This window comes from Pseudomonas syringae group sp. J248-6, assembly GCF_032586995.1.
GTDB lineage: Bacteria > Pseudomonadota > Gammaproteobacteria > Pseudomonadales > Pseudomonadaceae > Aquipseudomonas > Aquipseudomonas amygdali.
This window is the reverse complement of record NZ_JAWHOP010000007.1, coordinates 148,475-231,608: the sequence shown is the minus strand read 5'-3', so window position 1 is coordinate 231,608 and position 83,134 is coordinate 148,475. Positions and strand designations below refer to the sequence as shown.

General features: G+C 58.1%; 77 protein-coding genes and 2 pseudogenes. 35 read left to right on the top strand and 44 right to left on the bottom strand.

The window, feature by feature from the left end:
• Positions 1-255: 255 nt before the first annotated feature.
• From RYC17_RS12445 to hmpA, 3 genes are all read right to left on the bottom strand, one after another.
• Positions 256-882, bottom strand: coding sequence for a glutathione S-transferase (locus tag RYC17_RS12445; protein WP_316887656.1), 627 nt, complete (start codon positions 880-882; stop codon positions 256-258).
• Positions 883-1,009: 127 nt separating this feature from the next.
• Positions 1,010-1,426, bottom strand: coding sequence for an ester cyclase (locus RYC17_RS12440; RefSeq protein ID WP_316887657.1), 417 nt, complete (start codon positions 1,424-1,426; stop codon positions 1,010-1,012).
• A gap of 88 nt (positions 1,427-1,514) precedes the next feature.
• On the bottom strand, positions 1,515-2,702 hold the full coding sequence (gene hmpA, locus RYC17_RS12435) for an NO-inducible flavohemoprotein (protein ID WP_316903238.1): 1,188 nt from the start codon (positions 2,700-2,702) through the stop codon (positions 1,515-1,517).
• Positions 2,703-3,011: 309 nt separating this feature from the next.
• On the opposite strand from hmpA, the gene RYC17_RS12430 reads away from it, so the two are divergent.
• A complete protein-coding gene (locus RYC17_RS12430) occupies positions 3,012-4,433 on the top strand; it encodes a sugar porter family MFS transporter (RefSeq protein ID WP_002552378.1) in 1,422 nt (473 codons plus the stop codon).
• Positions 4,434-4,482: 49 nt separating this feature from the next.
• Here RYC17_RS12430 and RYC17_RS12425 read toward each other — a convergent pair.
• Positions 4,483-4,896, bottom strand: a pseudogene (locus RYC17_RS12425) (LysE family translocator); the annotation flags it as partial.
• Between the two features lie 5 nt (positions 4,897-4,901).
• Between RYC17_RS12425 and RYC17_RS12420 the strand changes: the two are divergent.
• From RYC17_RS12420 to RYC17_RS12365, 12 genes are all read left to right on the top strand, one after another.
• A complete protein-coding gene (locus RYC17_RS12420; RefSeq protein WP_058401729.1) occupies positions 4,902-5,306 on the top strand; it encodes an Lrp/AsnC family transcriptional regulator in 405 nt (134 codons plus the stop codon).
• Between the two features lie 98 nt (positions 5,307-5,404).
• Positions 5,405-5,785: a glyoxalase superfamily protein gene (locus RYC17_RS12415; RefSeq protein ID WP_058401728.1), complete on the top strand. Its 381-nt coding sequence runs from the start codon at positions 5,405-5,407 to the stop codon at positions 5,783-5,785.
• Positions 5,786-6,033: 248 nt separating this feature from the next.
• Positions 6,034-7,839: an allophanate hydrolase gene (atzF, locus tag RYC17_RS12410; RefSeq protein ID WP_316903236.1), complete on the top strand. Its 1,806-nt coding sequence runs from the start codon at positions 6,034-6,036 to the stop codon at positions 7,837-7,839.
• A 15-nt stretch (positions 7,840-7,854) separates the two neighbouring features.
• Positions 7,855-8,964: a BMP family ABC transporter substrate-binding protein gene (locus tag RYC17_RS12405; RefSeq protein ID WP_054071374.1), complete on the top strand. Its 1,110-nt coding sequence runs from the start codon at positions 7,855-7,857 to the stop codon at positions 8,962-8,964.
• A gap of 9 nt (positions 8,965-8,973) precedes the next feature.
• Positions 8,974-10,083, top strand: coding sequence for an ABC transporter permease (locus RYC17_RS12400; protein ID WP_122280487.1), 1,110 nt, complete (start codon positions 8,974-8,976; stop codon positions 10,081-10,083).
• The gene (locus RYC17_RS12395; RefSeq protein ID WP_058408961.1) at positions 10,076-10,996 is read left to right on the top strand and encodes an ABC transporter permease; all 921 of its coding nucleotides are present in this window, start codon (positions 10,076-10,078) and stop codon (positions 10,994-10,996) included. The genes RYC17_RS12400 and RYC17_RS12395 overlap by 8 nt, the downstream gene beginning before the upstream one ends.
• Before the next feature lie 25 nt (positions 10,997-11,021).
• Positions 11,022-12,038 (top strand): formamidase, encoded by a 1,017-nt coding sequence (locus RYC17_RS12390; protein WP_316903233.1) that lies wholly within the window; start codon positions 11,022-11,024, stop codon positions 12,036-12,038.
• Between the two features lie 4 nt (positions 12,039-12,042).
• Positions 12,043-12,729 carry an isochorismatase family cysteine hydrolase gene (locus RYC17_RS12385; RefSeq protein ID WP_316903231.1) on the top strand — a complete coding sequence of 229 codons (687 nt, stop codon included), beginning with the start codon at positions 12,043-12,045 and terminating at the stop codon, positions 12,727-12,729.
• 2 nt (positions 12,730-12,731) lie between these two features.
• On the top strand, positions 12,732-14,267 hold the full coding sequence (locus tag RYC17_RS12380; protein WP_316903230.1) for an ABC transporter ATP-binding protein: 1,536 nt from the start codon (positions 12,732-12,734) through the stop codon (positions 14,265-14,267).
• The gene (locus RYC17_RS12375; RefSeq protein WP_058401721.1) at positions 14,264-14,941 is read left to right on the top strand and encodes a cysteine hydrolase family protein; all 678 of its coding nucleotides are present in this window, start codon (positions 14,264-14,266) and stop codon (positions 14,939-14,941) included. Before RYC17_RS12380 ends, RYC17_RS12375 begins: the two co-directional genes overlap by 4 nt.
• The gene (gene hpxZ / locus RYC17_RS12370; RefSeq protein WP_058401720.1) at positions 14,941-15,336 is read left to right on the top strand and encodes an oxalurate catabolism protein HpxZ; all 396 of its coding nucleotides are present in this window, start codon (positions 14,941-14,943) and stop codon (positions 15,334-15,336) included. The genes RYC17_RS12375 and hpxZ overlap by 1 nt, the downstream gene beginning before the upstream one ends.
• Positions 15,333-16,019: a GntR family transcriptional regulator gene (locus tag RYC17_RS12365; protein WP_058401719.1), complete on the top strand. Its 687-nt coding sequence runs from the start codon at positions 15,333-15,335 to the stop codon at positions 16,017-16,019. The genes hpxZ and RYC17_RS12365 overlap by 4 nt, the downstream gene beginning before the upstream one ends.
• Positions 16,020-16,040: 21 nt before the next feature.
• Here the strand turns inward: RYC17_RS12365 and RYC17_RS12360 are convergent, their stop codons facing one another.
• Complete coding sequence (locus tag RYC17_RS12360; protein ID WP_316903250.1) at positions 16,041-17,159, bottom strand: HWE histidine kinase domain-containing protein; 1,119 nt, start codon at positions 17,157-17,159, stop codon at positions 16,041-16,043.
• Between the two features lie 161 nt (positions 17,160-17,320).
• On the opposite strand from RYC17_RS12360, the gene RYC17_RS12355 reads away from it, so the two are divergent.
• Positions 17,321-17,617, top strand: coding sequence for a hypothetical protein (locus RYC17_RS12355; protein ID WP_005745865.1), 297 nt, complete (start codon positions 17,321-17,323; stop codon positions 17,615-17,617).
• Between the two features lie 194 nt (positions 17,618-17,811).
• Here RYC17_RS12355 and RYC17_RS12350 read toward each other — a convergent pair.
• The 3 genes and pseudogenes from RYC17_RS12350 to RYC17_RS12340 all read right to left on the bottom strand — a co-directional run bounded on the left by RYC17_RS12350 (position 17,812) and on the right by RYC17_RS12340 (position 19,190).
• Positions 17,812-18,555: pseudogene (locus RYC17_RS12350) on the bottom strand (hypothetical protein).
• A complete protein-coding gene (locus RYC17_RS12345; RefSeq protein ID WP_058401716.1) occupies positions 18,542-18,814 on the bottom strand; it encodes a hypothetical protein in 273 nt (90 codons plus the stop codon). Before RYC17_RS12345 ends, RYC17_RS12350 begins: the two are co-directional and overlap by 14 nt.
• 139 nt (positions 18,815-18,953) lie before the next feature.
• A complete protein-coding gene (locus tag RYC17_RS12340; protein ID WP_316903252.1) occupies positions 18,954-19,190 on the bottom strand; it encodes a hypothetical protein in 237 nt (78 codons plus the stop codon).
• A 288-nt stretch (positions 19,191-19,478) separates the two neighbouring features.
• On the opposite strand from RYC17_RS12340, the gene RYC17_RS12335 reads away from it, so the two are divergent.
• On the top strand, positions 19,479-20,756 hold the full coding sequence (locus RYC17_RS12335; RefSeq protein ID WP_316903227.1) for a diguanylate cyclase: 1,278 nt from the start codon (positions 19,479-19,481) through the stop codon (positions 20,754-20,756).
• A gap of 68 nt (positions 20,757-20,824) precedes the next feature.
• On the opposite strand, the gene RYC17_RS12330 is transcribed toward RYC17_RS12335, so the two are convergent.
• The 3 genes from RYC17_RS12330 to RYC17_RS12320 all read right to left on the bottom strand — a co-directional run bounded on the left by RYC17_RS12330 (position 20,825) and on the right by RYC17_RS12320 (position 24,313).
• Positions 20,825-21,838 (bottom strand): SMP-30/gluconolactonase/LRE family protein, encoded by a 1,014-nt coding sequence (locus tag RYC17_RS12330; protein WP_316903225.1) that lies wholly within the window; start codon positions 21,836-21,838, stop codon positions 20,825-20,827.
• A gap of 18 nt (positions 21,839-21,856) precedes the next feature.
• Positions 21,857-22,429, bottom strand: coding sequence for a hypothetical protein (locus RYC17_RS12325; RefSeq protein WP_058408970.1), 573 nt, complete (start codon positions 22,427-22,429; stop codon positions 21,857-21,859).
• 144 nt (positions 22,430-22,573) lie between these two features.
• On the bottom strand, positions 22,574-24,313 hold the full coding sequence (locus tag RYC17_RS12320; RefSeq protein WP_316903223.1) for a dipeptidase: 1,740 nt from the start codon (positions 24,311-24,313) through the stop codon (positions 22,574-22,576).
• A gap of 332 nt (positions 24,314-24,645) precedes the next feature.
• Between RYC17_RS12320 and RYC17_RS12315 the strand changes: the two genes are divergently transcribed.
• A complete protein-coding gene (locus RYC17_RS12315; protein ID WP_316903221.1) occupies positions 24,646-25,881 on the top strand; it encodes a DUF1835 domain-containing protein in 1,236 nt (411 codons plus the stop codon).
• Between the two features lie 104 nt (positions 25,882-25,985).
• Here the strand turns inward: RYC17_RS12315 and sodC are convergent, their stop codons facing one another.
• The 3 genes from sodC to RYC17_RS12300 all read right to left on the bottom strand — a co-directional run bounded on the left by sodC (position 25,986) and on the right by RYC17_RS12300 (position 28,121).
• Positions 25,986-26,504 (bottom strand): superoxide dismutase family protein, encoded by a 519-nt coding sequence (gene sodC / locus RYC17_RS12310; RefSeq protein WP_004656095.1) that lies wholly within the window; start codon positions 26,502-26,504, stop codon positions 25,986-25,988.
• 234 nt (positions 26,505-26,738) lie between these two features.
• Complete coding sequence (locus RYC17_RS12305) at positions 26,739-27,749, bottom strand: zinc-dependent alcohol dehydrogenase family protein (RefSeq protein ID WP_058401709.1); 1,011 nt, start codon at positions 27,747-27,749, stop codon at positions 26,739-26,741.
• A gap of 63 nt (positions 27,750-27,812) precedes the next feature.
• A complete protein-coding gene (locus RYC17_RS12300) occupies positions 27,813-28,121 on the bottom strand; it encodes an ArsR/SmtB family transcription factor (RefSeq protein WP_080394945.1) in 309 nt (102 codons plus the stop codon).
• A 146-nt stretch (positions 28,122-28,267) separates the two neighbouring features.
• Here RYC17_RS12300 and RYC17_RS12295 point away from each other — a divergent pair, with 146 nt between their 5' ends.
• Positions 28,268-29,056 (top strand): transporter substrate-binding domain-containing protein, encoded by a 789-nt coding sequence (locus RYC17_RS12295; RefSeq protein ID WP_058408974.1) that lies wholly within the window; start codon positions 28,268-28,270, stop codon positions 29,054-29,056.
• A 117-nt stretch (positions 29,057-29,173) separates the two neighbouring features.
• Entirely contained in the window at positions 29,174-30,166 is a 993-nt protein-coding gene (locus tag RYC17_RS12290) for an ATPase (RefSeq protein ID WP_122280476.1), read from the top strand.
• Between the two features lie 56 nt (positions 30,167-30,222).
• On the opposite strand, the gene RYC17_RS12285 is transcribed toward RYC17_RS12290, so the two are convergent.
• The 9 genes from RYC17_RS12285 to RYC17_RS12245 all read right to left on the bottom strand — a co-directional run bounded on the left by RYC17_RS12285 (position 30,223) and on the right by RYC17_RS12245 (position 38,351).
• Positions 30,223-31,242, bottom strand: a complete 1,020-nt coding sequence (locus tag RYC17_RS12285) for a branched-chain amino acid aminotransferase (RefSeq protein WP_058408976.1) — start codon at positions 31,240-31,242, stop codon at positions 30,223-30,225.
• A gap of 172 nt (positions 31,243-31,414) precedes the next feature.
• The gene (locus RYC17_RS12280) at positions 31,415-32,299 is read right to left on the bottom strand and encodes a glycosyltransferase family 2 protein (protein WP_122259265.1); all 885 of its coding nucleotides are present in this window, start codon (positions 32,297-32,299) and stop codon (positions 31,415-31,417) included.
• A 255-nt stretch (positions 32,300-32,554) separates the two neighbouring features.
• Positions 32,555-33,442, bottom strand: a complete 888-nt coding sequence (gene cyoE, locus RYC17_RS12275) for a heme o synthase (protein WP_002552346.1) — start codon at positions 33,440-33,442, stop codon at positions 32,555-32,557.
• 10 nt (positions 33,443-33,452) lie between these two features.
• Entirely contained in the window at positions 33,453-33,785 is a 333-nt protein-coding gene (gene cyoD / locus RYC17_RS12270; RefSeq protein WP_024643949.1) for a cytochrome o ubiquinol oxidase subunit IV, read from the bottom strand.
• On the bottom strand, positions 33,785-34,417 hold the full coding sequence (locus RYC17_RS12265) for a cytochrome o ubiquinol oxidase subunit III (RefSeq protein ID WP_002552344.1): 633 nt from the start codon (positions 34,415-34,417) through the stop codon (positions 33,785-33,787). Before RYC17_RS12265 ends, cyoD begins: the two co-directional genes overlap by 1 nt.
• A gap of 3 nt (positions 34,418-34,420) precedes the next feature.
• Complete coding sequence (cyoB, locus tag RYC17_RS12260) at positions 34,421-36,433, bottom strand: cytochrome o ubiquinol oxidase subunit I (RefSeq protein ID WP_058401704.1); 2,013 nt, start codon at positions 36,431-36,433, stop codon at positions 34,421-34,423.
• A 3-nt stretch (positions 36,434-36,436) separates the two neighbouring features.
• Positions 36,437-37,378, bottom strand: a complete 942-nt coding sequence (gene cyoA / locus RYC17_RS12255) for a ubiquinol oxidase subunit II (protein ID WP_003433560.1) — start codon at positions 37,376-37,378, stop codon at positions 36,437-36,439.
• Positions 37,379-37,388: 10 nt separating this feature from the next.
• Positions 37,389-37,589: a hypothetical protein gene (locus RYC17_RS12250; RefSeq protein ID WP_003314077.1), complete on the bottom strand. Its 201-nt coding sequence runs from the start codon at positions 37,587-37,589 to the stop codon at positions 37,389-37,391.
• Positions 37,590-37,841: 252 nt separating this feature from the next.
• Positions 37,842-38,351, bottom strand: coding sequence for a disulfide bond formation protein B (locus RYC17_RS12245; RefSeq protein WP_058401703.1), 510 nt, complete (start codon positions 38,349-38,351; stop codon positions 37,842-37,844).
• A gap of 613 nt (positions 38,352-38,964) precedes the next feature.
• On the opposite strand from RYC17_RS12245, the gene RYC17_RS12240 reads away from it, so the two are divergent.
• The 3 genes from RYC17_RS12240 to RYC17_RS12230 all read left to right on the top strand — a co-directional run bounded on the left by RYC17_RS12240 (position 38,965) and on the right by RYC17_RS12230 (position 41,260).
• Positions 38,965-39,861, top strand: coding sequence for a chemotaxis protein (locus RYC17_RS12240; protein ID WP_316903216.1), 897 nt, complete (start codon positions 38,965-38,967; stop codon positions 39,859-39,861).
• Positions 39,862-39,926: 65 nt separating this feature from the next.
• On the top strand, positions 39,927-40,388 hold the full coding sequence (locus tag RYC17_RS12235; protein ID WP_122280473.1) for a GNAT family N-acetyltransferase: 462 nt from the start codon (positions 39,927-39,929) through the stop codon (positions 40,386-40,388).
• 116 nt (positions 40,389-40,504) lie between these two features.
• Positions 40,505-41,260 carry a YkgJ family cysteine cluster protein gene (locus tag RYC17_RS12230; protein ID WP_122280472.1) on the top strand — a complete coding sequence of 252 codons (756 nt, stop codon included), beginning with the start codon at positions 40,505-40,507 and terminating at the stop codon, positions 41,258-41,260.
• Between the two features lie 18 nt (positions 41,261-41,278).
• Here the strand turns inward: RYC17_RS12230 and RYC17_RS12225 are convergent, their stop codons facing one another.
• The 7 genes from RYC17_RS12225 to RYC17_RS12195 all read right to left on the bottom strand — a co-directional run bounded on the left by RYC17_RS12225 (position 41,279) and on the right by RYC17_RS12195 (position 48,146).
• Positions 41,279-41,503, bottom strand: a complete 225-nt coding sequence (locus tag RYC17_RS12225) for a hypothetical protein (RefSeq protein ID WP_316903213.1) — start codon at positions 41,501-41,503, stop codon at positions 41,279-41,281.
• A gap of 93 nt (positions 41,504-41,596) precedes the next feature.
• Positions 41,597-42,595: a fimbrial protein gene (locus tag RYC17_RS12220; protein WP_316903211.1), complete on the bottom strand. Its 999-nt coding sequence runs from the start codon at positions 42,593-42,595 to the stop codon at positions 41,597-41,599.
• Position 42,596: 1 nt separating this feature from the next.
• Positions 42,597-43,382, bottom strand: a complete 786-nt coding sequence (locus RYC17_RS12215; protein ID WP_316903209.1) for a molecular chaperone — start codon at positions 43,380-43,382, stop codon at positions 42,597-42,599.
• A complete protein-coding gene (locus tag RYC17_RS12210) occupies positions 43,379-45,850 on the bottom strand; it encodes a fimbria/pilus outer membrane usher protein (protein ID WP_316903248.1) in 2,472 nt (823 codons plus the stop codon). The genes RYC17_RS12215 and RYC17_RS12210 overlap by 4 nt, the downstream gene beginning before the upstream one ends.
• 202 nt (positions 45,851-46,052) lie before the next feature.
• The gene (locus RYC17_RS12205) at positions 46,053-46,814 is read right to left on the bottom strand and encodes a molecular chaperone (RefSeq protein ID WP_316903207.1); all 762 of its coding nucleotides are present in this window, start codon (positions 46,812-46,814) and stop codon (positions 46,053-46,055) included.
• 62 nt (positions 46,815-46,876) lie between these two features.
• The gene (locus RYC17_RS12200; RefSeq protein ID WP_058401696.1) at positions 46,877-47,461 is read right to left on the bottom strand and encodes a fimbrial protein; all 585 of its coding nucleotides are present in this window, start codon (positions 47,459-47,461) and stop codon (positions 46,877-46,879) included.
• 307 nt (positions 47,462-47,768) lie between these two features.
• On the bottom strand, positions 47,769-48,146 hold the full coding sequence (locus tag RYC17_RS12195; RefSeq protein WP_058401695.1) for a hypothetical protein: 378 nt from the start codon (positions 48,144-48,146) through the stop codon (positions 47,769-47,771).
• 293 nt (positions 48,147-48,439) lie between these two features.
• On the opposite strand from RYC17_RS12195, the gene RYC17_RS12190 reads away from it, so the two are divergent.
• The 5 genes from RYC17_RS12190 to RYC17_RS12170 all read left to right on the top strand — a co-directional run bounded on the left by RYC17_RS12190 (position 48,440) and on the right by RYC17_RS12170 (position 56,488).
• Positions 48,440-49,606, top strand: a complete 1,167-nt coding sequence (locus RYC17_RS12190) for an efflux RND transporter periplasmic adaptor subunit (RefSeq protein WP_230017685.1) — start codon at positions 48,440-48,442, stop codon at positions 49,604-49,606.
• The gene (locus RYC17_RS12185; protein ID WP_219171045.1) at positions 49,603-52,707 is read left to right on the top strand and encodes a multidrug efflux RND transporter permease subunit; all 3,105 of its coding nucleotides are present in this window, start codon (positions 49,603-49,605) and stop codon (positions 52,705-52,707) included. The genes RYC17_RS12190 and RYC17_RS12185 overlap by 4 nt, the downstream gene beginning before the upstream one ends.
• Before the next feature lie 10 nt (positions 52,708-52,717).
• Positions 52,718-53,395, top strand: coding sequence for a heavy metal response regulator transcription factor (locus tag RYC17_RS12180; protein ID WP_002552331.1), 678 nt, complete (start codon positions 52,718-52,720; stop codon positions 53,393-53,395).
• Complete coding sequence (locus RYC17_RS12175) at positions 53,385-54,749, top strand: heavy metal sensor histidine kinase (protein ID WP_080396324.1); 1,365 nt, start codon at positions 53,385-53,387, stop codon at positions 54,747-54,749. Before RYC17_RS12180 ends, RYC17_RS12175 begins: the two co-directional genes overlap by 11 nt.
• 209 nt (positions 54,750-54,958) lie before the next feature.
• A complete protein-coding gene (locus tag RYC17_RS12170) occupies positions 54,959-56,488 on the top strand; it encodes a sensor domain-containing diguanylate cyclase (protein WP_316903203.1) in 1,530 nt (509 codons plus the stop codon).
• Between the two features lie 68 nt (positions 56,489-56,556).
• Here the strand turns inward: RYC17_RS12170 and RYC17_RS12165 are convergent, their stop codons facing one another.
• The gene (locus tag RYC17_RS12165; RefSeq protein ID WP_058401690.1) at positions 56,557-57,036 is read right to left on the bottom strand and encodes a PA2169 family four-helix-bundle protein; all 480 of its coding nucleotides are present in this window, start codon (positions 57,034-57,036) and stop codon (positions 56,557-56,559) included.
• Between the two features lie 218 nt (positions 57,037-57,254).
• Between RYC17_RS12165 and RYC17_RS12160 the strand changes: the two genes are divergently transcribed.
• Positions 57,255-57,494: a DUF3820 family protein gene (locus RYC17_RS12160; protein ID WP_003341842.1), complete on the top strand. Its 240-nt coding sequence runs from the start codon at positions 57,255-57,257 to the stop codon at positions 57,492-57,494.
• A gap of 127 nt (positions 57,495-57,621) precedes the next feature.
• Here RYC17_RS12160 and RYC17_RS12155 read toward each other — a convergent pair whose 3' ends face one another.
• From RYC17_RS12155 to zwf, 3 genes are read right to left on the bottom strand one after another with little or no spacing between them, the layout of a single operon-like run.
• Positions 57,622-58,296, bottom strand: a complete 675-nt coding sequence (locus RYC17_RS12155) for a bifunctional 4-hydroxy-2-oxoglutarate aldolase/2-dehydro-3-deoxy-phosphogluconate aldolase (protein WP_002552327.1) — start codon at positions 58,294-58,296, stop codon at positions 57,622-57,624.
• Between the two features lie 17 nt (positions 58,297-58,313).
• Positions 58,314-59,027: a 6-phosphogluconolactonase gene (gene pgl / locus RYC17_RS12150; RefSeq protein ID WP_316903200.1), complete on the bottom strand. Its 714-nt coding sequence runs from the start codon at positions 59,025-59,027 to the stop codon at positions 58,314-58,316.
• Positions 59,014-60,483 carry a glucose-6-phosphate dehydrogenase gene (gene zwf, locus RYC17_RS12145; RefSeq protein ID WP_004656035.1) on the bottom strand — a complete coding sequence of 490 codons (1,470 nt, stop codon included), beginning with the start codon at positions 60,481-60,483 and terminating at the stop codon, positions 59,014-59,016. The genes pgl and zwf overlap by 14 nt, the downstream gene beginning before the upstream one ends.
• A gap of 219 nt (positions 60,484-60,702) precedes the next feature.
• On the opposite strand from zwf, the gene RYC17_RS12140 reads away from it, so the two are divergent.
• Entirely contained in the window at positions 60,703-61,569 is an 867-nt protein-coding gene (locus RYC17_RS12140; protein ID WP_002552324.1) for a MurR/RpiR family transcriptional regulator, read from the top strand.
• Positions 61,570-63,204: 1,635 nt separating this feature from the next.
• Here the strand turns inward: RYC17_RS12140 and RYC17_RS12135 are convergent.
• The 10 genes from RYC17_RS12135 to edd form a co-directional block, all read right to left on the bottom strand.
• Entirely contained in the window at positions 63,205-64,080 is an 876-nt protein-coding gene (locus tag RYC17_RS12135) for a D-hexose-6-phosphate mutarotase (RefSeq protein ID WP_058409446.1), read from the bottom strand.
• Positions 64,081-64,188: 108 nt separating this feature from the next.
• A complete protein-coding gene (locus RYC17_RS12130; protein ID WP_058402193.1) occupies positions 64,189-65,550 on the bottom strand; it encodes a carbohydrate porin in 1,362 nt (453 codons plus the stop codon).
• Positions 65,551-65,676: 126 nt separating this feature from the next.
• Positions 65,677-66,843: an ABC transporter ATP-binding protein gene (locus tag RYC17_RS12125; RefSeq protein ID WP_058409447.1), complete on the bottom strand. Its 1,167-nt coding sequence runs from the start codon at positions 66,841-66,843 to the stop codon at positions 65,677-65,679.
• Positions 66,844-66,845: 2 nt separating this feature from the next.
• Positions 66,846-67,691: a carbohydrate ABC transporter permease gene (locus tag RYC17_RS12120; protein ID WP_058402191.1), complete on the bottom strand. Its 846-nt coding sequence runs from the start codon at positions 67,689-67,691 to the stop codon at positions 66,846-66,848.
• Positions 67,684-68,592, bottom strand: coding sequence for a carbohydrate ABC transporter permease (locus RYC17_RS12115; protein WP_004666129.1), 909 nt, complete (start codon positions 68,590-68,592; stop codon positions 67,684-67,686). The genes RYC17_RS12120 and RYC17_RS12115 overlap by 8 nt, the downstream gene beginning before the upstream one ends.
• A gap of 104 nt (positions 68,593-68,696) precedes the next feature.
• Complete coding sequence (locus RYC17_RS12110) at positions 68,697-69,983, bottom strand: ABC transporter substrate-binding protein (RefSeq protein ID WP_005745826.1); 1,287 nt, start codon at positions 69,981-69,983, stop codon at positions 68,697-68,699.
• 169 nt (positions 69,984-70,152) lie between these two features.
• Positions 70,153-71,559, bottom strand: a complete 1,407-nt coding sequence (locus RYC17_RS12105) for an ATP-binding protein (protein WP_004666131.1) — start codon at positions 71,557-71,559, stop codon at positions 70,153-70,155.
• A 61-nt stretch (positions 71,560-71,620) separates the two neighbouring features.
• Entirely contained in the window at positions 71,621-72,358 is a 738-nt protein-coding gene (locus RYC17_RS12100; protein WP_004656016.1) for a response regulator, read from the bottom strand.
• Positions 72,359-72,408: 50 nt separating this feature from the next.
• The gene (locus tag RYC17_RS12095; RefSeq protein ID WP_004656014.1) at positions 72,409-73,374 is read right to left on the bottom strand and encodes a glucokinase; all 966 of its coding nucleotides are present in this window, start codon (positions 73,372-73,374) and stop codon (positions 72,409-72,411) included.
• On the bottom strand, positions 73,371-75,197 hold the full coding sequence (gene edd / locus RYC17_RS12090) for a phosphogluconate dehydratase (RefSeq protein WP_004656012.1): 1,827 nt from the start codon (positions 75,195-75,197) through the stop codon (positions 73,371-73,373). Before edd ends, RYC17_RS12095 begins: the two co-directional genes overlap by 4 nt.
• A gap of 219 nt (positions 75,198-75,416) precedes the next feature.
• On the opposite strand from edd, the gene gap reads away from it, so the two are divergent.
• The 7 genes from gap (at position 75,417) to RYC17_RS12055 (ending at position 82,418) form a co-directional block, all read left to right on the top strand.
• Positions 75,417-76,418, top strand: coding sequence for a type I glyceraldehyde-3-phosphate dehydrogenase (gene gap / locus RYC17_RS12085; protein ID WP_044321796.1), 1,002 nt, complete (start codon positions 75,417-75,419; stop codon positions 76,416-76,418).
• Between the two features lie 113 nt (positions 76,419-76,531).
• Positions 76,532-77,050: an RNA polymerase sigma factor gene (locus RYC17_RS12080; RefSeq protein WP_057402358.1), complete on the top strand. Its 519-nt coding sequence runs from the start codon at positions 76,532-76,534 to the stop codon at positions 77,048-77,050.
• A gap of 59 nt (positions 77,051-77,109) precedes the next feature.
• Positions 77,110-78,075, top strand: a complete 966-nt coding sequence (locus RYC17_RS12075; RefSeq protein ID WP_316903196.1) for a FecR family protein — start codon at positions 77,110-77,112, stop codon at positions 78,073-78,075.
• A gap of 121 nt (positions 78,076-78,196) precedes the next feature.
• Positions 78,197-80,776 (top strand): TonB-dependent receptor, encoded by a 2,580-nt coding sequence (locus RYC17_RS12070; RefSeq protein ID WP_316903194.1) that lies wholly within the window; start codon positions 78,197-78,199, stop codon positions 80,774-80,776.
• 117 nt (positions 80,777-80,893) lie between these two features.
• Positions 80,894-81,508 (top strand): biliverdin-producing heme oxygenase, encoded by a 615-nt coding sequence (locus RYC17_RS12065; RefSeq protein ID WP_316903192.1) that lies wholly within the window; start codon positions 80,894-80,896, stop codon positions 81,506-81,508.
• Positions 81,505-81,963 (top strand): YbaN family protein, encoded by a 459-nt coding sequence (locus RYC17_RS12060; protein ID WP_054077878.1) that lies wholly within the window; start codon positions 81,505-81,507, stop codon positions 81,961-81,963. Before RYC17_RS12065 ends, RYC17_RS12060 begins: the two co-directional genes overlap by 4 nt.
• 98 nt (positions 81,964-82,061) lie before the next feature.
• The gene (locus RYC17_RS12055; protein WP_002552307.1) at positions 82,062-82,418 is read left to right on the top strand and encodes a DUF5064 family protein; all 357 of its coding nucleotides are present in this window, start codon (positions 82,062-82,064) and stop codon (positions 82,416-82,418) included.
• Positions 82,419-83,134 lie beyond the last annotated feature (716 nt).

Here is an 83,134-nt window from a genome sequence, read left to right as displayed (position 1 = left end):
TTTCCGGACGCTCTGCGTCCTCTTGGCGACGCAGAGCGTCGAGAACTGCATTCCCACGCTGGAGCGTGCGGAACGATAATCTCAACTATCGTGCGACACTCCGAGTCGTAAAGCCCAATGCTGGAGCAATCATCGCAACTATCGTGCGGCGCTCCGCGTCGCATGCCTTTCTGGACGCTCTGCGTCCTCTTGGCGACGCAGAGCGTCCCAGGCGGAGCGTGCGGAACCGCGGCGCAAGCGCCTCAGGCATGGCGGTTACTTGGCGAAAGAATATTCCCCGCCCTGCTCCAAAGCCTTGCGGTACGCAGGCCTGCTCTGCAGTCTTTCAACCCACGCCGTCACGTTCGGGTACGGCTGCAGCATTCCCTGAGCCTTGGCGAGTTCGCCAATGAAGCTCATCTGAATATCCGCGCCACTCAGTTCTTCTCCCAATAGATAAGGCGTCAACCCCAGAGAGTCGTTCAGATAACCCAGATAATTGGCAAGCTCCGACTGGATACGCGGATGCAGCGGCGCACCCGCATCCCCCAGACGTCCGACATACAGGTTGAGCATCAGCGGGAGAATGGCCGAGCCTTCCGCGAAGTGCAGCCATTGCACGTACTCATCGTAGGTAGCGCTGGCAGGGTCCGGTTGCAGTCGGCCATCGCCATGACGGCGAATCAGGTAGTCGACAATGGCACCGGACTCGATGACGACATGCGGGCCGTCTTGAATAACCGGTGATTTGCCCAGCGGGTGCACAGCCTTGAGTTCAGGCGGTGCAAGGTTGCTTTTCGGGTCGCGCTGATAACTCTTGATCTCGTAGGGCAGGTCGAGCTCTTCAAGCAGCCACAGAATACGCTGCGAGCGTGAGTTGTTCAGGTGGTGGACAGTGATCATGTCGGGCTCCGCCGGGTGATAGTGTCTAGAAAAGACTGCGCTGCCACCGGGGAGTGCCCTGAAATGCTGTTACTTCGACGAGCGTGCCGGAAAAGCTGCGTTGATGAGCTGCACACCGATGAAAATCTCAGGCGTTTCTGTCACTGGAGGCGGCCGCTGGCTCACCACGAAGTTCTCGCTCCACTGCGGCTTTATCAATGACCGACCAGACGCTGACAATTTTGCCGGCGCTGAATGTGTAAAACACGTTTTCAGAAAAGGTAATGCGCTGGCCATGCGCGTCCAGCCCCAGAAATCGACCCTGCGGCGAGCAGTTGAATATCAGGCGGGCAGCCACCTGTGACGCCTCAACCACCAGCAGGTCGATGTTGAAACGCAGGTCAGGAATAATGCTGACGTCGTTTTCCAGCATCGTCCGGTAGCCGGCCACGCTGATCCGCTCGCCGTTGTATTGCACGTCGTCGTCGACGAAATCGCCCAGATCCTGCCAGCGGCGTTCGTTGAGACAGGCAATATAAGCTCGATATCGCTCGGTCAGATTCATGGCGTGCCCTCCTGTTCAAAAATATTCGAAGCAGCCTTTTTAAGGGCATGCGTCAAAATACATGCAGTTCTGCGCATCTGAAATGCGCTCAGACCAACGCCTCAGCCGGGCCAAAAAACTCATAATGGCTTTGCCCGTCCGGAATACCCAGCTCGTGCAGCGCGCGCTTCATGAACGCCATGAACGGCTTCGGACCAAGAAAATAGGCCTCGACGTCCCTGTTCGCCGGCAGCCATTGCTGCAGATGCTCAACCGAAGCAAGCCCAGTCACAGTATTTGCCGGTGCGTCACCGGCCGTAACCTCGCTGTAGACCACGTGCGCCGCAAACTGCGCATATCGCTCGCGCCAGTCATCAATGACCGCCTGGAACGCTTGCACGCTGGTATTACGAGCGTAGTGGATAAACACGACGTGTCGGTGACCTGCCTGCAACGCAGCTTCCGCCATGGCCAGCGTCGGGGTGATGCCGACACCGCCGCTGATCAGTACCAGCGGTTTGCTGCCTTCGACAAGCACGAACTCGCCAGAGGGCGGGAACAATTCTACGGTGTCGTCCACTGCGACCTGATCGTGCAGGTAACAGGACGCAACGCCGCCCTGCTCTCGCTTGACGCTGATGCGATAGCTCACACCGTTGGCAGGCGCAGAGAGCGAGTAATTTCTACGAATTTCTCCGCCTTCGCTGTTCAACCGGATACCGATGTACTGACCGGGCTTGTGCGCGATGACCGGTTTACCATCAACAGGCTGCAGGTAGAACGACATGATCTCGCTGCTTTCCGGCACCTTGCGAACAACCTTGAACAGCCGTCCGCCACGCCAGCCACCTGGTGCTGCGGCGATGCTTTCATATACATCGCGCTCGGCATTGATCAGCATGTCAGCCAGTTGCTGATACGCCGCAGCCCAGGCATCGATCACTGCGTCCGTTGCGACCTCAGCGCCCAGCACCTCGCGAATGGCGCGCAGCAGGCAGGCACCAACAATCGGATAATGCTCTGGCAGTATCTGCAGCGCGACATGTTTGTTGACGATCTGCGCCGCCAACGGCCCGAGGTTTTCGAGGCGATCAATATTGCGCGCGTACATCAACACCGCATTGGCCAGCGCCCGTGGCTGTGCGCCATTTGCCTGGTTGGCCTGATTGAACAGCGGACGAACCTGAGGATATTCATCGAGCATGATGCGATAGAAATGAGTGGTCAGTGCCTCGCCGCCTGTTTCAAGGATCGGTACGGTGGCTTTGATGATGTCGCGATGGGCAGTGCTGAGCATGATCCACTCCAGAGTGTACAGTTTCGTTGGTGGAACCAGAGCAACGCACGTGCCAGATAAAAACCCATTTAAAATCAATGAATAGCAAATTTAAAAGTCAAAAAGACTGAGTCTTATTGACTAATATCCGGAAAATTTTGGTCATTATGACCAGATCCAGTTAATCGTTTCAGCCATCCTCGCACGCAGAGCATCTTCAAGAATTCAATCCCGACCGGGTTTGTAGGGAACTAGCGCGCAACACATCGCCCTAAGCCTGACATCTACGTACTGGCGCGACGCTGGTTTCAAGCGAAGGACTTCAGATTCATGTCTTCAAGTAGCACCTCAGCAGCGGCCGATCCGCAAGGTCGGCAAAGCGCTTCACCGAATCGACTCATCTTTATCTCCGTACTCGTGGCCACCATGGGTGCGCTGGCGTTCGGCTATGACACCGGCATCATCGCCGGTGCATTGCCTTTCATGACGCTCCCCACCGATCAGGGCGGGCTGGGCCTGGATGCCTACAGCGAAGGGATGATCACCGCCTCACTGATCGTCGGCGCTGCGTTTGGCTCGCTTGCCAGCGGCTACATCTCCGACCGTTTCGGACGCCGTCTGACCTTGCGTCTGCTGTCGGTGCTGTTCATTGCTGGCGCACTGGGCACGGCCATCGCGCCTTCCATTCCGTTCATGGTCGCCGCGCGCTTCCTGCTGGGTATCGCAGTGGGTGGCGGCTCGGCTACGGTGCCGGTGTTCATTGCCGAAATCGCCGGACCGTCGCGTCGTGCGCGACTGGTCAGCCGTAACGAACTGATGATCGTCAGCGGCCAGTTGCTCGCCTACGTTCTGAGCGCGGTCATGGCCGCTCTGCTGCACACACCTGGCATCTGGCGTTACATGCTGGCCATCGCCATGGTGCCGGGCGTGTTGCTGCTGGTCGGTACGTTCTTCGTACCGCCGTCGCCGCGCTGGCTGGCGTCCAAAGGCCGCTTCGATGAAGCGCAGGATGTACTGGAGCAACTGCGCACCAACAAGCAGGATGCGCAGCGCGAAGTGGACGAGATGAAAGCGCAGGACGAGGAGGCTCGTCACCGCCCGAAAGCCAGGGAGTTACTGCGTCAGGGCTGGGTGATCAAGTTGTTGCTGATCGGCATTGGTCTGGGCTTTACCGCACAGCTCACAGGCGTTAACGCCTTTATGTATTACACGCCGATCATTCTCAAGAATACCGGCATGGGCACCAACGCTGCGCTGACCGCCACCATCGGCAACGGCGTGGTATCGGTTATCGCGACCCTGCTCGGCATTTGGGCGATTGGCCGTTACGGCCGTCGGCACTTGTTGATGACCGGGCTGGTGATGGTCATCCTGATGCAGGCAGCGCTGGGTTGCGTGTTGCAATTCATGCCGCAGAACCTGACCCAGAGCTACACCGCCCTCGCCTGCATTCTGGTATTCCTGCTGTTCATGCAGATGTGCATCTCGCCGGTCTACTGGCTGCTGATGTCGGAATTGTTTCCAATGCAGGTGAGAGGATTGCTGACCGGCACAGCGGTATCGATGCAATGGCTGTTCAACGCATCGGTGGCATTCACCTTCCCGATTGCAGTCGATACCATCGGCAACCCGACGTTCTTCATCTTTGCGGCCATCAACGTCGGCTCGTTGATATTTGTCTTCCTGTGCCTTCCGGAAACCAAAGGCAAATCGCTTGAGCAGATTGAAAAGCATTTGAAGAAAGAGCTGTAACGGCCGACCGGATGAGGCCATCAACGGCCTCATCTACCCTCCAGGCAGATCAGCGCACCAGCATCGAAGCTGCCGCCGCTACCATGATTGCCGCCGCACCGCGAAACAGTTTCCTTTGCGCACGCTCGCTCGACAGTAAATGTCGAATGCGCAATGCAGCAAATATGAACACTGCCCCTACCCCCAGCAGCACAAATACAGTCAACGGCACCAGAACCAGCCCCCAGGTCTGCAACGAGACCGTTTCCAGCTTGATGACCAACGGTAAAAGCGCCAGATAAAAAGCAATGGTCTTGGGATTGCCCAACGTGATGGTCAATCCGGATGCAGCCGCAGATAGCAGCTCTTTTTTCTTCGTCGGTCTACCCACCTCTATGGCCTGATGGTCGGCGAACCAGAATTGCCAGGCCAGGTAGCACAGATAAATCGCCGCTCCCCAACGCACGACCTGAAACAGCGCATTGATGGATCACCAATCAGACCCTGGCCGATCAGATCGGCATGTCTGCCTCGCCCTTCTGGCGACGGGTCAAACAACTTGAAGAGCATCGCTATGTGCTGGGTTACAGAGCGGTACTGGACCGTCGCAAGATCGGGCTGGGTGTCATGGTGTTCATTCGAGTCAGCATCGATTCTCACAGTGAAGCCGAGGCAAGAAAATTCGAGCAGGAAGTCATGCAACTGGATAATGTCGTGGCGTGCTACAGCATCGGCGGAGATGCCGACTTTCTGCTTCAGGTGGTGGCCCGCGACCTGGATTCGTTTGCCGACTTCGCCATCAGAAGGCTGCCCGGGATTAAAGAGATGCAGAGCATGTTCGTCTTGAAGGAGATAAAGCCCTTCGTCTCATTCACGGTCAAACCTGCGGCCTGACCGCATCAGGCTGAGGCTCTGGATGGCAAGTCCGGGTCAGCAAACATGTATCGCCTGCAAACATCACACAATCGATCGTTTTCAATAAAGGAATAGCCATGTCCACGACCGAGCAAGCCACTGTTATGTTCGACAGTGCCATCCCGATCCTGCGGATGTTCGACGAACGCAAAGCGCGTGAGTTCTACCTCGACTTTCTCGGTTTCAGCGTCGAATTCGAGCATCGTTTCGAGGCCGATCTACCTTTGTATCTGGGGATCAGCCGCAATGGCCTGCATTTGCACCTGTCTGAACATCACGGCGACGCCTGTCCGGGGGCTGCGGTGTTTATTCCCACTCAGAACATCGAACAATTGCGCGATGAGCTGATTGGCAAACAGTACGGTTATGCACGACCAGGCATTGTTCAGCAGGGCTGGGGCCAGGTACTTGAAGTCTGCGATCCGTTCGGCAACCGCATCAGGTTCTGCCAGAGTTGAGGCAAACGCATAACGTCAGCGGATACCGATAAACCGGTTATCCGGCTGACGTGACTACTGCCTGCACAATGAATATGCCGTGATCCATCGTTGTGCACATTGCCGCGTCCAAGCGCAAAGATGACGCATGACGGCGTCGAAAAACCTCGCTAATAGCCCCCAACCCCCTTTCAATCCGCCTTCGTTCAACCTTGGCCCATAACGTGCAAACGTGCCAGTTCATCTTGTATACATGAATGAACACCACTATGACCGCACTCGACATTTCCCAACTTCAGTCGGCGTTACGTTCAGGTCAAACAACCCTGACGGCACTTGTGCAAACCCTGACAGCGCACATTGATGCGGATGACCGGGCGGAAGTCTGGATTCATCGCGTGCCCGTGACGCAGCTTCTTGAAAGGGCGAAGACGCTGGAAAGTATTGCCGCAGAAGCGGGCGATTCGGTGTATGAGCAACTGCCGCTGTTCGGCGTGCCATTTGCGGTCAAGGACAATTTTGACGTGGCCGGAATGCCGACCACGGCTGCGTGCCCGGCTTTCGCCTACACGCCCGAGAAAAATGCTCACGTCGTACAGTTACTGCTCGACAGTGGTGCGATCCTGATGGGCAAGACCAATCTCGATCAGTTCGCCACCGGTCTGGTGGGTGTCCGCTCGCCCTACGGGGCCGTGCGCAATGCCCACGATCCGGCCTACGTCAGCGGCGGTTCAAGCTCCGGCTCGGCGGTGGCCGTCGCGCGTGGCTACGTGAGTTTTGCACTGGGCACGGACACGGCAGGGTCAGGCAGAGTGCCTGCCGGGTTCAACGGTATCGTCGGGCTCAAGCCCAGCCTTGGCCTGTTCAGCAGCCGAGGCGTGGTGCCCGCCTGCCGAACGCTGGACTGCCCGTCGATATTTGCCGGGGATGTGCTGCAAGCCTGGCAAGTGGCGCAGGTCATCGCAGCTTACGACCCGCTCGACCCGGCCAGTGTGGCCGTTCAGGCATTGGCGGTGCAACGCAGGGCTCGGCGTGTCGCGGTGCCACGGCACTGCGAGTTCTTCGGTGATGCTCAGGCGCAAACGGCTTACCTGAAAACCCTGGAAGCCCTGCAAAGCGACCCGCTGGTGACTGTCGAACCCATCGACTTCGATGTCTTCGCCGAGGCCGCGGCCCTGCTGTACCAAGGCCCATGGGTGGCCGAGCGGCGGGCAGCGGTAGGCAGATTCTTCACCACCCATGCTGACGATATTCATCAAGTGGTGCGCGGCATCCTGCAAAGCGCCGCTTCGTTTGATGCCGTGGACACGTTCAATGCCCGCTATCGGCTGGCAGAACTGACGCGAACAGCCCAGCAATTGCTGGCCGGGGTCGATGTGCTGGTGGTCCCGACGGCGCCCTGCATGCCGACCATTGATGCAGTGCTTGCTAACCCGGTCGAGCTCAATTCACAGCTCGGCTATTACACCAACTTCGTCAACCTGATGAACATGTGCGCCCTCGCCGTCCCGGCAGAGCGCCGTGCCGACGGTTTGCCTGCGGGCATCACGCTGATCGGCCCCGCCGGTGCCGACCAACGCCTGGCAGAAATAGCCGCAGCCTGGCAGCCGCTCTTCGGTCAGACAGACCAGAGCGAAGCCGTTGCGATGGCACCCTTGCCCCGCAACAGCCCTGTCGTGCAGGTCGCGGTTGTCGGCGCGCACCTCGTCGGCCAGCCACTCAACTGGCAATTGCTCGAAGGCAGCGCCCGTCTGCTGCGTACCACAACCACCAGCGCAGATTACCGGTTGTATGCACTGGCCGGGACTTCGCCACCGAAGCCGGGCCTGGTGCGTGTGCCTGAACAGGGCGAGCGCATCGAAGTCGAGGTCTGGGAAATGCCGCTGAGCCTGTTCGGGGCGTTTGTCGCCGCGATTCCCGCGCCATTGGGCATCGGTTCTCTGCAATTGGCCGACGGCCAGTGGGTCAAGGGTTTCATCTGTGAGCCAGCAGGCCTTGAGGGCGCGCTGGACATCACCGATTTCAAAGGCTGGCGCGCCTACCGCGCCGCACATACATCTTCCATCGCTCATTGATCAGGGGTAGCACGCATGTCGAACGTTGATCGTCGCAGTTTCATCAAGTTGGCGGGCATTATCGGCCTGAGCGCAGCACTGCCGTTTGGTCGTGCCTACTCAGCCGACGCGCCGCTGGTGGTGGGTTTCATCTACGTCGGCGCTCGCGACGACTTTGGCTACAACCAGGCCCACGCCCAGGCGGCAGCCATCATCAAGACGCTGCCCAACGTCAAAGTGATCGAAGAGGAAAACGTTCCGGAAACCGTGGCCGTGCAGAAGACCATGGAAGCCATGATCCGTCAGGACGGTGCAACACTGATTTTTCCGACCTCATTCGGCTACTTTGAGCCGCATGTGGTCAAGGTCGCGAAAAAGTACCCAGACGTGCGTTTCGCGCATTGCGGCGGCCTCTGGCAGAAAGGTAAGGACCCGATCAACGCGGGCAGCTTTTTCGGTTACATCGACGAAGCGCAATACCTGAACGGCGTGATAGCCGGGCACATGAGCAAGAGCAAAAAACTCGGTTTCGTGGCCGCCAAGCCTGTGCCTCAGGTACTGCGCAACCTGAATGCCTTTGCCATGGGCGCACGCTCGGTAGACCCGAGCATCGTGACCACGGTGATCTTTACCGGTGACTGGTCGTTGCCGGTCAAGGAAGCAGAAGCCGCCAATGGCCTGATCGACCAGGGCTGTGACGTACTTACCTGTCATGTCGACGGCCCCAAGGTGATCGTCGAGACGGCTGAAAAGCGCGGTGTCATGACCTGTGGCTACCACGCCAGCCAGGCCGCGCTGGCACCCAAAGGTTACCTGACCGGTGCCGAATGGAATTGGGAAACGCCTTATCGCGCCCATGTAGCGGCAGCCCAGAGCGGCGCGCCGATGATCAACTTCCTGCGCGGCGGGCTCAAGGAAGGCTTCGTCAAGACTTCCGCCTATGGACCATCGGTGACTGCCGACGCCAAACAGCAAGCGGATGCCATCAAGGCGCAAATGATGGCCGGGCAGTTCGTGATCTTCAAAGGCCCGCTCAAGGACAACAAAGGCGCGGTGGTTATTGCCGATGGTGTTTCACAAGGCCAGACCGACATCGCCCTGGAGAGCATGAATTACCTGGTCGAAGGTGTACTTGGCCAGCTCTGAGGAATGTTCATGAGCCTATCCATTAGTCTGCGCCGCCTGGCCAGCGCGCTGCTGCCGGGGCTGCCTACGGTGTTGGCGGTGTTTTCCTCGTGCGTGCTGTTCGGGCTGTTTCTGGCGGTTCAGGGCAAGCCTGCCTGGCAAGCCCTGCAACTGGTCGGTGAAGGCGCGTTCGGCTCGTGGTTCGCTTTGGAAAACACCCTGCAACGCGCTGCGCCTCTTATGCTGACCGCATTGTGCGTCGCCCTGCCCGCTCGGGCCGGGCTGATCATTATCGGCGGCGAGGGCGCGCTGGTACTGGGCGGTCTGGCAGCGGCAGTGACACCCTTGTGGCTCGGCAATTTGTCAGCCGGGGTGATGCTCGTCTGCATGGCCCTGGCGGCGATGAGCGTGGGCGCGTTGTGGATCGGTTTGAGTGGCTGGATGCGCCAGCGTCGCGGAGTCAACGAAACGATCAGCAGCCTGCTGCTTTCCTACATCGCTCTGGCACTGTTCCGGCAGTTGGTAGAAGGGCCGTTACGCGATCCGGCAAGCCTGAACAAGCCTTCGACGCTGCCGCTGGACGATGCCTATATGATCGGCACCATCAGTGACGGTTTCGAAGTGCATTGGGGTCTGGTGGCGGGCGTGGTCGCCTGTCTGCTGGCCTATGTACTGGTGCGCCACAGCATCAAGGGTTTTGCCCTCGCCGTGGTCGGCGGCAACGTACGCACGGCGTTGATGATCGGCTTGCCGGTGGACCGTTTGATCCTGCTCAGTTGCCTGCTGGGCGGCGCGGCAGCGGGTCTGGCCGGAATGTTCGAAGTCACTGCTGTGCAAGGCAGCGCCAACGCCGCACTGATTGCCGGCTACGGCACCAGCGGCATTCTGGTCGCCTTCGCCGCACGCCATCATCCACTGGCCATTATCGTTTGCGCCATTTTGCTGGGTGGACTGGAAGCAAGTGGTGGGCTGCTGCAACGACGGCTTGGCCTGCCAGACGCCACCACGCTGATTCTTGAAGGGCTGCTATTCACCAATCTGCTGCTCTGGGAAGCCCTGGGTGGGCGTATCGCCGCCTGGAAGATCAGGCTGACGGCGTCGCCTGCGTCGGTCGACAAGGGAGCACTGCAACATGGCTGATATCGACCTGAGCACCTTTCTGCTGGCATTGCTGGCTGGCGCGATCCGCGTCGGTACGCCTTTTCTGTTCGTCAGCCTGGGCGAATGCCTGACCGAGAAAAGCGGCCGGATCAACCTGGGGCTGGAAGGCATCCTGGTTGCCGGCGCGATGTCCGGATACGCCGTGGCGTGCCTGAGCGGCTCGGCATGGCTGGGCGTTGGCGCTGCCGCCGGGGTTGGCATTCTGTTGGGCCTGCTGCACGGCCTGGCCTGCTCGTTACCTCGGGTCAACGATATCGCGTTCGGCATCGCGCTGATTCTGCTCGGCACCGGGCTGGCGTTTTTTCTTGGCAAAGCGTTTATCCAGCCGCAAGCCCCCATGCTGCCGTCACTGGCACTGGGTGCCTGGAGCGACGAAGAACGCGTGCGTTCGGCGCTGAATATCAACGTGCTGTTCTTCGTCGGTGCAGCACTGGCGTTCGTACTGCACTGGGGGCTGCGCACCACACGCTGGGGGCTGATGCTGCGTCTGGTCGGCGACCACGCTGAAACCGCTCAGGCGCTGGGCTATCGCCCGCTCAAGGTGCGCATTCTGGCGACAGCGGTCGGCGGCGGATTGGCCGGAATCGGCGGCGCTTACCTGTCGCTTTACTACCCCGGCAGCTGGAATGAAGGGCTGTCCAGCGGGCAAGGATTGATGGCCGTCGCGCTGGTGATATTTGCCCGTTGGCGCCCGTTGGCGTGCCTGTGGGCGTCGTTGCTGTTCGGCGCTGCCGGTGCCATCGGCCCGGCCCTGCAAGCGGTCGGTATCAGCACCGGCTACTACCTGTTTGCCGCAGCACCTTATGCGCTGACGCTGGTGGTGATGTACGCCACCTGCCGCCGTGGTCGCACTCTGAATGGCGCGCCGGGCGAACTCAGCCTGACGCGATGAACTGATCTTTTCGAGGAGACATTGCATGGCCAGTGGTCTTGGTGGTTTGAACAAGTCGCCCAAGGGCGTGGTGATCGGCCTGGCGCAACTGGCGTTGCCTGATCCGCATACCCGCGAGGCGTTGTGGGCACAAACGCAGAAAGTGGTCAGCATGGTGGCCAAGGCGCGACGCAGCAATCCGGGCATGGACCTGATCGTGTTTCCCGAGTACTCCTTGCATGGCCTGTCGATGAGCACCGCGCCAGAGATCATGTGCAGCCTCGACGGGCCGGAAGTAATGGCGTTGCGCGAGGCGTGCAAGACGCACCGGATATGGGGCTGCTTCTCGATCATGGAAGCCAACCCGCACGGCAACCCGTTCAACAGCGGCCTGATCGTTGATGACCTCGGCGAGATTCGCCTGTATTACCGCAAGCTCCATCCGTGGGTGCCAGTCGAGCCCTGGGAGCCTGGCGATCTGGGTATTCCGGTCTGCGACGGGCCGCGTGGCAGCAAGCTGGCGCTGATCATCTGCCATGACGGCATGTTCCCGGAAATGGCCCGCGAGTGCGCCTACAAGGGTGCCGACATCATGCTGCGCACCGCGGGTTATACCGCACCGATCCGTCACTCGTGGAAGATCACCAACCAGAGCAACGCTTTCACTAACCTGATGCAAACCGCGAGCGTCTGCATGTGTGGCTCCGACGGCACGTTCGACTCCATGGGCGAGGCCATGTTCGTCGACTTCGACGGCACGATCATGGCTGAAGGCGGTGGTCGGGCCGACGAAATCGTCTGCTGCGAACTGCGCCCGGACCTGGTCCGCGAGGCCCGTGTGCACTGGGCCGTGGAGAACAACATCTATCAATTCGGCCATCGCGGTTACGTGGCGGTCAAGGGTGGCGCGCGCGACTGTCCTTACACCTACATGCATGATCTGACCGCAGGCCAATACCGTCTGCCCTGGGAAGACGATGTCGTGCATACCGACGGTAGCGCCTGCGGCTTTACTGCGCCTGAGCGCGAATTCAAACCCACCCCCAGCAGCTGGAAGGATTAACGCCATGAGTGAACGTCATATTGCATCGGCGCCCTACCCTTGGCCTTGGAACGGGCAATTGCATGCGCACAACACAGCACTGATCGTGATCGACATGCAGACCGACTTCTGTGGCGTCGGCGGCTACGTGGACAGCATGGGTTACGACCTGTCGCTGACCCGTGCGCCCATCGAGCCGATCAAGGCACTGCTGGCGATGATGCGCCCGCTGGGCTTCACCATCATCCATACCCGCGAAGGCCATCGCCCGGACCTTAGCGACTTGCCTGCCAACAAACGCTGGCGCTCGCAACGCATCGGCGCCGGGATCGGTGACCCTGGCCCGTGCGGCAAGATTCTGGTGCGTGGCGAACCGGGCTGGGAAATCATCGACGAACTGGCACCATTGCCTGGCGAAATCATTATCGACAAACCCGGCAAAGGCTCCTTCTGCGCCACCGATCTGGAACTGATCCTGCGCACACGCGGCATCGACAACCTGATCCTGACCGGCATCACCACCGATGTCTGCGTGCACACCACTATGCGCGAAGCCAATGACCGCGGCTTCGAGTGCGTGCTGCTGGAAGACTGCTGCGGCGCGACCGATCCCGGCAACCATGCGGCGGCCCTGAGCATGGTCAAAATGCAGGGTGGTGTGTTCGGCGCAGTGGGACATTCCTCAATGTTTCGCGACCTGTTTGGAGCATAAACATGCACGCCCCAAGCCTTGAGACGATTGGTGCCAGCAAGCATTTCGGTACGTTTCGCGCACTGGACGAGGTGTCGTTCAAGGTCCGCGCCGGCACTGTCCACGCCCTGCTCGGCGAGAACGGGGCCGGCAAAAGCACGCTGGTCAAAGGCATCATCGGCTACAGCCCGCTGCAATCGGGCAGTATTCTGGTCAACAACCGCGAGCACGCGATCAGCTCCCCGCGTGATTCTCATCAGTTGCATATCGGTATGGTGTATCAGCACTTCACCGTCGCGCCGGGCCTGAGCGTGGCTGAAAACCTGGTGCTGTCACGCGGTGATCTGCCGTGGCGTATCAACTGGGCCAGCGAGTACGAGCGCCTGGAAGCGTTCATGGCAAAGATGCCTTTTCGTCTGGATATCCATCGTCCGGTCAGCAGTCTGGCCGCAGGTGAAAAACAGAAACTGGAAATCCTCAAGCAGCTGTATCTGCAACGTCGGCTGATCATTCTCGATGAACCGACCTCGGTACTCACGCCGCAAGAGGCCGATGAAGTGCTGGGGCTGATGCAGTCGATGGCGCATCGCGGTGAACTCACCGTGCTGATGATCACCCACAAGTTTCGCGAAGTCAGCACCTATGCCGATGACGTCACCGTGCTGCGCAAGGGCCGCTGGGTAGGCACAGCGACAGTGGCCGAAACAACCACGCAGCAGATGGCTGCCTGGATGATGGGCGAAGCGCAAGTGCGTAGCGTGAGCAACGATCGGCCGGTCATGGCAACCCGTACGCCCCAGTTGCAGGTAGAAGGGCTGGATGTACCCGGTGACAAAGGCACGCTGGCGGTGAAAAACCTTTCTCTGGCAGTGCAGCCGGGAGAGATCGTCGGGGTTGCGGGCATTTCCGGTAACGGCCAGCGCGAACTCACCGAAGCTCTGCTCGGCCAGCGACCCTTCAGTGCCGGACAGATATCGGTCGATGGCCAGCCTTACCATGCGCAGCGTGAACAGATGCAGCGTCTGCGCGTGTTCAGCCTGCCCGAAGAGCCCTTGCGCAACGCCTGTATCGGCAGCTTCAGCGTGGCCGACAATCTGGCCCTGCGCAACTTCGACCAGCCGCCGCTGTGCCGTCAGGGCTGGCGTCTTGATCGTCGTGCAATAGGCGCACAGGCGCGCACATTGATCGAACAGTTCAAGGTCTCGCCCAACGACCCGAACCGTCCCATCGGCACCTTGTCGGGAGGCAATGTGCAGCGCGCCGTACTGGCGCGAGAACTGACCCATGACGTCGCGGTGCTGATCGTCGCCAATCCGGTATTCGGCCTGGACTTCGCCAGTGTCGCGCTTATCCACCAGCGCCTGATCGACGCGCGCAACAGCGGCACAGCAGTCCTGCTGCTCAGTGAAGATCTCGACGAACTGCTGAGCCTGGCAGACCGCATCGTGGTCATTCATGACGGCGAACTGGTTTTTGAAACCAGCGCAGCCGCCGCTGATCGAACCGAGCTGGGTCGACACATGGCCGGTGCCGAGCAGCTTGCCGGAGAACCGGCATGATCAGCGTCAATGCGCGTCCGGACTGCTTCACGTTCGACCCCTCCTGTGCCGCTGTGGTGATCATCGACATGCAGCGCGACTTCCTCGAACCCGGCGGCTTTGGTGCCGCGCTGGGCAACGATGTCGCACCGTTGCAGGCCATCGTGCCATCGGTGCAACAACTGCTGGCGCTGGCCCGTGATCAGGGCATAGTGGTCATACACACTCGTGAATCGCACAGCGCGGACCTTGCCGACTGCCCGCCCGCCAAGCTGGCCCAAGGTTCACCGGGCCTGCGTATCGGCGACCTCGGCCCGATGGGCCGCATCCTGATTCGCGGCGAACCCGGCAATCAGATTATCGACAGCCTGACGCCGCTCGCCTGCGAGTGGGTCATCGACAAACCGGGCAAGGGCATGTTCTTCGCCACCGACCTGCATCAGCGGCTGACCGACGCCGGGATCACTCATTTGATCTTCGCAGGCGTTACCACCGAAGTCTGCGTGCAGACCAGCATGCGCGAAGCCAGTGATCGGGGTTATCGCTGCCTGCTGATCGAAGATGCGACCGAAAGCTATTTCCCGGCCTTCAAACAGGCCACTCTGGACATGATCACCGCACAAAACGCGATTGTCGGGCGTGCAGCGTCACTGGCCGATCTGCAACACGCCCTGCAAACAAGGAGTACATCCTGATGGACATCAACCTTGCGCACATCGTCGCCGAAGTGACCAGCGCGTTCACTGATTACGAGCGCGCCCTGCTGGCCAACGAGCTGACCACACTGGATGGGTATTTCTGGAATTCCGAACAGACCGTCCGCTATGGCGTCGCGGAAAACCTGCACGGTGCCGACGCCATCGCGCGCTATCGACGCCACTGTCAGCCAGTCGGGCCCGGTCGAAAGTTATTACGCACCGTGGTGAGCACCTTCGGTGAAGACTTCGCCACCGTCAGCACCGAGTTTCACGATGGCGTTACTGAGCGTCTGGGACGGCAGATGCAAACCTGGGCACGCCTGGACGGCGGCTGGAAAGTCGTTGCGGCACATGTCAGCATTGACCTGAGCAGCCTGGAGCCACGCCCTTGAATTCCCCCAACACCACCAACGCGCTGGCAGAAGACGTCTATCGTCGGCTCAAGCAGGAGATCTTCGACTTCTATCTGCTGCCCTACGACCGCTTCACCGAAACGCAACTGGCAGACCGTTATCAGGTGTCACGCACGCCGGTGCGTGACGCGTTGTACCGGCTGCAGCGCGAGGGTTATCTGGACGTCGAGTTTCGACGGGGCTGGTCAGTCAAGCCGCTGGATTTCGACCAGATCGACCAGCTGTACGATCTGCGCATCGTGCTTGAATGTGCTGCGGTCGAGCGTATCTGTGCATCCCACGACGTGCATCCGGAACTCAATGTGCTGCGTCAGCACTGGCTGATTGATCGCAGCCACTGGCAGATCGACATGCAGGTCGTCGCAGACCTCGACGAACAGTTTCACACCCAACTGGTGGCCGCCTCGGGCAATCTGGAAATGGCCCGTGTTCATCAGGAAGTGACCGAGCGCATTCGCATCGTGCGCAGACTGGACTTCTTCAAAAGCGCCCGCATCGAACATACCTACCTGGAGCACGCCGCGATCCTCAATGCATTGCAGGCACGCAAACGGGACGAAGCGCTGTTGTTACTGCGCTCTCATGTGGAAATCAGCAAACTCGAAGTGCGCAAACTGACGATATCGATGCTCAGTGATGCGCGACGGCGGCATGAGGCATGAGGCATGAAGCGTTGACGGTTATCAGCTGCTTCTGCCGAGTTTGCCGGTGAACGGTGCGGATATCTCGCACCTCAGCCCGACCGGTTCGTAGAAGAACGTTGCCGAACCATCAAAAGCATTACCCAGGCTGCCCTTGATCATCGCCGTGCCATAACCCTTGCGGCTCGGCTGATCGACTTGCGGGCCGCCGCTCTCCGCCCAGACCAGCCTGAAAACAGGCTCGAGATCATCACTGCCCTGCGCAACAATCCCCCACTGCACATTCAGTTCTCCCGCTTCCCGAGACAGCGAGCCGTACTTGGTGGCGTTGGTACACAGCTCATGTATCACCAGTGCCAGCGCCGATGCGGCCTCCTGGGTCAGCAAAACATCAGGGCCGGAAAAACTGATAGCACAGTCTTTTTGATAAGGCGCGAGCATTTCCTGCAGTAAGGCAGCCATTTCGATTTCGCACGTGCTCAGTGCCAGCGAGTGCGCGCGATGCATCATTACCAGCCGCTCGCTAAACACCGCCCGAAACTGCCTTACGTCGGGGTATCGTTTCAAGGTCAGATTGGCAACACCGCCAATCGTCAGAAACAGATTTCGAATACGGTGCTCAAGCTCGCCCAGAATAAGCGCGTTGGATTCCTGCGACCTGCTATACGCACAGATACGCGCGCATAACGATGATGCCAATTGCAGAAACTCGCGCTGTTCAACAGTCAGCGACATGCCCGACGGGTGGATGATTGCAATACTTCCCTGGGCGTTGTTATCAGCGCTCAGTGCCGGAATCGAAATCATCGCGTGCAGATCATGTCGGGAGAAGAGCGCTTTCCACTCTTGCGAAAAGCGCGGGTCGTTTGCCACGTCCGGAACGTCGATGGTTTTCCCGGTCAATATGCCTAGTCCACATGAGCCGCGCTTGCCGGTGATGATGTTACCCACCAGAGCTTGAGAAAAATCGGACGGCAGGTTCGGGAAAATAGACTGACGAAATGTTCTGCCGGCCTTATCCAGCACATTGATGCCGACGACGGCACCCGGCAATCTGATTTGCAGCGCAATGGCAAAATCTTCAAGAAGCGGTTGGGCGGGCAAAGCGGATGACATGACGTCCAGTGCGCGATTACGAAAAACCTCTAGAAACTCACGCATGGCAGCCGCATCCTCAGGTGCGAAAAAGTCAGACATGGTACACCGGTGGCAGGCTTGCGATACGTGAGTTGGACAAAACGCCTTTTAGAGGAAAACAGCGTGCTCGTCGTTGTTCAGCTATTAAAGCTATCCTCAGCACTTTCCGGAAATGGAAGCCCACAATGACACGAGCCGTACTGTTGGTGCTGTTGATCCTCTCGGTTGCATGGCTGGCGCAAAGTGGTGATGGCGACGAAATGCACTGCCCTGACAAAGATGCGAATTTTTTTGCTGAATCCATCAACGCGTATTTTGACAAACATCCACCAAAAGCCGGTAAAGCCGTGACCATTCCTGACGGCGCCCGTTACGACAATCGTACCCACTGGTGGATAGTTCCGGTCGACGTCGGCCAGGAAAGATTACAGGCGCTGTTGAGTTGCGACGGCCATCTAGAACTGTCCGGGCGTAAAACATGAACAACATTGCGCTGGATATCACCTGCCTGACGCCACTGCCTAACCATCGACAGGTCGTTAATTATCTGAAAACCAGCGAACCTGCAGTGCGTAGCCGGGCCTGGTCGCTCGGTGTCAGGCAGGAATGTGCCGAGGACGTGAATGTCGGAAGCTCTGGAGGAGGCCATGAGGTCTGTTGCGGTCTGCAGTGTCTGTCAGCTATGAGTGACAAGCCGGTCAAGTGCATCAATTGCCGAGCTGCACCATTCGGTCACATCATCGAATTTGTACTCCACTGCCAAGGCGTCGGTGATTTCAACTTCAAGTTCTGCCTCCGCCCCGGAGTTGTCAAACAAGTACGCTCGACTTGACGCTTGAATGGCCTCAGGAAGCAGTGCCAGGCACCTATGATAACGAGCACGTATCGTGTCTGGCTTAACGTCGTGCCCTCCTTCGCCAACACGAATGGCAACCCGGTTGATATTGATTTCCGGGGCCTCGGTTGAAACGAAATACAAGTATGTGCGGTATCCCAACGACCTGGCTTTCTTGATGAAATCAAACTTGGAGCGGTCTGACATAACCGTTTCAAAAGTGAAGCTGGCGGCTTGTTCAAGCAATTGATGCCGGATGAAATCAGCGACGACCGATGAGTGGTACGAATTTATCTGGATCGAGTCGATCATCAGGGATTGACCGACAACAGTGAAATGCTCAGCCTAAGCCCCCAGCTGTTCTCTGACGATCAACGGATGAGAAGTAAAAAAGTCTTGAAACGCTTGCTGATCGAGGCTCACGGAGAAAGGCGAGAGGTCTATGAAACCGTTCTCTCCCGCCTCACGTTCCAGGTCGTCAGCATTAACGTATATATAGATTAAATCAGGATCAAGAAGACGCTTAATGGTGCTTTTGCCAGAGCCGTTTGGCCCTGCAAATACACGGAGTCTAGGAACCGGCACTGGCGGACGCCCCAGAGCCGATTTTGAAGCAAACTCCAGCCTTCACGCTGCGACGGGGTTTGGAAGCACAAACAATTTGCTCGGTACCGTCTGCTCGTTCGGCAACGATAAATCCGCCCTTGGAAAGCACAACGGTACGACCAGCTGCCTTGGCTTTTTCATAAGCCATCCGTGTCGCAAGAGAAGCCTGAGCCGGGATCTGAGCTTCAAGCTCTTGAGTGGCCTCTTCAGACAATGCTTTGTTGACGGCTTTAGGCATGAATCCTCCTGGTCCTTGTGCTTAGGTGAGCGTGAACGACTTCATAGTAGCCCGAAAAAATGCTTTTCGACACGAGACAGATCACACCTTGTTTACCAGATGTGGCGCAAACGAGAGACCTGTCTGCGCCAATCCCGTTTCACACCAGCCAATGCCACAACAACAGCGTACCTATCAGCCCCACTACCGAAACAATCGTCTGCAACACCGCCCCTAACCAAAGGGTTTGCTTGAGTTGCAGGCCGAAGTATTCGCGGACCATCAGAATCACCGACAGAAGAATGATCAGCAAGGAAGTCCCGAACCCGGGCTGGCGACGGGTATCAGGCTTGGCACTGAACAACTCGCCCAACTCGGCGGGTTCTTCAATGTGCATACGCCTGGACAGTATTTGCCAACCCGGTCAGAAATTCGGGTAAAGAACTAAATGTCCTGAATCCTCGCAGCACCCGCGGCAGCGTCAGCCGCAGACGCCCCGCAGCGCAACGGATATGGTCGTTACGCGCGTAATGCACCCTTTGAATCATGTGGGTATAGTGCCTGTGCAACAAGTGCCCGGTGCCTGGGGTCCAACACACTGCATTCAGTACCCGTCCGGCATTGCGTCACCCATTATCTGATCAGAGCCGCGATCAATTTAACGGATCACTCGACAGGACATCAGATGACCTCATCCAGCCAGCGCCTGGCCTTGCTTGAAGCAGTTGTCGAGCAGTCATTCAATGCCGTTTTGATCACCGATGCCAATCTGACCAATGGCGGCCCGTTCATTGTGTATGTCAATCCGGCATTCTGCGCGATGACCGGCTACGCAGCAGAGGCATTGATAGGCCGTTCGCCAAGGATCCTGCAAGGACCCGACACCGATCGTCAGGTGATCGAGCGTATGCGCCAGTGCCTGAGCGAGAGCCTCTTTTTCGAAGGGTCGACAGTCAATTACCGCGCGGACGGAAGCCCCTATGTCGTCGAGTGGAAAATCTCCCCGGTGCGCGACGAAGCGGGTGCGGTTTGCAACTTTGTATCGGTGCAGCAAAACATCAGCCCGCGCATTCGGGCGGAGCGCGAACAGCATTTGCTGGCTCAGGCGCTGAACGCCGCGCTTGATCCGATCATGATTACCGATTGCAACGCCACTATCGTTTTTGCCAATGAGGCTTTTCAGAACATCACCGGTTACAGCGCGCCGGAAATCATCGGCGAAAACCCGCGAGTGCTCAGCTCTGGTAAACATGATGAGATGTTTTATGCGCAATTCAATGAGGCGCTGGCCAGTGGTACGCCCTTTCGTACGACCTTCATCAACAAGCGCAAGGATGGCTCTCTGTTCTATGCAGAACACAGCATTTCCCCGCTGTGTAACCTGGAGGGAACCATCACGCATTACGTCAGCATCAGCCAGGATGTAACCACGCGGCTGGGCCGTGAACAAAAGTTGTTGGAGATTGCTCACAGCGACCCGCTGACCGGGCTGAATAACCGAAGGGCGGCGGAACACACCCTTGAGCGGCTTATCGATACCGCGCGGATATCGGGCAGGCCATTCAGCCTTATCATTGGCGACATCGATCACTTCAAATCAATCAATGACCGATACGGCCACCCCGCTGGCGACAGGGTATTGACCAGCGTTGCCGTCATCCTCAAACAGCGGATCCGCCTGCAGGATGTCGCGGCCCGATGGGGAGGAGAAGAGTTTCTGATACTGGTGCCCGATAGCTCATTGAATCATGCCGCGGAGTTGGCCGACCGCATTCGAAAGGGCGTTGAGAGTCTGTTGATACCGGATACAGGCTCAGTGACTATTTCTCTGGGGGTTGCGCAACTCAGCCCCGGAGAAACAGCAGCAAGCCTGATCCAGCGCGCAGACAAAGCGCTCTATCAAGCCAAGCGCCTGGGCCGCAACCGCGTCGACATCGCACAGGCAGACGACGCGATTTATTGAGGTTGTCTGCGAGCGGAATCGTCAGGAATAGCGCACGGCGCTATCGGTATTTCATGGTGACGGACGCTTTACGGACGACTGCCGCCAACAAGAGCGGGTATTCTCAGCACCTTGTTGGCCGCGGTGATGTAAACCCAGTGCTGTGACCCGGTAGAACAGAATGCAAGATTGCCGGTGTCTTTCGCCGTGACCTTTATTTTCCCCAGCAACTCGCCGCTGGCAGAGAACACCTGAATGCCCTCTTTGCTGCTGCTCCAGACGTTGCCCTGCGCGTCGACCTTGAGTCCGTCAGGGATGCCGGGGGCAATCTCGGCAAACACCTTACCGTTACTCAGCGCACCGTCGCGCACCTGATACACCCGGATGCTGTGTGCCAGTTTCGGATTCTTGAAATCATGCGCCAGTTGCGAGTCGGCGACATACAGCAAGCGTTGATCGGGTGAAAACGCCAGACCGTTCGGCGAATGAAGTCCCGGGGTATTCAACCTCACCAGTTGGTTTTGTTCCGGATCGTAGCGGTATACATACTCGCCGCCCTGCTCCGGTTTGCCGCCATAACTTTCAGCCTTGTTCAACACGCCGAAGGTTGGATCACTGAACCAGATACCGCCACGCTTATCGACCACGACATCATTCGGGCTGTTCAAACGCTTGCCTTCGTACCTGTCGACCACTGTGCGCCATTGACCATCCGCTTCCTGTCGCACTATTGCGCGTTCGCCATGGGATGCGGCGATGACTCGGCCTTCGGCATCCAGAGCATGCCCGTTCTGATAATGGGCAGGGTCCAGCCGTACAGTCACGCCGTCATGCTCTTTCCAGCTCATGACCTTGTTCGCCTTCACATCACTCCAGATCAACTGACCGTCTGGCAAACACAAAGGACCTTCCGCCCACTGCGCATCGGCGGTAAGCACTTGTGCCTGCGCGTCGGGCTGGATGAGTGCAGCAAACCGGGGATTACTGGCAACCACCGTGACGGGCGAAGCGTCTGAAGCCATCACTGCGCCTGCAGCGAGAAGCGCGCCCGCCAACACGAGCGAAGTGGTTTTCTTGCCTGGATGACGGAAGACTCGATTCATGCATTTCGCCCCAATTGATCAGTAGGCACACCGGCCGGAAGAACGTTTGGCAGCAGCATCCGGTTTGAGTTTCACGATGAGCTGAACGTTGGGCTGATCACCCACGGTACGAGTCAGATGCCCGACCCTGTTGTCGCCAGGCCTTGCTTTGGAGCTGCTGTCGGCATTGAACTGCATTTCCCCGGGGCCCTGAACCAATACCGTGCCATCAGTGGTTTCCACCGACCACTGACCCTGTAGGGTGATCACCCACTGAGGGCCCGGCGCATGGTGCCAACTGCCGACGTAACCCGGCGGCAGTACCGCGTAGGCAATACTTTCTACTTCGTCGGGCGAAACTCCGATCCACTGAGGCTCGGCGGGTGGCGCGTAACTTTTGAATTCCAGCCCCTCGATACGACAATGATCGACATGGGTGGCCCCTGCCTCGTCGGCCCAGACAGTGGCGTACTTGACGGGGGGCTGAAGCTTGCCGTTGCTGGTGGTGCTTTGTTGAGAGTTTGCGGGTACAGACAGTACCGCCGCATTGACGCTAGTGCTTGCCGCACAAACGGCAGCAAAGGTCAGTGCAAATGCGAAGAGCGTTTTCATGGGTAAATCCTTGTTCGCGAGAACACTGGGTGGAAAGACAACGTCGCTGTGCCACTACCAATCAAGAGGCCAGTCGCATGATAACGCGCGATCAAACAGTCACTCATCGAAACCGGACCTGCCCTGGCAGGCCCGGAAGTTACATCAGAGTTTCGGTAACTGACCGATGCGCGCCATCATTTCGGTAACGATCTGCAGGTCCAGCAAAAACTGTCCGGTCGTCTTGAACTCGTTGTCCGTGTGGCCGGTATATTTGACTTCGGGCCTCGCCAGACCGAACTGCACGCCATTGGGCAGTTCATGTACCGACGTCGCGCCAGCCGAGGTGCCGAACGCATGTTCCATACCGAGATTTTCGCTGGCAACCGCAAGCAGCGCTCTGACCCATTCGCCCTCTGGATTGCGGTACATCGGCTTGGCAATGGAATAGTCGAATGCAGGCTTGATGCCGGTTTTCACGCTCCACGCTGCAAGTTTTTCGGAGATTTCGGATTTAAGCTCTTCCGTAGACCTGCCCTTGGGCACGCGCAAGTTGACCGCAAGTTTGAACGCTGTTTCATCCATCGCGACATAGGTAAGAGAAGCGGTCAGCGGCCCCATGAACTCGTCGGAGAAACCAACGCCCAACTTGTTCCCCAGATAATCAAGGCCCCAGTTGTCGGCTGCATAGCGAGCGGCATCAGTAATCTGGTTATGTTTGAGCGCGACCCTGCCTTGAAGGCTGTTGATGAAGTCAAGCATCCTCGCAACCGGGTTGACTCCAGACTGAGGCGCCGATGAGTGAGCGGAAACCCCCGTCACTGTCAGCTTGACGTCATTGCCGTCGGCCCTGGCATCGACCGCGAAATTGCCGCCATTGTTTTTCACGTAATCCGCACCGGCCTGTTGCAGGCTGGCAGCCAGTTGCGCAGGTTTGTCGGTTAACAGCGTAGCGACCGATTTCGATGGAATCTGATTGGTGGCCGCACCTCCGGTCATCGACACGATTTCAGCACCTTCGCCGTCGGCGTTGCGTCGGGCAAAACTGGCCATGACCGTCCCATAACCTTTTTCCGCGATGACAACCGGGTAGCTGCCATCCAGCGCCAGGTTGTAACCAGGCGTGGGGTTGCGTTCAAAATAGTAGGGGATGGCGTCACCCGTGGTTTCTTCAGTTGTATCGATCAGCAACTTGAAGTTTCTGGCCAGCGGCAGCTTTTCTTCCTTGATGACTTTCATGGCATAGAGCGCCACGACGATGCCATTCTTATCGTCTTCGGTGCCACGCCCATAAAGGCGATCACCAATCAATGTAACCTTGAACGGATCGAGCCGCGTGCCGTCCGGCAACACCCAGTTTTCCGGCGTGACCGGTACAACATCGGCATGGACGTGAATGCCCACGACTTCATCGCCCGCCCCGTCGAGCGAAACTTCATAAACGCGGTTATCGACGTTGCGAAATTTCAGATCGAAGCGTTCGGCAAGGCCTTTGATCGCGTTGGCGATCTTGATGAACTCCGGGTTTTCATGCTGGGCAACGCCGTCGACACGGGCGGTTGGAATGGCGACCAGTTCACGCAATGTGTCGGTTGCCGCATTGCCATACTTCAACCGGGTATACAGACCGAGCAGGCGATTAATGTCGTTCTGTTGCGCGTCGGAAAGTGTTTTGTTGTCGAGAAAGGCGTTGATGGCCGGGCCAAAATCAGCAGCTTTGACAACATCAGTGCTGGACAGACTTTTCAGAAACTGCCTGAAATCCGTGACCGATTTCTCATTGAAAGTCTTGAGAATGATCGTGCTCTGTTGTGCAGTGACGTTGGCATTCGCCACGCTGGTGAAGGACGAAAGGCTGGCCATTACCAACGCGGTTGCGGCCAGTTGCTTGAGTGACAGGTTCATTGTTCAGGGCATTCCTTGGCAGGTACAGCACGCAAAAATTCTGACCACTTGATCAGTAAGATTTCAAACTTACACCATGAGCAATGATGCGAGAATCCCCGCTTTGAAATGAGGCAATGCCTTAAAGGGCTCGAATGATCAATGTGCCTTGAAACACACGTGATCAGTACGACCTGACGGAGTTGCAATCCCCCATCCGATTACCTATATTCCGGCGTGGCGCCATCTACGCCACCTACCGCGGAAAGGGCTGCGCCCAGGATTCTGATTCGATATTCCGTCACTACGACTCCCGACCTTCAAGCGGACAAGGTTTTTTGCAAGGAGATCGTATGCCAGGCAATAATAAGCCCTCGTCCCATCACGGCCGTATCAACCTCGAACAGCAGCGCAAGCGTGCCAAAGAGCTTCTGCTGCGAATGAAAGACGGCACTGCAGCTGATCAGCTCATCCTGCTCGACAAGACGACGCCGACCTTATCGGATGCCCAATGGCTGATCGCGAGGCAATTGGGCTTCAGCAGCTGGCCCAGGCTAAAGGCCCATGTCGATGCAGTCGACTTCGCAGCACGGAATCCGGACTTCGAAGCAAGCGACGAAGCGCGAACCGTGCATTGGCGATGCGGCAGCGACATTGCCCACACTCTCAAACTCGCGGGCTTCAAAGGCTCTTTCAAGATGCTGACAGACCCTTTGTGCATGGGTCCGGTTCAGGCTGTGCCTGAAAAGGCATATCAGGCAGCGCGCAGCCACTACATCAGCCAGGCATTCGGGCTTAGCCTGACGGATGTCGCGCGCCGGTTTGATGATGAATACACCGATCTGCAGCAGATGAGCAGTGCCGATCACAGCGTGCTGTGGTGCGAGGCAGATGCCTACGACCAGCTCTTCCTGATCAGGACGCTGGCAGCCCTTGAGCAATTGCCTGCCAGGCTTGAAATTATCCAGGTGAGCCAGATTCCCGGCGTCCAGCGCTTCATCGGCATTGGCCAACTTGCACCTGACCTGCTTGCCTGGCTGTGGCCGCAGCGCAAGGCGGTGACTGAGGAAATGCTGCATCTGGCCCGCCAGGCATGGGCGGCTTACTGCAACGCCTCGCCGGTTGCCCTTGCCGAACTGGCCCACACCGCGCAACCATCATTGCCCTGCCTTGCCCCGGCCCTGTTACGTCAGCTACAGGAATTACCAGGCGTCGATGACGGCCTGTCACTCACCGAGCGTCTGTCGTTGCAGTGCATCAGCGAAGCCGGGGCAATGACCTTCGGCCAAGTGTTTGCTGAGCTGACGGACAAGCGCGAGCCTTTACCGTTTCTGGGCGACATGATGTTTCACGCGATGATGCGTCCCTTGATTGATTCTCCGACGGCGCTACTGATCGAATCAGACACGCGACTTGAGTGGCCTCGCCGCTCGCTAAAGCTAACGCCGTTGGGACAGCAAGTATTGGCCGCAAAGGCCTATTGGCCAGACTACTGCCATCAAGCGCGCTGGGTTGGCGGCGTCTGCATTCAGCCCGGGCAGCCTCACTGGATGATAGATAAGCACTTGCGCCCCCTATGGCGCGCCTGACTCTCAGGAACGCACTGACGGCCATTTGTAACATTGGTGATGCTGATCGGGCGTGAAAATATTCAGGGGGTGCCTGCACCCGAACCGGACACAGGCACAGCGCATCAGATCACGCCACAGGCCGCACGATCACCGCCACCGCCCAAGGGTGCAGGGTGGTCAGAATGGTTATCGCCGCCCGCATGAACCATCAGCGCATGGCCTTTGATTTCCGAGATTTTCTTCAGCCGTGGCGCCAGTACCGGATAGTTGGCGGTGCCGTCGGCGTTAACGTACAACGCAGGCAGATCGCCTAGATGGCCATCAGCGTAAGGCCCCAGATGCTTGCCGGTTTTGGCCGGGTCAAAGTGACCGCCTGCGGCCAGCGCGGCGACCTTCTTGCCGTCCTTCGTACCAGCTTCGCAGCTGCCGTTTTCATGTACGTGAAAACCGTGAATGCCCGCAGGCAGGTCTTTCAGATTCGGGGTAAACAGCAAGCCATACTGTGTTTCGCTCACCGTCACGTTGCCAACAGGCTTGGGCGCGCCGTCAGCGCTGACCAGATTGATGGGAACGTCCAGCGATGCAGCCTGGACACTGAGGGAGAAAACGCCAAGCAGGCCTAGCCAAAGATGAGGTTTCATGATTTCAATGCGTCCCTGATCTGGTAATCGGATTGAACGTCGCGGCGGGCAGCGTGAAGCTATATGCCACGCAACGTCCTTGATGTCACAGAGGGTGTGACCACAGACCAGCGCACTTGATGCAAAAAGATGACCGGGGAAAGTTATGCAAAACGTCTCGACTGGCCTGCCATCACGAACGTTGGCAGACCAGCGATTTTGACTTGCGCTCAGCTATCGGCGCAGGGGCATCACTCAGATATCCAGGCAGATCTTGCCGAAGTGCTGATTGGTTTCCTGATAACGGAACGCCTCGACAATGTCGGTCATCGGGAAGGAGCGATCCATGACCGGACGCATGCCATTGGCATCAATGGCGCGGATCATGTCCTGCTGCTGGGTGCGGCTGCCCACCAATACACCCTGCATGCGCAGTTGCTTGACCAGTGCCGGGACGAATTCCAGCTGACCGGCGACACCGCTCAGAATGCCGATGACCGAGATATGCCCAGCGACCCGTGCGGCTGTCATGGAGTGCTGCAATGTCGAAGGGCCGCCCACATCGATGATGTGATCAACACCACGGCCGCCAGTCAGCTTGCGGGCGGTCTCGCCCCAGTTGCTGTCCTTGCGGTAGTTGATCAGGTGGTCAGCGCCCATGGCTTGCAGACGCTCCAGCTTTTCATCACTCGACGACGTCGCGATAACGGTCGCACCGACCATTTTGGCGAACTGCAGCGCAAAGATCGATACGCCGCCAGTGCCTTGCACCAGAACGGTATCACCGGCTTTCAACGCGTCATCGACCATTAGCGCGCGCCACGCGGTCAAGCCTGCGGTGGTCAGCGTGGACGCTTCGGCATGGGTATAACCCAGTGGCGCGTGGGTAAATGAGGTGGCACGGGCAGTCACCTGCTCGCGGGCATAACCGTCGACGCCGTCGCCCGGCACAGTGACGAAACCTTCAACCAGCGGCTCGCCGCTGATCCACTCAGGGAAGAACGTGCTGACGACAGAGTCGCCGACAGCGAACTCGCTGACGCCCTCGCCTACTGCGGTTACTACGCCTGCGCCATCGGCCATGGGAATACGTTTTTCAGTCGGCGCCCACATACCGGTGACGACTGCGAAGTCGTGATAGTTGAGCGAATTTGCGTGCAGACGCACAGTGATCTCACCGGCTTTCGGTGCCAGCACTTCGCTTTCGCCAACGCTGACCTGATCGTAGCCGCCGCCAGCCTGCACGTAGATGGTTGTATTGCTCATGGTCAATCTCCTATCAATTCAACATTACGCAAAATGACGAAATGTGTAAGTAACGCTAAAGAGTCATAGTTCTTTCTTGAGCCTATCGGCGAACCGGTCGATGGCTTGCTCGTCGCGGCGAAAATAAGTCCATTTTCCGATCCTTGTCGCCTGAACCAGCCCGGCGCGTTGCAGGATCGCCAGGTGCGCAGACGCGGTGGAAGCTGACAGACTGGCCTTGGCCTGAATGTGCGAGACGCACACGCCTATCGACGGATCACCGTGGTCCTGTGGGGGGAAATGGGCTTGCGGGTTTTTCAGCCACTCCATGATCAACATGCGAGTGTCATTGCCGACCGCTTTGATTTGCTCAAGAATCATGGGGCATAACATTACGCTTTTTTACGAAATGTTCAACCCCTGATTTATGCACGCACATTTGACTTCATGTTTTCATTACAGCTTCACATCGGCCTGACAAATGAAGCAATCTGTCGACTCAAACAAAACCGACTGCACGGCTGAGAGCACTCAGACTCATGATGAACCTTAAATACAGCGCATTCACCGCCCTGCTGCTGGGCATGACAGGCATGGCTCAGGCTCAGGAATCCACCTCGCATCTGGACAAGGTTCTGCAAACCGGCCAGTTGGCAGTCTGCACCACTGGCGATTACAAGCCCTATACCCTGCTGCGCGAAGACGGTGAATACGAAGGCATCGATATCACCATGGCACGCTCGCTGGCCAAGAGCCTGGGAGTTAACGTGCAGTGGGTGCCTACCACCTGGAAGAACCTGATGCCGGACATGGTCGCCGGCAAATGCGACATCGGCATGGGCGGCATCTCGGTCAGCCTGGAACGGCAGAAAAAAGCCTTCTTCAGCAATACGCTGGATGTCGATGGCAAGATTCCTCTGGTGCGCTGTGAAGACAAGGCCCTGTACCAGACGGTCGAGCAGATCAATCAACCCTCGGTGCGCTTGATAGAACCTGCTGGCGGCACCAATGAAGCCTTCGCGCGCGCTCACCTGCCGAAGGCGTCCTTGGCATTTCACGACAACAAGACCATCTTCCAGGAACTGCTGGACAAGAAGGCTGACGTGATGATCACGGATGCCTCCGAAGCGCTTTACCAGCAGAAACGTATGCCAGGCTTGTGTGCAGTCAACCCGACCGCGTACATGCAATACGGCGAAAAGGCCTACCTGTTGCCCCGCGATGATGTGACCTGGAAAAGCTACGTTGACCAATGGCTGCACCTGAGCAAGGCCACTGGCGAGTATCAGCAGGCGCTCGGGGAATGGCTGGCAGTGCCCTCGGAGTAAGTCTCAGGAGGATTCGACGGGAATCGTATTCAACTTCCTGCGCTGCGATAGTTGCAAGGCGTGTCCGGGTGAAATAGCGTGTTGCAACAACTCTATACAGGAAGGCAGTCAACGAGCATGAAGCCCGGCAAACCTATCACACGCGCATTCTGTGTCGAGTTGCAGCAAGAGCTGTCAATCGCTGCTGCCCGACGCGAATACTTCTCTCAGGAGCCGCCACGCAAACGCTTCGAGTTTCTCTGCTCGAATGAGGCTTGCAGGGCAATGGGGGCAAAGGTGACCGGGGTTCGCTATGACGTGAAACCACAGGACAACCCGACCTTCGTTGCTGCGCACTTCCGTGCCAACCCTCACTACGATCACCATCCGGGGTGTGAATGGGTGGACGAGAGCGCCGACGAAAAGCCGGACGTTCATGTCGAAGAAACAGATGCTCAGACGCGTCTGCGCCAGGCCAAGCGCAAGCTGGATGACTACATCGACATATTCGACCCGACGCTCAAAGCACCCGCCAAAGAGAAGTCCGGGGAAGAAAAAGCCGGTGCAGGCAATCTGCAGCCCGTCGTCAGCCAGCCTTTGACCGAACCGGCGTCACCCAAGGCCGCCCGCTACAGCGAAACCCGCACCAACAACCTGGAGCGACTGGTAGACAGCTATCGACAGGCCAAGGCCGAGTTGTCACCGGACGATTTCAAGCTGTTGAAACTGAGAATTCCCGGTCAGGGCGAAGTGTCGCTACGCGGGTATTTTCGCCATATCAAATATGCGCAAACGGGTGACAACGGCCGTGTGCTATTTGGTGGCGGGTTGATTGAGCAACGTTACGGACTGGGCTTCAAGTTCAGGTTTTTTGACCGTATCGACGGCAAACTGGTGACGCTTTACGTATCACCCGCGCAAATGCAGGCCTACCGTTCAAGCCGCTATATCAGTGAGTTATTAAGCCACGCGGATGGCGTGAAGTTCTTCACGGTATATGCACTGGGAACGGTCACGCAAAGTCCATCGGGCAAGCGTTATGGCCTGGAAGTCGATGACTTGCGGCATCTGGCGATTGTGCTGGGCCCAGCGAAAGAGTTGGTCGAGGAAGGGAAAGCCGCTGCACCTTGAACATGCGGCCAGCGATCGTTCCAGCGCATGGCACTGGAACGATACAGGTCAAGCTATCAGACCTTGACGATCCAGCCGGCTGGCGCCTCGATGTCACCGGATTGAACGCCGGTCAATTCCTTGTACAGACGCTGAGTGACCGGACCGACTTCGGTCTGGCTGTAGAACACATGCAGCTTGTCCTTGTAGGAAATCCCGCCAATCGGGGTGATCACCGCAGCCGTACCGCAAGCGCCCGCTTCCTTGAAGGTGTCGAGCTGGTCGATGAATACATCGCCCTCCTCGACCGTCAGGCCAAGACGGGATTTTGCCAGTTCGATCAACGACAGGCGGGTGATGCCCGGCAGCACCGACGGTGATTTCGGCGTCAGGAACACATCATCATTGGTGATGGCAAAGAAGTTTGCCGAACCCACTTCCTCGATCCTGGAGTGAGTCTGTGGGTCGAGATAGATGCAATCGGCAAAACTGTGTTTCTTGGCTTCAGAGCCGGGCATCAGGCTGGCGGCATAGTTGCCACCAACCTTGGCAGCCCCGGTGCCATTGGGCGCAGCACGGTCATAACCGGAAATCACAAAATTATTTGGCTTCAGGCCGCCCTTGAAATAGGCACCCACCGGAATGCAGAAGATCGAAAAGATGAACTCCGGAGCGGTACGCACGCCAATGTTGTCACCCACACCAATCACGAACGGGCGCAGGTACAACGCGCCACCGGAACCGTAAGGCGGGATGAAACGTTCGTTGGCCTTGACGACCTGCTTGCAGGCCTCGATGAACACATCAGTCGGTACATGAGGCATCAACAGGCGAGAACAGCTGCGCTGCATGCGCTGCGCGTTCTGATCAGGACGGAAAAGATTGATCGAGCCATCCTTGCAGCGATAGGCCTTGAGACCTTCAAAGCACTGCTGACCGTAATGCAGCGCGGTCGAACCCTCGCTGATATGCAGCGTGTTGTCCTCGGTCAGCGACCCCTGATCCCAGGCACCGTCGCGCCAATGAGAAAGGTAGCGCTTGTCAGTCTTGATGTAATCGAAACCCAGAGTGTCCCAGTTGATGCTTTCTTGACTCATAACGCCCTCTATCATTTTAGCGACTGCCTGGACGAGTCAGGCCAATGCCTTATTCTGCCAGATCATTCAGGCCCTGAGGCTCGAAATAAATGCAAACCGACATGGCATTTCTGACCCAGGCCAAAACATGGGCGCTCTGTATGCTCAGTGAGTTGACCAACGACGATGATGCTTACCTATAGCTCAGCAGCAAACGCTTGCAGCGTCGCCAGGTCGTTCCATTGAAATATTTCCAGGGGATGGTACGCAAAAGACTCCAGGCATATCGCTTATCCGCGACAGCGGCGTATTTCAATGCCTTGTTGACCACTTGAGTGCGGCCACTCTGATATTCGGGATGCTCACGATAGGGCTCGATACTTTTGAGATCAGCCTCAAGCAGCACCTTGTACTTGCGTGAAAGGTTGTTGGGGTGACGTCGATAGCGTGTCACGACTTCGGGGATCACATGCATTTCATAGCCCAGGCGGGCAATTCTCAGCGTGGCCTGGAAATCCTGAACCTTTATCTCCGGGTCGTAGCCGTTCGCGTCGCGCATGGCCTGCATCCGATACAGCGCCACCGGTGCCCCTACAACGACCGCACCGCGCAACACGTCGTCGAATGTCAGCCGTTCGACATAGTCGCGCGATTGGCATTTGATCGTGTTGCCGTCGCAGTCCATGTAGCTGATCAGTGCGCCTACGCAGCCTGCCTCGGGATGCTTGTCCAGATAATCGGCACGAATGCGCACCGATGAAGGAAGCATGATGTCATCGAGGTCGGGTGTGGAAAGATAGACGCCCTTTGCGTAGCGCAGACCATGATTGAGCGCAGCGCTGACCCCCTGATTCGCTTGGCGATAGAGCTGGAACGGGTAACGCGCCTGCAATGACTCAAGCATCGCGATGCTGTTGTCGGTCGAACCATCGTCAACGATGATGACTTCAAAATTACCGTAGTCCTGAGCAAAGATGCTCTGAAGGGCAGCTTCAAGGAAGCGCTCGGCGTTATAGCAAGGGGCGACGATCGAAACCAGGGGTTGAGGCGTGAGGCTCTGACTTTCTGAGGGCATCATGGGGTAATAGCCATAATCATTATCGGCCCTGACGGGCTCGGAAACCGGATATCTATAACAGGTCGCTTGAAAACGGCACATCATGCGGCAAGCGATCCTGATTTTCTACAGCAGGTCACAAACGCCGTGTAAACAGGCGTATCCAGCCGCCAGGAATCTGCTGCCGTTTGCGGTCATTCATCAAGTGTAGATCGCATCCGAAAAAAAACCCCGTTCTTCGCAGAACGGGGTTTCGGTTTGTGCATCAGGTGAAAATCAGAAGGCGTAGGTCACCAACAATTCTTTTGTCACCTGAAAGTCCACCGACATCATCACGCTCAAGGCAGTGATGGTGAAGATAGAAAACACGAACAGCTTGCGAGCCCAGACAGTATCGTCAACGGCTTTGTAACCCTTCCAGGCCATGTACAACCAGTACATGCCCATGCCTGCTGCAACAGCCAGGTAGTTGAGGCCCGCATAACCACCTACGGTCAACATCAGGGTCGCCACGAGGAACGCCAGGATGTAGAGCATGATGTGGCGCTTGGTGACCAGAATGCCGCGCTTGACCGGCAGTACCGGAATTTTCGCCGCACGATAGTCATTGAAACGGAAGATGGCGATCGCATACGAATGCGGCATCTGCCACAGGCTGAACATCACCAGTAGCGTCAGGGCCGCAAAGTCGAAGCTGTTGGTCACTGCGCAGTAGCCGATCACTGGAGGCATGGCCCCCGAAAGACTGCCCACCAGCGTGCCGTGAACCGATCTGCGTTTCAGGTACAGGCTGTAAAGGCCGACATAGATCACAAACCCGATGACCGCAAACAAGGCAGCCAACGGGTTGGCCTCGGTGTACAACAGGGCAACGCCCGCAACGCCGAGTATGGTTGCGTAGAGCAGCGCCAGTTTCAATGAAACCAGGCCCTGCACCAGGACCCGGTTACGGGTCCTTTCCATACGCTGATCGATATCGCGATCGATGCAGTTATTGAACACGCAACCAGACGCAACGACCAGGGAAGTACCGATTACAGCAGCGAGGAACACGCCGAAGTCGATATTTCCCTTGGAAGCCAGAAAAAAGCCACCTGCCACCGAAAGCACGTTACCGAAAATGATCCCCGGCTTGGTGATTTGGATAAAGTGCTTCAGTGACATCTGGTATTCCTCAATGCGCCATCATTTCGCGGTGGACGCTGAAAATGATCCACAGCGACAGGCCAACCAGCAGGACGATAACCATCGTGGTAAAGGCGAAGGCCATCACGTTGTTGCGCTGCACGCTCGTGAAATCCAGGTGCAGGAAGTAATGCAGGTGCACCAGGATCTGGATGATCGCGAAGACCAGAACGATTGCAATCGTCATGTCCTTCGGCAGCGACGGCGACATCACCAGGGCAAACGGAATGGCGGTCAGGATGACCGACAGTACGAAACCGATGATGTACGACTTCACCGAGCCGTGACTATTGTCTTCAGCGGAGTGATGCGAATTTGACATTACAAAGCTCCCATCAGATAGACAACGGTGAACACGCCAATCCAGACAACGTCCAGGAAGTGCCAGAACAGGCTGAGGCAGCTCAGGCGCGTCTTGTTGGTGTTGGTCAGGCCCTTTTTCTGGACCTGGAACATCATGATCGCCATCCAGATCAGACCGCTGGTCACGTGCGCGCCGTGCAGGCCTACCAGCGCGAAGAACGCTGACAGGAAGCCGCTGCGGCTCGGACCGTAACCTTCGTGGATCAGGTGATGGAATTCATAGATTTCCATACCGATAAACGCAGCACCACACAGGAAGGTCAGGGCCAGCCAGCCAAGAACCTGGCTTTTCTTGCCCTTGTACAACGCCAGCATGGCGAAGCCGTAGGTGATACTACTGACCAGCAGGAACGCGGTTTCCACAGCCACGAATGGCAGCAGGAAGATGTCCTGGCCCGACGGGCCACCCGCGACACTGTTGACCATCACGGCGTATACCGCGAAGAACGAGGCGAACAACACGCAGTCGGTCATCAGGTACAGCCAGAAGCCGTAGACCGTCATGCCACCGCTGTCGTGGTGATCGTCATGCCCATGATCATGGTCGTGACCGTGATCGTGGGCTCCGGAGTTGATTGCAATATTTGACATTGTTTAAACCTGTTCCAGCGAGGACTTGACAGGAGTGTATGCACCGTTGGCCGCCAGGACCTTGTGATGCTCACCTTCAATACGCGCTACATCTTCAGCAGGCACCATGTAGCCCTGGTCGTCACGGACAGCGTGAGCAACGAAGACTGCAATGGTCGCAACCAGGCTTGCGCCTACCAGCCACCAGATGTGCCAGATGAATGCAAAGCCGAATACCGTCAGCAACATACCCATGTACAGGCCGGTCGCCGTGTTGTTAGGCATGTGAATCGCCGAGTAGCGAGCAGGGACCTTATAAGCGGTACCGGCACGTTTGGCGTCGGTGAACGCGTCGATGTCGTCAGCTTTTGGCAGTTCGGCAAAGTTGTAGAACGGCGGTGGCGAAGAAGTGGACCATTCCAGGGTATGGCCATTCCATGGGTCACCGGTCAGATCGCGGTTGTTGTCGCGGTCACGGATACTCACGAACAGCTGGATCAGCTGCGAAGCGATACCCATCGCGATCAGCACAGCACCGAACAGCGCGACGTCCAGGTAGATGTTCCACTCTGGCATGTCGGTAGCGTTCAGACGACGGGTCATGCCCAGGAAGCCCAGCGCGTAAAGCGGCATGAACGCGACGAAGAAGCCGACGATCCAGAACCAGAACGCTGCCTTGCCCCACTTCTCGTTCAGGGTAAAGCCGAACGCTTTAGGGAACCAGAACGCGAAGCCGGCGATGTAACCGAATACCGCACCGCCGATGATGACGTTGTGGAAGTGAGCGATCACGAACAGGCTGTTGTGCAGCACGAAGTCAGCACCAGGGATCGCCAGCAGAACGCCGGTCATGCCGCCGATCGAGAAGGTGACCATGAAACCCAGGGTCCAGAGTACCGGCGGAGTGAAGCGCAGACGGCCCTGATACATGGTGAACAGCCAGTTGAACAGCTTCACACCCGTCGGGATCGCGATAAGCATCGTCGCCAGGCCGAAGAAGGCGTTGACGTTGGCACCCGCACCCATCGTGAAGAAGTGGTGCAGCCAGACCATGAAGCCCAGGATACAGATCGCACCAGAGGCGAAGATCATCGACTTGTGGCCGAACAGACGCTTGCCGGAGAACGTGGAGATGACTTCCGAGAACACGCCGAAGGCCGGCAGGATCAGGATGTACACCTCAGGGTGACCCCACGCCCAGAACAGGTTCACGTACATCATGGGGTTACCGCCCATTTCGTTCGTGAAAATGTGGAAGTCCAGGTAGCGGTCAAGGGTCAGGAACGCCAGGGTAGCGGTCAGGATCGGGAACGAAGCCACGATCAGGATGTTTGCCCAGGTGCAGGTCCAGGTGAAGATCGGCATGTCCATCAGTTTCATGCCAGGGGTACGCATCTTCAGAACGGTCACGAGGAAGTTGACCCCCGTCAGCGTCGTACCTAAGCCGGATAACTGTAGCGCCCAGATGTAGTAGTCAACCCCTACGCCAGGACTGTATTGCAACCCGGAAAGAGGTGGATACGCGACCCAGCCGGTCTTGGCGAATTCACCGACACCCAGGGAGATGTTGATCAGCAGCATACCTGCGACCAGCAGCCAGAAGCTCAGGGAGTTCAGGAACGGGAACGCCACGTCGCGAGCGCCGATCTGCAGAGGCAGAACGATGTTCATCAGACCCGTGAAGAACGGCATCGCCATGAAGATGATCATGATCACACCGTGAGCGGTGAAGATCTGGTCATAGTGTTCAGGCGGAAGGAACCCTTCGGAACCGTTCTGGGCCATCGCCAGTTGGGTACGCATCATGATGGCGTCGGCAAAACCGCGCAGCAGCATGACCATGGCAACGACGATGTACATCACGCCGATTTTCTTGTGGTCGACAGAGGTCAGCCATTCAGACCACAAGTACGTCCACTTGCGGAAATAGGTGATCAACCCGACAACCGCAATGCCGCCGAGCGCGATCATGGCAAGTGTCACCATGACTATGGGCTCGTGGAACGGCACCGCTTCCAGACTTAATTTGCCAAACATCGTTTACTCCTCTGCCCCAGCAGCTGAATTTTTGCCTTTTTCCGCACCAGCGTCACCGGCCACTTCCTTCTCACCAGCGACAACCTTCTTGCCTGGATTCATACCTTCATACTTGTCGATGACGATCTGGAACAGGTTCGGGGTGACCGAGGAAAAGAGTTCGACAGGGTTGCGTTCGCTCGGCTTGATCAACTCGGCGTATTCGGCCGTGCCAAGCTTTTTAGGTGAGCTCTTGACTTCGCTGACCCAGCTGTCGAAATCGGCCTGGCTGGTGGCGATAGCCTTGAACTTCATACCGGTAAAGCCTGCGCCACTGTAGTTGGCCGAGATACCGTTGAATTCGTGATTTTCGTTGGCAATCAGGTGCAGCTTGGTGTGCATGCCCGCCATCGCGTAGATCTGACCACCCAGACCCGGGATGAAGAACGAGTTCATCACGCTGTCCGAGGTCACCTGGAAGTTGATCGGAGTCTTGGCAGGGAACACGATCTTGTTGACCGTGGCGATGCCGTAGTCCGGATAGACGAATACCCACTTCCAGTCGACCGAGATCGCCTGGATGGTGACCGGCTTGACGTCCGAATCAAGCGGACGGTAAGGGTCCAGCGAGTGAGTCGAAACGTAAGTGATGTACCCCAGAAAGACCAGCAGCAGCATGGGTACGCCCCAGACTGCGATTTCGATCTTGGTGGAGTGAGACCAGTCCGGCGTGTACTTGGCGGCCTTGTTCGAAGCGCGATACTTCCATGCGAAGATCAGGGTCATCAGAATGACCGGGATCACGACAATCAGCATCAGCAACGTAGCGATTACGATCAGGTTCCGCTGCTCGATACCCACCTGCCCTTTTGGATCGAGCAGAGGTACGCCATCGCATCCACTGAGCAAAAGCATACAGAAAAGGGCCAAGAAGCCAAAAAACCTGGGGTACCTTTTTTTACTCATTTCACGACCTCTAAAAGCAGCTTGCGCGGTGCAGTTGGGTTTCGACCGCCAACACTTCGCCCTGCCAGTGCCGGCTAATTTTTTTGAATTGAACAAGGGCCGCCAGTACGCACAGCGGCGTATCGACAAGTCCGGGTTTAGCTATGGATTCTTGTTTTTTGAGTTGCTGGAACTGCCCAAAACTTCGGGCAGACGCTTTCGACGCGGCCATTATACGCCCTCAGAGGCAAGCGTTGCGCTGCCTGTTCAGAGTGCACAGGGGACGCTCCAAGCCTCAAAATGCTGATCGTTCGGCCAAGCTGAACGACAAGTGACGGGGATTGTAGATACGTAAATTTTTAATGACTATGCCTAATTTTGTAACAGTTATTCTCTATATTCGTAACAATCGTCCTGCAAACGCCTCATTCCACTCGAAAAAAGCCCCGTATTCACGGGGCATTTTTTGCGAAAGCCCCTGTAGTTAGTAAGGTTTGCGGCGATTGCGAATGATGCACGCCGGTACCAGAACTGCGGTCAGGACAAACGCCGTCAGCGCCCATTGCGCGAGTGACAATCCGAGAACCGGCGGATATGGCGTCGTGCAGAAACCGCTGACCTGAAACCCTGTAGGGAACAGTGTAGCCAATGGCAGGCCATCAACGATCGGTTGCAGCACGTCGATACCGCAGCTGTCGGACGGATGGGCGAGGATCCATACATGCCGACCGGCCGCGGCAATTCCGCCCAGTGCGCTGAGGGTGACCAGCGTTTCACACACCGTAACGCCGCGACGTCCAGACATGGCAGCACCGATGAATGCAAAAATCGCGATGAACAGCAGTGCGTAGCGCTGCAGGATGCACAGCGGGCAAGGCGCCTCACCCAGCACGATCTGCATGTACAGGGCACCGCCGATCAAGGCCAGGCAGATAATCCCCAGCAAAACCAGAAAGCGCTTTTCGCGTCTCAGGTACAACGTGTTGTCGCTCATTCACATACCTTACTGAACTGATGAGGTGGTTGGTCAACGCCCTGCTACGTATGGGCGAAGCCTGAAACAGGAGTGTACGGCCCGGTCGCACCGAAGCGTGCGCGATGATCATCTGTCTGATTCGGCAACTCAAGCGCTCGCCAGCCATACGGACACATTTGCCCGCCGGATGGTCTGCGCGTCAGCAGATCCACGACCAACAGGACATTTTTGCGGGAGCCGGATGCAATGCCCTTCTATATATAGAAGGGTGCGTCAGTTTGTCGCAGATCTTCTTCTATATATATCTGCGGTATTTTGTCGCAGGGCATACTGATGTCAAAGCACAGTCGCGTACGAACCTGCGACGCTGACTGTCGGAATGCGCAGAGCGACAGTGTGCCGCATCTCGCCCGGTTTGACTGGACCGGAGCCAGACTGCCACTATTCACGCCTGCACTGGCAGCTCATGCTGGCTGCCGTTACGTGTTGAAACAACTTTCAAGGACCAGCGAGCGATGCGGCCAGCCGTCCGTTAAAAATCCTCAAGCCTGCCTGTCGCAGGTCGATAACCTGTCATAGAAAGTTGTTTGCCGCTTCCAGGCGACGAAACACCTACAGCCAGAAGGTTCATATGTCCAATAACGTCCGAGCAGATTCACTGTCGCTGCTCCTCTTCACGTTGCGCAGCGGCAAGCTGATGGCGATCAACCTGCTCAAGGTCAGTGAGATCATTCCCTGCCCTCCCCTGACCCATCTTCCCGAATCGCACCCGCACGTCAAAGGTATCGCCACGTTGCGCGGCTCATCACTGTCGGTCATTGACCTGAGTCGTGCAATCGGTGAGCGCCCTTTGGCCGATCCCGATGGTGGCTGCCTGATCGTTACCGATGTCAGCCGCTCCAAACAGGGACTGCACGTTCAGGCCGTGAGCAAGATTGTGCACTGCCTGACCACCGATATCCGTCCGCCACCCTACGGGTCGAGCAGCAAATCGTTCATCACCGGGGTCACTCAGGTCGATGGCGTGCTGGTACAGGTTCTGGATATCGAAAAAGTAATTCACGGTATTGCTCCGGCGCAGATCGTCGTGCAGTCGACGGAGCTGGCCAAAGAGGATGCCGAAATGCTCAGCAGGGCGCGGATTCTGGTCGTCGATGACAGCCAGGTTGCCCTGCAGCAGTCGATCATCACCTTGCGCAATCTGGGCATCGAATGCCACACGGCGCGCAGTGCCAAGGAAGCCATCGACGTTCTGCTGGATCTTCAAGGTACTGATCGGCAGATCAACGTGGTGGTGTCCGACATCGAGATGTCGGAAATGGATGGCTACGCGCTTACCCGGACTCTGCGCGACACGCCCGACTTCAGCGATCTGTATATCCTCTTGCACACCTCGCTCGACAGCGCGATGAACAGCGAGAAGTCGCAGATCGCCGGGGCCAACGCTGTGCTGACCAAGTTCTCGTCACCCGAGTTGACCAAATGCCTGATCGAGGCCGCACGTACGGTGGTCGCCCAAGGGCTCTGATCCCTGAGCGAGCACCGACGCAACGTCCGAACCTTACCGACGCATCTGCCGGACATTACTGGCTGATGCGTCGGACTCTCGCCTTACCCGTACCCGCTGCGATCTGGCCGCCGCGTGTCCTGCTGCGACCTTTCACCCTTGAGCAAGCTCCAGAGGTTCACCGCCTGCTGACACAGGGTCATGCCAGCGCGGCAGGCAGTGTGCCGGATTATCCGCACTGGCGAGCCGCCTTCGAACAAGACCCGGAATTCGACACGTCGCGGTGCTTTCTGGCCGTGCTCGACGAAACAGTGGTGGGCGTGATCGTCTGCTGGACCAGCGCATTCATCAAAGACCTGGTCGTGCATCCCGAAGTGCGACGTAGCGGGATAGGCTTCGCTCTGCTCAACCACCTGTTCGCCCATTTGAGTATGTGCGGCGAAGCAGCAGTCGATCTTCACGTCATGGAAAACAACCTCAAGGCACGGCGTCTGTACGAGAAATCAGGGATGTCCTACCTGAAACGTTTCGATATTCCCGAAGCCTGACGGGACCATTGACCCAACCAGCGACTGGCGCACAACTTGCTTCCTGAGCTGCATCAGCCAGGAGAGTGACCAATTGTTGTCGCTCGGCGCGCAGCTCTGAAAGGGTCATCGAGACAATGGACACCAAGTTTTCCTGTGTGGGTTGCGGCGGTTGCTGCACCGACCACCACGTGCCTCTTACGCTTGGCGAAGCCGCACAATGGGCGGCAGACGGCGGCACCGTGATTGTCTTGACCGAAGCTTTTCTGAGCAATGGCTATGGCGTTTCCGAGGCCCAACTGACCCATGCCAGCCGGCGCTCGACGCAGGTGAACAGCGGCAGCACAACAGCCTTCGTGGCGATCACCTTCGCGGCCTACAACGTTGGGCGTTGCCGGAATCTTGACGAGAAAAACCTGTGTCGCATTTACGAGCGCAGGCCGCTGGTGTGCCGGATCTATCCGATGGAGATCAATCCGCACATTCCATTACGCCCCGAAACCAAGGGCTGCCCGCCAGAGTCCTGGGAGCAGGGTCCAGACCTGATCATTGGCGACAGGCTGGTTGATACGCAGTTGATGGACCTGATCGAACAGTCCCGCCAGGCTGATCGGGATGAAATAGAGACCAAACAGTTGATCTGTCAGCAACTGGGCATACGCACCACCGCCCTCAAGGGCAACGGCTTCGTCGCGTATCTGCCGGACATGAACGCATTTGCGACCGCCATCGCGGAGGTCGCAAACCGTGCGCAGGATATGCAACCCAATGACTCGCACTGGGAATTTCATGTGGCGGGACAGCAGGTTCTGGACACCCTGCAACAGGAGGGTGCCGACGTTACGGATCGGGAGCCGGTTTCCTACCTGTTCATACCCTTGCAGGCAGCCTGAACAGGATTACTCACGCGATCAGCGCTTGCCCATCGATCTGCGCGTGCCCGCCGGGGCTACGCCAGGGGTCTTGTGATGGCCATGCTTGTTGGCTTTCTGATGCCATGCGGGTTCCTTTTTGGCCTGGGCAAACTCCGAAGGCTTGAACGGAAAGCTGAAAGGCGCAATGACAGCCTTCTTTTCAGTGTCTGCGACGGGGTCGGCTGCGGCGTCTTGAACAGGGGGTTGTTCAGGAGTGGTCATGGTGTCACCAGAAAGTCGAATTGGCCGGGCACATGCCCGCGGTCGCGCAGCATACATCAATCGCCGCGTAACCGCCCGAGCCTCCTGTCGCCGTCATTTGTAGAACAGATCGACCATGATCTCGGCATTGAAAGGTCCCGGCGTCGGTGTATTGGAATTCCACAGCAACTGCGCATTGAAGTCAGCACTGGCAGCGTTGGTTTCACCCAGCAGTTCTGCCAGATGGAACGGTTCGTTGTAACGTAACGGCTGGCCACTGACAGCGCTGGCAATACGAATCCCCAGCGAGTCATTGCCGGAGGGAACGAGCAGTTCGCCGGACAGATTGCCTGTCACCGGCCTGAAACGCGCATCAATGCTGAACGGCGAATCGCACGCACGACTGGTCAGCAAAGAAAATGTCTGCGTGGCGATTACCTTGCCAATGGTCACCTTGTGTATGGCAACGTCGCCGAACTCCACGGTTTCGGGGAGCACTTGCAGGTCGGCGTCGCAGGCCACGAACCGCAGCCCCCGCAGGTTGTTGATCACGTAACTGAGGCTGCGCCCCGGCACCCGGCTTGAGTCCGTCGCACCACCCAGTTGAAAAAACCGGTAATCCAGCAGATCACTGGCCACGCCAGAGGGTGGTGTTGCGCCGAACTTCTGGATAAATACGGAAAACGCCAGATTGAAGCGCACCTTTGGACAATTTTCGATATTGCTGTCGCCTTCATGGCAGGCCGGCAAGTAGCTCCCGGTACTGACCCGTCCGCTGCCTTGCAGATGATCGGTGCCCTGAAGCGTTATGCCAGCGCGGATACCCTGACCGATCAAACGATTGTCCGGGTTCAGGTAGATGAAAATCTCTTCCTCGACAGACTGCGAGCCGTCCTTGGCACATTCGACCTGAACATTCACAGGCTCGGAACGCCACACCACTTCCCCGTTGGGAATCGACTCCGGAATCGCCACCGTACTGCCCAGATCATCGTGAATTTCGGTTTCGCCCGTCCCCTGAGTGGTACAGACCAACGCGAAGACGGAAGCCGGATTCAGCATCAGCAACACCACAGTGGATAGCAGCCAGCGTCTGGCAGACAGTCGTTTCATATCAGCATTCGTCCTGAAAGGAATGGGGCTCCAGCAAGCGGGCCGTAAAGGCCGCCTGCCCCTTGAGCGGTGTGCAATAAGTACGCTGACCGCCATAATCGGTCAGCGCCTTGTATGAAAAACGATGGGTTGCGGAGGGCAGAACGCTCGCTGGTACAACCATTTCAAAATGGGCGCCCGGTGCCAGCAGCAGGTACTCGATGAGTTGAACAGCGTCAATGCGCAACGCTTGCAGAGAGGCGTGATAAGGCATTGGGTTACTGACCGTCAGCAAGGAAACGCCTGCCTCGTCATGAGTCAGTGTCCACTGCAACTTTGCGCCCGTGTCAGCCGGATCCCCCTCTAGACCAACGGGCCGGTAAAACACATTGATGCGCTGACGCACGGCGACATTCAACTGACGAGTGCCTGCCTGCCGTCGAGGCACCTCAAGCACATACAAATGCAGCAGCGACTCGCGCCCCTGCAGCATGCCTGTGCCCTGATATAAAACGCGCAGGACCTGCCTGCCGCCGCCCGGCAAACGTGAAAGCGGTGGCGTGACCACGAACGGCAGCGTTCTGCGCCGAGCCAGTGGAGTATCGTCGTCATCCTGGGCATCACTTAGCCAGGCCTGGAAAAGTGCTTCGGAATCACCTCGATTGCGCACCTCGATACTGGCTTCGTGATACTGGCCATCAAAGACCAGCCGTGTTCCGCTCAGCGAAATCGCCCCTTGTGCGCCAACGCTGCCCGCCAGCAGCAGCGCAGCCAACGCTGCCGGGCATGAATCAGCAAGCGCGCTCATTGGCATGTCACCCTGATCCGCTCGTAGGCACGGGCCGGATCTCTGGGCGGCAGCGAGAATGCTGCCTGACAACTTCGATCAGACCAGCGAACCCGCAAGCTGCCGACATCCTGCTCACTGAGCACCAACGCCTGACTGCCAGGGTCGACCACCGCCAGCGCCCTGCCCTGTTCATCCTCGACACTGGCACCCAGCGGTATTTTGCTGCCGTCGGCGCGCACCAGTTCAAACTGGACCCGGCGGCCCACAACGGCTTTGAAGCGCACCAACGGTATCGCTCCCCGGCGCGGTACGAGCTGGGTGATGGCATTTTCCAGGTCGACATCAGCACCCAACTGGCGGGTATCCAGGCTGACCCAATTGGTCCGGTAGGCCTGCGCATAGGGCAGAACCGCATAGCCGTTGTCTGCAGTTTCGACGTTACTGAAGGACTTCAACCGAGCCCCGCTGACGTCCGGAACCTGAACCAGGGCGAAGGTTTCACCCAGCGCCTGCCCCAGGTTCAAACCACCGGGGTGAGCCACCAGCGAACCCGCCGCAGACAGGCTGAATGCATCGTAGTCCTGGCCCTGGCTATAACCGGCCTCGAAGCGACCGAACCCGGTGGTGGTACTGATCTTCCCGGCACCGAAACTGCCGGAGCTGCTGTCATGTCCGGCCTGTACCGAATAAAACGTATCACGATCCCCCAGCACCTGGCCGTTGAGCCCGGTCTGAGCGTTGTACTCACCGGTGCTGTCGCGCACGGCATTGAAAGACAGTCGCGACGAACCAGGGCTCGATCCGAGTGGCAGGGTCACGCTCAAGGCAACACGATTGTCGGTGCTCGCTTCACCGTTTCGCCCGAAGTCCTCGTTGCGTTCAATGGACAGGCTGTAATTGACGGTCTGCCAGGCAGCGTTATAGGACAGATAAAGTTGCCGGGTTTTGCCGGGCAGATTCCAGTAGCGCTGCTCGGAAGCGGTCAGACTCAGCGATGCGGCGTGGCTCGACACTATCTGGGTAACACTTAGCTCAAGCCGATCCCGAGCCAGGCCAGTGGACAGCGTATGTCTCTGCGGGTCGGTATCGCTGATGTGCTGGCTCAGGGTCCGGTACGCTTCAGTGGAATAGCGGTAACCTGCCACGGCCAGCGTGGTGTCGGTAACGTCCAGCGTGTTGGCATAGCGCACCCGTATGCTCTGGCCGCTGCGCGACTGTTGAGCAACCTGACTGACAGACCGGGTGATATCCAGCGACACTGCGCCCAGCCCGGTATTGATCCCGGCACCTATATTTGCGGCCTGATAATCTTCGGCCAGCTGCAGCCCCCCAAACCCGGTAATCCGTTCGGAAAGCCCATAGATCAGGGCTGTGCTGGCAAAGTCGGGAGAGGCTTGAACATCATTACTGTTATCGACCTGCCCGACGGCCAGGCTGTAGCGCAAGGATCCCCAGGGGACCATGATCGGCAGCGATGCGTAGGCCTGGGTAAAAGTCCGTACGCGCCCATCGGCCTCAATGACCGACACCGACAAATCACCATTGGAACCACTGGGGTAGATATCGGCAATTTCGAAAGGCCCCGGTGAAACACTGCCGCTGTACAGCAGAAAACCGTTCTGACGAACTTCCACCGTCGCGTTGGTCTCGGCAATCCCGCGGATGACCGGGGCATAAGCGCGCTCGCTGTCGGACAACATGCCATCGTCAGAAGCCAGTGCAGCGCCCTTGAAGCGAACACTGTCGAAAACTTGCGAATCGCTGAAGGTCTCCCCCACCGTAAACTGGCTTTTCAGGAAAGTGATATCACGCTGCGCGAAAGTACGATTGCTGCGATAACGCCAGGGCCGATCACTGCCGCCGACCAGCGAGGACTCATTGCGCAATCGCCATGCCCCGAGGTTCAGGCCATTGCGCATCCCGAGATAATACTGGTCCGTTTCCAGCCCCTTGTTACGGCGCCTGCTGCCATTGGCGTTGTAATTGATAAAACCTGCCGTCTCACCCTGGTCCCAAAGCTCCGGTGAAACATAACCGCGCGCGCCCCGCGACATAACGGCTTGCGGCACACTGATAGCGAGTCGCAACGCACCGGGCTGATAGTCGACACGCGCAAACTCGACACGCGCAGGCAAATCGAAACAGCCCTGAGCAGCGCCTTCATCTGAAGGCAGGCGACTCAGGTCCAGACCGAAGCTCTGCAGCATTTCAAGCGACAGACAGGGTTCAATCAGGCCTGACACTCTATTTTTTGAAAAAGTGATATCTCGCCTGCCGCTCAGTTTGCGATTGACGTAAATATCAACCCGATAAGTGCCGGGCAGTACGCTGTTGGTACGCAGAAACTCCTGGAGGTCAGGCGGCTGATCGCTTCCCTGGATAAACGCCGTATTGAATTTGACTGTCCCGTCAGCCCGAGTACCGCCGGGCAAGGCTGCGAACGCGCTGAGCGAAAACATCAGCGTCAACCCCAGGCCGATACCCAGCGGACAGTGTCGTGGGTGAGGCAGAGCGAACTGTGCAATGACTCCCTTGTGATCTTTTTTGCGCCATTCCATAGCGGTCTTCACTCTACTTCGGCTGTCGCGCGCGCCGCGCAATCCTTTACACAGACGCAGGTCTGCCGGGCCGGTTTGTCACGCAGGCCCAACGGTTTGAAAAGTGAACGCTGACGTGTGAGGCGGCAGGTTATCGAGGCAAGGCCTTGTGGGCATGACCCGGTTCTTTATCGGCCAGTGTCACTTGATAAGGCACTTGCCCGCCGTAGTCATTGATACTGACGAAACTCACCAGCAACGGCGCACTTCCCGGTGTGTGCAGCAACGGAATACGCACCTGTTGATGGGGGGCAAGCATCTGACTGTCGAGGCGGGCAAGCTCACTATCGTGTTGGCGTATGGAAATCCTCAGCATGGACACGTGATAGGGCCCCGGATTTTCCACCTGCACACCCGCGTTATCGATTGATTGCCAGTTCAGCTGTTCAGGTGCCTGCTGCGGATCGCCCTGCAAACCGTCAGGCCGAAAGAACACTTTTATGCGCTGACGTATCGCAATCTGCAGCGTGTTCTCTGCGGCGGTCTGGGGGATTTCCTGCACATTGAGCCATAACACCGATTCACGATCAGTGGGCATGTCTGCACCGGAATGAATGATGCGCAACAGTTGCTTGCCACCTCCGGCCATGCGCGTCAGCGCAGGCGTGACGATAAAAGGCAAATACGCTGGGGTGTCGTTGTTATCAGTCTTGTTGGTCGCCACTGTCGGAGATTCAAGCCAGGACTGCAGGAGAATCTCTCCCCCGCCACTGTTGTGAACACCCAGGCTGACCTCTTTTTCATTACCCTGATAAATAACGCGCGTCGTATTCAATACGATGCCCGCCTGAACAGAGGACGCACAGCACACTGTCGCAACCAGCATCGTGTAGCGAAAAAAAACAGGAAACATACTGGCGTTCGCCTTGAATTCGATAAGGGACAAGGCGAGCGTGCCCGCCCTGTCCGACACGGTTACTCGTAATCCATCACGAACGGCAGGAAGCCGTCGGCATTACCCGGATTGGTCGGCGTGCCGTTGAGCACATAGACCGCGCCAAAATTGATTTCAGCAGTCGCACCGCTGGCACCATCCTTGATGAGCGTGGTGTCGACGGTTTCAGCACCGCTCAGATCCATCAGAACGCTTGAGGCATTGAGCAGGCCGATACCGACGCCATCTGCCGCGCCGGTAGTGCGCAGAAGTTTGGCATCGTTATTGTCCAGACCGCTGCCGTTACGGGCAGTAAGGCGCATCTTGACCATGCTGTATTGATCTGCGCCCGCGCTACAGTTGACCAGCAGTTGAATAGGCGTAGCCGTTTCGAATCGACTTTCACTCGATACACCAATATCAGAGAAGGAGACGTTACCCAGGTCGACATTGATTTCGCCAGGGTTGGTGCCCGCACTGACGCCCGTGCCCGGTCCCACATCGCAGGAGATATTGGTCAGGGTGCCGTTGAAGACCATTTTTCCGTTGTTCGCCGCACTGGCGGTACCCGCCATACCAACGCCCATTACGCCCAGAACTGCCAATGTAAGAGAAAGCTTTTTCATGCTAACGACCTTCCTTGTGTTATGTCGTGTGTGCCCGCTATCGGACGGTGAGCACTATAGATCCGGGTCTATTTCGATGCTGTCAGCTGGATAACTTTTAACCCGCAGACAACACAACACGACACGCAGGACAGGTCTGTAGGAATAACCAGGCGTCTTGCGCAAGTAGGCTAATTACGGCTGTTACACAGTGGGGCGCCGATGTTTTAAACCGCGGCGATTTCAGTTTTGAAAGGGCTGACTGGATACTGGACCGTCACTTAAACGTGGGTGACAGTCCGGTCGGAAAAATAGTACAGATCTGTATTTATTGATAGCTCAACGTGATGACTCCAGCGCGGGCCTGCAGGGCCTCGCCGTCGGTCTCGGCGACCGGAAGTACCTGATAGTGCGCGACAAACGGCACGAATTGATCACCACATGCATTGTGTTCGGTGCTCACCTGCATATTGATGCCCGGTGCAACTTGCAGAATGCGCGCATGAGCAACAGGCGCATTCACATTAATGTCGGAAATCACACAACTGCTGTTGACGATACTGCCATGCAACGTCAATGCGCCGTCCTTTGCCCATGAAAAAGCAGGCGCAGCCAGCAAGGGAACCGACACCATGACGGCCCCCAAACCCTGGCGAAGAAACAAACATTTCAACATAACTTTCCAGGTCGATTTTTTACTGTTCATGGCGTTCTCCACTCATAGGCTCATACAGTGAGTTAAGTTGATGGGAGAATTAGCTGCCAGAAGCCGACCTAGGAAAATGTAGGAAAACTCTTAGGACTTTATAAACATCTGGACAAATAGCTCTTCAACATAGATATCGTCCGTTAGCGGATTTTCTTGACTGCACGCCATGCGCAGTGGAGGCTTTCTGACAAACCTGACAGCTAAAAGTCATTCTGCTGACCGGGTTTGCAGGCTATAAGGAAGCCGTAAAAAAATATTACTCCCGTACCGACATTTGGCGTTTTCTTCATATGCGCAGAAAGACCCTGACCGTCACCGCTGTAGTCCTGCTGATAGCCTGCGTGGCCATTGCCGGATGGAAACTGACACGCCCTGCCACACTCCCGAAAAGCTCCGTGACTGCGGTGCCTGTCAAGGTGATCACGGTCAGCATTGAGGACGTACCACGTTTCGTCACCGGGATCGGCTCGGTGCTGTCGCTGCAAAGTGTGGTGATCCGTCCTCAGGTAGATGGCGTACTGACGCGCGTGCTGGTCAAGGAAGGTCAACAGGTCAAGGCCGGCGAGTTGCTGGCGACGCTGGATGACCGCTCGATCCGCGCCTCGCTTGAGCAGGCACGCGCCCAGCTGGCGCAGAGCAAGGCGCAGCTTGATGTCGCGCAACTGGACCTGAAACGCTATCGCCAGCTCACTCAGGACAACGGTATTTCGCGTCAGACATTCGATCAGCAGCAGGCACTGGTCAGGCAACTCGAAGCCACGGCGAAAGGCAACGAAGCAAGCATCAACGCCTCACAGGTGCAGCTCTCCTACACCCAGATTCGCTCGCCGGTTACGGGCAGGGTCGGCATCCGCAATGTCGATGAAGGTAACTTCCTGCGCGTCAGCGATGCTACCGGGCTGTTTTCGGTGACACAGATCGACCCGATTGCGGTGGAATTCTCTCTGCCTCAGCAGATGTTACCGACCCTGCAGGGGCTGATTGCCGAGCGTAGCGCTGCGACCGTCAAGGCGTATCAGGGCGACGGCGCGGCCAACGGACTGCTTTTGGGTGAAGGCACGCTTTCGCTGATCGACAATCAGGTTTCGGCAACCACCGGCACGATCCGCGCCAAGGCTCAATTCAAAAACCCCGGCGAACAGCTCTGGCCCGGGCAGCTGGTCACGGTGAAGATCCAGACCGGTGTCGAACTCAACTCGCTCAAAGTACCGCCACAAGTGGTGCAGCGCGGCATCGATCAGCACTTCGTCTATCGACTCACTGCTGATAAAAAAGTGGAAGTCGTACCGGTCAAGGTGCTTTATCAGGACAGCGAGCAGACATTGATCAGCGGTCCGAATGCCGGAGATGTGCTGGTCAGCGACGGCCAGTCGCGACTGCGGCCTGGGGCAACTGTCGAAGTGGTCAGCGCGCCCGCCCCGGATGTCGCGAGCGCGCAAGTGGAGCAAGCACGATGAGTGGCCGAGGCTCGGTATCGGCGTGGTGCATCGACCACCCGGTGGCCACCTTGTTATTGACCTTCGCGCTGGTACTGCTGGGGGTCATTGCCTTTCCGCGACTGCCGATTGCGCCGTTGCCGGAAGCGGAGTTCCCGACCATTCAGGTTACCGCGCAGTTGCCCGGTGCCAGCCCGGAAACCATGGCGTCTTCGGTTGCCACACCGCTGGAAGTGCAGTTCAGCGCGATCCCCGGCATGACCCAGATGACCTCCAGCAGCGCGCTGGGGTCCACCAACCTGACGCTGCAATTCACCCTCAACAAAAGCATCGACACTGCCGCCCAGGAAGTCCAGGCCGCCATCAACACTGCGGCGGGGCGTCTGCCAGCCGACATGCCGAGCCTGCCGACCTGGCGCAAGGTCAACCCGGCTGACAGCCCGGTGCTGATCCTGAGTGTCAGTTCCAGCCTGATGCCCGGCACGGAGCTGAGCGATGTCACCGAAACCATCCTGGCTCGCCAGCTCAGCCAGATCGAAGGCGTGGGCCAGGTGTTCATCACCGGCCAGCAAAGGCCAGCGATTCGTGTGCAGGCTGCCCCCGAAAAACTGGCCGCGCTGGGGCTGACCCTGGCCGACATTCGCCTGGCGGTGCAACAGACCAGCCTCAACCTGGCCAAAGGTGCCTTGTACGGCAAGGACAGCATCTCGACACTGTCGTCCAACGATCAGTTATTCAAGCCGCAGGACTACGCGCAACTGATCGTTTCCTACAAGAACGGTGCTCCCGTCCAGCTCAAGGATGTGGCGCGGGTGGTCGCGGGTTCGGAAAACGCCTACGTCAAGGCCTGGTCCGGCGACCAGCAAGGCGTCAACATCGCTATTTTTCGTCAGCCGGGCGCCAACATTGTCGACACCGTGGACCGCATCCAGCGTGAACTGCCACGGTTACAGGAAATGCTCCCGGCCACCGTTGACGTCTCGGTACTCAACGACCGGACCCGCACCATTCGCGCCTCGTTGCACGAAGTGGAACTGACCCTGATGATCGCGGTGCTGCTGGTGGTGGCGGTCATGGCACTGTTTCTGCGCCAACTGTCGGCCACGCTGATCGTCAGCGCGGTGCTCGGGGTATCACTGATCGCCAGCTTTGCGATGATGTACCTGTTCGGCTTCAGCCTGAACAACCTGACATTGGTAGCCATCGTGGTCGCGGTCGGGTTCGTGGTGGACGACGCTATCGTGGTGGTGGAGAACATCCATCGCCACCTTGAAGCCGGACAAGGCATGCGCGAGGCCGCCATAAAGGGCGCGGGGGAAATCGGTTTTACCGTGGTGTCGATCAGCTTCTCGCTGGTGGCGGCGTTCATTCCGCTGTTGTTCATGGGCGGCGTGGTCGGGCGGCTGTTCAAGGAATTCGCCCTGACCGCCACTGCAACCATTCTGATTTCGGTGGTCGTCTCCCTGACCCTGGCGCCGACCCTGGCGGCATTGTTCATGCGCGCCCCCACTCACAATCCGCATCAGAAGCCAGGCTTCGGTGAACGTTTGCTGGCCTCCTACGAGCGAGGCTTGCGTAAGGCACTGGCCCATCAGCGACTGATGCTCGGCGTGTTCGGCTTGACCCTGGCGCTGGCGGTAGTCGGCTACATCCTCATACCCAAGGGCTTCTTTCCGGTTCAGGATACTGCTTTTGCACTCGGCACCACCGAGGCCGCTGCCGACATTTCCTACCCGGACATGGTGGAAAAACACCTGCAACTGGCAAAAATCGTCGGCGCAGACCCGGCAGTGCTGGCGTTCTCGCATTCAGTCGGTGTGTCAGGCAGCAACCAGACCATCGCCAACGGACGCTTCTGGATCTCGCTCAAGCCGCGCTCCGAACGCGATGTGTCGGTTAGCGAGTTCATCGACCGCCTGCGCCCCAAGCTGGCGAAAGTCCCCGGCATCGTTCTGTATCTGCGTGCCGGACAGGACATCAACCTCAGTTCCGGGCCGAGCCGCAGTCAGTATCAGTATGTGCTCAAGAGCAACGACGGCGAATTGCTCAACACCTGGACGCAACGGCTGACTGAAAAGCTGCGTAGCAATCCGGCGTTTCGCGATATGTCCAACGACTTGCAACTGGGCGGCAGCGTCACCCATATCGATATTGATCGCAGTGCTGCTGCGCGATTCGGCCTGACCACCGCCGACGTCGATCAGGCGCTGTACGATGCGTTCGGCCAGCGGCAGATCAGCGAGTACCAGACCGAGGTCAACCAGTACAAGGTGATCCTCGAACTGGATGCCCAGCAGCGTGGCAAGGCCGAAAGCCTGGCTTACTTCTATCTGCGCTCACCGCTGACCAATGAAATGGTGCCGCTGTCGGCGCTGGCCAAAGTCAGTGCGCCGCGCATGGGCCCGCTGTCGATCAGCCACGACGGTATGTTCCCGGCTGCCAACCTGTCATTCAACCTGGCGTCCGGGGTCGCACTGGGCGACGCGGTAAGCATGCTCGATCAGGCCAAGAAAGAGATCGGCATGCCCGCCTCGATCATCGGCAGTTTTCAGGGTGCGGCGCAGGCATTCCAGAGTTCGCTGGCCAACCAGCCGTGGCTGATTCTCGCCGCGCTGGTGGCGGTGTACATCATTCTGGGTGTGCTTTATGAAAGTTTCGTGCACCCGCTGACCATTATCTCCACCCTGCCCTCGGCAGGTATAGGCGCGCTGTTGCTGCTATGGATGATGGGGCAGGACTTCTCGATCATGGCCCTGATCGGCATCGTGCTGCTGATCGGCATCGTCAAGAAGAACGGCATTCTGCTCGTGGACTTTGCCCTGCAAGCGCAGCGTGAGCAGGGCCTGTCGCCACAGGAGGCCATTTATGAGGCCTGCATTACCCGTTTCCGACCGATTATCATGACCACCCTTGCCGCCCTGCTCGGCGCACTGCCGCTGATGCTGGGTTTCGGGGTCGGTGCCGAACTGCGTCAACCGCTGGGTATCGCAGTGGTCGGTGGCCTGCTGGTGAGCCAGATGCTGACCCTGTTCACTACGCCGGTCATTTACCTGCAACTGGAGCGGCTGTTTCATAAACGCCACCCGGCGCCCGCCGCACCCGCGCTGGCCCTTCACAAGTGAGAGTCACCCGATGCGCGTGCTGATTATCGAAGACGAAGAGAAAACCGCAGACTACCTGCGTCGCGGCCTGACCGAACAGGGCTACGCCGTCGACGTGGCACGTGATGGCATCGAAGGTCTGCACCTGGCGCTGGAGAACGACCACGCGATCATCATTCTCGACGTGATGCTGCCGGGCCTGGATGGTTTTGGTGTGTTGCGTGCGCTGCGTGCGCGCAAACAGACGCCCGTGATTATGCTGACCGCACGCGAGCAGGTCGACGACCGCATTCGCGGCCTGCGCGAAGGCGCCGATGACTATCTCGGCAAACCGTTTTCCTTTCTGGAACTGGTCGCCCGTCTCCAGGCGCTGACCCGCCGCAGCGGTGGCCATGAACCGGTGCAAATCACTATCGCCGACCTGTGGATAGACCTGATCAGCCGCAAGGCGACCCGCGCCGGAATGCGTCTGGACCTGACCGCCAAGGAGTTTTCGCTGCTCAGCGTGCTGGCCAGACGTCAGGGCGACATCCTCTCCAAGACATCAATCGCCGAGATGGTCTGGGACATCAACTTCGACAGTGATACCAATGTGGTCGAAGTCGCGATCAAACGCTTACGGGCCAAGCTGGACGGTCCTCACGAACATAAACTGCTGCACACCATTCGTGGCATGGGCTATGTGCTGGAGAACCGCAGTGCGGGTTGATTCGATTGCCCTGCGCCTCAGCGGGCTGTTCGCGCTGGTGGCACTGGTGGTGTTCCTGCTGATCGGCTGGGCCTTGTACCTGCAGGTCGACAAAAGCCTGGACCTGTTGCCGCGTGCCGAAGTCGATGCGCGCTACAGTGTTCTGGAATCGGCCGTCGGACGTTTCGGCAACCCGGAGCACTGGGGCAAGATAAAGGCAAAACTGGAGTTGCTCAGCGAGGAAGACAAGCGCTTGCGTTTCTGGGTAGTGAGCGACAACCCGCTGTACGAATTCGGCAACCCGGACGCGAACATTCGTCGTTTCGCGCAAGGCGCACCGGGTATGCATGACCTGAAACTGGCCGATCACCCGTTCGCATTCAAGGTGCTGGTCAGCGAATTCCCGGCCAAGGAACAGCGCCCGGCGCTGCGTTTTCTGACCGCCATCGATACCGAGACATTCTGGCATACCCAACACTCGCTGCTGGTCGCGCTGATCAGCCTGGCCACGCTGGGTATTTTGCTGGCTTCGGCGCTTGGTTACTGGGTCGCGCGCATCGGCCTGCGTCCGTTGACCAGTCTCTCGCAGGAAGTCCAGAAGCTCGCCCCGCCAAGGTTGTCCGGGCGCTTGCAGATTTCGCCGCTGCCACCGGAGCTTGAACAGTTCGTCGCTTCGTTCAACTCCACCCTGGAACGGGTCGAGCAGGCCTACTCTAGGCTCGAGTCGTTCAATGCCGATGTGGCGCACGAGCTTCGCTCACCGCTGACCAACCTGATCGGCCAGACCCAGGTGGCGCTGACCCGCGGCCGCTCTGCCGAGCATTATTTCGAGGTGTTGCAATCAAACCTCGAAGAGCTGGAGCGTTTGCGCTCGATTATCAACGACATGCTGTTTCTGGCCAGCGCGGATCAAGGCACCAAGGTCAAAGCACAGACCTGCGCGTCACTGGCAGACGAAGTCGCCACCACGCTGGATTACCTGGATTTCATTCTGGAAGATGCCCACGTGCAAGTCCGGGTTCAAGGCGACGCCAGCGCACCGATTGAAAAGCCCCACTTGCGCCGCGCGTTGATCAACCTGCTGCACAACGCCGTGCAACACACCGACGCCGGTCAGGTCATCGAGGTAAATATCGAGTCGCGCGATGCCCATGTGAGTATCGGCGTGACCAATCCTGGCATGCAGATAGCCCCGGAACATTTGCCCAGGCTGTTCGAGCGCTTTTATCGGGTCGATGCCTCACGCAGCAACAGCGGCGCCAATCATGGCCTGGGGCTGGCCATCGTCAAGGCCATTGCATTGATGCACGGCGGCACCGTGTTCGTGAACAGCGACAAGGGTGTCAATACGTTCGGCATACAGCTGCCCCGCTGATCCCTTCAAGAAATAAATTACTCCCCCCCTGTTTTTTACAGTCGTCCGTGTGCGTCTGTTCGCATCATTTTAAATACACTTGCTTTATTCACATTCCATTCATATGAGGCTATAAGGAGCGTGCTATACAACCAGCATTAAAATCATAAAAATAATGATAACTGTCTTAACCATTATCAAGATTCATTCGTCTGCAGGTAGAACAACCAATGATGTTGTTTGCGTCATCTCGGCAAGACCGGCTCAAATGGACCCGACCGGAACTCATGCTGATCTTTGGCAGTTCACTGTCAATGTTCGCCATACTGGGGATTGTGGCGTCTTTACTGGCCCGAGAGCGTGACGACGCAGCGCAGACTGCAGCGCGTGCGGCGGCCAATATCGTGCAATTGATTGATGCCGACGTCATGCATAACGCAGAACTTTACGACTCTTCCCTGCAAGGCATGATCAGCGCATGGCAGCGTCCGGACCTTCAGGACCTGTCACCTGAACTGCGACAACTTGTCCTGTTTGATCGCTCCACTGCGGCGTCTTTCAAAGGCGATCTGGTATTGCTCGATAACAAGGGCGCCATCCTGGCTGACTCACTGTCCGTCATCCCTCGAAACGACAACTTCTCCGACCGCTCCTATTTCAAAGACCACAAGGCGGACCCTTCGCTGGGTCTGCACGTCAGTGCACCGTACAAAAGCCGTTGGGGTTACAAGGACTGGTGCATCAGTTTCAGCCGTCGCATGTCAGGCCCCAATGGAGAGTTCACCGGAATGGTAAGTGCGGCCATGCGACTGGTGTATTTCAAACACTTGTTCATGAGCCAGAATCTGGGCGTCGGCAGCAGTATCAACCTGATCAATACCGCAGGCATCCTGATCGTCCGCTACCCCGATCTGGAGGGTGAAGATCTGATTGGCAAGGATTACAGCCACAGCCCCAACTTTCAGCGCATTCTTCAGGAAGGAGATGGCAGCTTTGCTGCCATGTCGACGCAGTTGAACGCTCGTCGGCTGTATACGTTTTCCCGGGTCGGCAATCTGCCGCTGGTTGTCGTGATTGGTCAGTCCGAGGATGAGGTGTATGCCGTATGGCGGCGCAATGCCTGGCTGGTCGGCTCCGCTACCAGCGTACTGTGTCTCGGAATCCTGTGGCTGACATGGCTGCTGTGTCGCGAGTTGCGACGACGCCATCGCGCTGAGGATGCACTGGCCAGCCTGGCTGCAACGGACGGTTTGACAGGGCTCGATAATCGTCGCCAGCTTGACGAAGCCATGGAAACCGAATGGGCGCGGGCACAGCGCTCAGGCAAACAGCTGTCTTTACTGATGATCGACGTAGACCATTTCAAGGCATTCAACGAGCGTCATGGTCATCAGGGCGGTGACGAAGCACTGCGCCTGATTGCACAAACCATCGCCTTCAATATCCGTCGCCCCGGCGACCGGGTTGCACGCTATGGCGGAGAGGAGTTTGTGGTAGTGCTGCCGGAAACCGACTTGCCGGGAGCCATGATGATTGCCGAACAGATCCGCAAGGCAGCTGAATCACTGCCGCTGTTTCCGGGTGCACAACAGCCCATAACCGTGAGTATCGGTGTCGTTTCAGAGATGGTGCGTCAGGGAGACAAACTGGAGGCGTTTTTCGGAATAGCCGACAAAGCGCTTTATCAGGCCAAACACAAGGGTCGTAACCGTGTAGAGCATCGCAGTTCGGTTGCCAGAGAGATGACCGACCAGCTTTGATGAGCTACCCACGGACATAAAAAAACGCCAGACTGGCTGGCGTTTTCGGCTACCGCTGCAACATCGAATTACGATGCGGCGTGGGCTGCACGTGCTGCGTCACGCAGTGCTTTTACTTTGTCGTGGTTGGCCAGAACGCCAGCCTGCTGCTTTTCAATCAGCGCAATAACGTTAGGGGCAACGTTCTTGGCACGGGCTTTTTCCAGCGCTTCGCGATAAGCCTTCTTGGCAACGTCTTCGCCTTTTTCGACTTCTTCCAGTACAGCCTTGTCGTCATCCGAAGTCACCATCGACTTCAGGTTGACCCATGCGCGGTGCAGTGCGCCAGACACGCTGGAAGAGTCTTCAGGCTTGCCACCCAGTGCGGTCACTTCAGCTTGCAGTTCACGAACAGCTGCAGCCACTTCAGTAGAGCGGTTGGCAAGGAACGATTTTACCTGGGCGCTTTTTGCGTGTTCTGCGCTGGTACGGAAACCTTCTTCACCGTCTTTGCTGGTTTCGATCAGGTCATTCAGGATAGAGATCGTTTCTTTGTTGATATCAGTCATTTGATAATTTCCTAATGGCAGGTTGATACGAAAGTGTTCGATGTATAGGTAATTGCAGACACCGTGCCAGTTTCTGATATGAAAATAATTTATTAAAATCAATAGCTTACGAAATTTTCACAATTGGCTGTTCGTGACTTCTGCATGATCTGTCGTTTGGCCTGCATGCAGAATGCACGTATCGTACTGGCCGAGAGAGAAATACAGGCGTATCGCGGATGAATCCGGAAAAACTCAAGCTGCTGGTGACGCAGGAAATGCCATTCGGCAAATACAAAGGCCGTCTGATCGCCGACTTGCCAGGTCATTATCTGAACTGGTTCGCGCGCGAAGGCTTTCCGAAAGGTGAACTGGGAGGTTTGCTGGCATTGATGCAGGAAATCGATCACAACGGCCTTGGCGCGCTATTGGACCCGCTGCGCACGCGCCCACGTCAGTCGTTCAAGGACAAGGGATAAACAAAGAGGCGGCCCGGGAGAGAAAAAAACGGTGCTCCGGACCAGGGAGCACCGCAAAGCCATACAACCAACAACAACTTCCTTGTCGGAATCAGCCGCAAAGGGGCTGACTCCGAAATCCTGAAAATCAGTCAAACAACGCCATTGCCTGCGCAGTGGCTTCCTGAATGCGGCCCCAGTCGCCATTCTTGACCCAGGCGTTATCAATCATCCAGGTCCCGCCCACGCACATGACGTTGGGCAAGGCCATGTAGCTCTTCAGGTTCTGCTCGTTGACGCCGCCAGTCGGGCAGAAACGCACCTCATTGAAAGGTCCGCCCAAGGCCTTGATCGCCGCCACACCGCCGCTGATCTCGGCCGGAAACAGCTTGAAACGGCGATAGCCCATGGCATAACCGATCATGATTTCCGAGGCACTGCTGACGCCCGGCAAAAGGGGCAACGGGCTGTCGACTGCGGCTTGCAGCAGGTCTTGCGTGCTGCCAGGGGTCACAATGAACTGCGAACCTGCCGCTTCGGCATCTGCCAGCATCTTGCGGTCCAGAATGGTGCCGGCACCCACACACAGTTCCGGACGCTGCTCACGCAGAATACGGATGGCGCTCAGACCGAACGCCGAGCGCAGCGTAACTTCCAGTGCAGTCATGCCGCCAGCGGCCAGCGCATCGGCCAGAGGCAGCACATCCTGGTCACGAGCAATGGTGATGACCGGCAGAATCTTTGCCTTGGCGCAGAGTTCGTCAATCTGGGCAATCTTGTTCGCCATGCTGATGAGCGGCTGATTATTTTCGTTCTGTGTCATGGCGACGTTTCCTTTGCTTATGGGCACCAGTAAATCTCGAGAGACGGGTTGAGAAACGCACTCACCGGCATCTCGGCGAGGTCATCGCCCGCCAGCGCGGTGCGCAGGGTGTCGAGTTTGGCCTGGCCGGACACCGACAGGATCGGCGAACGTGCCGACGCCAACAGGCGGCGGGTCAGGGTCAGGCGCTGATGCGGCACGCTCGGTGCGAGCATCGGCAGGCAGCGGCGCTCGCCTTGCAGATCGAGGGCTTCTTTCAGGTTCGGGCTATCGGGGAACAGCGACGCGGTATGCCCGTCGTCGCCCATGCCCAGAATCAGTACATCAATCGGTGGCAGCTCGGCCAAGGCCTGATCGGCAGCGAGCGCTGCCTCCTCGACACTGCCCGCAACGCTGTACAGCCCCAGAAACTTCGCCTTCGCCACAGGCCCCTGCAGCAAGTGGCGCTGCAGCAGGCCCGCATTGCTGTCGGCATGCTCGGTCGGCACAAAACGCTCGTCAGCCAGGCTGATGACTACTTTCGACCAGTCCAGCGGCTGCACGGCCAGGCTCTTGAAAAAGGCCACCGGACTGCGACCACCGGACACCACCAGGGTCGCCAGACCGTTTTCGCCAATTGCCTGCTTCAGGCGCTCGGCGACGTTGGCAGCCAGCGCATCAGCCAGTTGCTGCGGTGTGTCGAAATCACGTGCTACCAGCCCTGCTGGCAGCTCAAGGTCACATATCGCCATACCAGGATCTCCCGTCACGAGTAATCAGGGCAATGGAGCTCATTGGCCCCCAGGTTCCGGCCGGATAAGGCTTGGGCGCATCGCCCGCCTTCTTCCAGCCAGCGATCAACTGATCGCACCATTGCCAGGCGTACTCGATTTCATCTTTGCGGACAAACAGGTTCTGATTGCCACGCATGACTTCCAGCAACAACCGCTCATAAGCGTCGGGGACACGAGCGCTGCGGTAGGTGTCGGAAAAATTCAGTTGCAAGGGCCCGCTGCGCAGCTGCATGCCTTTGTCCAGCCCCTGATCCTTGGTCATCACCTGCAAGGAAATGCCTTCGTCGGGCTGCAGGCGGATGATCAGGCGGTTGCTGATCTGCAAACGCTGTTCCGGCGCGAAGATGTAGTGCGGCGGCTCTTTGAAATGGATCACGATCTGCGACATTTTCTGCGGCATGCGCTTGCCGGTACGCAGATAAAACGGCGTACCCGACCAGCGCCAGTTGCGGATATCGGCACGCAACGCGACGAAGGTTTCAGTATCGCTCTGGGTGTTGGAGTTCTCTTCCTCCAGATAACCCGGCACCGCCTTGCCTTCGCTGTAGCCAGCGGTGTACTGCCCACGCACCACCTGGGTCGCCAGACGCTCGGGCGTGAACGGTGCCAGCGCCTTGAGCACCTTGACCTTCTCGTCGCGAATACTGTCGGCCGACAGGTCACTGGGCGGGTCCATGGCGATCAGGCAGAGCAGTTGCAGCAGGTGGTTCTGAATCATGTCGCGCAACTGACCGGCCTGATCGAAATAGCCCCAACGGCCCTCGATGCCGACCTTCTCGGCAACCGTGATCTCCACATGAGAAATATGGTTCTGGTTCCACTGGGTTTCGAACAAGCTATTGGCGAAACGCAGCGCAATGAGGTTCTGTACCGTGTCCTTGCCAAGATAGTGGTCAATACGATAAACGCGGTTTTCCGGGAAGAACTGCGCCACTGCATCGTTAACCCGGCGCGAAGAAGCCAGGTCGTGACCAATGGGCTTTTCCAGCACGGCGCGCGTACGCTCGGCCAGATTGACCGAAGCGAGGTTCTCGCAGATTGCGCCGTAGACCGAGGCCGGGGTGGCGAAATAGGCGATCAGGGTTTCGGCGGTGCCGACGCGTTCGGCAAGCGCGACGTAGTCCTCAGCTTTGAGGAAGTCGACATGCAGGTAGCTGAGGCGCGCCAGAAACCGGCCCAGATTGTCGGGCTCAAGTTCGGCCTCGGGAATGAAGCGGCGCATGGATTTTTCGATATACGCCAGATGCGACTGTTCGTCGCCGGGTTCACGCGCCAGGGCAAGAATTTTTGTGTCTTCGTGCAGCAGTCCAGCGCGATCAAGCTGATAAAGAGCCGGGAACAGCTTGCGTACCGCCAGGTCCCCCAGGGCACCAAACAGGGCAAATGTGCACGGTTCAACCGTAATCAAGGGCATAATGTTGGTTCTTTTATCAAGTTAGGCTACAAATACCTTTTTTAAAGGCGTTACTCAAGGCCATATGTAGTAATAACCACAACATTCTGCCTAAAAGCATATTCCAGTGGTGATCAACACAGGCCCTCAGTACGATAGGCCACCTTTGCTACAGGCTAAAGAGCTAAAAAAAGCTCAGGCCAAAACCGTTGGTGAATCAGCCCCCGACAAGGACTTTGAATGGACCGCGTAAGAAACCTCCTGGAGCAAATCCAGGGCCGACTCGATGAGTTGAACAAGGCCGAGCGCAAAGTGGCCGAAGTCATCCTGCTTAACCCGCAGATGGCTACGCGACTGAGCATCGCAGCGCTTGCCCAGGCCGCCAAGGTCAGCGAACCGACGGTCAACCGCTTCTGCCGTTCGTTCAGCGTCAGCGGTTATCCGGAGCTCAAACTGCAACTGGCCCAGAGCCTGGCAAGCGGCGCAGCCTATGTCAGCCGCGCTGTGGAAGCCGACGACAATCCCGAGGCGTATACCCAGAAGATTTTCGGCAGCGCCATTGCGTCGCTCGACAGCGCCTGCCAGCAACTGGACCCGGCGCTGATCAGCAAGTCCGTGGACATGCTGATCCAGGCGCGGCAGATCCACTTTTTCGGGCTGGGTGCCTCAGCGCCGGTGGCGCTTGATGCGCAGCACAAATTTTTCCGTTTCAATCTGGCGGTCACGGCGCATGCCGATGTGCTGATGCAACGAATGATTGCGTCGGTGGCCCATACCGGTGAATTATTCGTGATCATTTCCTACACCGGGCGCACGCGCGAGCTGGTGGAAGTAGCGCGCATTGCCCGTGCAAATGGCGCTTCGGTGCTGGGCCTGACCGCCGCTGGCTCGCCACTGGCGCAGGCCAGCACTGTGAGCCTGAACATTCCATTGCCGGAAGACACCGACATCTACATGCCGATGACCTCGCGGATCATCCAGCTCACCGTTCTCGATGTGTTGGCCACCGGCATGACCCTGCGCCGCGGCGTCGACTTCCAGCCGCACCTGCGCAAGATCAAGGAAAGCCTGAATGACAGCCGCTATCCGATCGAGGATCAGGGCTGACTGGGTGTCGTTGACTATCGTTCATCCTGCGTAGTAATGCCTTTCGTGACGCTCTGCGTCACACAGCGGTTCTGTGACTTCAGGTGAATTGGTGTTCGGCTCAGATTCTCGTTCCCACGCTCCGCGTGGTAATGCCTTTCGTGACGCTCTGCGTCACACAGCGGTTCTGTGACTTCAGGTGAATTGGCGTTCGACTCAGATTCTCGTTCCCACGCTCCGCGTGGTAATGCCTTTCGTGACGCTCTGCGTCACACAGTTCTGCGATTCAGCGAGATTTCGGCTCGACTTGAGTCACCTTTTCGCCCCTCGGCGAGTTACTTTGATGGGGCCAAAGTAACCAAAGCCCCTCGCTCCTGTTTCCGGCCCGACTTCGTCGGGTTCCTTCGCCCTGGCACTGATCCGGGGGTCGCCGCAACGGGCCATCCTTGGCCCGGTGCGGCTTGCTCGGCGTCCTGCCTCACATCCCCCGGATCAGCGCCAGGACTCAGCCGTCACTAACGTCGCACTCTGCGTTGTCTGTTCCATCGTGGTTGAAAGCGCTTAGAGCGATTTGGTGAAAGGCACGATTCAGATATCACTATCGTGCCGACGCTCCGCGTCGGCATGCAGTTCGTGACGCTCTGCGGCACACAGCGGTTCTGTGACTTCAGGTGAATTGGTGTTCGGCTCAGATTCTCGTTCCCACGCTCCGCGTGGTAATGCCTTTCGTGACGCTCTGCGTCACACAGTTCTGCGATTCAGTGAGATTTCGGCTCGACTCGATTCACCTTTTCGCCCCTCGGCGAGTTGCTTTGATGGGGCCAAAGTAACCAAAGCCCCTCGCTCCTGTTTCCGGCCCGACTTCGTCGGGTTCCTTCGCCCTGTCACTGATCCGGGGGCCGCCGCAACGGGCCATCCTTGGCCCGGTGCGGCTTGCTCGGCGTCCTGCCTCGCATCCCCCGGATCAGCGCCAGGACTCAGCCGTCACTAACGTCGCACTCTGCGTTGTCTGTGCCATCGTGGTTGAAAAGCGCTTAGAGCGGTTTGGTTAAAGGCACGATTCAGATATCACTATCGTGCCGACGCTCCGCGTCGGCATGCAGTTCTTGACGCTCTGCGTCACACAGCGGTTCTGTGACTTCAGGTGAATTGGTGTTCGGCTCAGATTCTCGTTCCCACGCTCCGCGTGGTAATGCCTTTCGTGACGCTCTGCGTCACACAGTTCTGCGATTCAGTGAGATTTCGGCTCGACTCGAGTCACCTTTTCGCCCCTCGGCGAGTTACTTTGATGGGGCCAAAGTAACCAAAGCCCCTCGCTCCTGTTTCCGGCCCGACTTCGTCGGGTTCCTTCGCCCTGGCACTGATCCGGGGGTCGCCGCAACGGGCCATCCTTGGCCCGGTGCGGCTTGCTCGGCGTCCTGCCTCGCATCCCCCGGATCAGCGCCAGGACTCAGCCGTCACTAACGTCGCACTCTGCGTTGTCTGTTCCATCGTTGGTTGAAAAGCGCTTAGAGCAGTTCGGTTAAAGGCACGATTCAGATATCACTATCGTGCCGACGCTCCGCGTCGGCATGCAGTTCGTGACGCTCTGCGTCACACAGCGGTTTTGTGATCTCAGGTGGATCCGTGCAGAGCGCGAAGGGAAGACGATGCAACTCACCCCGCCAGGCTGGCTTGCAGTTTGAGCTGCACCTGCTCGCCCGGCCGCAGGCTGAAGGCGTCGCCGGAACCCGAAGCGGCTTCCACGCGCACAAAGCCTGCGGTTTCGCTGCCACACACTCCCAGTAGCGGTCTGTTGCCGGGATGCCAGACCACGGTATTGGCGCTGTCGCCGGTGTCGATGTTCAGCCTGCGCTGCCAGGTCGGGTCCTGCAGTTGCAAGGCTCCGGCATGTTCGAAGACTCGCTGGCAGCCGCCTGCCACACGTAATTCGCCTTGTTGCTGGCAGACCTGTCGGCTGAGTTGGTCATAACCCTGCACCCCATCAAGGCCCTCAAGCGCAGCTTCAGCCACATCGCCAATCCGCCAGTACGCATGCAGCGCATGGCTGAAATGACACGGCTCGCTGTCCTCGTGGCGTGTGCTCAGACGCAACTCCATGCCCTGCCCCAGCTCGGCATGCAGGTCGACCTGCCAGTCCCACAGCTGCAAGCGCCAGTGCAGGCTGACGCCCTTTTCGCTCTCGCTGCTGTCGATCAGTTTCCAGTCCAGCAAGCGTCCCCAGCCGTGTGCCGGCCAGCCGCTTTCACCGGGGTGTCGGCCGTACCAGGGCCAGCACACTGGCACGCCACCTCGAATCGCCCCCACCTGCGGCCATTGTGCAGCGCACCAGAGCCAAGGCTTCTGGCCTTGCGGCTGAAAATGCAGCAACTGCGCGCCCTGGCGACTGAAGACTGCCTGACACTGCGGATGATCGATAACCAGTACATCGCGCAGCTGGTGACGCTCCCACTCGAAAGTGGGTCTGGCACGTCGGGATCGGAAGAAGCGTTGCAATGGATGTTCAGGCAGTTGCGCGTCGAGAGAGGTCATCGCCAATCGCGTCCCTGAAAAATAAAAGGATCAAGCCAAAAAAAACGGGCAGCCAGGCTGCCCGCAAAGCACACACGACCTTTGATCGCGTTACGCGTCAATCAGTACTCAGAACTTCGACTGGATCTTGATGCCCGCCACAATCGCGTCATCAACCTGATCTACACCGCCAGGATGCTTGACGTACTGCAGGTTCGGGCGCACGGTCAGCCAGTTGGTAACGTGGAAGCCGTAGTAGATTTCCGAGTTGTACTCAGTGCTCTGGACCGGCAGGTAGCCAGGGTTGTCGTAGTCGTTGATGCCGCTGATCTGGTTGGCCAGACGCACACGATCCTGCACATCGTCGTTGACGTGGATACGGGCGATACCGATACCGATGTCATCTTTCGGACGCGAGTTGAACGGACCTTTGTACGTGAAACCGATCTGCTGGTAGTTATCGACGAAGTTGGTGGCCTTGTCATGCACGGTAGCGTTGGCAAAAATGCTCAGACCGCGCGATGCATCGCCATCGTGAGTCGTCAGCTGTTGCTGAGCAACAACCCACCAGCCGTGCTTGCTGTCATGCGACTTGAACGCAGCGCCGGTAGCTGCCTGTGGCTGACCGTTGACGTCTTCATAGACATCGTCGGCGTTGGGCGTGCTCTTGTAGAAGCCGACACGGTATTCACCGGGCAACGAATTGACGGTCGGGGTCCAGACCAGTTCGACCGGCAGGATCATGCCTTTGGTGCCGCTGCCGCTGAGTTTGAAGCCGTTGCCGGTTTCGAGGTTGGACGGGTTCTGCTCGTAGACGCCGACCTGTGCGTACACTTCCGGCGTGATGTTGTACTTCACGCGCAAGGCCCACTGGCTGATTGGCCAGTTGTACCAGGTGTTCACATAGTTACCGACCTGCGAGCCGCAGAACGACAGGTTCTGGAAATCGCAAGGGAAGCTGTTGAAGTCTTCGCCCGGCCCGAAACGACCGGCCTTGACGTCCAGCGCGCCGTCAAAGTACTTCTGCTTGACCCACATTTGCGTCAGACGCCAGGTCTGGCCGCGACCCCAGACTTCCTGGGAGGAACTGAGGGTACCGGCACGAGGGTCGCCGATCCGGTCGTTGGAGATGTTGCGCCCGCTACGTTCGGTGATTGCCAGCTTGAACTCTGCGTCCTGCCAGCCGAAAGCCTTTTGCAAATCGACTTTCATGCCCAGCGCGAACTGGTCGCTGTAGCGGCCGGTCTTGTCGTCGTTGTAACCGCCCTTGATGTTACTGGCCATCTCGGAAACGTATTCCAGCGAGAAGTCATAACCCTTGTCGAGCAGTTCGGTACGCTTGCCGTTCCAGTCGCCAGTCATCCACGGTGAATCGGCAGAAAATGCGTCGGCAGCATGAACGCTGCCTGCCAGCCCCATCGCACCCAATACCGACAGCGTGCTTACCAACTGGAACCGGGAAAGCGATTTACCTTTGTTGATCTTCTTCATCCCATCAATCCTCGTTTTATTGTTATTAGCTTTGGTAGACGTTTTGCTTCATTCACTGCTTCGTTTTCGCCGATCGGCCGCTTCATTGTGGCAGTAGACAGCCGGCCAGCGATGCCCTGTGCTGAATCAATTTATCACTTGCGGCTCAACTGGGACATTGTTTGCCCGTTCAGCCAAAGGTGGTGCTCCCAGAACCCCAAGACGCTCACCGCTCTGAGCATCGAAAATCAGCACCCTGGAAGGATCGAACTGCAGGGTCAGACTTTCGCCCACCTGCGGTGCGACATCCGGCGCAAGGCGACAGCAGACCTTGCTCTGATTGAGCGTGACGAACACCAGTGTGTCCGGCCCGGTAGGCTCGGTCACCTGGACCTCGGCACGGATGGTCGGCATGCCATTCGATTCAGCGCCAGCAAGCATAATCTGTTCTGGCCGGATACCGAGAATGATTTCTCGATCTTCCAGGCCGGCATCGCCGCCCCCGACCGGCAGCTCGCAACGCGCCTGACCACTGTCGAGCAGCGCAATCAATTGGCCATCCTTGCGTTGCAGACGCAGCGGGATGAAGTTCATCGGCGGCGAACCGATGAAACTGGCGACGAACAGGTTGGCCGGATCGGTGTAAATCTGCTTGGGCGTACCGAATTGCTGAACGATACCGTCCTTCATGACCGCGACCTTGTCGCCCAGCGTCATGGCCTCGATCTGATCATGGGTCACATAGACAGTGGTGGTTTTAAGGCGCTGGTGCATCAGTTTCATTTCGGTACGCATCTCGACGCGCAACTTGGCGTCGAGGTTGGACAGCGGCTCATCGAACAGGTAGATCTTCGGCCGACGCGCCAGGGCACGACCCATCGCGACACGCTGCTGCTGGCCACCGGACATCTGGCCCGGCTTGCGATTGAGCAAGTGCTCGATCTGCAACAGCTTGGCTACACGAGCCACTTCCGCGTCGATGTCGGCTTGCGGCATCTTGCGGATTTTCAACCCGAACGCGATGTTTTCACGCACGCTCATGGTCGGGTAAAGGGCATAGGACTGAAAGACCATCGCGATGTCGCGGTCCTTGGGGCTGGTGCTGCTGACGTCCTGGCCATCAATGAGAATCTCACCGCCGCTGATGCTTTCCAGACCGGCAATGCAGTTCATCAAGGTGGATTTGCCACAGCCGGACGGGCCGACCAGAATCAGAAACTCGCCATCCTTGATCGACAGGTCGATGTTCTTGAGCGTGTCCGGCAGGTTGCTGCCGTAAGTCTTGTTGACGTTGCGTAATTCGAGAGTCGCCATGATTACCCCTTGACCGCGCCGGCCGTGAGCCCACGCAGGAAATACTTGCCAGCCAGTACGTAGACCAGCAGTGTCGGCAGGCCGGCAATCATCGCCGCCGCCATGTCAACGTTGTATTCCTTGGCGCCTGTGCTGGTGTTGACCAGATTGTTCAGGGCCACAGTGATCGGCTGAGACTCACCGCTGGAGAACACAACTCCGAACAGGAAATCGTTCCATATCTGGGTGAACTGCCAGATAAGGCAGACCATCACGATGGGCGTGGACATCGGCAGAATGATGCGCCCGAAGATGGTGAAGAACCCTGCACCGTCCAGCCGTGCAGCCTTGACCAGAGCATCCGGAATGCTGACGTAGTAGTTGCGGAAGAATAGCGTGGTAAATGCCAGCCCGTAGACCACATGCACAAACACCAGCCCGGTGGTCGTACTGGCCAGGCCCATTTTGCCCAGCGTGAAGGAAGCCGGCAGCAGAACGGTCTGAAACGGCAGGAAGCAACCAAACAGCAACAGACCGAAGAACAGCTGCGAGCCCTTGAAGCGCCACATCGACAGCACATAGCCATTGAGCGCGCCAATCGCGGTGGAAATGATGACTGCCGGAACGGTGATTTTTATCGAGTTCCAGAAATAACCATCGACCAGGTCCCAGGCCTTTATCCAGCCAATTGCGGTGACCACACTTGGCCAGCTCAGCAGGTTGCCGGTGCCGATGTCTTCGGGGGTCTTGAAGCTGGTGAACAGCATCACCACCAGCGGCACCAGATAAATCAGACAGGCCAGTATCAGCACGGCGTAAATCAGAATACGACTGAAGCTGATGCCCGGTTTGCCAACATGACTAGTCATGGCGTTTGGTCCTCAGCTCGGAATACAGGTACGGCACCAGAATCGCCAGGATCGCGCCGAGCATCAGAATCGCACTGGCCGATCCCATGCCCATCTGGCCGCGGCTAAAGGTGAAGGAGTACATGAACATTGCAGGCAGATCAGATGAGTAACCGGGGCCACCGGCGGTCATCGCTGCCACCAGATCGAAGCTCTTGATGGCAATGTGCGCAAGGATCATCACGGCACTGAAGAACACCGGGCGCAGGCTTGGCAACACAACGCGCCAGTAGATCATCGGCAAACTCGCGCCATCCATCTGCGCAGCGCGAATGATCGATTGATCGACGCCACGCAGGCCCGCCAGAAACAACGCCATGACAAAGCCGGAAGACTGCCACACCGCAGCAATCACCAGACAGTAAACCACGCGGTCCGGGTCGATCAGCCAGTCGAGACGGAAACCTTCCCAGCCCCAGTCGCGCAGCATCTTGTCCAGGCCCAGGCCAGGGTTGAGCAGCCATTTCCACGCCGTGCCGGTGACGATCATCGACAGTGCCATCGGGTACAGATAAATGGTGCGGATCATGCCCTCACGACGGATCCGCTGGTCCAGCAGGACGGCCAGCAGAACACCGATCACCAGGCTGATGGCAATGAACATCCCGCCAAACACCGCAAGGTTCTTGCTCGCCACCCACCAGCGATCGTTATCCATCAGGCGTGCGTATTGCGCCAGACCGACCCATTTGTAGGACGGCAGAAACGTCGAGTTGGTAAACGAAAGCGCGAATGTCCAGAGGATGTAGCCATAGAAACCCACCAGCACGATGAACATGCTGGGTGCCAGCACCAGTTTTGGTAGCCAGCGTTGCAGCGCATCCATTGGCGAGGCTTTGCTGATCGCAGCGACAGAGCTCATCGGGAGTATCCCATCCGGTGTATCGAATCCAGGCCGCAGCCGCGGGTGAAATCAACAGAGGATTTCAGCACCACGAACTGCGGGTACAGGCGGTTCAGAGAGAGTTACTGGGCCGATTTGACCGCAGTGGCCAGCTTCTTGGCTGTCGCTGCAGGATCAGCTGCCGGGTCGTTGATGTAGTTGGTGACCACATCAAAGAAAGCACCCTGCACCGCCAGCGTAGTGGCCATGTTGTGCGCCATGCTTGGTTGCAGGCCACCGGTCTTCGAATCGGCCAGGAAATCCTTGGCAGCGGTTTGCGCACACGAGTCGAAACCGTATTTGCTCATGTCGGACAGCATGTCTTCACGAACCGGGATCGAACCCTTGTTGATGCTGAAGACTTTCTGGAAGTCCTCGCCCATCGCGACCTTGGCCAGATCCTGCTGTGCGGCAGTGGTGCCCTTGTCTTTCTGCTTGAACACCGCCAGCGAGTCGATGTTGTAGGTGAACGCCTTGTCGGTGCCAGGGAAGGCTACGCACTGGTAATCCTTGCCGGCGACCTTCTTGGCTGCGGTCCATTCACTCTTGGCCCAGTCACCCATGATCTGCATGCCGGCCTTGCCGTTGATGACCTTGGCAGCTTCCAGGTTCCAGTCCTGGCCCTTGCCATCGGCATCCATGTAGGTCGCGACTTTCTTGAGCTCGGTGAGGGACTTGACCATGCCTTCACCGGTCAACGCGTCCTTGTCCAGATCAACCAGGGCCTTCTTGTAGCCATCAGCGCCCATGACCGAAAGCACAACGGCTTCAAAGACGGTGCTGTCCTGCCACGGCTGACCACCGTGGGCGAGCGGAATGAAACCGGCTTTTTTCAGCTTGTCGCCCGCAGCGTAAAACTCTTCGAGCGTGGTGGGTGCCTTGTCGATACCGGCTTTCTTGAAGACTTCAGGGTTGATCCACAGCCAGTTGACGCGGTGAATATTCACCGGCACCGCTACGTAATCACCGTCGTACTTCACGGTGTCGGAGACCTTCTTGTCCAGCAGCGAGTCCCACTTCTCGGCCTTGGCGACGTCTTTCAACGCGTCCGTATCAAGCAGACCGGTAGAGGCCCATTCCTGAATGTCAGGACCTTTGATCTGGGCAACACCTGGCGGGTTACCGGCAACCGCACGACTCTTGAGCACGGTCATGGCGGTGGAGCCGCCGCCGCCGGCGATGGCGCCGTCCTTCCAGACAAAGCCGTCTTTTTCGACCTGCGCCTTCAGAACATCGACCGCAGCCTTTTCGCCACCCGACGTCCACCAGTGCACAACTTCTACAGTGCCTTTGGATTCAGCGGCAGTAGCGCTCAGAGGGAACAACGAAGCGAGAGAGATGACAACAGCGAGACGTGACATGGAATTCATCGAATTGACCTTTCTTGTTGTTATGCATGAGCAAGTCTGATGCTTGCGCTTCGTGGGAGTCTAACCAAGCCTGAAGCGCCGACAGTAACGAAGGGACGCGCAATTGTCACAGGATGGTGACAATTGAAATCCCGGTGCAATCGCTAGCTAAAAGCCACTGTGCAGCGCGTCATTCCGCAGTTCTCGGCAGGTACAACGTTACCCGCAACCCCCCCTCACGCAGGTTCTGCAGGCTGACTTCGCCACCGTGACTGTGGGCAATGTTGCGCGCGATACCCAGGCCCAGACCGTAGCCCTGCTGCTGATTGCCTGCCAGACGGAAATGCGGTTCGAAAACGTGTTCGAGACGTTGTTCGGGCACACCAGGCCCTTCGTCATCCACATGCAGGACGAAAGCCGTGGCGTTATCCTCGACTTTCAGATGAGCGCGATGGCCATATTTAAGGGCATTGTCGATCAGGTTGCCCATGCAGCGCCGCAGCGCCAACGGCTTGCCGGGATAGGCAGCCTGAGCCTCGCCTTGCTGGGTGACACGTCCGTCGCCTTCAACATTCAGCCAGGGCTCGACCAGGCAATCAAGCAGTGCATTGAGGTCCACCGGCTCGATGTTTTCATGAATATCGGTGTCTTTGACGCACTGCAGCGCGCCTTTGACCAGCAACTCCAGTTCGTCCAGATCGCGGCTGAATTTACGCTGCATGTGCTCATCTTCCAGCAGCTCGACACGCAACCGCAGCCGGGTGATGGGCGTGCGCAGATCATGCGAGATGGCACTGAACAACTGACCGCGTTCGGTCAGGTAGCGGCTGATACGGGTGCGCATGGCGTTGAACGCACGGCTGACCTCGATCACCTCGCTGCCGCCGCCCTCGACCACCGGCTCGACGTCCGCGCCCAGTGACATGTCCCGTGCGGCCCGCGCCAGGCGTTTGAGCGGCCGGCTCTGCCAATGCACCAGCAAACCGATGAACAACAGCAAAAACATGCTGGTCAGGACGATGAATGAAACCTGCTGAAGGGGCAGCTCCTGCTCCTCCAGCGAGGTGTAGGGCTCAGGCAGCAGAGAGGCAATGTAAAACCATTCACCGGGCGCCATTTCGATTTGCGTGACCAGCACCGGCGGGTTCACCGGTTCAAGTGTCAGCGCGTAATGCGCCCAGGAACGCGGCAGTTCATCGAGCTTCAGGCCGCTGTTGAAAATACGCAGCTCATCGGGCCGCGCAAACCATACGGTGATGTCCGGCCCATTGCCCAGACGCTGGCGCAATACCTCGCCCACCACGTCCAGCACCGCCTGTTTGCGAGGCGTGGGCTGCATGATCTGCATATCCAGCGGGTGATCGTTGAGCGAGACGACGAAACGGGTCCCGCCCATACTGCGCAGTTGATCCAGCACCATGGGCCGGTAGGCCAGCGGCAATGAGCGAAAGTAACTGACACTGGCCGCCATCGAGTAAGCGAGGCTGCGCGCGCTGGTCACCAGCCCTTCGGTCTGTGTGGCGCGCAACTGTGACAGCCAGATCACACTGGACAGTGTCTGAGCCAGCAGAACCGCCAGTAACGTCAACAGCAGCATGCGCCCCAGCAATGAGCGCGGCAGTGGCAGGCCGGTTCTTTTCGCTCCTGCCACCGGCGGGTTAATAGCCGTTGCCCGCTTGCGAGTTGACGTTCGCGGCCAGCAGATAACCACTGCCGCGAATGGTGCGGATCAGACGCGGCGACTTGCCGGTATCGCGCAGACGCTGGCGCAGGCGACTGACCGCCATGTCGACGATCCGCTCCAGCGGCATCAGCTCACGCCCGCGTGTGGCGTTACCGATAGTGTCGCGGTCGAGAATCTGTTGGGGGTTGTCGAGAAACAGCTTGAGCAGCGCGAAGTCGGCACCGGACAGAATCACTTCTTCACCGTCATTGTGAAACAACCTGTGACTGACCATGTCCAGCCGCCATTCGTCGAACAGAATGACATCGCCACCAGGACGCTCCTGACCGAACTGGGCGCGCCTCAACAGTGCCTTGATACGCGCTTGCAGCTCACGCGGGCTGAACGGCTTGCCCAGATAATCATCAGCACCCAATTCCAGGCCGATGACCCGGTCGGCTTCGTCCGAACTGGCAGTCAACATGATGATCGGCACATGCGGCTGGCGCGGATGCTGGCGGATCCATTTGCACAGACTGAAACCGTCTTCATCGGGCAGCATCACATCAAGGATCAGCAAATCACTGGGTTCTTCGTTGAAGGCGCGGCGAAAATCAGCGCCATCACCCACCGTACGCACCTGAAAACCGGCACGACTCAGGTAGGTGTCCAGCAACTCGCGAATCTCCTGATCGTCATCCACCAGCAGGATCGATTTACTGACTGAACTCAAGTTGAGGCGTCCTTGTTTGACGGTGAATCTTTGTTGTTATGGGATGCTACTCAGATCTGCGAACCGAAGGCCTGTTGCAGAGCGACACCTGAGCCCATCAGACCAGGGTACTCGGCGGTCACCAGCCAGACCGGCAGGTTCTTGAAATAGTCGCTCATCACGCCCTTCTCGGCCATGGCGCGCTTGAAACCGCTGTTGATGAAGAACTCAGTGAAACGCGGCACCACGCCGCCGACAATGTACACGCCGCCCAGGCTGCCCAGGGTCAGCACATTGTTGCCCACCACCCTGCCTAGAAACACACAGAACTGCTCCAGCACGGCTGCGGCTACCGGGTCGCCCGCCAGCGCTGCCGAGGTGACAGCCGCAGGCGACTTGAGCACTGGCTCGATATCGTCCAGGGCGCAACTGACCTGATAGAGCAACAGCAAGCCCGCGCCACTGAGTACCACTTCAGCGCTGACATGCTCATGCTCAGCCATCAGGCGTGTCCATAACAGGGCCTCGCGTGCCGTGCCGATTGGCAGGTCAGCATGCCCGCCCTCGCCCGGCAGCGCCAGCCAGCGACTGCCGTCAAGCTTGATCAGCGTACCGATGCCCAGCCCGGTACCCGGCCCGACCACCACACGCGGCCGATCAGGCTTGCCAGCGCCAGGGCAAACCGTCAGGTATTCATCTTCCTTGAGCCGGGTCATGCCCAGCGCCATGGCGGTGAAGTCGTTGATCAGCAGCAGGTGATCGACTTTCAGGTCAGCGCAAAATGCCTCACGGCTCAACCGCCAGTGACTATTGGTGAACTGGAAAAAATCGCCATCCACCGGTCCGGCAACGGCCAGGCATACGTGGCTGATATCACCGCGCTGCAATTCAAGGTCCTGCAGATAGACTTCGATGGCCTTTTCCGGGCCGGCGTAGTCAATGGTCGGGAATACCCGGACAGAATGCAGCGTGTCGTCTTCCCAAATGGCAAAACGTGCATTGGTACCGCCTATATCACCGACCAGGGCCAACTTCACTTGAGCGTCTCCAGACTAGAAGTAAAGGCGCTGGCACCCTGCTCTGCGGAGCTGAAAGCCATGCGCATGAATCCAAAGAGCTCGCGACCACAGCCGACACTGTTGTCGATCTGGTTGATGGCCGGTTCTCTGGCGGCCAATTCTGACGCTTCGACCAGAACTTGTAACGTGCCTTTTACGCCATCCACACGGATCACATCACCATCGCGCACCAGTGCCAACGGGCCACCATCAAACGCTTCCGGGCAGACATGAATGGCCGCAGGGATTTTGCCCGAGGCGCCCGACATGCGTCCGTCGGTGACCAGCGCAACCTTGAAACCACGGTCCTGCAGAACCCCCAGAAACGGCGTCATCTTGTGCAACTCGGGCATGCCGTTGCAGCGCGGCCCCTGGAAGCGCATCACGGCGACGAAATCGCACTCCAGTTCACCGGCCTTGAACGCATCGGCCAGCTCCTTCTGATCCTGAAAGACCTTGGCTGGTGCCTCGACGATCTGATGCTCCGGGGCCACGGCAGAGACTTTCATCACCCCGCGGCCCAGATTGCCTTCCATGACCCGCAGACCACCTTCCGGCGAAAACGGACGGGCGACCGGACGCAAAATGTTTTCATCAAGGCTTTCAAGCGGTCCTTCGCGCCAGACCAGCTTGCCATCCTCCAGGAATGGCTCTTTGGTGTAGCGGCTCAAGCCGTAACCGGCCACGGTATTGACGTTTTCGTGCAACAAACCGGCAGCCAGCAACTCACGGATCAGGAACGACATGCCGCCCGCCGCCTGGAAGTGGTTGATATCGGCTTTGCCGTTGGGGTAGACGTGACTCAGGGTTGGCACCACTTCCGACAGGTCGGCCATGTCCTGCCAGGTCAGTTGAATGCCCGCGGCCTGGGCAATCGCCGGCATGTGCAGCGTGTGGTTGGTCGAGCCACCTGTCGCGTGCAGGGCAACGATGGAGTTGACCAGCGAGCGCTCGTCGACGATTTCGCCGATCGGCATGAAGCTGCCGCTCTGCTTGGTCAGACGCGTCACCTGGTGAGCCGCTTCGGCGGTCAGTGCATCGCGCAGTGGCGTGTAGGGATTGACGAACGAGGCACCGGGAAGGTGCATGCCCATGACTTCCATCAGCAGCTGGTTGGTGTTGGCAGTGCCGTAGAAGGTGCAGGTTCCCGGACCGTGATAGGACTTCATTTCCGAGTCGAGCAACTCTTCACGGCTGGCCTTGCCTTCCGCGTAACGCTGCCGTACGTCGGCTTTTTCCTTGTTGGAGATACCTGAAACCATCGGTCCGCCCGGCACGAAGATGGTCGGCAGATGACCAAAACGCAGTGCGCCCATCATCAAACCAGGGACGATCTTGTCGCAGATGCCCAGCATCATGGCGGCGTCGAACATATTGTGTGACAACGCAACTGCCGTGGACATGGCAATCACTTCGCGACTGGCAATGGCCAGCTCCATACCCGGCTCACCCTGAGTCACGCCATCGCACATGGCAGGCACGCCGCCGGCAAACTGACCGACCGAACCAATGTCACGTAAAGCCTGTTTGATCTGGGCAGGAAAGTGTTCGTAGGGTTGATGCGCCGAGAGCATCTCGTTGTAGGAGGAGACGATTGCCACGTTGGCGGCGTTCATCAGACGCAGGCTTTGCTTGTCTTCCGGCCCGCAGGCAGCGACGCCGTGAGCAAAGTTGGCACATTGAAGCTTGCCGCGCATCGGGCCATCGCTCGCTGCGCCGCGAATCAATTGAAGGTAGCGCTGACGGGTATCGCGACTGCGGGCGATGAGTCGCTCGGTTACTTCAAGGACGCGGGGATGCATGTGATGAACTCCAGGCTAACGTCTAAGGTCACCCGTAAAGACGGTTCCGGTTTTCGAGCAGTGACGGGCGGGGAGCAGAACCCTGATCTCGATCAACCGGGAGGGCCTTTCAGGCTTGTAGTTGTAGATAAAACAAAATATTGCCACTAAAAAGGCTTGTTTTCTATTTCTATGAGAATAATCTTGTAATTCCAACAACAAATTCAGAAGGACGGCTGTATGACTCTTCGTATCGCAATCAACGGTTTTGGCCGCATCGGCCGCAACGTCCTACGCGCACTGTATACCCAAGGCTACCGTCAGGACCTGCAGGTCGTCGCCATCAACGATCTTGGCGACAGCGAAATGAACGCACACCTGCTGCGCTTCGACACCGTACACGGCCCTTTCAGCGGCACGGTCGAGTGCGACAAGGATAGCCTGACCGTCAATGGTGACCGTATTTCGGTCAGTGCCATTCGCAATCCGGCCGAGCTGCCGTGGAAGTCGCAGGACATCGATGTAGTGTTCGAGTGCACCGGCCTGTTCACCAGCCGTGACAAGGCCGCCGCGCACCTCACTGCCGGTGCCCGCAAGGTCATTATCTCCGCCCCTGCCAGCGGTGCCGATGCCACCATCGTCTATGGTGTCAACCACGACACGCTGCGTCAGTCGCACCAGATCATCTCCAGTGCATCCTGCACCACCAATTGCCTGGCCCCGGTCGCCCAGGTACTGCACCGTGAACTGGGGATCGAAAATGGCCTGATGACCACCATCCATGCCTACACCAACGACCAGAACCTGATCGATGTCTATCACACCGATCCGTACCGCGCCCGCTCGGCGACGCAGTCGATGATCCCGAGCAAGACCGGCGCTGCCGAAGCAGTGGGCCTGGTACTGCCGGAGCTGGCAGGCAAACTCACCGGCATGGCGGTACGCGTACCGGTCATCAACGTTTCGCTGGTCGACCTGACCGTGACCCTTAAGCGTGAAACCACCGCCGAAGAAGTCAACGCGCTGATGAAAGAAGCCAGCCAGCATTCCAAGGTGCTGGGCTACAACGCCCTGCCACTGGTTTCCCACGACTTCAATCACAACCCGTTGTCGTCGATTTTCGACGCCAATCACACCAAGGTCAGTGGCAAGTTGCTCAAGGTACTGTCGTGGTACGACAACGAATGGGCGTTCTCCAACCGCATGCTCGACAACTGCCTGGCACTGCACAACGCCGAGTAAATTCAGCGTCGTAGTGAGCAACACCGTAAGATAATTATTTACAGATGCAGGCTTGACCCGACCAAAAGATGAGAAGCATTATCATTTGCTCACATCTCTGGTCGGGCCTCTCTGTGTCGCAGTCACGCTTCAACGATGTCTTTCTGGCCCAGCGCCCGGTTCTGCTACGCACCCTGCAACGCATGGTCGGCAACCAGAACGCTGCCGAAGACCTGCTTCAGGAAACCTGGCTGCGCGTCAGCCGTGCATTGACCGAACACCCCGTCGACCACCTTGAACCCTTCGTCTTTCAGACCGCCCGCAACCTGGCGCTGGATCATTTGCGTGCGCGGCGTATTCATGGCCGGACCATGCTCGAAGACGTCTCACCTGCCCGGCTCGAAAGCGTCGTAGCCCAGATGGGCTCGCCTGAAGACGCAGCGCATGCCAAGCGCCTGCTTGAAAACCTGAGTGCCAGCCTGAGTACGTTGAGCCCGCGCCAGCAGAAAATCTTTACCCTCAGCCGCCTCGATGGCCGCAGTTATCTGGAAATCGCCGAGCAACTGCAGGTCTCGGCCAGTACCGTCCAGAAAGAACTGAAGCTGATCATGGCCATCTGCGTAGGCGTCCTTTCAAGACTTGACCCGCCCTGAACCCTGCCGCACGCTGCCAGACTCTAATCGATACAGTTTCAGGATTGCCGAGGAACACCGTGGCCCCGAGAACCGAACGCCCGCACGCGATTGCGCAGGACGTGTTGAGCAATGCTGCAATGGATCAGGCCCTGACCTGGCTGGTCGAACTGGAGGGCGCAGACGCCACCCGGCTTGCCCGTTTCCAGGAATGGCTGAACGCCGATCCGGAACACGCACGCGCCTTCGATAAGGCCCGGACACTCTGGAATTCACAGCCGGTTCAGCACGCCGCCGAAAGCATCGCGCAACCCCGCAAGCCATCGGCGTGGCAACGTGTCCGCGCGCAATGGAAACCTCTCGCCACTGCAGCGGTGTTGCTGTTGGGGCTGTTCAGTTTCAGCAATCTGCCGCTGCGCCTGCAGGCCGATCACCTGACCATAGTGGGTGAGCGCCAGCGCCTGGAACTGGCAGACGGCTCGAAAGTGCTGCTCAACACCGACTCGGCGTTCTCCAGTCAGATAGGTGAACAGCGGCGCTCTGCTTGCCTGCTGCAAGGCGAAGCATTCTTCGATGTCAGTTCCAGAGCGGGCGTGCCACTGGAAATCGAAGCCGGACCGGTGCGCATGAGTGCCAACAGCACCGAATTTTCCGTGCGTTATCTGAACGGCGTTGCCCAGGTAAAAGTGCAGCGCGGCGCTGTCGACGTGCGTGCCACACGCGGCGACTCCAGCGTCAGCCTGGGGGCCGGAGAAAGCGTTCGCGTGGGGCCTGCTGGCTTCGGGCATCGTGAAAAGCTTGACCCGCTCAGGGATTTCGCCTGGGTGCAAGGTCGACTGATCTTCGATAACCGCCCGCTGAGCGAAGTGCTGACCGAGCTGCGTCGTTACTATCCCGGCTGGATCATCAGCACCAACCCGCAACTGGATCGTGTGGCAGTGACCGGCAACTATCGCCTGGACAACCCGCTCGACGTGGTGCGGTCGCTGGCACAGATCACCTCGGCAAGCCTTCACGAAATGCCTGCGCTGGTGATTCTCAACTGAAGCAAAGTTTTTTTACTCGATAGCGACTGCCCGTTCGTCTAGTTATAGCCAATGCAACTGATTCTCATTTTGAAACGGTTTGTAAACACTATAACGAGCAACACCCCAGGGAGCGCTACCGATGTCATCCACGTTCACGCCTGCCGCCCAACCATGCGTACGGCTCACGCTATCTCTGCTGACACTTGCAGTGCTGGGCGCCAGTCTACAGACGGTCAACGCCAGTGCTGCCAGTGAAAGCACCCAGGCGGCACGTTCGGCAGGCACCTACAACTTCTCGATTGGTCAGCAATCGCTGGTGTCGGCCCTGAACGAGTTCAGCCGCGTGACCGGATGGCAGGTAGGCATGCCATCGGATCTGGCTCAAAACGTCATTTCTCCAGGTGCCCATGGCAACCTGAGCGCCGCACAGGCGCTGGACAACATGCTGGCTGGCAGTTCGCTGAGCTATCGCAATCTGGGCAACAACAATGTAGTGCTGGAAAAGCGCACCACAACCGCCGGCGTTATGGCCCTCGATCAGATCACCGTCAGTGCTACGCGCCAGGCACAGGATGTCGCCACAGTACCAAACACCGTCAGCGTGCATTCCCGTGAAGAACTGGACCGCAGCAACGTCAACACCATCCGTAATCTGGTGCGCTACGAGCCGGGGGTTTCGGTGGGCGGCGCAGGCCAGCGCGCAGGCACAACCGGCTATAACATCCGCGGCATTGACGGCAACCGGATACTGACTCAGGTCGACGGCGTGGAAGTCCCCGACAGCTTTTTCACCGGTCCTTATGCGCAGACCCATCGCAACTATGTCGACCCGGAGATCGTCAAGCGCGTGGAAATCCTCCGCGGTCCGGCCTCGGCCCTGTACGGCAGCAGCGCAATCGGTGGGGTGGTCAGTTATTACACGCTGGACCCGGATGACATCATCAAGCCCGGCAAGGATGTCGGCGCACGCCTCAAGACCGGTTACAGCTCGGCAGACGAAAGCTGGTTGAACTCGGCCACTGTCGCAGGCCGTCAGGGCGAGTTTGACGGCTTGCTGCACGTGAGCCAGCGCAATGGTCATGAGACCGAATCCTATGGCGAAACAGGTGGCACAGGCCTGAGCCGCACCGAAGCCAACCCTGAGGATGCGCGCAGCACCAACGTGCTGGCCAAGCTGGGCTGGAATTATACCGACGGTTCGCGTCTGGCTCTGGCTTACGAAAAGTACAAGGACGACCGCGACAGCAACCTGAAAAGCGCAGTCGGCGGGCCGTTCACCAACGGCAGCGGGCTGGGCATGTATCAATCGCGCGAGGGTAACGACACCATCACCCGCGAGCGCTTCGGGGTCGAAAACAGCTTCGCCGTCGACAGCCTGCTGGTCGACAACCTCAAATGGAGCCTGAATTACCAGACCGCAAAGACTGATCAAAGCACCCGGGAGCGGTACTTTCCGTTTTCCCGAGATGTCATTCGTGATCGCGACACGCACTATCAGGAAAAGCAGTGGGTATTCGATGCCCAACTGGACAAGGCATTCTCTATCGCCAGCACGGACCATGTGCTGACCTACGGTACGACGGTAAAGCAGCAGAAAGTCACCGGGCTGCGCAGCGGCAGCGGGACCTGTGCACGCGTATTCGGCTCCTGCCGCGTGGTCGGTGCAGACAGCCCGAGCGACCGTCTGGCCGCGACGAGCGATTTCCCGGACCCGACCATCACCAGCTATGCGCTGTTCGCCCAGGATCAGATCAGTTGGAACGACTGGGCCTTCATGCCCGGCGTGCGTTATGACCACACCACACTCGACCCGAAGTTCACGCCAGAATTTCTCAGGTCGGTCAGCCTCGCCGACCCCGGTCAGGGCAACGACGAAACGCGGACATGGCATCGCTTGTCGCCCAAGTTCGGTGTGACTTATGCACTCAGCGACGCCTACACCTGGTACGGCCAGTATGCCGAAGGTTTCCGCACACCGTCGGCCAAGTCACTTTATGGACGCTTCGAAAACCCGACGGCAGGCTACGTGGTTGAGCCCAATCCGAACCTGGAACCGGAAACCAGCAAAAGCTATGAAACCGGTTTACGCGGTCGCTTCGAAGCGGGCTCGTTCGACATCGCGGTGTTCTATAACAAGTACCGTGACTTCATCAACGAGGACGCCATCACCCCCGGTTACAGCGAACTAACGTTCCAGTCCAACAACATCAAGCACGCAACCATGAAGGGCGCGGAATTCAAAGGGCGCATCAATCTCGACAGCATCGGTGCGCCAAACGGTCTCTACAGCCAGGCATCGGTTGCCTACGTGCAGGGCCGCAACAACGATACAGGCGAACCAATCAACAGCGTCAACCCGCTGACCGGTGTGATCGGCCTGGGCTATGACCAGAATGACTACGGCGGCCTGCTGAGCTGGACGCTGGTCAAGCGCAAGAATCGCGTGGATGACAGCAATTTCCACACGCCGGACGGCACCTCCAGTCAATTCAAGACCCCGGGCTACGGCATTCTGGACCTGAGCGGCTACTACAAGGTCAGCAACGATGTGACCGTCAATGCGGGTCTGTACAACCTGACCGACAAGAAATACTGGCGCTGGGATGATGTGCGCGGCTACGACGGCGTGGGCGAAGCTGGTGTGACGGCGCCCGCTAATCTGGATCGCCTGACCCAGCCGGGACGCAACTTCAGCGTCAACGTGGTGTGGGACATATGAACCCGAAAGTAGCGTAAAACCCGTCGCCGAGTACATCGGCGGCAGGCTTTTTTTACGCTTTCGGGTGCAGCTATTCGTCTATTCAAAAAGCCCCCTTTTTCAGCAAGGAAGAACTCGATGACCCTTGATCAGAACCGACCGACTCTGCGTTCGCAACGCCTGAGCCAGATCACCCACGCGCCACACGAAAAGCTCGACAAGGCGGTCAAGGCACATGCGCCGTTTGAAACCCTGGCCAGCTACGCTCGCTTCGTGGTTGCTCAATACCTTTTTCAGACGGAATTGCAAAGCCTGTACAACGAGCCCGCGCTAGGGGCGATCATCAACGACCTGCCGGCCCGCTGCCGCGCAGAACAGGCCGGAGCGGATCTTGCCGACCTGAACATGGACCTTCCCCTGCCGGTGGCTGGCGCAGTACAAGCGCCGAGCACCGCAGAAGCGCTCGGCTGGCTATTTGTCTCCGAAGGTTCCAAGCTGGGTGCTGCATTCCTGATCAAACGTGCCGAAGCCTTGAACCTAAGCCACAGCTTTGGCGCCCGGCATCTGAGCGAGCCTGCCGGTGGCCGCGCAGCAGGCTGGAAGACCTTTGTCAGGACGCTTGACGAGCTGTCGCTGACCGCCGAGCAGGAAGCAGCACTTGATCGAGGCGCCATTGCCGCATTCGAGCGTTTCAATGTCCTGCTGCAACACGCCTACGCCGATGCCCCGGTTGCAGACATGGCACAGGCATGAAAAAGCGCCCGGTGCTGTTAAGCTGGCCGGGCTCCCCGAACCTGCCTGTAGAGACCATGACGTACAAACCACCCGGCTCAAGACTCTCGCGCCTTTTATACGGCATCCTCGCCTACGTCGCCCTCGGCATAGGCATTGTCGCGATCTTCATTCCCGGCTTGCCGACCACCGAGTTCATTCTGCTGGCGGCCTGGGCGGCGACACGCAGCTCGCCGCGTCTGAATGCCTGGCTGGAAAACCATCGTGTGTTCGGCCCGATTCTGCACAACTGGCGCAACGGCAGACTGGTCGCCCGCAAGGCCAAGATCAGCGCCACCATCAGCATGCTGGTCTGCGCCGTGGTGATGCTGAGCCTGATCGGCCACGCCTGGTGGCTTTATCTGGCTCTTACCGGTATGGCGCTGGGTAATCTGTGGATATGGTCGAGGCCGGAACCGGACAAGATCGATCGTTGAGCGCAGGCATGATGCGAGCGGCACCCTGCACGAGGCTGAACCGTCCGGTCGCGAGGAGTGTCAGACTGAACACACTCACCACTTGATGGAGTCACTTCATGTACGAGCCAGGCCATCTGCACCTCACCCACGTGGCGCTTCAACCGTCGGATATCAGCTATGACATCCACTTGCGCTACAACGTGGAGGAAGATCCCAAGCAAGGCACGTCCATGCACTTCACCATGCAGGGCGAAATCAACGGCAAGCCGTTCGAAGAGCAATTCCAGCTGCCCCGTGACCTGGCGTTCAACTTCGCCCATGACGCCAGTCGCATCGCGATAAGGCACGGCTTGCCCAACTCGGCCGCACTGCCCATCGCCCAGCACAAGGACTACGACCGAATGTTCGCGGACATTCGCGACAAACTCCACGCCAAGTCAGGCGACCCGGTGAAGCCGGAGCATCTGGAGTAAGCGCCAGGTTCCTCGTGGCAACGGGAGTACGAGGTCCGGAGAACACCAGCGTGCGGTAGCGTGAGGCCCGGAGAAGATCATCGCACCCATGCTCCGCGTGGGTATGCCGTTCCGGACGCTCTGCGTCCTCTCCTGAATATGCGGCGTAGCGTAAATCCATGACGCAGATCGTCAAGAAGGGCATTCCCACACTGGAGCGTGCGGAACGATAGGTGTGCGGCAGAACACCAGCGTGCAGTAGCGTGAGGAACGACGCTCCGCAGAACACCATCGTACCCACGCTCCGCGTGGGTATGCCGTTCCGGACGCTCTGCGTCCTCTCCTGAATAAACAGCGTGGCGTAAATCCATGACGCAGAGCGTCAAGAAGGGCATTCCCACGCTGGAGCGTGCGGAACGATAGGTGTGCGGCAGAATACCAGCGTGCGGTAGCGTGAGGAGTGAGGCCCGGAGAACACCATCGTGCCCATGCTCCGCGTGGGTATGCCGTTCGGGACGCTCTGCGTCCTCTCCTGAATAAGCGGCATAGCGTAAATCGATGACGCAGAGCGTCAAGAAGGGCATTCCCACGCTGGAGCGTGCGGAACGATAGGTGTGCGGCAGAACACCAGCGTGCAGTAGCGTGAGGAGTGAGGCCCGGAGAACACCATCGTACCCACGCTCCGCGTGGGTATGCCGTTCCGGACGCTCTGCGTCCTCTCCTGAATAAACAGCGTG

Excerpts from the sequence above, each read along its gene's own strand:
- RYC17_RS12245 (WP_058401703.1), bottom strand. The coding sequence starts at position 38,351 with ATGAGCGACAACACGTTGTACCTGAGACGCGAAAAGCGCTTTCTGGTT.
- RYC17_RS12195 (WP_058401695.1), bottom strand. The coding sequence starts at position 48,146 with ATGAACAGTAAAAAATCGACCTGGAAAGTTATGTTGAAATGTTTGTTT.
- RYC17_RS12375 (WP_058401721.1), top strand. The coding sequence starts at position 14,264 with ATGATCAGCGTCAATGCGCGTCCGGACTGCTTCACGTTCGACCCCTCC.
- RYC17_RS12190 (WP_230017685.1), top strand. The coding sequence starts at position 48,440 with ATGCGCAGAAAGACCCTGACCGTCACCGCTGTAGTCCTGCTGATAGCC.
- RYC17_RS12160 (WP_003341842.1), top strand. The coding sequence starts at position 57,255 with ATGAATCCGGAAAAACTCAAGCTGCTGGTGACGCAGGAAATGCCATTC.
- RYC17_RS12285 (WP_058408976.1), bottom strand. The coding sequence starts at position 31,242 with ATGAGTCAAGAAAGCATCAACTGGGACACTCTGGGTTTCGATTACATC.
- hmpA (WP_316903238.1), bottom strand. The coding sequence starts at position 2,702 with ATGCTCAGCACTGCCCATCGCGACATCATCAAAGCCACCGTACCGATC.
- RYC17_RS12060 (WP_054077878.1), top strand. The coding sequence starts at position 81,505 with ATGAAAAAGCGCCCGGTGCTGTTAAGCTGGCCGGGCTCCCCGAACCTG.
- RYC17_RS12405 (WP_054071374.1), top strand. The coding sequence starts at position 7,855 with ATGTCGAACGTTGATCGTCGCAGTTTCATCAAGTTGGCGGGCATTATC.
- RYC17_RS12290 (WP_122280476.1), top strand. The coding sequence starts at position 29,174 with ATGAAGCCCGGCAAACCTATCACACGCGCATTCTGTGTCGAGTTGCAG.
- atzF (WP_316903236.1), top strand. The coding sequence starts at position 6,034 with ATGACCGCACTCGACATTTCCCAACTTCAGTCGGCGTTACGTTCAGGT.
- RYC17_RS12185 (WP_219171045.1), top strand. The coding sequence starts at position 49,603 with ATGAGTGGCCGAGGCTCGGTATCGGCGTGGTGCATCGACCACCCGGTG.
- RYC17_RS12325 (WP_058408970.1), bottom strand. The coding sequence starts at position 22,429 with ATGAAAACGCTCTTCGCATTTGCACTGACCTTTGCTGCCGTTTGTGCG.
- RYC17_RS12340 (WP_316903252.1), bottom strand. The coding sequence starts at position 19,190 with ATGCACATTGAAGAACCCGCCGAGTTGGGCGAGTTGTTCAGTGCCAAG.
- cyoB (WP_058401704.1), bottom strand. The coding sequence starts at position 36,433 with ATGTTTGGCAAATTAAGTCTGGAAGCGGTGCCGTTCCACGAGCCCATA.
- RYC17_RS12180 (WP_002552331.1), top strand. The coding sequence starts at position 52,718 with ATGCGCGTGCTGATTATCGAAGACGAAGAGAAAACCGCAGACTACCTG.
- RYC17_RS12200 (WP_058401696.1), bottom strand. The coding sequence starts at position 47,461 with ATGAAAAAGCTTTCTCTTACATTGGCAGTTCTGGGCGTAATGGGCGTT.
- RYC17_RS12335 (WP_316903227.1), top strand. The coding sequence starts at position 19,479 with ATGACCTCATCCAGCCAGCGCCTGGCCTTGCTTGAAGCAGTTGTCGAG.
- RYC17_RS12250 (WP_003314077.1), bottom strand. The coding sequence starts at position 37,589 with ATGGCCGCGTCGAAAGCGTCTGCCCGAAGTTTTGGGCAGTTCCAGCAA.
- RYC17_RS12155 (WP_002552327.1), bottom strand. The coding sequence starts at position 58,296 with ATGACACAGAACGAAAATAATCAGCCGCTCATCAGCATGGCGAACAAG.
- RYC17_RS12380 (WP_316903230.1), top strand. The coding sequence starts at position 12,732 with ATGCACGCCCCAAGCCTTGAGACGATTGGTGCCAGCAAGCATTTCGGT.
- RYC17_RS12055 (WP_002552307.1), top strand. The coding sequence starts at position 82,062 with ATGTACGAGCCAGGCCATCTGCACCTCACCCACGTGGCGCTTCAACCG.
- RYC17_RS12220 (WP_316903211.1), bottom strand. The coding sequence starts at position 42,595 with ATGAAACGACTGTCTGCCAGACGCTGGCTGCTATCCACTGTGGTGTTG.
- RYC17_RS12165 (WP_058401690.1), bottom strand. The coding sequence starts at position 57,036 with ATGACTGATATCAACAAAGAAACGATCTCTATCCTGAATGACCTGATC.
- RYC17_RS12125 (WP_058409447.1), bottom strand. The coding sequence starts at position 66,843 with ATGGCGACTCTCGAATTACGCAACGTCAACAAGACTTACGGCAGCAAC.
- edd (WP_004656012.1), bottom strand. The coding sequence starts at position 75,197 with ATGCATCCCCGCGTCCTTGAAGTAACCGAGCGACTCATCGCCCGCAGT.
- RYC17_RS12070 (WP_316903194.1), top strand. The coding sequence starts at position 78,197 with ATGTCATCCACGTTCACGCCTGCCGCCCAACCATGCGTACGGCTCACG.
- RYC17_RS12415 (WP_058401728.1), top strand. The coding sequence starts at position 5,405 with ATGTCCACGACCGAGCAAGCCACTGTTATGTTCGACAGTGCCATCCCG.
- RYC17_RS12300 (WP_080394945.1), bottom strand. The coding sequence starts at position 28,121 with ATGTTATGCCCCATGATTCTTGAGCAAATCAAAGCGGTCGGCAATGAC.
- RYC17_RS12215 (WP_316903209.1), bottom strand. The coding sequence starts at position 43,382 with ATGAGCGCGCTTGCTGATTCATGCCCGGCAGCGTTGGCTGCGCTGCTG.
- RYC17_RS12385 (WP_316903231.1), top strand. The coding sequence starts at position 12,043 with ATGAGTGAACGTCATATTGCATCGGCGCCCTACCCTTGGCCTTGGAAC.
- RYC17_RS12230 (WP_122280472.1), top strand. The coding sequence starts at position 40,505 with ATGGACACCAAGTTTTCCTGTGTGGGTTGCGGCGGTTGCTGCACCGAC.
- RYC17_RS12240 (WP_316903216.1), top strand. The coding sequence starts at position 38,965 with ATGTCCAATAACGTCCGAGCAGATTCACTGTCGCTGCTCCTCTTCACG.
- RYC17_RS12355 (WP_005745865.1), top strand. The coding sequence starts at position 17,321 with ATGACACGAGCCGTACTGTTGGTGCTGTTGATCCTCTCGGTTGCATGG.
- RYC17_RS12265 (WP_002552344.1), bottom strand. The coding sequence starts at position 34,417 with ATGTCAAATATTGCAATCAACTCCGGAGCCCACGATCACGGTCACGAC.
- RYC17_RS12295 (WP_058408974.1), top strand. The coding sequence starts at position 28,268 with ATGATGAACCTTAAATACAGCGCATTCACCGCCCTGCTGCTGGGCATG.
- RYC17_RS12360 (WP_316903250.1), bottom strand. The coding sequence starts at position 17,159 with ATGCGTGAGTTTCTAGAGGTTTTTCGTAATCGCGCACTGGACGTCATG.
- pgl (WP_316903200.1), bottom strand. The coding sequence starts at position 59,027 with ATGGCGATATGTGACCTTGAGCTGCCAGCAGGGCTGGTAGCACGTGAT.
- RYC17_RS12280 (WP_122259265.1), bottom strand. The coding sequence starts at position 32,299 with ATGATGCCCTCAGAAAGTCAGAGCCTCACGCCTCAACCCCTGGTTTCG.
- RYC17_RS12235 (WP_122280473.1), top strand. The coding sequence starts at position 39,927 with ATGCGTCGGACTCTCGCCTTACCCGTACCCGCTGCGATCTGGCCGCCG.
- zwf (WP_004656035.1), bottom strand. The coding sequence starts at position 60,483 with ATGCCCTTGATTACGGTTGAACCGTGCACATTTGCCCTGTTTGGTGCC.
- RYC17_RS12445 (WP_316887656.1), bottom strand. The coding sequence starts at position 882 with ATGATCACTGTCCACCACCTGAACAACTCACGCTCGCAGCGTATTCTG.
- RYC17_RS12105 (WP_004666131.1), bottom strand. The coding sequence starts at position 71,559 with ATGCTGCTGTTGACGTTACTGGCGGTTCTGCTGGCTCAGACACTGTCC.
- cyoE (WP_002552346.1), bottom strand. The coding sequence starts at position 33,442 with ATGTCACTGAAGCACTTTATCCAAATCACCAAGCCGGGGATCATTTTC.
- RYC17_RS12065 (WP_316903192.1), top strand. The coding sequence starts at position 80,894 with ATGACCCTTGATCAGAACCGACCGACTCTGCGTTCGCAACGCCTGAGC.
- RYC17_RS12170 (WP_316903203.1), top strand. The coding sequence starts at position 54,959 with ATGATGTTGTTTGCGTCATCTCGGCAAGACCGGCTCAAATGGACCCGA.
- RYC17_RS12400 (WP_122280487.1), top strand. The coding sequence starts at position 8,974 with ATGAGCCTATCCATTAGTCTGCGCCGCCTGGCCAGCGCGCTGCTGCCG.
- hpxZ (WP_058401720.1), top strand. The coding sequence starts at position 14,941 with ATGGACATCAACCTTGCGCACATCGTCGCCGAAGTGACCAGCGCGTTC.
- RYC17_RS12225 (WP_316903213.1), bottom strand. The coding sequence starts at position 41,503 with ATGACCACTCCTGAACAACCCCCTGTTCAAGACGCCGCAGCCGACCCC.
- RYC17_RS12345 (WP_058401716.1), bottom strand. The coding sequence starts at position 18,814 with ATGCCTAAAGCCGTCAACAAAGCATTGTCTGAAGAGGCCACTCAAGAG.
- RYC17_RS12305 (WP_058401709.1), bottom strand. The coding sequence starts at position 27,749 with ATGAGCAATACAACCATCTACGTGCAGGCTGGCGGCGGCTACGATCAG.
- RYC17_RS12130 (WP_058402193.1), bottom strand. The coding sequence starts at position 65,550 with ATGAAGAAGATCAACAAAGGTAAATCGCTTTCCCGGTTCCAGTTGGTA.
- RYC17_RS12135 (WP_058409446.1), bottom strand. The coding sequence starts at position 64,080 with ATGACCTCTCTCGACGCGCAACTGCCTGAACATCCATTGCAACGCTTC.
- RYC17_RS12395 (WP_058408961.1), top strand. The coding sequence starts at position 10,076 with ATGGCTGATATCGACCTGAGCACCTTTCTGCTGGCATTGCTGGCTGGC.
- RYC17_RS12205 (WP_316903207.1), bottom strand. The coding sequence starts at position 46,814 with ATGTTTCCTGTTTTTTTTCGCTACACGATGCTGGTTGCGACAGTGTGC.
- RYC17_RS12390 (WP_316903233.1), top strand. The coding sequence starts at position 11,022 with ATGGCCAGTGGTCTTGGTGGTTTGAACAAGTCGCCCAAGGGCGTGGTG.
- RYC17_RS12440 (WP_316887657.1), bottom strand. The coding sequence starts at position 1,426 with ATGAATCTGACCGAGCGATATCGAGCTTATATTGCCTGTCTCAACGAA.
- RYC17_RS12430 (WP_002552378.1), top strand. The coding sequence starts at position 3,012 with ATGTCTTCAAGTAGCACCTCAGCAGCGGCCGATCCGCAAGGTCGGCAA.
- sodC (WP_004656095.1), bottom strand. The coding sequence starts at position 26,504 with ATGAAACCTCATCTTTGGCTAGGCCTGCTTGGCGTTTTCTCCCTCAGT.
- cyoD (WP_024643949.1), bottom strand. The coding sequence starts at position 33,785 with ATGTCAAATTCGCATCACTCCGCTGAAGACAATAGTCACGGCTCGGTG.
- RYC17_RS12315 (WP_316903221.1), top strand. The coding sequence starts at position 24,646 with ATGCCAGGCAATAATAAGCCCTCGTCCCATCACGGCCGTATCAACCTC.
- RYC17_RS12115 (WP_004666129.1), bottom strand. The coding sequence starts at position 68,592 with ATGAGCTCTGTCGCTGCGATCAGCAAAGCCTCGCCAATGGATGCGCTG.
- gap (WP_044321796.1), top strand. The coding sequence starts at position 75,417 with ATGACTCTTCGTATCGCAATCAACGGTTTTGGCCGCATCGGCCGCAAC.
- RYC17_RS12120 (WP_058402191.1), bottom strand. The coding sequence starts at position 67,691 with ATGACTAGTCATGTTGGCAAACCGGGCATCAGCTTCAGTCGTATTCTG.
- RYC17_RS12320 (WP_316903223.1), bottom strand. The coding sequence starts at position 24,313 with ATGAACCTGTCACTCAAGCAACTGGCCGCAACCGCGTTGGTAATGGCC.
- RYC17_RS12330 (WP_316903225.1), bottom strand. The coding sequence starts at position 21,838 with ATGAATCGAGTCTTCCGTCATCCAGGCAAGAAAACCACTTCGCTCGTG.
- cyoA (WP_003433560.1), bottom strand. The coding sequence starts at position 37,378 with ATGAGTAAAAAAAGGTACCCCAGGTTTTTTGGCTTCTTGGCCCTTTTC.
- RYC17_RS12110 (WP_005745826.1), bottom strand. The coding sequence starts at position 69,983 with ATGAATTCCATGTCACGTCTCGCTGTTGTCATCTCTCTCGCTTCGTTG.
- RYC17_RS12140 (WP_002552324.1), top strand. The coding sequence starts at position 60,703 with ATGGACCGCGTAAGAAACCTCCTGGAGCAAATCCAGGGCCGACTCGAT.